Genomic DNA, 109,886 nt, shown 5'->3' on the forward strand with positions numbered 1-109,886 from the left:
GTTCACCGTCGACGTCTCCGGCGCCAATGGTGCGGTTGCGGTGTCGAACGCGCACGGCACGGTGACCGGTGCTGCCGGTGGTGTGCTGCTGCGCCCCTACGCACGGTTGATCTCGTCGGCGGGTGACAGCGTCACCACCTACGGCGAACCCTGGAACATGAACTAACGCAACTCCTTTCAGCTGAGAAGCGGCCTCTGACTTCGGTCAGGGGCCGCTTCTTCGTGTTCTGCACCCCTGCACTTCTCGATCATGCGAGCCCCACCTGTGACCAGCTTGGCAACTGGTTACCAAACAGCTTGGCGGGCAAGCATTCCGACGTGCCGCTGGTTAATTTCATGTCCTCGACGAGGAGAACCTTCGTGAAATGTCACCGTCTACGGGTTGAGGAGAGCATGAAGCTGATCATTCGGGTGCTGATGGCACTGAGCATGAGTAGTGCGGCGCTGCTCGTCAGCGCCGCGACATCGCACGCAGGGCTGGACAACCAGCTCAGCCTCGTCGACGGCAAGGGTCGCACCCTGACCATCCAACAGTGGGACACGTTCCTCAATGGTGTGTTCCCCCTTGACCGCAACCGTCTGACCCGGGAGTGGTTCCACTCGGGCAAGGCGGTCTACACCGTGGTCGGCGACGGCGCCAAGGACTTCGCGGGCACCCTGGAACTGGGTTACCAGATCGGGTTCCCGTGGTCGCTGGGTGTGGGCATCAACTTCAGCTACACCACCCCGAACATCGCGCTCGATCAGCAGGACATCATCGGTACGGCGAAGGGTCCGATCGATCTGTTCCCGCCGATCTCGACGCCGCCGCTGCTGCCGGGCGTCTCGATCTCGGCGGATCTGGGCAACGGTCCGGGTATCCAGGAGGTCGCGACGTTCTCCGTCGACGTCTCCGGTGACCACGGCGCGGTGGCGGTGTCGAACGCGCACGGCACGGTGACCGGTGCTGCCGGCGGTGTGCTGTTACGGCCGTACGCGCGGCTGATTTCCAAGGACGGAGACAGCGTCACCACCTACGGAGAACCCTGGAACATGAACTGACCTCACACGTTCCCACTCCCAGGAGCGGCTCCTGACTTCGGTCAGGGGCCGCTTCCTGTGACGGAGCTGGCAATTGGATGCCAAACAGCTTGGCCGGCAAGCGCTCCAGCTGGCTGCTGGTTATTTTCGTCTCCTCAAAGATGAGAAATTTTCCAATAAATCACCGTCTACGGGCTGAGGAGAGCATGAAGCTGATCATTCGGGTGTTGGTTGCACTGAGCATGAGCGTCGCGGCGCTGCTCGTCAGCACTGGCACTTCACACGCAGGGCTGGACAACGAACTGAGCCTCGTGGACGGCAAGGGTCGCACCTTGACGATCCAGCAGTGGGACACGTTCCTCAATGGTGTGTTCCCCCTTGACCGCAACCGTCTGACCCGGGAGTGGTTCCACTCGGGCAAGGCGGTCTACACCGTGGTCGGCGACGGTGCCAAGGACTTCGAGGGCACCCTGGAACTGGGTTACCAGATCGGCTTCCCGTGGTCGCTGGGTGTGGGCATCAACTTCAGCTACACCACCCCCAACATCGCCTTGGACGCGCAGGATGTCATCGGCACCTCGGCCGGAGCGATCGATCTGTTCCCGCCGATCTCGACTCCGCCCCTGCTGCCGGGCGTCTCGATCTCGGCGGATCTGGGCAACGGTCCGGGTATCCAGGAGGTCGCGACGTTCTCCGTCGACGTCTCCGGTGACCACGGCGCGGTGGCGGTGTCGAACGCGCACGGCACGGTGACCGGTGCTGCCGGCGGTGTGCTGTTGCGGCCGTACGCGCGGCTGATTTCCAAGGACGGAGACAGCGTCACCACCTACGGAGAACCGTGGAACATGAACTGAGAGTTGTACCCACTTCGGTGGCGGAAAACTCAAGGTGAAGAAGATGATTCTGAACATCGCGCTACGTGCGCACGACGCGATCAACACTGGTAATCTGAGCCGACATAGCTTCAACCAGTTCAGAGAGAAGGGACGGCCGGTGGCCGAGTACGGTACTTCCGTTTCCGCGCGGTTGGCGAAGCCGATCGCAATGGGGCTGAGCGGCCTCGCCGCTGCCGCCGCACTGATGACAATCGGCGTGGGCACTGCCAGCGCCGACGACATGAGCGCCGACCCCTCGACGCCGGGTAATGGCCGCGAGGCCGACGGCGCTGTGCGTTCGCCTGACGTGTCCAATGGCTCGTCCGGCGTCTACGCCCAGGGCGAGGTTCGCACCTCCGGCTTCGGCGAGGCGCTCGCCTCGCAGGGCGGCGAGGTTCGCACCTCCAGCCGGGGTGTCCCCGGCACGAAGGCATGGGTGTTCTCCGGTGCTGCCGGTGACATCAGCGCCTGCGTGTACGACGGACCGTGGTGCGCGAACTGGATGGCGATCCCGTTCGACATCAACAACCCCTGATCGAGTTCTGCAACAAAAAGCCCCCGGTGAAGACCCGGGGGCTTTTTGTTGCGTGCTATCAGTCGCGGTCTGCGCTGGTGTGCTTCGCAGTGTCCGGGCTGGGGCCGGTACCGGGCCCGCTCACGTGCTTGCCTGCCGAACCCTCGTTCTCCCGCAGCAGGTTACGGATCTCGGTGAGCAGGCTCAGCTCCGTGTCCTGGGCCTGTTCGACTTCGCCGCGCTCGCGCAGCTTCTTGTACGGCAGCACGATCACGAAGTACACGACGGCGGCGACGAGGACGAAGTTGATCACCGCGGACAGCACCGCGTTGAAGTCGAGGAACTTGTCAGCACCCAGCGGCACCTTCAAGACCCCGTATTCGCGGTCGCCTCCCGCGCCGATACGATCGATGAGCGGCTGAATCACGTTGTCGGTGAAGGCTTTCACCAGAGCGGTGAAGGCAGTACCGATGACCACCGCCACCGACAGGTCGATCACGTTGCCGCGGGCGAGGAAATCCTTGAATCCCTTAAGCATGCTGGTCCTCTCGGTCGGATTATGCGGACTGACAGGGCACCACGTTAGTCGTTCCTGCCATTGATCGAATACTTACTGCCACCGGAATGATCCGCCTGAGCTGCGGGTTTAAGCGATCAGATCGAGTACATCGCCACAGAGCAGAGGTTTGAGATGACCAGGATCGGTATCGCCACCGCAACAGCAACCGCCCTCACCGCCGTGGCTCTGGGATTTGCCGCACCTGCGCTCGCCGCGCCGACCGCTGGCAGCGCCGAAGACACCATCAGCGAGCTGGAGGCCGCGGGCAATCGGGTCATCGTCACCCGTCAGTCCCGGGTTCCGCTCGACGAGGCGACGGTGGTCAACCTGACGACCGGTCCTGACATCTGGAAGCGCGTGTGGGACGCCAACTTCGACGATCAGCACTTGATCAGGACGGGTAACGTCATCTACCTCACCGTGAAGTAGGTCAGTGCAGGGTCACGGTGACCGTCTGCACCAGCGCCGCACCCGCGACAGTCTTTGCCGAAGCCGACGGAAGGGCAATCAGGACAACGCGATTGCCGTTCTGGGCGGTGATCCCGCCGCTCTTGGTCGACACCATCACCACGATCGCGTCAGTCGCGATGACCCGTGCCTCGGAGCCGTTGTCGGCCGCGGCGGGGGCGGCGACGATGTCGACGACATCACCCGCCCGGATCAGGTCGAGCAGGGCGGGATCCGCCAGTGGGATGGCGACGATGCGGGCGTCGGGGCCGGCAGCCGATTCGGCGAGCCGCGACCCGAGGAGCCGGACGTCGGTCAGCGCTTCACCGCGCCGGGCGGGGCCGGCCAGCATGCTTCCCGCCACGTCGTCGATCCGGGTCTGTGCGCCGTCGGGAATGGTTGCGGGACTTCGTTGTTCGAGTCGCACATCGTCGGCTGTCAGCGCTGAGCCGGGGCTCAGGTCGCGGGCGGCGACGACGACGTCGGTGCGGTCGTCGCGGGGATCGTCACGCCATGCAGCAGCGGCGGCCAGCAGAACCAGCGCACCCGCCAGTATCCGACGGGCGACCACCGTCCGCACCCAGTCGGGGCGCAGCGCCCGCGTGAGCTTGTGCAGAGCGGTGGGGTCGAGCGAGCCGGGCATGCGGCCACGCTAAGGCGACGGCGCTTATCCGTCAGGAGGTTATTGGACGCCTGTGGATAACGGTCAGCTGGACGCGGCTGCAGCAGGCGTCGACGACGACGAACTCGACGATGAACTGGCGGAGCTGCTCGTCGAGGAGTTCGAGGAGGAGCTGTCCGAGGAGCTGGACGAGCTCGACTCTGTGCTGCTGCTCTTGGCGCTGGAGCTCGTCGAGCTCTTGCCGGACTCACGGCTGTCGGTGCGGTAGAAACCGCTGCCCTTGAACACCACGCCGACCTTGCCGAACACCTTGCGCAACCGACCGTGGCACTGCGGGCACTCGGTCAGTGAATCGTCGCTGAAGGCCTGCACCACGTCGAACTTGTTGTCGCACTCGGTGCACGCATAAGAATAGGTGGGCACAGCTTCCTCCGAGGTCGTCACGCTTGTTAGCACTCTACCGACTCAAGTGCTAGAACCGCCAGCGGGTGCCTGTCATTCCCGTCGTAGTTCGACCACGCCGAGGCCGGGCGTCGCGGCGTGAGTCATCCGGACATCGTGCGGCTCGTGCGGCAGTGCGTCGAGGAGTTCCTGGTCGCGGACGACGGCCACCAACGGTGCCGTGTCGGCGGCCCGCTGCAGCGTCCGATCGTAGAAGCCGGCGCCGCGGCCCAGGCGCGCGCCGCGACGGTCAACCGCCAACGCCGGCACCAGCACTGCGCTCGCCTCGGCCACAGCCTCCGGCGGCAGATGCGGAGGTGGTGGTTCCCGCAGTCCGAACGCCGCACGGACCAACGTGCCCGCGCGGTAGGTGCCCCACTGCAGAGGTCGGGGCACGCCGTCGTCGCCCTGTCGCGCCACGGGCAGCAGGACCCGCACGCCGCGGCTGCTCAATTGGTCCAGCAGTTCCGCAGACCCGGGCTCCGACCCGACGGGAACGTAGGCGCACACGGTGGAGCCGGGGGTGACCCACGCCAGCAGGTGTCCGGTCAGCGCGGTGGCCTCGGCGGCCCGTTGCTGCGGCGTCGACGCCGCGCGTGCGGCGAGGATTGCGGCGCGTACCTGTGTTTTCGTCTGGCGCACTGAGTAGCCTTCCGCGTGCCGGGTAAGGAGGAACTACCGACCCCGAGAGGTTAGTGTGTGAACGATGAATCGGCCTGAAGTTCCCATACCGCACACTGCGGTCGTCCCCGCCGCGGGGCTGGGAACCCGTTTCCTGCCCGCCACGAAGACGGTGCCCAAAGAGTTGCTGCCGGTCGTCGACACGCCCGGTATCGAGTTGGTGGCCGCCGAGGCCGCGGAGGCAGGCGCCGAACGTCTGATCATCATCACTTCCGAGGGCAAGGACAGCGTGGTTGCCCACTTCGTCGAGGATCTGGTGCTCGAGGGCACGCTCGAGGCGCGCGGCAAGAAGACCATGCTGGAGAAGGTGCGCCGAGCGCCCGCGCTGATCAAGGTCGAGTCCGTGGTGCAGGCCGAGCCCAAAGGCCTCGGCCACGCAGTCGGTTGTGTCGAGGCCAGCCTCACGCCCGACGAAGACGCGATCGCGGTGCTTCTCCCCGATGATCTGGTACTTCCGACCGGCGTACTCGAGACCATGTCGAAGGTGCGTGCCAAGCGCGGCGGATCGGTGCTGTGCGCCATCGAGGTCGACCGTGAGGACATCAGCGCCTACGGCGTGTTCGACGTCGAGACCGTGCCCGACGCGGCGAATCCGAACGTGCTGCGGGTCAAGGGCATGGTGGAAAAGCCCAAGGCCGAGGACGCGCCGTCGCCCTATGCGGCAGCCGGCCGTTACGTGCTGGACAGGGCGATCTTCGACGCGCTGAGGCGGATTCCGCGCGGTGCGGGCGGCGAGCTCCAGCTGACCGACGCCATCGCGCTGCTGATCGAGGAGGGCCATCCGGTACACGTCGTGGTCCACCGCGGATCTCGACACGATCTGGGAAATCCCGGGGGCTACCTGAAGGCTGCGGTTGACTTTGCGTTGGAGCGAGACGACTACGGGCCCGAATTACGGCGGTGGTTGGTCGAGCGGCTGGGACTCGGGCGGGATTCGACCGAGCACTAGCGCCACCGATCACGCGCATCTTCTGCGGAGCGCGTAGGCGCTCAACAGAAGAAAGGCATGCTGTGCGTTCGGTGGAGGAGCAGCAGGCTCGGGTGGCCGCAGCCGCGGTGGCACCCCGGCCCGTACGAGTGGCGATAGCCGAGGCGCAAGGTTTGATGTGCGCCGAAGAGGTGGTCACCGAGCGGCCGCTGCCCGGGTTCGACCAGGCGGCGATCGACGGCTACGCGGTGCGCAGCGTCGACGTGCTGGGCATCGGGGGCGGGCCGGACGGCGGTGACGGTGAAGAACGTGACAACCGCGACCTCAGCCTGCCCGTCATGGGCCTGATCGAGGCCGGTTCGCGCACGCCGAGCCGGTTGCAGCCGCGCCAGGCTGCGCGCGTGCAGACAGGTGCGCCGATGCCGACGCTTGCCGACGCGGTGCTGCCGCTGCGGTGGACCGACGGCGGGGAATCCCGGGTCCGGGTGCTGCGAGGTGTGCGCTCGGGAGCCTACGTGCGCCGCACGGGTGACGACGTTCAGCCCGGCGATGTCGCTGTGCGGGCGGGGGCGATCATCGGCGCGGCTCAGGTGGGCCTTCTGGCCGCGGTGGGCCGGGAGCGTGTGCTGGTGCATCCGAGGCCGCGGTTGTCGGTGATGTCCGTGGGCGGTGAGCTCGTCGACATTTCGCGGACCCCGGGCAACGGCCAGGTCTACGACGTCAACTCCTATGCCTTGGCCGCGGCCGGACGGGATGCGGGCGCCGAGGTCAACCGCGTCGGCATCGTGCCCACCGATCCGGCGAAGCTGCGTGAGGTCGTGGAGGGGCAGCTGAGCCGATCAGAAGCGGTGGTGATCGCGGGAGCGGTCGGGGGCGCGGCCGCCGAGGGCGTGCGGTCCGTGCTGGCTCAGTTGGGCGACATGGAGGTGACGCGCATCGCGATGCACCCGGGCTCGGTGCAGGGCTTCGGTCAGCTCGGACGCGATGGCGTGCCGGTGTTCCTCTTGCCTGCCAATCCGGTCAGCGCCCTGGTGGTCTTCGAGGTGATGGTGCGACCGCTGCTGCGTCTGTCGCTGGGTAAGCGACAGCCGATGCGGCGCGTCGTGCAGGCCCGCGCGCTGTCGCCGATCACGTCGGTGGTGGGCCGCAAGGGGTACCTGCGGGGGCAGTTGATGCGCGACCAGGACACCGGCGAGTACCTGGTGCAGGCTCTCGGCGGGTCGCCCGGTGCCTCGTCGCATCTACTGGCCACGCTCGCAGAAGCAAACTGCCTGGTGGTCGTGCCCAGCGACGCCGAGCAGATCCGCACGGGCGAGATCGTCGACGTCGCGTTCCTGGCTCAGCGCGGCTGAGCTCGAACCCCACGTCCCGTGATGAACCTCCTCGGCTCCCGTTCGCAGCACCCCGGGTGGCCTCAGCCCGTGGGTCCGATCCGGGTGGCCGCGGGAACGGTGCGGTTGCGCCCCGTGCGTCTGCGCGACGCCGCGCAGTGGAGCAGGATACGGCTGACCGACCGCGACCACCTGGAGCCGTGGGAGCCGTCGACGGATATGGATTGGCAACTGCGCCATGCTGTTTCGTCGTGGCCCGCGGTGTGTTCTGGGTTGCGGGCCGAGGCGCGCAAGGGGCGGATGCTGCCCTATGTGATCGAACTCGACGGGAAGTTCGCCGGTCAGTTGACCATCGGGAACGTCACTCATGGCGCACTGCGGTCGGCATGGATCGGCTACTGGGTGGCTCGGGAGTACGTCGGGGGAGGGATCGCGACCGGCGCATTGGCGCTGGGCCTGGATCACTGCTTCGGGCCGGTGATGCTGCACCGCGTAGAAGCGACCGTACGGCCGGAGAACTCGGCGAGCCGCGCGGTTCTGGCAAAGGCGGGATTTCGAGAAGAGGGTCTGTTGAAACGCTACCTCGACGTCGACGGCGCCTGGCGGGACCACTTGCTGGTGGGGTTGACGATCGAAGAGGTCAACGGGTCGGTGACCTCCGCACTGGTGCGTGCCGGCCGCGCGTCGTGGGGCTGATCCCCGCTTTGCCCGGCCCGCTGTGGCTGATGTGACACGTGTGACGTTTGGTGCTTGTACTCAGCGAATTACAGGTGTGTAATTGTCACGGCGCGCCGCTCACGGATGCGCTGGTCGAACAGACCTAGCCTGATGGGGAAAGGAGCAGGCGCCATGCCAAGCATCCCCCAATCTCTTCTCTGGATTTCCCTTGTCGTGCTCTGGCTGTTCGTGCTGGTGCCGATGCTGATCAGCAAGCGCGACGCCGTGCGCCGAACCAGCGATGTCGCGCTGGCCACCCGAGTGCTCAACAGCGGTGCGGGTGCGCGGCTGCGTCGGCGCGGCGGGCCCGCTGCGGGACATCGCAGCGATCCGCACTGGCAACCCGCTGACGACGACGGCGAGGCGCAGGCCGATGAAGCGGCGGGTCGCGCGGTGGTGATGGTCGCCGCCGACACCCGCGAGAGCGACGAGCCCGACTACCTCGACGTCGACGTCGTGGAAGAGTCCGGCGCGCTCCCGATCGCGGAATCGGTGCCGACGGCCGACGAAGCCGACGAACCCGTCGTGAGCGCCGATGCGACGTCCGATGTCGAGGACGTCGAGGAGCTCGACGACCCCGAGGAGCTCTCGGCTGCCGATGACGACGTCCACAACGATGACGAATACGAGTACGTCGACGACTCCTCAGGTCTCGAGCCGCCCGCGGACAGCGATCTGCGCATCGCGGGTTCACGCGGCGAGTCGCGGCGTCGCCGTGAATCGGCCACCGCCGCCGCGGTGAGCGCGCGAAAGTATCGCTTCCGTGCCCGCACGCTGGCCGTGATGGCGGTCCTGATCCTCGCCAGCGCTGTGGCAGCGATCACCTGGTCGGCGTCGATGTGGTGGGCATGCGGCACCATCGCAGCGATCACGCTGCTGTACCTGGCGTATCTGCGCCGTCAGACCCGGATCGAGGAGCAGGTGCGCCGCCGCCGCGCGCAGCGGATGGCGCGGTCACGTCTCGGGGTCGAGAACACCAGCGATCAGGAGTTCGACGTCGTCCCGTCGCGGCTGCGCCGGCCCGGAGCCGCGGTCCTCGAGATCGACGACGAAGACCCGGAGTTCGAGCACCTCGAGTACGTCGCCTTCGCCCGGCATTTCGACCTGCCGCGCGCAGCGGGGCAGTAGCCCAGGCGATTTCTGCCGGTGACCGGCGGCTGGTAGCCTGCTACCGGTATCAGGGGCTATGGCGCAGTTGGTAGCGCGACTCGTTCGCATCGAGTAGGTCAGGGGTTCGATTCCCCTTAGCTCCACCACGAATTCGCAGTTCGGGTCGCGTCAGCGGCAACCTGCACCGGCCGAAGCCCTTCAACCGCCCCTGCGGCGGTTGTTCTATCTGGCCGCGCTGTCGAGCTTGCGCACCGGCGGGCCGTCTCGGGCGTAGCGAGTCCTTTCAATTGCCTCGAGGGTTTGACCCGCCACAAAAGTTGGCCGCAGCCCATCCCCAAGGGAAGTCACACACCGGGCTCGGCCAACGCAGGCATCCTGAGGTGATGGCGAATGCTGGTGAACAGACTGCCGCGGTCTATGCCCAGTTCGCCGACCGGCAAGCTCGCGGCAGTTCGCCAAGCCTGGAATCGTGGGCGCGAACAGTGGTCGAAGACCCGGAGGTCCACATTCGGTTGGCTGAACTGCCACAGAACAAGCGACAGCCAAACCTAGTGTTCGCCTGCCTGCGCTGGCACGGTGCCCGACCCGGGGACGCGGACTCCCTGCGAGACGGTGTGCTGGGCCACTGGGACCGGCTACGCACCACAATTCTGAAGCGTTCCACCCAGACCAACGAGCCCGCACGATGCGCCGTCTTGCTCCCACTCATGCATCAGATATCGGGCCCCATCGCGCTGATCGAACTCGGCGCCGCCGCTGGGCTGTGCCTCATCCCTGACCACTACAGTTATCGCTACTCCGACGGCACCGTCGTCCACCCAGCCACTGGCCCATCGCCAGTCGTCATCGGTTGCCAGATCACCGCCGGCACCCTGCCGCCTCAGCTCGCCACCCCCGACATCGTGTGGAGAGCCGGATTGGACCTCAACCCACTCAATGCCTCCGACCAAGACACCGCTGCCTGGTTGACGACGCTGATCTGGCCGGAGCACGACGATCGACGTACCCGGCTGCTGGCAGCACTGAACGTGGCCGCGAGCGTGTCCATCCGCATCGATCGTGCTGACCTACGCGACGGATTGGGCGCGCTGCTGGCAGAGGTGCCCTCCGGGGCCACCGCCGTCATCCAGCACTCCGCCACCCTGGCCTACCTCTCAGCAGAAGATCGACGTCGCACTGCCGCGATCATCGCTGACAGCGGTGCCCGCTGGATCAGCTTCGAAGGCCGCGACGTGATCGATCTCGCGGCTGATATTCCCGAATCAACCAGTCCCAGAGATCTTTTCGTCGCAGCTCTAGACCGCACGCCACTGGCCACCGCATCCGGCCACGGCGACACCATGGCATTCCTGGACGAACCGAGACCTACCACCTAACGGCGTGCCGGTCGTAGCAGCGACGACGCCGGTGGCACGGCAACACTGGGGCGGATCCCGGCCCGTCGGCCGTCGAAGGTGCAGATGAGACCGTTGATGCGGCTGTCGATCATGCCGGGCTGGTGCGTCGGCCTGCGGTGCACGTGCTGTTGATCGACGTCGACGAGCATCAGTTCGCCGTGCTTCGCGGGTTTGAGCGCACGTGGCCCACACATCTCGATCTGGCGCACCTCAGTTTCGGCCAAGATGGCCGGGAGTCTCGATGTCAGACACCTGCAGCACGACCCTCGGTCCCGCTTGACGCATCGCAACGCCTATTTCTACTATCTGCGTATGCATGCAGATAACCGAGGATGCTCTCGTCGTCTTCCGGACGACCAGGTCGACCTCGTCGTCGAGGTCTTCCGCATGCTTGCCGATGCCACACGGGTACAGGTGCTGTGGGCGCTGGGCAGTCGGGAGATGTCGGTCAACGATCTCGCCGCTCATATCGAGAAACCGGCACCGTCGGTGTCCCAGCACTTGGCGAAACTGCGCATGGCGCGGCTGGTCCGTACCCGCCGCGAAGGCACCACGATCTACTACAGCCTGGACAACGAGCACGTGCGGCAACTGGTCACCGACGCGGTCTACAACGCCGAACACGCCGGGCCCGGCGTGCCTGGTCATCACCGTGACGACTCCGAGCTCGCGGTGCTGCACTCCGACACGAACGGAGGGCAGCGGGCATGAGTCACGAACCGCACCATCATCACCACTCGCACAGCCACGATCACGGCGTGACCCTCGGCGGCGCGTTGCGTGAGATCTTCGCCCCGCACAGCCACGACGCGAGCGACAGTATTGACAGCGCGCTCGAGTCGAGCGCTGCCGGAATCCGCGCAGTGAAGATCAGCCTGCTCGTCCTCGGCGCGACAGCGCTCGCCCAGATCGGCATCGTCGCCGTCTCCGGGTCGGTGGCTCTGCTCGCCGACACAATCCACAACTTCTCCGACGCGCTGACCGCCATCCCGCTGTGGATCGCCTTCGCGTTGAGCACCAAGGCCGCGACGCGGCGCTACACCTACGGCTTCGGCCGCGCCGAGGATCTCGCCGGGCTGTTCGTCGTCGCGATGATCGCTCTGTCCGCGATCGTCGCAGGAATCGAATCGGTGAGGCGGCTGATCAACCCGGTGCCCATCGACCATGTCGGCTGGGTCGCGGTGGCCGGCCTCATCGGCTTTCTCGGTAACGAATGGGTTGCTCTGTACCGAATCCGCGTCGGGAGGAAGATCGGATCAGCAGCTCTGGTCGCTGATGGATTACACGCTCGCACAGACGGATTCACGTCACTGGCGGTGCTGCTCGGCGCCGGGGGCGCGGCGGCGGGCTTCCCGCTCGCCGACCCGATCATCGGGTTGGTGATCACGGTCGCGATCCTCGCGGTGCTGCGCACCGCGGTCCGCGACATCTTCCGCCGGCTGATGGACGGGGTCGATCCGCGGTTCGTCGACACCGCGGAGGAGGCGCTGGCGGCCGAGCCCGGTGTCACGGCGGTCCGCAGCGTGAAAATGAGGTGGATCGGGCACAGGCTTCACGCCGATGCCGAACTCGACATCGACCCGGCCGTCAGTCTCGCCGACGCGCATCGCATCGCGCACGAGGCCGAGCACACCCTCACCCATGCGGTGCCGAAGCTGTCCTCGGCGCTCGTTCACGCCTACCCGGCACGGTAGGTCTCAGGCCGTCATCGAATCCGCTTCTTGCCGAACGGGTTCCATATCCGACCTTTGGCGGGTACGGCGTCATGGCCGGCGCACCACTGGTTCGCCGGGACGCTGCGGCGCACCGAATCGACGTGGTTTCCGCAGCCTGACCACGTCGTCTTGCCGCACGTGCGGCACTGAACTGCACGACACACGGTGAGTCCTTCCTCAAGGGGAGCGTGTCTCCGAATATACCCTGTGGGGTATTCGTGGCAGCGTCCGCCAGTTCGGACGTAACCTTTTGGCCTGGGATTGCGATGCAGAGACCAGACCCCGTATTCGGCCGGCGCAAGGAAAAGACGCGATGAGACCACACCTGGTGATTCTCGCGACCGTGGTGATGGCGCTGTTCGGCGTCTCGCCCGCGATCGCCCATGCCGACGTCGACGACGGCGCCGGTTCCGGAGCTCACGTGGCGGTGCTCGCGGGAGCGCTCGACAGGCCCGAGCGGACCATGCAACAGCTGCACGGCTCGTTGTGTGCGCCCCCGAACGTCTGCGAGCCGCTCAACTACATGAACGTCGGTCTCGCCGGACCGGCCATCGGGCAGGCCAGCCTCGACGACGGTGTGGCGAGGCTCGACGGGTGGATCAGGAACACCCCGGGGCCCAAGATCGTGTTCGGGCACTCGCTGGGCTCCAACGTCATCAACCGGTGGCTGCGGCAGTTCTCGTTCGACCCGACCGCGCCGCCGCCGAGCGAGCTGCGGTTCGTCACCACCGGTTCCCCCGAACGCGCGGGCACGGGGTTCGTCTACACCGATCCGGAGGGTAAGAACCGTTGGCGGGCACCGCAGGGCTTCGGGATCCCGCCGAACACCCCGTACAGGGTCGTGGACATCTGCCGGAAGTGGGACGGCTTCTGCTACTACATCCCCGGCGACGAACGCTCGATCGACGGCCAGATGAGCAAGCGGCACACCGACTACTCGGACATCAACCTCGACGACCCGGCCAATCAGGTCACCGTCAACGGGAACATCACCGAGGTGCTGGTGCCCACGCCGGGCTTGGGCTGACCGTCTTCAGAAGGGGCTGCTGTTCTGTTGCCAGTCCGCTGAGTCGGGGCGTGCGCCGAACCGCCGGGCATAGTCCTCGTGCATCTGCGCCTGCTTCTTGCGCTTGATCACGTCGACCAGGTTCGGGTCCAGGCCGTGCACCGCCAGCCGGTGCCGCCGCCACGGCTTGTTCAGTGCCAGCGCCATCAGCACGGCCCACACGTAGATGGGTGCCGTCATCTCGAGGTGCATGTAGAGGTTGACCGGGATGAGCCAGAACGGGGCCAGGACGAAGATCGGCGGGATCGAGTAGCGGATCATGTGCCGGCGAACCGCGCCCTCGCCCGCGAGGTCCTCGGCGACCCAGCGCTGCATCGACGCCGGCAGGCGCCGGCCGTAGATGTAGGTCAGGTACTGCCACAGTGTGGGTTTCTCGGCGGACATGTCGGCTCCTCGGGTGGGGTTCATTCGTACGGGGCGCCGGCTGCCAGGGCGGCGGTGTTGACGCGGGTCAGGGTAGAGCGCAGGAGTTCGAGTTCGGCCATGTCGACGCCGAGACGGGCCACCACGGCGGCCGGGATGGCCAGCGCCCGTGTGCGCAGGGCGACTCCCTCGGCTGTGAGCTCGACGTCGGTGGCACGCTCGTCGGTCGCGCTGCGCGTGCGGGTGATCAATCCCAGCGCCTCGAGCCGCTTGAGCATCGGGGAGAGCGTCGCGGAGTCCATTTGCAATGTGGTGGCGATCTGCTTGACCGACATCGGCGCTGGGTCGTCCCCGGCTGCTCTCCGGTGGTCCCACAGGGCGAGCATCACCAGGTACTTCGGGTGTGTCAGGCCGAGAGGCTCCAGCAGGGGCCGGTAGACCGCGAGCACCGCGCGGTTGGTGACCGCCAGCGCGAAGCACACCTGCTGCTCCAAGGAGAGCGGGTCGACGTCAGCGGCGGCGGTCACCTAATCATGGTGCCCTAATAGTTAGGGCCCTAGCAACATGCCGACCGTCACATCGGAGGTGTTGCCGGGCGCGGACGGGCGCCCGTAGCCTCGAGAGATGCCCGGGGTGACTGCCGTAGAGGCCGACGACCTCGCCGGCCTCGATGTCTTCGCCGGCGTCGCAGTGACGACGTTGGTGCCGCTCGCGGAGCAGTTGCGCCCGCTGTCCGCGGCCCCCGGCCAGGTGCTCATGCAGCAGGGAGAGCTCGCCGTGAGCTTCCTGTTGATCGGCTCGGGGCACGCCGAGGTCAGTCACGCCGGCGTCGACGGCCACGACACCGTGGTGGACGTCAGTCCCGGACTCATCGTCGGCGAGATCGCGCTGCTGCGTGATGCCCCCCGCACCGCCACCGTCATCGCCACCGAGCAGCTGACCGGTTGGGTGGGTGGCCGCGAAGCCTTCGCCACGATGCTCGAGATCCCCGGCATGATGGACAAGCTGGTGCGCACGGCGCGTCAACGACTGGCCGCGTTCATCACGCCGATCCCGGTGATGATGCGCGACGGCAGTGTGTTCCATCTGCGGCCGGTGCTGCCGGGCGACAACGCGCGCACCACCGACGGACCTGTCGAGTTCTCCAGCGAGACGCTCTACCGGCGCTTCCAGTCGGTCCGCTCACCGACCAAGTCGCTGATGACCTACCTGTTCGAGGTGGACTACCTCGACCACTTCGTGTTCGTGCTGACCGAGGGCGTCGACGGGCCCGTGGTGGCCGATGCCCGATTCGTGCGCGACGAGCGACATCCCGACGAGGCCGAGATCGCCTTCATCGTCGGGGACGCCTACCAGGGCCGGGGCATCGGAACGTTCCTGATGCGCGCGATCTCGGTGGCGGCGCACGACGACGGTGTGCGCCGATTCACCGCGCGTGTACTGTCCGACAACGTGCCGATGCGAGCCATCCTCGACCGGTTCGGCGCCGTCTGGCATCGCGACGACCTGGGTGTCGTCGTCACCGAGATCGACGTGCCGAAACCGTCCGAGCTGCCCTTCGACGCCGAGCTGGTGCAGCAGATCCGCGACGTGGCGCGCCAGGTGATCAGGGCCGTCGGATGAGCCCGGCTGATCGCAAACCCGCGCTGAACAAGGACACCCGCGTGTGTATCTCGCTGTCCGGGCGCCCGAGCAACATCGGCACGCGGTTTCACAATCATCTGTACGACGTGTACGGGCTCGACTTCATCTACAAGGCGTTCACCACCACCGACATCGTCGCCGCCATCGGTGGTGTCCGGGCGCTCGGCATCCGCGGATGCTCGGTGTCGATGCCGTTCAAGGCCGACGTGCTCACGCTCGTCGACGTGGTGGAGCCCTCGGCGCAGACGCTGCAGTCGGTCAACACGATCGTCAACGACCTTTCTGCGCCGGGTGGCAGACTGACCGCATCGAACACCGATTACCTTGCCGTGCAACAACTCATCGACGACAACGGTCTCGATCCGCGGCAGTCGGTGCTGATCCGGGGCAGCGGGGGGATGGCCAGCGCGGTGGGGGCGGCGTTCGCCGACCGCGGTTTTCGAGACGGCACGATCGTCGCGCGTAATGCCGACGCCGGCCGCGCGCTGGCGGACCGGTTGGGCTACTCCCACGCATCCGACAGTGAATCCGGCGGCGCCGCAGCGCATATCGCCGACATCGTCGTCAACGTCACGCCCATCGGGATGGCCGGCGGCGCCGAAGAACACCACCTGGCGTTCGACGAGCACGCTATCCGCAACGCGCACACCGTCTTCGACGTAGTCGCGCTGCCGTCGGAGACGCCGCTCATCGCGGCCGCGCGCCGCGCCGGGGTCGCGGTGATCACCGGAGCGCAGGTGATCGCGCTGCAGGCCGCCGAGCAGTTCGAGCGCTACACCGGGGTGCGCCCGACGCCGGAGCAGATCGCGGAAGCCTCGGCGATCTCCCGGGCCTGACCAGCTAGGGCGTGATCTTCGCCTGGTCGTCGATCGCTGACGTCGCATCCATCAGCGCGTTCGCCTCGTCCGGGGTGCCCTCGGCGTTGATCTGCAACACGTAGAGGCCCTCCTGGCCGGGGATCGCCACGGTCTTCTGGGCGACCATCCGCGGCGCACCGTCCTTGGTGTAGGTCCCGCCGATGACCGTCGCGTCGAAGCCGCTGAGCTTGTTGGGCTGCCCGGCGTCGGGACCGTCGAATCCCGGCAGGGCGCGCAGTTCACCGGACGCCACCTCGAGCACCTTCGCGGGGTCGACGTTGCCGGTCAGCTTGACCACCTTGGTGATGACGGTCGCGGGGTCGGCCGCGGCGGCCGGGTCGCCGGTGAAGGCCATGGCCGAGTACGAGCCCTCGGGGGCGTTGCCGCCCATGTCCTCCCAGCCTTCGAGGGTGGGCAGCTCGATCGTCGGCGAGCCGGCATCGCCAGGCATCACCGGGGTCTCGACGATGTTGTTGTCGCGGATGTAGTCGGCGAGAGTCACGATCGGCGCGGGCGGTGTCGACGACGTGGGCGGGGCAGCCTCCGCAGACGAGGACGATGACGCCGACGACGATGTCGCCGACGACGACGCGCTGGACGCGCTGCCCGACGTGTCGTTGGAGCAGGCCGACAGTCCGACGCCGAGAGTGAGGGTGGCCAGCGCGATGAGCCCGGCCCGCGCAGTGGTGGTCATGTTGTCTCCTGTCGGCCGATGGGCAGCGCGAGCATAACCGCCAGGGCTGCCGATCGAGTCGATTGTCGCCCGGCGAGGTGGTGTCGCTCGTTCTCGCCGGCTCGCCTGCGTGGTATCAACAGCCCGTGCGGTTCGCGTCCGGCGTGGTTGCTGTGGCGATGACGGCGGTGCTGACCGCCTGCGGTTCCGCCCCCGCGCCGACCGCGGTCACACCCTCTGCGGCGAAGGCCGCGGCGTCGATCAACCCGGCGCGCATCGAACGCAGCCGAGCGACACTGCCCGACGGCTACGAGATCACCGCCTACCAGGGCCTGCCGGCACCGGTGTCGCTGTGGGGCATGCGGATGCCCGCTGTAACGGACCCGCCGCAGTGCGCCGCGCTGGGCGCCCCGTCCGCCGATCCGGCGACCACGCGGGGGTGGTCGGCCTCCGGGCCCGGGGGCATCGCGTACGCCGTGGTCGCCGGTGTGCCAGCGGGCGGGCACGCCCTGCCGCGGGACTGCGGCAGATGGACCGTGACCGCGGGTCCGACGACGGCCACCGTCGTCGGCGTGCCGGCCCCCGTCGTCGCCGACTCCGACGTCGTCGGGATGCGGACCGACGCGGTCACCGTCGTCGAGGGCGGCACCGAAACACGCTTGCATGCACAGACATTCGTCGCCGTTCTGGGGCGGCACGTGTGCCTGGTGTCGGTCGTCACCGATCCCGGCTCGCCGCAACCCGCCCTGCCGCCGGACTTCGCAGCGCACCTGCTCACCGAAACCGTGGCTGCGCTGCGCGGCTGAGCGGACTGCCCCGGGTGCAGTGGCGGCGGGTACATTGACGAGCGATGTCGTACTCGAAGTCAGTGCCCCTGCTGCTGTGCGCGGGCCTGCTGGCATCGTGCGGTGGAGGGACTTCCGAGGATTACTCCCACGCCGACATCACTCGCGTCAAAGAACTCAAAAGCGAGTTCCCCGCGCCGTTCACCGTGAAGGACGCCGGTCCCGCAGCAATCGACCCGCGCCTGCTCGGCGGCCAAAAGCTGCCTGCCGGACTGACTTTCGACCCCGCCGACTGCGGCAAGGTCGCCCAGCAGCAGACCGTTCCTGCCGACGTCAAGGGCAACATGGCCGCGCTGACCGCCGAGGGCGAGGGTGTCCGCTACGTCGTGATCGCCGTCGAGACCTCCGAGCAGGTTCCGGTGCCGACACCCAGCGACCAGTGCCGCAAGGTCACACTCGCCGGGGCGGGAATCCGCGGGCTCGTCGAAGTGGTGGATGCGCCCGACATCGACGGCGTGCAGACCGTCGGCACCCATCGAGTGCTGCAGACGATCACCGCCGAGGGGCCGCGCACCGGCGAGCTCTACAACTACGTCGCCCACTTCGGCACGTTCATCGTGATCGTCACCGCGAACCCGCTCGTGCAGGCCGATCGGCCCGTCGCGCACATCGACACCGGGCGCGCGCGCGACCTCGTCACGCAGGCCGTCTCACTCGTCAAGGGCTAGCGAACGTCGTGAGGCCGGAACTGGATGCTGATCCGGGCGCCCGTCGGCCGAGCGGTCTTGGGAATCGCGTGCTCCCACGTGCGTTGGCAGGAACCGCCCATCACCAGCAGATCGCCGTGGCCGTGGCGGATGCGCAGGGACGGCCCGCCGCCGCGCGGACGTAACGCGAACACGCGCGTCGCACCGAGGCCGACGATGGCGACCATGGTGTCGTCGGTGCGGCTGCGGCCGATGTTGTCTCCGTGCCACGCGACGCTGTCGTTGCCGTCGCGGTACAGGCAGAGGCCCGCGGTGACGAACGGTTCGCCGAGCTCGCCGGCGTACGCGTCGTTGAGCCGCCGCCGGAGCTGCTTCAGGCGCGGATGAGGCGCCGGTTCGTCGAGCAGGTGGTGGAAGCTGACGAGCCGTGGCACGTCGAGCACCCGGTCGTACATCTGCCGCCGTTCGGACCGCCACGGGATCGTCTCGCGCAGCTCGGCGAAGAGCCCGTCGTCGCTGACGCCGTCCTGCGCGAGCCAGCCGGAGCGCACCTCCAGCCACGCCCCGTTGCCGAGCTCGCGCCGGTCGGCCTGGTCGAACAGAGAGCTCTGCACCGCCTGCTCCATGGCCGCCACCTTATCGCACAGACGTTCGATCCCGCCTACAGGCGCGCGGCGCCCGGACCCTGGGCGGCGAGCATGTCGTCGGGGTTGGCGAGCGTGCACGTCTTCAACGACAGGCACCCGCACCCGATGCAGCCGGCGAGATTGTCGCGGAGCCTCTCGAGGTGCACGATGCGCTGGTCGAGATCGTCGCGCCAACCCGCGGACAGCCGTGCCCAGTCCTTGCTCGTCGGCGTGCGGTCGTTCGGCAGTGTCGCCAGCGCCTCGCGGATGCGGGCCAGCGGGATGCCGAGGCGCTGCGACATCCGGATGAACGCCACCCGGCGCAGCGTCTCCCGGGCGTAGCGGCGCTGGTTGCCGCTCGTCCGGCGACACGAGATGAGGCCCTCGCGTTCGTAGAAGTGCAGCGCCGAGACCGCCACGCCGCTGCGCACCGACATCTCACCCGGTGTGAGCTCTTGCGCCCTGGTCATAGGTAAACCCTAGTTGAGGTCGCTTTCCCGCTACGGTGCTAGTTGTGACAGACGCGGTGCTCGGGTGCAATTCGGAGGTCGGCACGCTGCGGACGGTGATCCTGCACCGGCCCGGCGCCGAACTGAAACGGCTGACGCCGCGCAACAACGACACGCTGCTGTTCGACGGGCTGCCGTGGGTGGGGCGAGCCCAGGAAGAACACGATGCGTTCGCCGATCTGCTGCGGTCGCGCGGGGTCGAGGTGCTGCTGCTGGGGGATTTGCTCAGCCAGGCGCTCGCCCACAGCGGCGCGGCCCGCATGCACGGCATCTCCGCGGCCGTCGATGCGCGGCGGCTGGGAGCGCCTCTGGCGCAGGAACTCTCGATGTACCTGCGCACCCTGGACGCCGGTGCGTTGGCCCATGTGCTGATGGCGGGCATGACGTTCGACGAGCTGCCGTTCGGGGAGAACGAGCTGTCCCTGGTGCGGCGCATGCATCACGGCGGGGACTTCGTGATCGACCCGCTGCCCAACCTGCTGTTCACCCGCGATTCGTCGTTCTGGATCGGGCCGCGGGTCGCGATCACATCCCTGTCGATGCACGCGCGCGTGCGGGAGACGTCGCTGACCGATCTGATCTATGCACACCATCCGCGCTTCCTCGGGGTGCGTCGCGCCTACGAATCCCGCTCGGCCCCGGTCGAGGGCGGCGACGTGCTGCTGCTCGGCCCAGGTGTGGTGGCGGTCGGAGTGGGGGAGCGCACCACACCCGCGGGTGCAGAAGCGTTGGCGCGCAGCCTGTTCGACGACGGTCTGGCACACACCGTGCTGGCGGTGCCCATCGCGCAGGAGCGCGCGCAGATGCATCTGGACACCGTGTGCACGATGGTCGACAAGGATGCGGTGGTGATGTACCCGAACATCGTCGACTCGCTGACCGCGTTCCCGATCCGCCAGTCCGCTGACGGCGTGCGCATCGACCGCGCTGCCCCGTTCGTCGACGTCGCCGCCGACGCGATGGGCATCGGCAAGCTACGCGTCATCGACACCGGACTCGACCCGGTGACCGCCGAGCGGGAGCAGTGGGACGACGGCAACAACACCTTGGCGCTGGCCCCGGGGGTGGTGGTCGCCTACGAGCGCAACACCGAAACCAATGCGCGGCTGCGGGATTCGGGTATCGAGGTGCTCGCGATCTCGGCGTCGGAACTCGGTACCGGCCGCGGCGGGCCTCGCTGTATGTCGTGCCCAGCCGCCCGCGACCCGCTCTAACGCCAGGACGGCAGCCAGATCTGCATGTTCCATGTGCCCTGCGAGATGGGCAGACCCGTCAGGACCGGGTAGAGCCACGCGAAGTTCGTGATCACCAGCGCCACATAGCAGCTGACGACGAGTAGTCCGAGCGTTCGCCGTTCGGCGCTCTGCCGTGGCGCATGCAGGATGTCGCCGAGGATCATCGCGATCATCATGATCAGGAACGGCGCCATGGTCGCGGCGTAGAAGAAGTACATCTGCCGGTCGATGTCGGCGAACCACGGCAGGAAGCCGGCGCCATACCCGACCAGCAGCACCGCGTACCGCCAGTCGCGCCTCACGAAGGCGCGCCACAGCGTCCACACCAGAACGGGGACGGCGAGAAACCACATCGCCGGTGTGCCGACGAGCAGCACGGCCTTGACACACGACTGTGCGCCACAGCCGGGGACGTCCTGGTTGGTGATCGCGTACAGCACCGGGCGCAGCGACATCGGCCACGTCCACGGCTTGGACTCCCACGGGTGATGGTTGCCGTCGGCGTTGGTCAGCCCGGAGTGAAAGCGGAAGGCCGCGTAGGTGTAGTGCCACAGTGAGCGGATCGCATCGGGCAGCGGAACCACGCTGTCGGGCCCTATCGAGCGCCCGACCTCGTAGCGGTTCACCCCGGTCTCGGAGGCGAACCACATCGCATACGACGCCAGGTACACGCCGAACGGGACGGCCACCAGCGCATACAGCGACGGCCCGACGTCGCGGCGCAGCGTGCCGCGCCACGGCCGCTGCACCCGGTACTGCTTGCGCGCGGCCACGTCGAAGGCCACGCTCATGACCCCGAAGAACAGCACGAAGTACAACCCCGACCATTTCGTGGCGCAGGCCAGGCCGAGCAGCACCCCCGCGCCGAAACGCCACCAGCGCACGCCGAGTCGCGGCCCCCAGCGCGTCTCGGCGACCCGGCCGGCCATCAGCGCGACGTGCATGCGTTCTCGGACCTGGTCGCGGTCGACGATCAGGCAACCGAACGCGGCGACGACGAAGAACACCAGGAAGATGTCCAGCAGCGCGGTGCGGGCGATCACGAACGACACGCCGTCGGCGATCAGCAGCAGTCCGGCGAGGCCGCCGACGAGCGTGGAGCGGCTGATCCGGCGGGTGATGCGGACGACCAGCAGCACCATGACCACGCCACACAGCGCGCCGGTGAACCGCCACCCCATCCCGGTGTAGCCGAAGATCGCCTCACCGAGGGCGATCATCTGCTTACCCACGGGCGGGTGCACCACCAGGCCATAGCCCGGGTTGTCCTCCACGCCGTGGTTGTGCAGCATCTGCCAGGCCTGCGGCGCGTAGTGCTTCTCGTCGAAGATCGGGGTCCCTGCGTCGGTGGGGGAGCCGAGGTTGAGGAACCGTGTCACCGCGGCCAGCGCGGTGATCACCAGGGTCATCGCCCAGCCGCGGAACCTGTCCAGCGGCCCGAAGTCGGCCACCGGTACCAGCGGCCCGGGGGAGACGACCGGCACCGCACGGCGCGCGACAACGAGCTCGTCGGGCGGGGCGGTCACGCCTGCGATCGTAGGCTGTGGGGCATGACCGTCGGACGACTGCTGGTCGGCGCGACGCCGCTGGGTCAGCCGTCAGATGCCTCGAACCGGCTCATCCGCGCGCTGGCCAGCGCCGATGTGATCGCCGCCGAGGACACGCGGCGGGTCCGTACGCTCGCGACCGCGCTCGAGGTTCGGCCGATCGGGCGCATCGTCAGCCTGTACGACCAGAACGAGGCGTCGCGGGTGCCCGCGCTGCTCGAAGACATCCGCGGCGGCGCCACGGTGCTGCTGGTCAGCGACGCCGGGATGCCGCTGATCAGCGACCCGGGCTACCGGATGGTGGCAGCCTGCGTGGACGCCGGCCTGCCGGTGCACTGCCTGCCGGGACCGTCGGCGGTGACGACGGCGTTGGCCGTCGCCGGGCTGCCGTCGGAGCGGTTCTGCTTCGAGGGTTTCGCGCCGCGCAAGACGGCGGCGCGCACGACGTGGTTGCAGAGCCTGGCGAACGAGACGCGCACCTGTGTGTTCTTCGAATCCCCTCGCAGGCTCGGTGAGTGTCTGCAGGACGCGGTCGCGGTGCTCGGTGCGCAGCGGCGGGCGGTGGTGTGCCGTGAGCTGACCAAGACCCACGAGGAGATCGTGCGGGGGACACTCGGTGAGCTCGCGACCTGGGCCGCCGATCCGGTGCTCGGGGAGATCACCGTGGTGCTCGCGGGGGCCACCCCGACGGCTGATCCCGAGGCGCTGGTTGCCGAGGTGATCCGGCTCGTCGACGAGGACGGCCTGCGGGTCAAGGACGCGTGTGCCCAGGTGGTGGCGGCCCATCCCGGTGCACCGTCACGACGGGAGCTCTACGACGCGGTGCTGCGCTCCCGAAGCTAGAACGGGGCACAATCAGCGGATGACGCACGACGATCTGTGCAGACTCGAGAGTTCATCGGGCAGCGTGGTGCTCGATGTGGCGGCTCAGACGCTCACCTTCGAACACGTCGGCTCCGTGGCGACCGCGGAACAGAAAGCGTTGTCGCCGTTGGTTGTTCCGTTGGGTGCCATCGCCTCGGTGGAGTGCAAGCCGGGCTATTCCACCCATTGGTTCTGGGTGGTTCCGTGGGGCATCGCGCCGCGCCGAGCCTGTGGTCGCAGAGGTGCCCGCGCCGTCGCGGCGGGGGAGGTTGGCGGCCGGCCTGGGAGCCTTGATCGATGGCTTCTTCAACAGCCGCTGATCAGCGCGTCGAGACCACCGGCGGCTCATCGCGCAGATCGGCGTCCACGATCGGTGCCGCCTTGTGGAGGCACTCCTCCCACTCCATAAGGGGATCGGAGTCCGCGGTGATGCCGCCCCCGACGCCCAGCACGGCATCGCCGTTCGCGGTGAACTCGACGGTGCGGATCGCGACGTTCAGCTCGCATCCCGCCTCGGGGGATGCCAAACCGACTGTGCCACAGTAGATTCCACGGCGGTGCGGTTCCCACTGCCGCAGGAGTTCCCGAGCCCGGGTCTTTGGCGTACCGGTGACGGAGGCCGGCGGGAACGTCGCCGCCAGGATCGCCGCCGTCGACACGTCGAGCGGAACCTGCGCCGACACCGTCGACACCAGGTGCCACACTCCCGGTGCAGGTCGGACGGCGAGGAGCTCGGGGACGACGACGCTGCCCGTGCGGGCGACTCGGCCCAGGTCGTTGCGCACCAGATCGACGATCATGATGTTCTCCGCGACGTCTTTGACCGACGCGCGCAGCGCGGCCGGATCCGCGTGACGGGGCAGCGTGCCTTTGATCGGGCTCGAGGTGACGGCCTCGCCGCATCGACGCAGGAAGAGCTCCGGGGAGAGCGACGCGACGGCACCCCAGTCTCCCGACATGAACGCGGCCCGCGAAGGCGCGGTGCGCGCGACCGCGTCGACGAAGAAGTCCACCGGCTCGCCGTGCAGGGCGCCGCGGAATTGCGTGCACACGCACGCTTGGTAGACCTCGCCCGCGGCGATCGCCTCCAGGCACGCGTGCACCCCGCGTTGGTGGGCCTCTCGATCGGCGTCGCGCCACGTGACGGTGGCCGGCCTCGCGTCGGGGCGCGTTCGCAGAGCATCGACCACCCACGTGGATACCGAAGCCCCGCTGAGGCTTTCGTGCCACCAGGTACCGTCGGCGTCGCACCGCAACACGGAATCCGACCAGCCGCCCGCCGCCTCGGGCAGCCGCGGTCCGCACCCGTCCGCACCCGGATCGGGGTAGGACAGGTACCCGAACCACCCGCCGCCCACGGGGCCGTCACCGCGCGATCCGGACGCCACGTCGAATGCCGAGCCGGCGGGTACCGGAGACACGATCACGCTGGGCGCGATCACGGCACGGGAGCCGAACCAGTCGCCGATCAGGGCAGCCGGTGGAGCCAGCCCGCGCTGTGCAGTGGCGATCGCGAGGGCGCGCAGCACCGACGGCGCAGCGCCGAGGGGGCCCAGCCGGTCGGTACGCACCGCCTCATTATCTGCCGATGCGTCGCGGCACCATCACCGTGGCGAGCTTCTCGGGGTTGCGCATCGCGTAGAAGTTCGCGATCTTGCCGTCGCTCACCTCGATCAGCACCACGCCCTCGAGCCGGTCGCCGGTGTAGAGCACCAGCGCCGGCGCGCTGTTGTACACGGCCGGTTCGACGCGGCCTTCGGGCCCGCCCAGCCGAACCAGGCCCATGACCAACCGGGCGACGCGTTCGGCACCCGCCACGGGGCGGCGCGCCGCGCTCACCTTGCCGTCGCTGTCGGCGGTCCACACGACGTCCGGCGTGAGCATCGCCATCAGGCCGTCGAGGTCACCGGTCGCCGCCGCAGTGAAGAACTGAGTGGTCAGTTCCGCGGAGTACTGCGGGTCGACGGGCTCGAAGCGTTTCCGTCGGGATTGCACGTGTTGCCGAGCGCGGTGGGCCATCTGGCGCACCGCGGCCGTCGACTTACCGATGGTCGAGGCGATCTCGTCGTGGTCGAAGCCGAACACCTCGCGCAGCACGAAGACTGCCCGTTCGTCGGGGCTCAGCGTCTCCAACACCACGAGCATCGCCATCGACACCGACTCGGCCAGCACCACATCCGCCGACGGGTCGGCCTCCGTCAGCAGCGGCTCGGGCAGCCACGGGCCGACGTAGGTCTCCTTGCGCCGGGACTGGGCCCGCAGCGCGTTGAGCGCCTGCCGGGTGACGAGCTGGGCGAGGTAGGCCTTGGTGTCGGCCACCCCGCTCAGCTCGACCTGCGCCCACCGCAGATAGCTCTCCTGTAGAACGTCATCGGATTCTGTTGCACTGCCCAGGATTTCGTAGGCGATCGTGAACAGCAGCGGGCGCAGCGCGGTGAACCGCTCAGCGTGTTCGGTCATCGGCTGCCGGCCGTCTCGGTCAGAGGCTCGGCCTCCCGTGAGGGACCGTTGAGCGACCGGTAGGAGCCGGGATCACCCGCTTCTCCTGCCATCCACTTCACCGTCCACCGGCACACCTGCTCCTTGATGACCGCGCCCGCGCGTCCCCCGATGAACAGCGGCAGAGGCGTGTCGTCTTTGCGCTGCAGCTGCAGGGTTCCCGCGCGCCGACCGAGGCTGATGCACTGCGCGGTCATCGGGACCGACCGTTCTGCGGGCTCGGAGCCTGCCAGCCGAGCGAGCACGGTGTCGGCGGCCAGCACACCCATCGGAAGACTCGCCTGGCAGCTCATCCGGTACGGCTGCCGCGACGGGGCGGCGGCGTCTCCGGCGCCGACGATGTGGTCGTCGTCGACGCTGGTGTACGTCTCGTCGGTGACCAACCGACCCATCCCGTCGGTGGTCAGCCCGCTGGTGGCGGCCAGCGCGGGAACTCCGAAGCCGGCGCTCCACACGGTCACCGCGCTGGCGAGCCGCCGGCCGTCGGCGAGGACCACGTGGTCGGGCCCCACCGCGGTGACCGACGCCGCGGCCCCGTCGATCATCGTCACGCCCAGCCGGCGCAGGCGGGTGGTCACCGAGCGGCGGCCGGGCCGGCTCAGCGACGGCCCGATCTGGGTGCTCACCAGTGTGACGGCACGACCGGCCTCGGCGAGTTCGGCCGCTGCCTCGATGCCGGTCAAGCCCGCCCCGACCACGACGATCGGCGCCGGCAGGGCCACGTCGGCCAGCCGTGCGCGCAGAGCGTCCGCCTGTTCCCACTCGCTGATCGGGTAGGCGAACTCCGCCGCACCCGGCACCGAGGCCGGCGCCGCGGCGGTGCTGCCAGCGGCGTAGACGAGGTAGTCGTACTCGAGCTGGCCGCCCGAGGACAGCGCGAGGCTGCGGGTGGCGGCGTCGATGTGCATGACGCTGTCGACGACGACGCGCACGCCGGCGTTGAGCACGCGGTCGAACGGCAGGACCGCGTCGTGGTTTCCGACGGCCATTTGGTGCAGCCGGATCCGCTCCACGAATCGTGGCCGCGGGTTCACCAGTGTCACCGCCAGATCGTCACGTGACATCAGCCGGTTGGCGGCCATCACGCCGGCGTAGCCGCCACCGATCACGACGATGCGGGGCTGGGGTTCGGTCATGGTGTCTCCTTGGTCCGAGGGCTTGTGACCTCGAGACACCGCTGACCGCCTCCGTGTGACACGACGTGATGCGTATCACACCTTGTCGTCGGCCTGGTAGCGCGGGAAGACGCCGCTCGGCGCCGGCAGAACGACACCGGGCGTGAGCCTGACGGGAACCGACGAGAAGGACCGCTGATCGGCGGGCTGGCCGAGAAGGTCGAGCAGTCGTGCCATCGACTCCGGCATCACGGGCTGGCTGAGCAGCGTCGCGATCCGGACCACCTCGAGCGTGGTGTAGAGCACCGTCGCGAAGCGCTGCGGGTCCGTCTTGCGCAACACCCATGGCTCCTGCGCCGAGAAGTAGCGGTTGGCCGCCCCGAGCACCGACCAGATCGCCTCCAGCGCCAGGTGCATCGCCGTGGCGTCGTAGTGCCCGCGCACCCGCTCCAGGAGCCCGTCGGCGGCGGTCAGCAACTCCAGGTCCTCGGCGGTGAACTCGCCGGGTTCAGGCACCACGCTGTCGAGGTTCTTGGCCACCATCGACAGCGAGCGCTGCGCGAGGTTGCCGAACTCGTTGGCCAGGTCGGCGTTGATCCGCGCGACGATGCCGTCCTCGCTGTAGCTGCCGTCCTGGCCGAAGGGCACCTCGCGGAGCAGGAAGTAGCGCACCTGGTCGACACCGAACGTGTCGACCAGGTCGTGGGGGTCCACGACGTTGCCGACCGACTTGCTCATCTTCTCGCCGCGGTTGAACAGGAAGCCGTGCGCGAAGACCTTCTTCGGCAGCTCGATCCCCGCCGACATCAGGAACGCGGGCCAGTACACCGTGTGGAACCGGATGATGTCCTTGCCGATCATGTGCAGGTCGGCCGGCCAGTAGCGGCGGTAGAGCTCGGATTCGGTGTCGGGGAATCCGACGCCGGTCAGGTAGTTGGTCAGCGCGTCGACCCACACGTACATGACGTGATCGGGGTGATCGGGCACAGGAACGCCCCAGTCGAACGTCGTGCGCGAGATCGACAGGTCGCGCAGACCACCCGAGACGAAGCTGACGATCTCGTTGCGGCGTACGTCCGGCTCGATGAACCCCGGGTGCTCGCTGTAGAGCGCGAGCAGTCGATCGGTGTAGGCGGACAGCCGGAAGAAGTACGTCTCCTCCTCGGTCCACGTCACCGGCGTGCCGGTCTCGATGGAGGTGCGAACCCCTTCGTCGCCGACCACGGTCTCGTTCTCGGCGAAGAAGCGCTCGTCTCGCACCGAATACCAGCCTGCGTACGCGTCGAGGTAGACGTCGCCTGCGTCGACCATGCGGCGCCAGATCGCCTTGGACGCCTCGTAGTGATCGGCGTCGCTGGTGCGGATGAAGCGGTCGAACGAGACGTTCAGCTTGCGTTGCAGCTGTTCGAAGACGTCGGAGTTGCGCCGGGCGAGTTCGACGGTCGGTACGCCTTCCCGCGCGGCGGTCTCGGCCATCTTCAGTCCGTGCACGTCGGTGCCGGTGAGAAAGCGGACGTCGAAGCCGTCGAGCCGCTTGAAGCGGGCGATGGCGTCGGTGGCGATGTATTCGTAGGCATGTCCGACGTGCGGGTCACCGTTGGGGTACGCGATCGCCGTCGTGACGTAGTAAGGCTCGCTCATTTGTGCTTCACCCTAAGGTGTGGACAGTGAGCTCCTCCTCCCGACAGCGGCGCGAGCCGCCGCCGCTTCCCGAGCCTCTGTCCCCGCTGGTCGACGCGCACACCCACCTCGACGCGTGCGGAGCACGCACGCCTGACGACGTGCGGACGATCCTCGACCGGGCGGAGAGCGTGGGCGTACGCGCTGTGGTCACGATCGCCGACGATCTGGATTCGGCACGGTGGGCAGTCGACGCGGCCGGGTGGGACCCGCGGGTGTACGCCGCGGTCGCGCTGCACCCGACCCGCGCCGGCGCGCTGACCGAGGACGCGCGGGCGGAGCTCGAGACGCTCGCGGGGCATCCGCGGGTCGTGGCGATCGGCGAGACCGGGCTCGACCTGTACTGGCCGGGACGTCTGGAGGGGTGCGCCGAGCCCTCGGTGCAGCGGGAGGCCTTCGCCTGGCACATCGATCTCGCCAAACGCGTGGGTAAGCCGCTGATGATCCACAATCGCGACGCCGATGCCGACGTGCTCGACGTCCTGCGGGCCGAAGGCGCACCCGAGAGTGTGATCTTCCACTGCTTTTCCTCCGATGCGGCGATGGCGCGGACCTGTGTCGGCGAGGGCTGGCTGCTGAGCCTGTCGGGCACGGTCAGCTTCAAAAACGCCCATGCGCTGCGAGAAGCCGCTCAGCTGATTCCCGGCGACCAGCTGCTCGTGGAGACCGACGCACCGTTTCTCACCCCGCACCCCTTCCGTGGGGCGCCGAATGAGCCCTATTGCCTCCCTTACACTGTTCGTGCGCTGGCCGACGTCGTCGGCAGGGCGCCTGAGGTGGTCGCCGACAGCTCTTCGGTGACGGCGGAGCGTGTCTACGGCCTGCAAAGTTGCTGTGCGTAGGCCTATTCGTTACCGTCCTGTGATAATGCACGCGCGCGCAGAGCAGCTGCGCGCGGTGAAGAAGTTGGGGTCGACGACATCGTGAATGCCATCACCAGACTTCATCAGACGCGCTCGCCTGTCTTGCGAGCACTTGTCCTGGCGACTTTGCTAGCCCTGGTCTTCGCGGGCAGTGCAGCCGTTGCGATGCACAAGACGGTCACGCTCACCATCGATGGTGCGTCGATGACGGTGCCGACGATGAAGAGCCGCGTCATCGATGTCGTGAAAGAAAACGGCTTCGACGTCGGGGAGCGCGACGACCTGTTCCCGGCCGCCGACACGCCTGTCCACCAGGCCGACACCATCGTTTTGCGGCGCAGCCGCCCGCTCGAGATTTCCACCGACGGCGGCGGCACCGAGCAGGTGTGGACAACGGCGTCGACGGTGCAGGAGGCGCTCGCCCAGCTGCGGATGACCGACAAGGCGCCGCTGGCCGCCTCCCGCGGCAGCCGCGTTCCCCTCGGCGGGATGGCGCTTCCGGTGGTGAGCCCCAAAACAGTTCAGCTCGACGACGGCGGCGCGGTGCGCACCGTACGCCTTGCGGCGGCGAATGTCGCGGCGCTGCTCGATGCCGCCGGGGCGCCGCTTCAGCAAAGTGACATCGTGAATCCAGCACCGTCGGCTGCCATCGTCGACGGCATGCGGATCACGGTCACCCGGGTGCGTATCGAGAAAGTCACCGAGCGGCTGCCGCTCGCCCCGAACAATCAGCAGATTCCCGACGTCACGCTCAACATGAGCCGGCAGGTCGTGGAGGATCCCGGAATGCCGGGCACCCAGGACGTGACATTCGCCGTTGCCCGCGTAAACGGCGCCGAAACAGGCAGAATGCCAGTAGCCAATGTCATCGTCGTTCCTGCCCGCGACGGGGTCCTGCGCATCGGCGCGAAGCCCGGGACCGAGGTGCCGCCGGTGTCCAATTCGGGCCAGTGGGATGCCCTCGCCCGGTGCGAAGCCGGAGGTAATTGGGGGATCAACACAGGCAACGGATTTTTTGGTGGTGTGCAATTTGATCAAAACACCTGGGAACGCAACGGTGGTCTGAGGTATGCTCAGCGTGCAGATCTGGCAACGAGGGAAGAGCAGATCGCAATTGCTGAAGTGACCAGGGCGCGCCAGGGATGGGGTGCGTGGCCGGTCTGTAGTGGAAGGATCGGTGCGTCATGACAATTCGGCTGCTCGGGCGAACTGAGATTCGTCACTTGGCAAAGTCGATAGACTTCCGCCCCCGCAAATCGTTCGGTCAGAACTTCGTTCATGATGCCAACACGGTGCGCCGCATCGTGTCCGCGTCGGGCGTGAATCGCAACGATCACGTGTTGGAGGTCGGCCCCGGTCTCGGTTCGTTGACGCTGGCCCTGCTCGACAGGGGCTCGCGGGTGACGGCCGTGGAGATCGATCCGGTGCTGGCAGAACAGCTGCCCAAGACGATCGCCAGCCATTCGCACAGCGAGATCAATCGACTCAAGGTGCTCAACCGGGACATCCTCACGTTCCGCCGCGAGGACCTCGATGACGAGCCTACCGCGCTGGTCGCCAATCTGCCCTACAACGTTGCTGTACCTGCACTGTTGCACCTCCTTGCCGAGTTCCCGTCCATTCGCACGGTGATGGTGATGGTGCAGGCCGAGGTCGCGGAGCGCCTTGCCGCCGAGCCCGGCGGCAAGGACTATGGCGTGCCCAGCGCCAAGGTGCGGTTCTTCGGCAATGTGCGCCGCTACGGCATGGTGTCGCCCACCGTGTTCTGGCCCATCCCGCGCGTGTACTCCGGGCTGGTGCGGATCGACCGCTACGAGACCTCGCAGTGGCCGACCGACACCGAGTTCCGCGAGCAGGTGTTCGAGCTCGTCGACGTCGCGTTCGCCCAGCGTCGTAAGACCGCGCGCAACGCGTTCGCCGAGTGGGCGGGCTCGGGCAACGAGTCTGCGAGCCGTCTGTTGGCTGCCAGCATCGATCCGTCTCGTCGCGGCGAGACGCTGGCCATCGCGGACTTCGTGCGGCTGCTGCAGCGCAATGCTGATTGGCACGTCGTGCCGAAGGAGGCCCCGGCGGTTTCCGCCGAGGCCACCTCCGACGAGCTCGACGCCCAGGTCACCTCTCAGTAGTACCGGGACCGTCGTCGGTCTTCGGCTTCGGATTGTCGCGTTCCAGGTACTCGTTCATCAGTGGTGTCTGCGCGGCGATCGGGTAGTTACCGGTGATGCCGATCCGCTCACGTGCGATCGCCATGACTCGTGTGCGCACCAGGAACCAGCCGATGACCAGCGCGGGCACCAGGACGACCAGCGCCACCAGGTTCCAGTAGTTCTCGTAGCACATGAGTGCCGTGACGGCGAACAGGAACACCAGGGTTGCGTAGCTCGTGTAGGGCGTGCCCCACAGCCGGAACGACGGTCGCTCGAGGATGCCCTTCTTCGACCAGCGGTAGAGCTGGATCTGGCAGATCACGATCGTGGCCCAGGACGCGATGATGCCCAGCGCCGAGAGGTCGAGTGCGATGTTGAACGCTTCGGCGGGCACGACGAGATTGAGGAACACGCCGACCACGGTGAACACCGCGGTCAGCGCGATGCCGGCGAAGGGCACGCCCCGCTTGGTCATGCGCGAGGTGAACTGCGGCGCGCTGCCGTTGAGCGACATCGAGCGCAGGATGCGGCCCGTGGAGTACAGGCCCGCGTTGAGGCTCGACATCGCTGCGGTCAGCACGACGAAGTTCATGATGTCCCCGGCCGCGGGCACGCCGATCTTGGAGAAGAACGTGACGAACGGACTCTCGCCCTGCTTGTAGGTGGTGTAGGGCAGCATGAGTGCCAGCAGGATCAGTGAACCGACGTAGAAGATCGCGATGCGGAACACCACCGAGTTGATGGCCTTCGGCATCACCTTCTCGGGGTTCTCCGTCTCGCCTGCGGCCGTCCCCACCAATTCCACTGCGGCATAAGCGAAGATGACGCCCGACGTGACGAGGACCAGTGCCAGCGCGCCGGTCGGCAGGATGCCGCCGCTGTTTGAGATGACGGACAAGCCGGTCGGTTGGCCCTCGATGTCGAAGCGGCCCGCGAGAAAGACGATGCCGACGACGAGGAAGGTCACCAGTGCGATGACCTTGATCAGCGCGGCCCAGAACTCCATCTCCCCGAACACCTTGACCGAGATCATGTTCACCGCCAGCACGATCACCAGTGCGATGAGCGCGATCGTCCACTGCGGGACCGCCTTGAACGCACCCCAGTAGTGCATGTAGAGCGCGATCGCGGTGACGTCGACGATCGACGTGCAGGCCCAGTTGAAGAAGTACATCCATCCGGCGACGAAAGCGGCCTTCTCACCGAGGAATTCGCGCGCGTACGAGACGAACGATCCTGACGACGGACGGTGCAGCACCAGCTCGCCCAGGGCGCGCAAGATGAAGAAGACGAATACGCCGCAGACGGCGTAGACGATGAAGAGGCCGGGCCCGGCTGAGTTGAGTCGGCCTCCGGCGCCCATGAAGAGGCCGGTACCGATGGCGCCGCCGATCGCGATCATCTGCAGCTGGCGCGGTTTCAATCCTTTGTGGTAGCCCTCTTCCTCGTGGGCGAGGGCTGAATTGTCGTACTCTACGGCAGTCATGGACGAGGACGCTAGCCCCAGGCGTGTCACAGCAGAATTCACCGACGTTAAGCGTGGGTTACGAAGAGCGGGAATGATTTTCAGGTTTCACGGCCGGAGCAGGCGGGTAATCAGCGCGATCGGCTCGGCGCAGGTGGGATAGCGCATGGCCGGTTGTTTGGCCAGTGCCTTGGCGACGATGGAGTCGAAAGCGTGAGGTAGCCAAGCGATCCGGCGTGACAACCGGGGCGGTGGACTGGACAGCTGGGCTGCGGTGAGGCCCATCGCGGTCGCAGCGATGAACGGCGGCGCTCCGGTCAACAGCTCGACAGCGCTGCACACCAGGCCGTACTCGTCGGTGGCCGCACTGACCGGGTGCCCGAGCAGCAATTCGGGCGCAGAATACGGCAGCGACGCGGTCACATGGGTGGTGCGCGGTGGCACCGCCTCGCCGAGTACATGGGCCGAGCCGAAGTCGGCGAGCGCCGCCCCGTGCTCGCCGAATTCCGCGCGCAGCAGCATGTTCGCGGGCTTGACGTCGCAATGCACGACACCGTGCTCGTGCAGGTAGTCCAGCGCTCCCGCGATCTGGGCCAAGGCAGTGAGGCGGTCGGGCCGCGTCGGCAGATTCGTGGCAGGACCGCCCGCCATGAACTCCATCGCCAGCCACCCAGGTCCGTGGTCGAGCACCGTCGCGATGTGGGGGTGGACGAGCCTGCGGCCGAGCGCGAATTCTCGCTCCAGTCGGTCGGCGTCCCCGGGGTGGGGCGGAAAATCGGTCAGCATCTTCAGTGCCACGGTGCGCCCAGGGGTCCGGATCTCGCGCGCCCGGTAGACGGTTGACGTGCCTCCGCGACCCACCACCGCATCCACGGTGTAGCCCTCGAAGCGGTCCCCCGGCGAAAGCACGTTCCCAGAGTAGGGTTCACCCGCGCTTTGCCGCGGCGTTAGGGTCGTTCGGTGTCCGCGCGCGACGGTAATACCGCCCCCGAGTGGGTTCCCACCGGTTCGGTCACGGTTCGGGTGCCCGGCAAGGTCAACCTGTACCTGGAGGTCGGCGATCGCCGGCCCGACGGTTACCACGAGTTGTCCACGGTGTTCCATGCCGTCTCGCTCCTCGACGAGGTGACGGTGACGACCGCCGATGTGCTGAGCCTCCAGATCAGTGGGGAAGGCGCGGAATCATTGCCGACCGACGAGCGCAACCTCGCGTGGCGGGCGGCCGAGCTGATGGCCGAGCACGTCGGGCGCGCGCCCGACGTCGCGATCGCCATCGACAAGACGATCCCGGTCGCCGGCGGAATGGCGGGCGGCAGCGCCGACGCCGCCGCCGTTCTGGTCGCGATGAACGAACTGTGGGAGCTGGGAGTGCCCCGCCGGGACCTGCACGCCCTGGCTGCCCAGTTGGGCTCCGATGTGCCCTTCGCGCTGCACGGCGGTACCGCGCTCGGCACCGGACGCGGCGAGGAATTGGCAACGGTGTTGACTCGCAACACTTTTCACTGGGTGCTGGCGTTCTCAGACGGTGGGCTGTCGACCGCAAAGGTGTTCAGTGAGATCGATCGGCTGCGCGAGGCGCAGGAGCACGCCCTGCCGCCCCGGCTGGAGTCCGCAGAGCCGGTGCTGGCGGCGCTGGCCACGGGTGACCCAGCAACGCTGGCCCCGCTGCTGGGCAACGATCTGGCGCCGGCAGCGCTGACGCTGGATCCGGGCTTGCGTCGCACCCTGCGGGCGGGCGTCGAGGCCGGCGCGTTGGCCGGGGTGGTCTCCGGCTCCGGGCCGACGTGCGCGTTCCTGTGCACGTCGGCGGGGTCGGCCGTCGACGTCGGTACGGAGCTGGCCGGAGCTGGTGTGTGCCGGACGGTGCGCGTGGCCAGCGGGCCGGTGCACGGCGCTCGGGTGGTGCCGAGTGCGACGCCGTCGGCCTGAGTGACCGGCGCCGACAGCTGTGACTAATCCCTCAAACTCGACACCCGTTTGGCAGTTACTTAAGAGTCTTCTAAGATGATCGACGGTGAGAGCTAGCGGTCAAGCAGTGGACGCGTCAGGTTCCCTCGTCGTCATCGACGCAGGGCGCCACCTTGGACGCGGCCGAGGCTCGGGCCGCCGCGCGCATGGCCGGAACGGACCATCACCGATTCGAGACACAACCGCTGCATTAATGTGTGCGCGCCTGCATGAAAAGGCCGCTCAACAGGCGGAACATGGCAAACGGGCATGTGCACATCAGCAGATGTCGGCGAGGAGGTCGTCGTGAGCAGATTCACCGAGAAGATGTACTTCAACGCCCGTACGAGCACCCGGGGCATGGTGACCGGCGAGCCCCACGAGCCGGTCCGCCACACCTGGGGTGAGGTGCACGAGCGCGCGCGGCGCATCGCCGGTGGCCTCGCCGCAGCGGGTGTCGGACTCGGCGACGCAGTCGGCGTGCTCGCCGGCCTTCCGGTGGAGATCGCCCCGACCGCCCAGGGCCTGTGGATGCGCGGCGCCAGCCTGACGATGCTGCACCAGCCCACGCCCCGCACCGATCTGGTGATGTGGTCCGAAGACACCATGAACGTGATCAGCATGATCGAGGCCAAGGCCGTGATCGTCTCCGATCCGTTCCTCGTGGCGATCCCGGTGCTGGAGGAGAAAGGCATCACCGTCCTCACCGTCACCGATCTGCTCGCCGCCGATCCGATCGATCCGATCGAGGTGGGCGAGGACGAGCTGGCGCTGATGCAGCTGACGTCGGGTTCGACGGGCTCGCCCAAAGCCGTGCAGATCACGCACCGCAACATCCACTCCAACGCCGAGGCGATGTTCATCGGCGCGCAGTACGACGTCGACAAAGACGTGATGGTGAGCTGGCTGCCCTGCTTCCACGACATGGGCATGGTCGGCTTCCTGACCATCCCGATGTACTTCGGCGCCGAGCTGGTCAAGGTCACGCCGATGGACTTCCTGCGCGACACGCTGCTGTGGGCCAAGCTCATCGACAAGTACAAGGGCACGATGACCGCGGCGCCGAACTTCGCCTACGCGCTGCTGGCCAAGCGCCTGCGTCGCCAGGCAAAGCAGGGCGATTTCGACCTGTCGACGCTGCGGTTCGCGCTCTCGGGCGCCGAGCCCGTCGAGCCCGGGGACGTCGAAGACCTCATCGACGCCGGCAAGCCGTTCGGGTTGAAGCCGTCGGCCATCCTGCCGGCCTACGGCATGGCCGAGACCTGTCTTGCCGTGTCGTTCTCGCCGTGCAACGCCGGCCTGGTCGTCGACGAGGTCGACGCCGACCTGCTGGCCGCGCTGCGCCGCGCTGTGCCGGCGACCAAGGGCAACACCAAGCGGCTCGCCGACCTGGGGCCTCTGCTGACCGATCTGGAAGCCCGCGTCATCGACGATCACGGCAACGTGATGCCGCCCCGCGGGGTCGGCGTGATCGAGTTGCGTGGCGAGTGCGTCACGCCCGGCTACATGACGATGGGCGGGTTCATCCCGGCGCAGGACGAGCACGGCTGGTACGACACCGGTGACCTAGGCTACCTGACCGAAGAAGGCCACGTCGTGGTCTGCGGCCGCGTCAAGGACGTCATCATCATGGCCGGTCGCAACATCTACCCGACCGACATCGAGCGGGCGGCCGGACGCGTCGAAGGGGTACGGCCCGGTTGTGCGGTGGCCGTGCGCCTCGATGCGGGACATTCCCGCGAGACGTTCGCCGTCGCCGTCGAGTCCAACGCCTGGCAGGACCCGGCCGAAGTGCGCCGCATCGAGCATCAGGTCGCACACGAGGTCGTCGCCGAGGTCGAGATGCGGCCGCGCAACGTCGTCGTGCTGGGCCCGGGCAGCATCCCGAAGACGTCGTCGGGCAAGCTGCGTCGCTCGACCTCCGTCTCTCTGGTCACCTAGCTCCTTCTCCCGCGACGCCCCTCTCCCGCGACGCGTACGTTCGCGGCCTAAAGCATTGGCCGGATGTCGGGGCCCGCGGATACCGTCGGGGTATGGAATCGGCCATCGAAGCCATCGAGCTGGTCAAACGCTTCGGCGAGAACACCGCGGTCGGGGGCGTCAGCTTCGCCGTTCCGCCCGGGACTGTGCTCGGCTTGCTCGGCCCCAATGGCGCCGGCAAGACCACCACGGTGCGCATGATGACGACGCTGACCGAGCCCACCAGCGGTACGGCGCGCGTGGCCGGGTACGACGTGCGCACCCAGCCGGATCAGGTCCGCCGCCACATGGGCCTCACCGGACAGGTCGCCACCGTCGACGAGCTGCTCACCGGGCGGGAGAACATCCGGATGATCGGCGGCCTCTACGGCATCCGCCGCAAAGAGCTCGACAAGCTCGGTGACCGACTGCTGCAGCAGTTTTCGCTCAGCGACGCCGGTGACCGGGTGGTCAAGTCCTACTCGGGCGGTATGCGGCGGCGCCTCGACCTCGCGGTCAGCCTGCTCGCCTCTCCTCCTGTGCTGTTTCTCGACGAGCCGACCACGGGACTGGATCCCCGAAGCCGCAGTGAACTGTGGGAGGTGTTGCGCGAGTTGGTCGCTGATGGAACCACGCTGCTGCTGACCACGCAGTATCTCGAAGAGGCCGATCAACTGGCCGACAACATCGTCGTTATCGACCGGGGCCGCATCATCGCCGAAGGCTCTCCACTGCAGCTCAAGCAGCAGGCGGGGCGCGCCAGCCTGGTGATCACCGTCGGTGACGCGGCGGATCTGTCTGCGGCGCAGGATGTCCTGCGCCGCACGGGCGCCGAGGTCCACGTCGACGCGCCCGCCCGTAGGCTGACCGCCTCGGCGGACGGGCTCGACGACATGATCGCCGTCGCCGGCTGGCTGCGCGACGGAGGTATCGCCGTCGACGACATCGGATTGTCGCGGCCCAGCCTCGACGACGTTTTCTTGAACCTGACAGGGCACCGTACCGACGACACCGAGGAGGTCGGCGCATGACCGCGTTGGACACCCACCGCCCGAAAGGCGACGCCCAGGCGGTGCGCACACATCCCACCAACATCGCGCAGCAGTCGTGGATCATGGTGAAGCGCAACATGATCCACACCAAGCGCATGCCGGAGATGCTCAGTGACGTCACCGCGCAACCCATCATGTTCGTGCTGTTGTTCGCGTTCGTGTTCGGTGCCTCGATCACCAACACCGGCGGCGCGTCCTACCGCGAGTTCCTGCTGCCTGGCATTCAAGCGCAGACCATCGTGTTCTCGGCGTTCGTCGTGGCATCGGGCATCACCGCCGATGTCGAGAAGGGCATCATCGACCGCTTCCGCTCTCTGCCGATCTCGCGGTCGTCGGTGCTGATCGGGCGCAGCATCGCGAGCTTGATGCACTCGTCGCTGGGCGTGCTGGTGATGGCGCTGACGGGCCTGGCCATCGGCTGGCGCATCCGCGGCAGCGTCGCCGAAGCGGTGTTGGCTTTCGCGCTGATCCTGATCTTCGGCTTCGGCATGATCTGGTTCGGCATCCTGATCGGGTCGCTGATGCGCACGGTCGAGGCGGTCAACGGGGTGATGTTCACCGTGCTGTTCCCGGTGACGTTCCTGGCCAACACCTTCGTCCCCACCGAACCGATGCCGCACTGGCTGCGTGTCATCGCCGAGTGGAATCCGGTGTCGTCATTGGCGCAGGCGATGCGTGAATTGTGGGGCAACGGCGGTCCGGCGGCACCGGATGCCCAACTGCCGCTACATCATCCGGTGCTGTCGACGATCCTGTGGTCGCTGGCGCTGACGGCAGTGTTCGCGCCGTTCGCGCTGGCTGCCTACCGGCGGCGCACCACGGACTGACCACCATGCTGAGTATTGTGTAGCATACTCAGCATGGTGCAGAAGTTGCCGCCGCGGCTCGCCGCGCACCCGACCGTCCGTGCGGTGCGAGAGCGGCCGTCCCAGCCGCCCGGTGTGATCGACGCCGACTGGTTGCGAACGGTCTGCCGTGAGGCCGGCGTCGACGACGTCGGCTTCGCTCGCGTCGACAACCCCGCTCTGGCCTCGGAGGTCGAGCACGTGCAGGCGGCGCTGCCGGGCGCAGTCAGCTATCTGTCGCTGGTGGTGAAGATGAACCGCGACAACGTGCGCTCCACCGCTCGCAGCGTCGCGAACCAGGAATTCCACCGCAGCGGCGAGATCATGAACGAGGCGGCCCACCGCATCACACGACTGCTGCAGGACGCCGGCCATCGGGTGATCAATCCGTCGGCGACCTTCCCGATGGAGATGGACCGTTACCCGGGCCGCATCTGGGTGGTGGCCCACAAACCCGTCGCGGTCGCCGCAGGTATGGGGGTGATGGGCATCCACCGCAACGTGATCCATCCCCGCTTCGGCAACTTCATCCTGCTCGGGACCATCCTGGTCGCGAGTGACATCTCCTCCTACGACACGCCGCTCGACTATTCGCCGTGTCTCGAGTGCAAGCTGTGCGTGGCGGCATGCCCGGTCGGGGCGATCAAGAAGGACGGCGGGTTCGACTTCGTCGCGTGCTCGGTGCACAACTACCGCGAGTTCATGGGCGGTTTCACCGACTGGGTGGAAACCGTCGCCGACAGCGCCGACGGCGACGACTTCCGTTCCCGGGTCACCGATTCCGAGAACGCCTCTATGTGGCAGAGCTTGTCATTCAAAGCGAACTACAAGGCCGCCTACTGCCTGGCGGTGTGCCCGGCGGGGGAGGAGGTCATCGAGCCCTACCTCGACGACCGCAAGGCGTTCATGGACCTGGTACTCAAACCGCTACAGGACAAGCAGGAAAACCTCTACGTCATCCCGGGTTCGGCAGCCGAAGAGCATGCGCTCAAGCGTTTCCCGCACAAGCCGGTGAAGCACGTCGGCAGCGGGATTCGCGGTACGCGCAGCGGTTAAGCCCAGGCGTGCACGACGTTCTGGGCCGGCTCCAGGCCCTGGGTGATCAGCAGTTCGACCGCGTCAGCGGCCTGCTCGCAGATCACGGCGACCTCGGGTCGCTCTCGGGCGTTGAACGGCTCCAAGACGAACGACGCCCCCGATTGCCGGCCCGGCGGTTTGCCGATGCCGACCCGCACTCGCTGGAAGTCGTTGGTGCTCAACGCCGATCCGACTGACCGCAGGCCGTTGTGGCCGGCCACGCCGCCGCCGTACTTGAGCCGGATACGGCCGAAGTCGATGTCCAGTTCGTCGTGCACGATGATCACATCGCGCGGCGGGACCGAATAGAACTTGGCCAACGGTCCGACCTGGCGCCCGGATTCGTTCATGTACACACGCGGCTTGGCAAGCACCACCGGGCGGCCGGCCAGCCGCCCGGTGGCCACGTCGGCCCCGGACTTCTTGTGCACCTTGAACGTCTCGCCGACACGGTCGGCGAGGACGTCCAGGACGAGGAAACCGAGGTTGTGCCGGGTCAGGGCGTACTGAGGCCCCGGGTTGCCCAGGCCGACCACCAGCAGGGGTTCGGCCATGTCGGCGACTACTCGGAGTCGCCGTCGGCGGGCGCGTCCTCGCCGCCCTCGGTCTCAGCCTCGGCCTCTTCGGCCTGCTCTTCGAGCGACTCGCCGCCACCCTCGGCCTCGAGCTCTTCCTCGGTCGGCGCGGCGATGACGTTGACGACCAGCAGCTCGGGATCGGACACCAGCGTCACACCCGAGGGCAGCTCGACGTGGCTGGCGAGCACCTGGGTGCCCTCCTGGGCGTCTTCGACCGACACGGTGAGCTGTTCGGGAATCGACTGGACGTCGGCCTCGATCTCGATGGCGTTGGCTTCCTGGGTGACCAGCGTGCCGGGTGCCGCTTCGCCCTCGACGACGACGTTGACCTCGACGGTCACCTTCTCGCCGCGGCGCACGACGAGCAGGTCGGCGTGCTGGATGTTGCGGCGGATCGGGTGGATCTCCAGCGACTTGGTCAGCGCGAGCTGCTCGGTGCCGGCGATGTCGAGTGTCAGCACGGCGTTGGTGCCGGCGTTGCGCAGCACGGCGGCGAAGTCGCGGCTGTCGAGCTCGAGGTGCTGCGGGTCGGTGCCGTGGCCGTAGAGCACCACGGGCACGCGGCCTTCACGGCGGGCACGGCGCGATGCGCCCTTGCCGGTGGTGCTGCGGACCTGAGCGGTCAGATTGTTCGGGGCGTTGCGCGCCATGTCGGTACTCCTGTGCCGGTGGTGATGGACACGGCAAGGGCGACACGAACTGCAGATGATCGTCCCGTCGATAACGGCGGTCTGGCAGACCACCCTCGCCGTGATGCGTCGACCAGGGTAGCCCAGCACCCGGCTAGAGCGGAAATTCCACCCCGGTGAGCTGCTCGGACAGCGTCCACAAGCCGGCGGCTTTGCCGCTGTTTCGCGCCAGCGGAGTGCGCCAGTGGGCCCCGGTGGGGCCGCGCATCGAGAACCGCGGGCCGACGAACGTGTTGCCGGGCACGTCTTCGGCGACCGCGTACAACGTCTGTCGCGCCCCGTAGTCGGCGTCGGTGGCGAAGAATGCGTTGCCCGCGTCCCAGACCCGGCTGCCGAACCGGTTGCCGGTGTGGCCCTGCAGGTTGGTGGCCGAGTAGCCGGGATGGGCGGCCACTGCCCGGACCGCGGAGCCGGCGGCGGTGAGTCTGCGCTGCAGCTCGCTGGTGAACAGCAGGTTCGCGAGCTTCGACGCACCGTAGGCGGGCCAGGCGAGGTAGGGCCGCGACTTCCAATTGAGGTCGGCGAGGCTGATGTAGCCGAAGATGTGCATGAACGACGACACCGTCACCACCCGGTCGGTCAACCGCGGCAGAAGCAGGTTGGTGAGCGCGAAATGGCCGAGATGGTTGGTGCCGATCTGGCTCTCGAATCCGTCGACGGTGAGCGCGTAGGGGACGGCCATGATGCCGGCGTTGTTGACGAGCACGTCGACGCCGGAGACGCCGTCGGCGAACGTTCTGATCGACGACAGGTCCTGCAGGTCGAGCCGGCGCACCTCGACGTCGCCGGACATCGTCGCCGCAGCGTCGCGGCCCTTGTCGACGTTGCGCACCGCGAGGATGGTGCGTGCCCCGACGCGGGCGAGTTCACGGGCGGTCACCAGGCCCAGTCCGCTGTTGGCGCCCGTCACGATCACGGTGCGGCCGGCGAACGAGGGCAGGTCGGCTGCGGTCCAGTCGCTCATGGCAACACTCTAGGAAGGCTCCAGGCGCACTCAGCGTGCGGGCGGTGCGGGGACCTTCACCGTGAAGCCCCTGATCACGGCCTCGATGTCGGCCGCCTCCTCAGCCGCCTTGTCGGCGAATCCCGTCACGGTGAACTGGATGAGGTAGCGCTGCTTCTTCGGCGCGGCCCCGGTGGCGATGACGATGCGGTTGTAGCTGTGCATCCGCGCGCCGTTGAGGTCGTAGCTGCCTTCGATCATCGATGAGGGGAAGCCGTCGAAGTCCGTCGTGGCGGCGCCCAGCTGGCGGAAGTTCTGGCTCATCTGCGCGTCGACGTTCGCGTGGGTGAGCGCTTCGGCGATGTTGAAATTCCCGGTCAGCTCGAACATCATCAGCATCGCGGTCGGGTAGGTGTCGCCCTTGGCGATCATCCGGGTGCCGGGCGCGAGGTTGGTGTTCTGGTAGGGATGCCAGCCCGGCGGGGTCGGCATGGTCACCGTCAGATCGGTCACCCTGTCGGGGGCGACAGGTTGGCCGGTCACCCCGGCCTGTTCGAGGAACGCGGCGATGGGGACCGGCGCCGCGGGCCCGTTCGACGCTTGCGGGGACGGGGCGGGTGCGCTCGTCGTCGACCAGACCGCTTGGTAGTCAGGGGCTTCCGGCGTGCACGCGGTCAGGGTCAGCGCTGCGGCGGCCGCCGCGAACACTCGTCGCGCTGTCACAGGATCTCGCGAACGCGCTCCAGCGGGCGGGCCAGCCGGGTGCCCTTGGTGGTCACGACGAACGGCCGCTCGATCAGGACCGGATGCTCCACCATCGCGTCGAGCAGCTCGTCGTCGGACGCCGAGGCCAGCCCGAGTTCGGTGTAGAGCGATTCGCGGGTGCGCACGGCCGCGCGGACGTCGATGCCGGCGTCGGAGATCATCGCCGCCAGCTCGCTGCGCGTCGGCGGGTTCTTGAGGTAGAGCACCACCTCGGGTTCGATTCCGCCGTCGCGCAACATCTCCAGCGCCTTGCGCGACGTGGTGCATCGCGGGTTGTGCAGGATGCGCGCGCTCATGCCGATCCGTCGAAGAGCCCTGTCACCGAGCCGTTTTCGAACACCGCGCGGATCGTGTTGGCCAGCAGCGGAGCGATGGACAGAACGGTCAGCTGCGGGAACATCTTGTCTTCGCCGATCGGAAGCGTGTTGGTCACGATGACCTCACGGGCCCCGCTGTCGGCGAGACGTTCGCGCGCCGGGTCGGAGAGCACGCCGTGGGTGGCGGCGATGATCACGTCGCCCGCGCCGTCCTGCTTGAGCAGCTTCACCGCCCCGGCGATGGTGCCGCCGGTGTCGATCATGTCGTCGGTCAGGATGCAGGTCTTGCCGCGCACGTCGCCGACCACGCGATTGGACTTGACCTGGTTGGGCACCAGCGGGTCGCGCGTCTTGTGGATGAAGGCCAGCGGGACACCGCCGAGGCTGTCGGCCCACTTCTCGGCGACGCGGACGCGGCCGGAGTCGGGGGAGACGACGACCATGTCGTGGTCGGCATAGTTCTCACCGATGTAGCCGCACAGCAGCTTCTGCGCTCGCATGTGGTCGACGGGACCGTCGAAGAAGCCCTGGATCTGGTCGGTGTGCAGGTCGACGGTGACGATGCGGTCGGCGCCGGCCGTCTTGTAGAGGTCGGCGACCAGACGTGCGGAGATGGGCTCGCGGCCGCGGTGCTTCTTGTCCTGACGCGCATAGGGATAGAACGGCAGGATCGCGGTGATCCGCTTGGCGCTGCCGCGCTTGAGCGCGTCGATCATGATCAGCTGTTCCATCAGCCACGTGTTCAGCGGCGCGGGATGGCTCTGCAACACGAACGCGTCGCTGCCTCGCACCGATTCGTCGAAGCGGACGAAGATCTCGCCGTTGGCGAAGTCGCGTGCGGTCTGCGCGGTGACCGGAACGTCGAGTTCCTTGGCGACCTGCTCGGCGAGTTCGGGGTGCGCCCGACCCGAGAAGAGCATCAGGTTCTTGCGGTTGTCGGTCCAGTCGTGGCTCACGGGCTGCCCTCGGCTTCTCGCAGTCGATTCTCGGGCCATCGTACGTAGCGGGGTCGCGCGCACGTCGGCGGGTTACCAGAATGCCAATAATCGGCGACGAATTGCTACTCGCCGGTAGTTTCGGCTGCTGCGCGCGCTGCTGCTGCCGCGTTCGCAGCCGCGCTGCCGGGTCGTTTCCGTTCCACCCAACCCTCGATCGTGCGCTGCGGGCCCGCCGACACCGCGAGTGCGCCCGGCGGCACGTCGTCGCGCACCACCGTGCCCGCGCCCGTGTACGCCCCGTCGCCGATCGTGACCGGAGCGACGAACATCGTGTCCGAGCCGGTGCGCACGTGGGAGCCGATCGTCGTCCGGCTCTTGGTCTCGCCGTTGTAGTTGACGAACACGCTCGAGGCGCCGATGTTGCTGTGCTCACCGATGTCCGCGTCGCCGACGTAGGTCAGGTGCGGCACTTTCGTGCCGGTGCCGATCGTCGCGTTCTTGGCTTCGACGAACGCGCCCAGCTTGCCGTCGTCGCCCAGGACCGTGCCGGGGCGCAGGTAGGTGAACGGTCCGACGGTGGAGCCGGCGCCGATGACCGACTCCGAGCCGTGGGTGCGCACCACCGAGGCTCCGTCGCCGACGGTGACATCGGTCAGTGTGCTGTCGGGTCCGATCTCGCACCGCGCGCCGACCGCAGTCGCCCCCAACAGTTGGGTTCCTGGGCGCACCACGGTGTCGAGCCCGATCGTGACGTCGACGTCGATCCACGTCGTGGCCGGATCGACGACGGTCACTCCGTTGCGCTGGTGGGCCGCGACGACGCGCCGGTTCAGTTCGGCGCCGAGCGCGGCCAACTGCACGCGGTCGTTGACGCCGGCCACCAACGCTGCGTCGTCGATGTGCTGGCCGAGGACGGGTAGGCCGTCGCCGCGCACGATCGCGAACACGTCGGTGAGGTAGAGCTCGTGCTGGGCGTTGTCGGAGCGCAACCGGCTCAGCGCCGAGCGCAGCTCTTCCGCGTCGAACGCGTACACCCCGGCGTTGACCTCGTGGATGGCCTGCTGTGCCGGGGTGGCGTCGGCCTGCTCGACGATGCCGATCACCTCGCCGTCCTGGGTACGCAGGATGCGGCCGTAGCCGGTGGCGTCGGCCAGTGTCGTCGTGAGCACGGTGGCCGCGGCTCCGGCCGCGCTGTGGGCGGCGATCAGCTGGTCCAGCGTGTGGGAGTTCAGCAGCGGCACGTCGCCGGAGGTGACGACCACGACTCCGGTGAAGTCCTCGGGCAGCGCGGACAGCCCGCAGGCGACGGCGTGCCCGGTGCCCCGCTGTTCCTCCTGCACGGCGATCTCGACCCGGCGGCCGATGGTCTCGCCGATCTGCAGCGCGGCCGGGGCGACCCGTTCGCGATCCTTGCCGACGATCGCCACCAGGTGCGTCGGCCCGACCCCGGCGACGGCGTGCAGGGCGTGGGACAGCATGCTGCGCCCGCCGAGGGCGTGTAGCACTTTGGGTGTGTCGGACTTCATCCGCGTGCCGGCTCCCGCGGCGAGGATGAGGACGGCTGCGTCACGCGTCATCGCGGCTCCTGCCTGTCGAGTGTGCAGGTTCATCCGGGACACGCCGGCTGCGCCGTATCGATCCGCACAGTCGCAGCGGTGAGCTCTCGTGACGCTCCGTCGCCAGGACTCGAACCTGAACTATCTGAACCAAAATCAGAGGTGCTGCCGATTACACCACGACGGATCGGTGACGAGATACGCGTGCGACTTTAGCCCATCGCGTGGTCGGCCCCCTGCCCTGCGAAGCGGTGCTGACCGAACGGAACGGCCGCCAACAGAGTGACTCCGACAGTGCGTCCCGTCGGCAGCCGATACATGCAGCGGCTGCCGGGTGTCGCGCCGAGCAGAGCGCTGCCGAGCGGCGACGCGGCGGTGCAGACATCGAGCTCGTCGTCGGTGGTGCCGACGGTGCCGAGCAGGAACGTCTCGTTCTCGTCAGTGTCATCGAAGCGGACGGTGAGCACCATGCCGGGCTCGGCGACTCCGTCGTCGGGCGGGGTCTGGGCGTCTGCCGATCGGCTGAGCAGTTCGTGGATGTCGCGGATGCGCTGCTTGCGCGCCAGCCAGGCGTCGACGAGCTCGCCGGTGCGGTCGGAGCCGGAGCGTGGCACCGTTAGCAGCTCGGCCAACTCGGCCTCCAGGGCGGTGCGGGTGTGTGGCGTCATCCAGACAGTGCTGGTCATGGGGTGTCCTTCCGGAGGTGGGGGATCGTCGTCAGGGGCGGGTCACGGCACCGCCCCTGACGACCGGTGGAACCCTCGTGACGAGGGTGGGTCAGCGTCTGCGCAGCGGGTCGAAGGCGCGCGCCGCCTCGGGCACCTTGCCCGTGACGATCTGTTCGGCGAGGAGACGTCCGGTGGCGGGGCCGTGCGCCAGCCCCCACATGCCGTGCCCACCGGCCACGTACACGCCGCGGTCGAGCTGGCCGATCAACGGAATGCCGTCGTCGGTCACAGGCCGCGAGCCGACCCACACATCAGTGCGGTCGTGCCAGCGGACCCCGTCGAGCAGTGGTGCGGCTGCCGCGACGATCGCGTCGACGCGAGGGATCGACAGCGCCTCGTCGGGACGACGGAATTCCATGGTCCCGGCGACCCGCAGCCTTCCCCGGTAGGGCGTGCACGCCACCCGCGCCTCGGGCAGGTAGATGGGTCCCGGCAGCGGCCGCTCCACCGGCACGGTGAACGAGTAGCCGCGCCCTGCCTGCAGCGCCACCCGCACCCGACGGTCGGTCAGCGCGGGCAGCCAGGCGCCGGCGGCGAGCACCGCGGCGTCGGCCCGCAGCGGTTCTGCCCCTCTGAGGTGCACCTGCACCCCGGCGCCGTCGGGGGAGACGCCGAGGGTCTCTGCGGTGTGCAGCACGGCGCCCCGCGCGGCGACGGCGCGGCCGAGCGCGGTGGTGAAACGGCCGGGGTCGACGAAGCGCTGACCCGCGATGTCGACCACTGTCGCGACGTTCGGCGAGGCCAGCGGCATGCGTTCGCGCAGCGCGGCGCCGGTCAGGATCTCGACCGCGGTCGGTCGACCGGTCAGCCAGCCGTGCAGATCGCGGCCGAATGCGGCCGCGCGATCGGCGTCGCGGAACGCCACCGAGATCGACGTATCGGTCACCGGGGCGTCGACACCGTTGGACACCAGCACGTCGAACGTCTCGATCGCTTCGTCGTTGAGCACCGCACCGGCATCCGCGGCGCGCTGCCAGGGGCCGGGACGGCAGTGCGCGGCGAACCGCACGAGGAAGCGCGCCCGCGACATGTCGGCCCGCAGCGGGATGTGCAGCGGAGCCGAGGGGTCGGCGAGTGCGTGTAGCCCCTCGCGCAGCACGGACGGCGAGTTCAGCGGCGTGGTCAGCGCGGGCGAGACCCAGCCGGCGTTACCCCACGACGCGCCCGCGGCCACCCCTGTGCGGTCGACGACCGTCACGTCGACGCCTCGCTCCTGCAGGAACCACGCCGTCGACAGGCCGACGATGCCCGCGCCGACGACCACGACCGATCGGGGACCGCCGTCCATCCCTGACCTGGCCCACATGACGTCCTCCTGTTCGATGACCGTGAGTCCATGGTCAGCCGGAAAGGACAGCCGGGTGTTGTGCTGGGGCGACAATCGGGCAGCGCCGAACTGTCGGCGCTCGACAAGCGAGTCAGTCGTGCACAGCGAGCTCGATCATCATCGCGAACCTCTTGTCGGCGTCGTCGAGATGCAGATCGGTGAGCTCGGCCATCCGTCGCATGCGGTAGCGGACGGTGTTCTCGTGCACGCCCAGCCGCGCAGCGATGCGGGCCGGATCGCCGCGCTCCTGCAGCCAGGCCCGCAACGTCGCCTCGTACGCCGTGCCGTGCTCCGCGTCGTGGGTCCGGAGTTCGGCGACGGCGCCGCGGTGCGGATTGCGGCCCGCGTTCGCGGCCGAGCGCAGGCGCTGCAGGACGACGTCGTTCCACGATTCGTCGTAGGCGGGTGCGACGGCAGAGCCGGTGTTCTCCTGCAGCGCGAGGCATTCGTCGGCCTCGGTGCGTGCCGCGGCCAGGTCGCCGGCAGTCGCGGGCGCGCTGATCCCGGCCTGCACGCGTAGTTGCGGCGGCAGCGCGCTGATCAGCTCCTGCACCCAGGCGCGGGCGACGGCTGCCTCGTCCGCGGCGAGCACGGTGTAGACGGTGGTGGCGGCCAACGCGCTACGGGACGGACGGGACCAGCCGAAACCGGATGTCGCCCGCTCGAAGGCCTGCAGCAGCGCCGCGTGTCGCCGGCCGCCGTCGTGGGCACGCAGCGCGATCACCCGCAGCGCCGCGGGCGGCAGCCCGAGCCGGCTGGCCAGCGTCGCTGCGTCAGGTGTTCCCTCGAGCAGCCGGATCACCAGCTCGGACTCCACCTGACGTTCCAGGTCGGCGCTGGCACGCGATCGCAGCAGGTGCAGCGCGACGGTGTGCGCCGCATCGCTGAGTGCGCGCAGCCGCGCGCCGGTCAACGGTTCGGGGCAGGCCACCCACACGGAGCCGAGCAGGTGCTTGCCGGCGCGTACCGCCACGACCATGCGTCCCGTACGGCCGGTGCTCGGGTCGGCGGGCACGAACACCGGCTCGTCAGAGGTCGACAGATGCTCGAACACGCCGGCGAAGGTCTCTCGGACATCGGCCGACGCCTGCCGGGCCAGGATCGTCGCGACCCGCGGCGGATCGGCATCGCGCTGATCGCGGGAGAACGCCAGCACCTGCGAGCGCCGGTCCTCGATCACGAGCGCGCCGCCCACCGCCGCGGCCAGGCTGTCGGCGAGGGCGAACAGGTCGGTCGGCCCGCGTCCGGACTCCGTTTCGCGACCTTCCAGCACGAGGCCGTACACGATCGCGGCGACGTCGCTCCACGGCACCGCCGGGTCGACCACCAGCACCGCCATGCCCTCGGCGTCACCGGCGTCCGTGCGGCGGGTCAGGACGACGACCGACCCCGCGGCACCGGCCCACTGCAGCGCCTCGGCGCCCGTCGTCGCTCCGACGGCGAGCAGCACGTCGCCGGGCACCGTGCGACCGTCGACGGTCTCGGGCAGCACGACGCTGCGCAGTTCGGTCGAGCGGTCCGCCGAGCCGGCGTGCCAGCGGACGCCGTACCCGCCGAGAACGTTGATCAGCCGATCCAGCGTGATCACGGAGCTTGACGGTACGCGGAGGTGCCGCGGTTTACCCTGAACGGCGTGCCAGCTCCCGACAAGGACGTGCGCGCCCCGCGCGCCAGGATGACCGGTAGCGAGCGTCGTCAGCAGCTCATCGAGATCGCGAAGTCGCTGTTCGCCGAGCGCGGTTTCGACGGCACGTCGATCGAGGAGATCGCGTTGCGGGCCAACGTCTCCAAGCCCGTCGTCTACGAGCATTTCGGCGGCAAGGAGGGTCTGTACGCCGTCGTCGTCGACCGTGAGATGTCGGCGCTGCTGGACGGCATCACGTCGTCGTTGACCAACAACCGGTCCCGGGTGCGCCTGGAGCGGGTCGCGCTGGCGCTGCTGACCTACGTCGAGGAGCACACGGACGGGTTCCGCATCCTGATCCGCGATTCGCCGGCGAGCATCACCGCGGGCACGTACTCGACGCTGCTCAACGACGCGGTCAACCAGGTGTCGTCGATACTGGCCGGAGACTTCTCGCGCCGCGGCCTCGATGCCGACCTCGCGCCGCTGTACGCGCAGGCGCTCGTCGGCTCGGTGTCGATGTCGGCGCAGTGGTGGCTCGACACACGCGAGCCGAAGAAAGAAGTGGTAGCCGCGCATCTGGTGAACCTGATGTGGAACGGCCTGACCCATCTCGAGGCCGACCCGCAACTGCGGGGGGAGTAGCCGCCTCGGCCGGTTCGGTCGCGACGCCGCCGGGGCCTACGATGGAAGCCATCATGACCGTATCGGGGACCCTTCATGTCCACACCCCGATCGCGGGCCTCGTCGACCTGGCACTGCGCGACCCCTCTCTGCAGGAAGTCACCCGCCGCGCCGCCGACCGGCCCGCCGATCTCGACCTCGTCGGACCTGCCAGCGCGCGGGTCTTCGTGGCGGCTGCGCTCGCGCAGACCGGCCCGGTGCTGGCCGTCACCGCAACCGGCCGCGAGGCCGACGACCTGACCGCCGAACTCACGGGCGTCTTCGGCGACGCCGTCGCGATGTTCCCGTCCTGGGAGACGCTGCCGCACGAGCGGCTCTCACCCGGCGTCGACACCGTCGGCGCCCGGATGATGGTGCTGCGCCGGCTCACCCGTCCCGAAGACGCGCGGCTGGGTCCGCCGCTGCGCGTGCTCGTGACGACGGCTCGCTCGCTGCTGCAGCCGATGGCGCCCGATCTGGCCGCGGTCGAACCCGTGACGCTGACGGTCGGGGAGGACTCCGACTTCGACGGGACCGTCGCGCGGCTGGTCGATCTGGCCTACACGCGTGTCGACATGGTCGCCAAGCGCGGGGAGTTCGCCGTGCGCGGCGGCATCCTCGATCTCTTCCCCCCGACAGCCGAGCACCCTGTGCGCGTGGAGTTCTGGGGCGACGAGGTCTCCGAGATGCGGATGTTCGCGGTCGCCGATCAGCGGTCCATCCCCGAGATCGACGTCTCGACGGTGATCGCCGTGCCGTGCCGGGAGGTGTTGCTGACCTCCGAGGTGCGGGAGCGGGCCGCGGTGCTGGCCGTGGAGCATCCGGTACTGGAGAACGGGGTGCCGGGCAGCGTGCCCGACATGTTGGCCAAGCTCTCCGAGGGCATCCCCGTCGACGGGATGGAGGCGCTGCTGCCGCTGCTGAAGCCGGTCGGTCTGGTGACGCTGCCCTCGTTGCTTCCCCCGGGGACGCCGCTGCTGATCTGCGATCCGGAGAAGGTACGCAGTCGTGCCGCCGATCTGATCAAGACGGGTCAAGAGTTCCTCGAGGCGTCGTGGTCGACGGCTGCCGTCGGTGGTGACGCCCCGATCGACCTCGAGGCGCTGGGTGCCTCCGGGTTCGTCCCGTTCGACGAGGGCCGCGACACGGCGCGCGCGGGTGGGCACCCGTGGTGGACGTTGAGCCAGCTCGACAGCGGCGCCGACGAGCCGGTGCGCCTCGACATCCGCCCCGCACCGTCGGCGCGGGGCCAACAGCACAACCTCAGCGAGATCTTCGCGATGCTGCGCGCTCACGTCGCGACCGGCGGCTACGGCGTCGTCGTCACCCCGGGCACCGGAACCTGCATGCGGGTGGTCGAGCAGCTCGGCGAAGCCGACACGGCCGCAACGATTCTCGAGCCCGGCGCAGTGCCGCGCGAGGGCGTGGTCGGGGTCATGAAGGGCCCGCTGCACGACGGTGTGGTGATGCCGGGCGCGAGTCTGGTGGTGATCACCGAAGCCGACCTGACCGGCAACCGCGTCGCGGCGACCGAAGGCAGGAAGCTCGCCGCCAAACGGCGCAACGTCGTCGACCCACTGGCGCTGACCGCCGGTGATCTCGTGGTGCACGACCAGCACGGCATCGGACGCTTCGTCGAGATGACCGAGCGGGTGGTCGGTGGTGCCCGGCGCGAGTACCTGGTGCTGGAGTACGCCTCGGCCAAACGCGGCGGTGGCACGGACAAGCTGTATGTGCCGATGGATTCGCTGGACCAGCTCTCGCGCTACGTCGGCGGAGAAGCGCCGACATTGTCGCGGCTCGGGGGCAGCGATTGGGCGAACACGAAAACCAAAGCGCGCCGGGCGGTTCGGGAGATCGCCGCGGAACTGGTCACGCTGTACGCCAAGCGGCAGGCCTCACCTGGTCACGCATTCGCGCCGGACACCCCGTGGCAGATCGAGATGGAAGACGCCTTCGGGTTCACCGAGACGGTGGATCAGCTCACCGCGATCACCGAGGTGAAGTCGGACATGGAGAAGCCGGTCCCGATGGACCGGGTGATCTGTGGCGACGTCGGATACGGCAAGACCGAGATCGCGGTGCGTGCAGCGTTCAAGGCGGTGCAGGACGGCAAGCAGGTCGCGGTGCTGGTGCCCACGACGCTGCTCGCCGATCAGCACCTGCAGACGTTCAGTGCACGCATGGCCGGTTTCCCCGTCACGGTGAAAGGACTGTCGCGCTTCACATCCGGAGCTGAATCCAAGGCCGTGATGGAGGGCATGAAGGACGGCTCGGTCGACATCGTGATCGGCACCCACCGGCTGCTGCAGACCGGGGTGACGTGGAAGGACCTCGGCTTGGTCGTCGTCGACGAGGAACAGCGCTTCGGTGTCGAGCACAAGGAGCACATCAAGTCGATGCGCACGCACGTCGACGTGCTGACGATGAGCGCGACCCCGATACCGCGCACCCTGGAGATGAGCCTGGCCGGGATTCGCGAGATGTCGACGATCCTCACCCCGCCGGAAGAACGCTATCCGGTGCTGACGTACGTCGGCCCGCACGACGACAAGCAGGTGGCGGCGGCGCTGCGTCGCGAGATGCTGCGCGACGGGCAGGCGTTCTACATCCACAACCGCGTGCGCTCGATCGACCAGGCCGCCGCGCGGGTGCGCCAGCTGGTGCCCGAGGCGCGGGTGGTGGTCGCGCACGGTCAGATGCCCGAGGAGCAGCTCGAGAAGACGGTCGAGGGGTTCTGGAACCGCGAGTTCGACATCCTGGTGTGCACGACGATCGTCGAGACGGGCCTGGACATCTCGAACGCCAACACGTTGATCGTCGAGCGTGCCGACACGTTCGGTCTGTCGCAGCTGCACCAGCTACGGGGCCGCGTCGGCCGTTCCCGCGAGCGCGGTTACGCGTATTTCCTGTATCCGCCGGAGGTTCCGCTGACCGAGACGGCGTACGACCGGCTCGCCACCATCGCGCAGAACAACGACCTCGGGGCGGGCATGGCGGTCGCGATGAAGGACCTCGAGATCCGCGGCGCGGGCAACGTGCTGGGCGCCGAGCAGTCCGGTCACGTGGCGGGCGTGGGGTTCGACCTGTACGTGCGGCTCGTCGGCGAGGCGGTCGAGGCCTACCGCGCCGCGGCAGACGGGAAAACCGTTCTCTCACCGGAAGAGCCGAAGGAGGTCCGGATCGATCTGCCTGTCGACGCGCATCTGCCGCCGGACTACATCGGCAGTGATCGGCTCCGTCTGGAGGCGTATCGCCGGCTGGCCGCTGCCGCCGACGATGCGGCGGTCGACTCGGTGATCGAGGAGCTCGTCGACCGCTACGGTCCGCTGCCCGAGCCGGCCCTTCTGCTGGTCGCGGTGGCCCGGCTGAGGCTGCTGGCCCGGGCGTTCGGGGTGACCGAGGTGGGCGCGCCGTCGGGTTCGACGGTGCGTATTTCGCCTCTGACGCTTCCGGATTCGGCGCAGCTGCGGCTCAAGCGGCTCTACTCCGGCGCCAACTATCGCGCCACCACGTCGACCGTGCAGGTCCCGATTCCGCGGGCCGGCAGCGGGGTGGGGGCGCCGCGCATCCGGGATCTCGAGCTGATCGCGTTCGTGGCGGGGCTGCTCGTGGCCATCGCGGGGGACGGGCAGGCGCCGGTCGACATCGCGAAATTCGGAGGTGGCGCATGACGGTCGTGCTGGTGGATCCGCGCCGCCCGTCGCTGGTGCCGATCGAGGCCATCGATCTGCTGGCCGGGGATGTGCAGTACACCGAGGAGATGCCGGTCAAGGTGCCGTGGTCGCTGCCGTCGGCACGCCCCGCCTACAGCGGCGATCCCGCGCCGACGCTGCTGTCGTCCGACCGTGAGCACCCGTCGGTCGCCGCGCGGATCGCGGCGGGGGAGCGGGTGATCGCCGCGCCGGCGCCGCAGCCCGGGGAGCACCTGGTGGATGCGGTCGTGATGATGGACAAGCTGCGCACCGCCGGGCCGTGGGAGAGCGAGCAGACCCATGACTCGCTGCGGCGCTATCTGCTCGAGGAGACTTACGAGCTGTTCGACGCGGTGCACGGCGGCGATCTGACCGAGCTGCGCGACGAGCTCGGAGATGTGTTGCTGCAGGTTCTCTTTCACGCGCGCATCGCCGAGGACGCGCCACAGGATGCGTTCGGTATCGACGATGTCGCCGACGCGTTGGTGCGCAAACTCGGCAACCGCGTGCCGGCTGTGCTGGCGGGCAAGTCGATCTCGCTGGAAGATCAGCTGGCGCAGTGGGAAGCGCGCAAGGCGTTGGAGAAGTCTGCGCGGGAGTCGATCATGGACGACATCCCGACGGCCCAGCCCGCGTTGGCGTTGGCGCAGAAGGTTCTCGCGCGTGCCGAGGGTGCCGGCTTCCCGGCCGAGCTGGTGCCCGACGAGCTCACCTGGATCACTGTCAGCGCCGACTTCGATGCCGAGAACGCCTTGCGCACAGCGGTTCTGGAGTTCATGGACGACGTGCGGACCGCCGAGCGTGCGGCCGCGGCTGCCCGCCGGGGTGACGACGTGGCCGAGGAGCTCGACGGTGGCCCGCGCGGTGCCATTTCCCCCGACGAGTGGCGCGCCCACTGGCCCCACGAAGTATTCGACGCCCAAACCGACGAACGGGCGCAAGACGTCGAGTAGATCACGCCATTTCGTCGAGTTCGATCACGCACTCGCGGTGGCCACCAACTGCTCACTCGTCGTCCACAGGTCCAGCGCCTTGGCCGTGTCGTAGGAGTCCGCCGATGACCCGATGGGGCGCTTGCCCTCGTAATAGGTTCCGGTGACGCCCTCGTAGCGCGCGTCGTGCACCAGGGCCGCCAGCCGCCGGCCCGACGTCGCGATGCTGTTGACGTTGGGTAGGACGCGAAGAGCCGGAAAGGCGTAGCGCCACAGCAGCTTTTGTGCGGGGGAGTACTCCCGTGCCAACCCCGATCCTGGCATCAGACCCGGGTCGAACGCCGTCACGGTGACACCGCGGGCGCCCTGGGCGAGCCTGCGGTCGAGTTCGTAGGCGAACAGCATGTTGCACAACTTCGACGTGGTGTACCGCCGTCGCCCGTCCTTGTCGTCCGGGTCGCCCGGTCGTGCCAGCTCCTTGGCCGAGGTGTACAGCGGATGGGGCATGCCGCCGGTGAACTTCGTCGGATCGTGGGTGCCGCTGCTGACGATCACGATGCGCGCGGGCGCAGCGAGCTGGTCGAGAAGGCTTGTGACCAAGGCGAAGTGGCCCAGGTGGTTGACGCCGAACGTCATCTCCACTCCGTCGGCTGTGCTCTGGCTGACGTCGACCACCTGTAGGCCTGCATTGCAGACGATGGCGTGCAAGGGCGGCAGATCGGCGCGGGTGAATGCGTCGACGAATTCGTCGACTGATCGCAGCGAGGCGAGGTCGCAAGGGAGGACGGTGCATCGATGGAGGGCGCCGAGCGCGTCTACGGCGGCCATTCCGCGGGCCGGGTCGCGCACAGCGAACACCAGATGCCAGGTCGGGTCGTCGGCGAGGATGGCGCGGGCACATTCGAGGCCGAGTCCCGCGCTGGCGCCGGTGATGACGACCGATCGTGATGTCATGTCTCCTCCAAGAGAACGGGAATGAGGGCTCGCACGGCTTGGATCATGCGGACGTACATGCGGTCGACGTCCGTCGTTTCGGGTTCGAGGTGGTCGGCAAAGAACACCCCATCTGATACCGCGGTGGCGAATGCGGCGAGTTCGTTGACGACCTCCTCGGCGCGCTCGGGTGCGACGCCGGCCGGGATCATCGGCGCGATGGCCTCGCGGAAGCCGGCGATGGCGGTGTCACGCACCCGCCGGATGGCTGCATCGACCGCGGGGTCGGTGCTCCGCTCAAGCGACAGCATGTAGGTCAGCCGGAGGAAATCCGGATGTTGCGCAAGCAGTTTCGCTGCGGCGGCGCGTCGGGTCTCGATGTCGGGTTCGTGTGGATCGCCCGGCTCGCGTCGCGGCAGCTGAGCAAAGAAGCGATCGGCGCCGCGTTCCATGACCGCGGCCAGCACACCCTCTTTGGACCCGAAGTGCCAATAGATCGAGCTCGCGGGGAGCCCGCATTCCTTGCGGATGTGGCTGATGGACGTCGCGGCGTAGCCCTGCGCCGACATCAACCGTTCGGTGGCGTCGAGAATCTGCTCTCGCGACGTGTCTCCCTGTTGCTGGCGCTTGTTCCGGGCGGATGTCACCGCGTTCGCCTTTCTGTAAGGATCGTTCCAGACAGGCTAGCGGTGACGGCGAGTGCGCGCAATGGTGGTCGAGTTCGACGAAATGGCGGCGTGGTCTCGCGACAGTTCGCCCAAACGTCGGTTTGGGCGGAAAGGGGGAGCGCTCAGTCGAACAGCGTCGAGCCCCAGAACGTCGACGTGTCGCCCTCGCGGATTCCCGGCGGGCACGCGAACACCGCCGAGCTCGTCGGCGTCACGTACTCGTTCATCGCGTCGCTGCGAGAGATCGCATTCTGCATCGGCACGAACTGCTTGATCGGGTCCCGCACGAACGCGATGAAGAACAATCCGGCATCGAGGTGGCCGAACCCGTCGGAGCCATCGGTGAAGTTGTAACCGCGCCGCAGGATCTCGATGCCGCCGAGATTCTCCTTCGACGCGAGCCGGACATGGGCCTGCTCGTCGATCAGCGGCTTGTCCTTCTTGTCCGTCAGGGTGAAGTTCAGCTCGTCGAACTCGTCGTTCAACCCCATCGGGGCGCCGCTGCCCTTCTGCCGGCCGACGACGCGTTCCTGTTCGAGCAGCGTGGTGCGGTCCCACTGCTCGATCCGCATCCGGATGCGGCGGGCCACCAGGTAGCTACCGCCGGTCAGCCAGGCGGGCCCGTCACCGTCGGCAACCCAGACGAACTGGTTCAGTTTGTCGGTTTCGTCGGAGCGCAGGTTGGCGGTTCCGTCCTTGAAGCCGAACAGATTTCGCGGGGTGGACTGCTCGCGGGTGGTCGACGAGGTGCGTCCGAAACCGAGCTGTGAGTAGCGCACCGCGACGGTACCGAAGCCGATGCGGGCCAGGTTGCGGATCGCGTGGACGGCGACCTGCGGGTCGTTGGCGCACGCCTGCACGACGATGTCGCCGCCGCTGCGGGCAGGGTCGATCTTCTCGTTCGGGAACTTGGGCAGGTCGACCAGCTGTGCCGGCTTCTTGTCGGCGATACGGAACCGGTCCACACCGTCTTTGACGAAGAACGACGGGCCGAATCCGATCGTTAGCGTCAGCTGTGACGGCGGCAGGCCGAGCGCTTCCCCCGTGTCGGTCGGCGGCGCGTACGGGTTCTGGCCGGTGGCACCGTTTGTGAAGGCCTCCTCGCCCTGCGTCATCCGCTCGGCCATCTCGGTCCAGTCGGCCAGCATCTTGATGATGTCGTCGCGGCTGTTCGTGGTCACGTCGAACGTCGCGAAGTGCATCCGGTCCTGAGCCTCGGTGACGATGCCCGCCTGATGCTCACCGCGGAAGGGGACCGCGGTGTCCAGATGGCTGGCCGTCGCAGCCGCCGAGGCGCGGCCGGCCAGTGCCCCCGCACCGGCCGCTCCGACCACCGCGGCACCGACCCCGGCCGCGCCGAACAGCTTGCGCCTGCTCAACCCCGGACGCGTCGAATCGCGCGGGGGCGCAGGATCATTGGGGAGCGATGACACCTTGCACCTGGCTCACTTCCTTGCTCAACGCGTCGATGGCCCGCGAGAGCTCCTGGCGCTGCGGCTCGGTCACCGTGTCGTAGCTGACGAACCCGTCGCCCTTGCGGTACTGCTCGAGCATCTTCTCCACTTCGGCGAACCGCTGATCCACGCGCTTGCCCAGATCGGCGTTGCGCTCGTCGAGGATCGGCCGCACCGACGCAACCGCGGTCTGCGAGCCCTGCAGGTTGGCGTTGAAGTCCCACAGGTCGGTGTGGCTGAAGATGTCTTCTTCGCCGCTGATCTTGCTGGTGGCGATCTCGTCGAGCAGACCCTGTGCGCCGCCGGCGATCTGGGTGGAGTCGATCGTGTAGTCGGGCGCCTTCACCCCGGCGTCGAGTTCCTTGACGTCGGCAACCAACTGGTCGGCGATCGCGTTGGTGTCGGGCTGCATGCCGCTGACCCACAGGTCCTTTTCCAGCCGGTGGAACCCGGTCCACTTCTGCCCGGGCTCGAGGTCGGCTTCGCGCAGGTCGATGCGCGGGTCGAGGTCGTCGGGGAAGGACTCGGCGACGGGCTCGATGCGCTCGTAGTACGTGCGCGCCGTGGGGTACTGGGCCTTGGCGGCCTCGAGGTTGCCTGCCTTGATCGCGGCGACGAACGATTCGACGGCGGGGATCAGCGCGTCGGTCTGGCTGTTGATGTAGCGCTTGTAGTTGTCGGCGGCTTCTTTGAACTTGCCCTCGGTGTCGACCTCGACGGCGTCACCGGTGACGGTGTAGTCGGCGCGGATGCCATCGCCGATCATGCCCGGCTTGCAGGCGGTCTGGTAGGTGCCGGGCTGGGACAGCTGCACGATCAGCTTGCGCTGCAGGCCGGGGGAGATGTTCTCGACCTCGCCCATCACCCGCTCGCCCTCGCCGTAGACGTAGAACTCGGTGACCTTGTTGCCGTTGTTGGTGACGACGAAGGTGTTGGCGCCCGTCTTGCCCTCGGTGCCGGACAGCTCGCAGGAGCTGTCGGAGGCGTTGACCGTGATCTGGGCCGGCGCGTCGGTGCCCTCGGCGGCGTTGGCCGACTCTTGCTTGGCCTGGCAGCCGCTCAGCGCGAGGGCGGCGACGGCCGTACTGAGGACGGCGACAGACGGGGAGACCTTCACGTGGTGGACCTTTCGGGATCAGGGAGGGGAGATGACGGCGCCGAGCGGGTCGGCGCCGGGGTGGGACGCAGGAACAGGGTGAGGACCACGACGAGGTAGGCGAGCCAGCCGCACAGCTGCAGCACCGTCGGGGTCGGGGTGACGTTGAAGACGCCCTGCAGTACTTCGCCGTACCAGGAGGACCAGTTGAACCAGGCGGTGATGTCGAACGCTGTGGAGCCCAGCCCGGGCAGCCAGCCAACGGTCTGCAGCGCGCCGATGCCGTAGGACAGGATTCCCGCGGCGACGACGATGAGGAACACGCCGGTGTAGGTGAAGAATTTCGCGAGGTTGATGCTCAGCGCACCGCGGTACATCCCGTAGGCGATGGCGCCGGCGATCAGCACGCCGATGATCAGCCCGACCAACGGCCAGTTCGACGTCGCTTCGGCGTAGCCCACCATGAACAAGGCGGTCTCGACGCCTTCGCGACCGACCGCGAAGAAGGCGAGCAGCGCGACGGCCAGCGGGCCGGTTTCGAGTGCCTGCGCCATGTCGTTGCGCAGCTCGCCGGACATGCCGGCGGCAGCGCGGCGCATCCACAGCACCATCGTGGTGACGATGACGACGGCGATCAGCGAGGCCACTCCGGCGATGGCTTCGGCGGCCAGCCCGGAGATCGTGTTCTCGCCGAACTGGATGACCAGGAACACGGTCACCGTCATCGCGATCGCGGCACCGACTCCGAGCCATACCCACTTGAGGGCGTCGCGGCGGTCGGATTTGACGAGGAAGGCGACCAGGATCGACACGACGATCGCGGCTTCGAGGCCTTCGCGCACACCGATCAGTCCGCTGCCGAACAGCTGGGAGGTGACGTTGGGCGAGGCCGCCAGTGTGGCCGAATGCATGCTGACCGTCAGATCGGTGCTGATGCTCATCGTCGTCCTCGTTGGTGTTCAGCGTTGGCTAGCCAAAGGAAGGTTCGGCTCACCTTGGTTGGTGATGCGATTAGTGAATGTACACCGCCTGTGTCGGGCCCGGGATAGGTCTGAAGTCCTGTCGTGCGTGGCAGCATGGCTAAGACCAGATGGGGTTGAGGAGTCCGGTGACACGGGTGCGTTGGCTGCGAACGGTGGCCGTGATCGGCGCGACAGCGCTGCTCTTGGCGGCAAGCTGTTCGTGGCAGCTCGGTAACCCGATTCCCGAGGGTGTGCCACCTCCGCCGGGGGATCCCGTCCCGCAGATCGACACCTATGCCAAGGGCCGCCCGGCTGATGCCTTACACGAGTGGGCGGCCGCCCGCGCGCCCGCGCTCGGTATCCCGGTGACCGCGCTGGAGGCCTACGCATACGCCGCGCGGGTGGCCGACGTGGAAAACCCCGACTGTCACCTGAAGTGGACGACGCTGGCGGGTATCGGCCAGGTCGAAAGCCATCACGGCACGTACCGCGGCGCGGTGATCAGCCCCAACGGGGATGTCACCCCGCCCATCCGAGGCGTGCTGCTCGACGGCACGGGCGGCAATCTGGAGATCCTCGATCACGATTCGGTCAGCCACGACCCGGCCACCGAGGACAGGGGTGAGGAGCCGTTCGCACGCGCAATGGGGCCGATGCAGTTCATCCCAGAGACGTGGCGGCTCTACGGCGTCGACGCCAACAACGACGGCAAGATCAGTGCCGACAACATCGACGATGCCGCGCTGTCGGCCGCGGGATACCTGTGTTGGAGCGGCAAGGACCTGGCGACACCGCGCGGCTGGATGGACGCGTTGCACGCCTACAACCACTCGGATCAATACGCGCGGACGGTGCGCGACTGGGCAACCGCGTACGCCGAAGGACACCCGCTCTGAGAACCTCTAGGCTCAGTGCTGATCATCACGCTGAGCAGTTACGCCCGGAATGACCAAGGAGGCAGTCGTGCCCATCATCGAGCAGGTCGGAGCCCGCGAGATTCTCGATTCCCGGGGTAACCCGACGGTCGAGGTGGAGGTGGGCCTGCTGGACGGCACGGTCGCCCGCGCCGCCGTCCCGTCGGGTGCCTCCACCGGGGAGCACGAGGCCGTGGAGCTGCGCGACGGCGGTTCGCGCTACCTCGGTAAGGGCGTGCAGAAGGCTGTCGAGGCGGTGCTCGACGAGATCGCGCCCGCGGTCATCGGCCTCGGCGCCGATGAGCAGCGCCTCGTCGACCAGGCGCTCCTCGACCTCGACGGCACGCCGGACAAGTCCCGGCTGGGCGCCAACGCGATCCTCGGCGTCTCGCTGGCGGTGGCCAAGGCCGCCGCCGACAGCGCCGCACTGCCGCTGTTCCGCTACGTGGGCGGCCCGAACGCGCACATCCTGCCGGTGCCGATGATGAACATCATCAACGGTGGCGCCCACGCCGACACGGGCGTCGACGTCCAGGAGTTCATGATCGCCCCGATCGGCGCCCCCAGTTTCAAGGAAGCGCTGCGCTGGGGTGCGGAGGTCTATCACTCGCTCAAGTCGGTGCTGAAGAAGCAGGGCCTCGCGACGGGTCTGGGTGACGAGGGCGGCTTCGCCCCCGACCTGCCCGGCACGAAGGCGGCGCTGGATCTGATCGGCACCGCCATCGAAGCCGCGGGCTTCACGGTCGGCAGTGACATCGCACTCGCGCTCGACGTCGCGGCCACCGAGTTCTACACCGACGGCACCGGCTACGCGTTCGAGAAGGAGACCCGCTCCGCCGAGCAGATGGCGGCCTTCTACGAGCAGCTGATCGGCGCCTACCCGCTGGTGTCGATCGAGGACCCGCTCTCGGAGGACGACTGGGACGGCTGGGTCGCGCTGACCACCGCGATCGGCGACCGGGTGCAGTTGGTCGGCGACGACCTGTTCGTCACCAACCCCGAGCGCCTCGAGGACGGCATCGAGCGCGGCGCCGCCAACGCGCTGCTGGTCAAGGTGAACCAGATCGGCACGTTGACCGAGACGCTGGACGCGGTGTCGCTGGCGCACAACGCCGGCTACAAGACGATGATGAGCCACCGCAGCGGCGAGACCGAGGACACCACGATCGCCGACCTGGCTGTGGCCGTCGGCAGCGGGCAGATCAAGACCGGTGCTCCCGCCCGCAGTGAGCGGGTCGCCAAGTACAACCAGCTGCTGCGCATCGAAGAGGAACTCGGTGACGCGGCTCGCTACGCCGGCGATCTGGCCTTCCCGCGATTCGAAGGCGGAGCGAAATAGCCTGTGCCCGAAGCCAAACGGCCTGATCCGCGGCGTCGCACCTCTCGGCCCGCCGGGCCGGGTAAGCCCGGGCGGGCCAAGCCCGGCGCGACGTCGGGCCGCCGTGAGCGCAGCGCGGCCGAACCGCGGGTACCCGAGGACGACGCCGTCACCGAGGCAGAGTCAGACACCCCTGGCACGTCGATTCGTGCCTCGATCGCCGCGTCGATGCAGGCCTCGGCCGACCAGCGCTTCGGTTCGACGGCTCGTCGTGCGGCGATCCTGGCGGCGGTGGTGTGTGTGTTGACGCTGACGATCGCCGGGCCGGTGCGTACGTACTTCGGCCAGCGCACCGAGATGAAGCAGTTGCAGGCCTCGGAGTCCCAACTGCGGGACCAGATCGCGGATTTGGAGGCGCAGAAGGCGAAGTTGGCCGATCCGGTGTTCATCGCCGCGCAGGCGCGTGAACGGCTGGGTTTCGTGATGCCGGGGGAGATCCCGTATCAGGTGCAGTTGCCGGCCGGGGCAACGCAGGCGGGGGAGGCGCCGCAGGGCGTGGGCCCGGCGGCGAGTTCCGACCCCTGGTACACCGCGCTGTGGCACACGATCGCCGATGCGCCGCACGGCATTTCGCCGACTGCGCCGCCCCCGCTACCTGCAGTGCCGCCGCCAGGCCCGCCACTACCATCGCCGGCGCCCGGTGGTTGAGTCGACGGATCTCGAGGTCGTCGCGCGGCAGTTGGGGCGTGAGCCGCGCGGTGTTCTCGAGATCGCCTACCGCTGCCCGGACGGGGACCCGGCCGTGGTGAAGACCGCGCCGAGATTGCCTGACGGCACGCCGTTCCCGACGCTGTACTACCTGACGCATCCGGCCTTGACGGCGGCGGCGAGCCGGCTGGAATCGTCGGGGTTGATGCGAGACATGACGCAGCGGCTGGCCGACGATGCGGAGTTGGCGGCGGCGTATCGCCGTGCCCACGAGTCGTATCTGGCCGAGCGTGACGCGATCGAGTCGCTGGGCACGACGTTCTCCGGCGGCGGCATGCCCGACCGGGTCAAGTGCCTGCACGTGGTGATCGCCCACTCGCTGGCCAAGGGGCCGGGCGTCAATCCGTTCGGCGACGAGGCGTTGGCGGTGCTGGCGGCCGAGCCGGAGATGGCCGGCATCCTCGATCCGGAGGTGTGGACATGAGCGCCAGGGTGGCCGCGGTGGATTGCGGAACCAACTCGATCCGCTTGCTGATCGCCGACGTCACCGACGGGCGTCTCACCGACGTGCATCGGGAAATGCGGATCGTCCGGCTGGGGCAGGGCGTGGATGCGACCGGGGAGTTCGCGCCCGAGGCGCTGGCTCGCACCCGCGCGGCGCTCGAGGCCTACGCCGCGTTGATGCGGGACCACGAGGTGTCGGCGGTGCGGATGGTGGCGACGTCGGCTGCGCGGGACGCCGGCAATCGGGACGAGTTCTTCGCGATGACGTCCGAGGTGCTCGGTACGGTCGTCACCGGGGCGGTGGCCGAGGTGATCACCGGCGAGCAGGAGGCGCGGTTGTCGTTCCTCGGCGCGGTGGGTGAATTGGATTCCACGGCAGCGCCTTTCGTCGTGGTCGACCTGGGCGGTGGCTCGACGGAGGTGGTGCTCGGCACGGACGACGTGGAGGCCGCCTACTCGGCGGACATCGGTTGCGTGCGGTTGACCGAGCGGTGCCTGCATTCCGATCCTCCGACGGAGGAGGAGGTCGCCGCGGCGCGTGCCGTGGTGCGCGAGGCTCTCGACACGGTACTCGGGGTGGTGCCGGTGCAGCACGCCAAGACCTGGGTGGGGGTCGCGGGCACTATGACCACGCTGGCCGCGTTGGCGCGGAAGATGACCACCTATGACTCCGATGCGATCCACCTGTCCTCGGTGGGCTTCGACGAGCTGCTGCCGGTGTGTGCGGACCTACTGGCGATGACCCGCGCTCAGCGCGCCGTGCTGGGGCCGATGCACGAGGGTCGGGTCGACGTGATCGGCGGCGGCGCGCTGATCGTGACGGAGTTGGCCGCGGTGCTCGCCGACCGTGCCGGCATCGATCGGCTGCTGGTCAGTGAGCACGACATCCTCGACGGGATCGCGCTGTCGATTGCCTGACTGCGCGCCGAACGTACGGTTTCTGACGGAAATCGGCCGAAATCCATCAGAATGCGTGCACTCGGCGCGGCCCCGCGGCCCGGCCTCAGTGGCTGGCGGCGCGCCGCACCCGTGAGCGGCGTTTCGTCGGATCGTGCTGTCCGGCCAGGGTGACGGCCAGCAGCACCATCACCGCGAAGATGCCCGCGTGTAGCCAGTTGTCGGCACCGTTGAGCGACAGGACGTGGGCGTTGCTTCCGCGTTCGACGAGCAGTCCGTAGATCCAGAGCCCCAGGTAGATCAGCCCACCGCCGAGCAGATAGGCGCGGGAGGCGGCGTAGCTGCGCGCGCCGGCGAACCCCGCGACACCGACCACGATGTGGACGATGTTCAGCAGCGCCGAGACTCCGAACATCCCGAACAGAAAGGCCCCGGACTGCTGACCGGCCCAGGTCAGCCGGTCGACCCCGGAGGTGACGCCCGGGACGAATCCGAGTACTCCGATGACGGTCAGCGCGACCGCCACGATCAAAGCTGCGCCTTGTACGGCCATGTATTTCGGGCTGTCCGCCATCCCGTCCTCCTTCGCGTCGTCATATTGACGTGCGTGCAGGAAGAAGTACCCCGCGCGGCGCCGGGATAACACCCCTCAGGGGCGCAGGATCGGGCCGAGCTTCTCCAGGACGGCCGGGTCCTCGATGGTCGACGGCACCGGTTCGTCGCGGCCGGTGGCCAACCCCCGCATGGTCTTGCGCAGGATCTTGCCCGACCGCGTCTTGGGCAGGGCGGGGACGACGTCGACGAGCCGGAACGCGGCGACGGCCCCGATCTCGTCGCGCACCAGTTGCACCAGCTCGTCGGCGAGTCCGTCGGTGGAGGCGCCCGCCTTGACCACCACCAGGCCTCGCGGCGCCTGCCCCTTGATCTCGTCGGGCACCCCGATGACCGCGCACTCGGCGACCGCGGGGTGGGTGGCGAGCACCTCTTCGATGGCGCCGGTGGACAGGCGGTGCCCGGCGACGTTGATGACGTCGTCGATGCGTCCCATCACGAACAGGTAGCCGTCGGTGTCGAAGTGACCACCGTCGCCGGTGAGGTAGTAGCCGGGGTACTCGGACAGGTAGGACTGCTCGTAGCGGTCATCGGCGTGCCACAGTGTCGGCAGGGTTCCGGGCGGCAGGGGCAGGCGGATGCAGATGGCGCCTTCCTGATCGGGTGCGCAGTCGCTGCCGTCTTCGCGCAGGATGTGCACGTCGAAGCCGGGCATCGGGACTGTCGGCGAGCCCGCCTTGATCGGAAAGGCCTCTGTTCCCATAGGATTCGCGGCGATCGGCCAGCCGGTCTCGGTCTGCCACCAGTGGTCGATCACCGGGATGCCGAGCTTGTCGGCGGCCCAGTGATAGGTATCGGGATCGAGGCGCTCGCCGGCGAGGAACAGATACTGCAGCGACGAGAGGTCGTACTCGTCGACGTACTTGCCTTCCGGGTCTTCCTTGCGGATCGCCCGGATCGCGGTGGGCGCGGTGAACAGCGCTTTGACCCGGTGTTCGGAGATGACCCGCCAGAAGGCGCCGGGGTCGGGCGTGCCGACGGGTTTGCCTTCGTAGAGCACGGTCGTCGCGCCGAGAAGCAGTGGGGCGTAGACGATGTAGGAGTGGCCGACCACCCAGCCCACGTCGGAGGCTGCCCAGAACACGTCGCCAGGGGTGATGTCGTAGATGTGCCGCATGCTCCACAGCAGCGCGACGGCGTGACCGCCGTTGTCCCGCACGATGCCTTTGGGCTTGCCGGTGGTGCCCGAGGTGTAGAGCACGTAGAGCGGGTCGGTGGCGGCGACGGGGACCGGGTCGACGGGGCTCGCGGCGGCCATCACGTCGGCCCAGTCCAGGTCTCGACCTTCGAGGAGCTCGCAACGGTGCCGATCTCGTTGCACGACAACACAATTCCGTGGTGGGTGGCTGGACATGCCGATCGCGGCGTCGAGCATGGGCTTGTACTCGACGACGCGCGTGGGCTCGATGCCGCAGGACGCGGAGACGATCACGGCGGGGTGGACATCGTCGATGCGGACGGCGAGCTCGTGCGGCGCGAATCCGCCGAACACCACCGAGTGCACCGCACCGAGCCGCGCGCAGGCCAGCATCGCGATGACGGCCTCGGGGATCATCGGCATGTAGATGATCACCCGATCCCCGGGGCCGACGCCGAGATCGCGCAGCGCACCGGCGAATCGTGCAGTGTGGTCGGTCAATTCGCGGTAGGTGTAGGTGCGCTGTGTGTCGGTGACCGCCGAGTCGTAGATCATTGCCGGCTGTTCTCCGCGGCCCGCCTCGACGTGACGATCCAGCGCGTTCGCGCACGTGTTGAGCTCGGCGTCGGGAAACCACCGGTAGAACGGCGGCCGGCTGTCGTCGAGGACGGCTTGCGGCGCGCGGGTCCAGGTGACGTCGGTGGCCGCGTCGGCCCAGAACGCTTCGGGATCGGAGATGCTGGCGTCGAACAGGTCGCGGTACCCGGGCATATCAGCACCGTAAACCTTCCCCGTTAGTCTCAGGGGCATGACGAACCAACCCCCTCCTATCGGAGGGGTCCGCCGCAGTTACGTGACCGCGCGAGGTGTCCGTTTCCACGTCACCGAGGCTGGTCCCGAGGACGGCAGGCCGGTGCTCGCGCTGCACGGCTGGCCGCAGCACCACTGGGCCTATCGCGACCTGCTCGCCGACCCGCCGCCGGGGCTGCGGATCATCGCGCCCGACCTGCCGGGTTACGGCTGGTCAGGGCCTGCGCCGCACAAGTGGGCCAAGGAGGACGTGGTCAGCGACCTGGTGGCGCTGATGGACGCGATGGGTCTGGAGCACGTGCTGCTGGTGGGCCACGACTGGGGTGGTTTCATCGGCCACCTGCTGACGCTGCGGGTGCCGGAACGCATCGACGGCTATCTGGTGCTCAACATTCCGCACCCGTGGGTGTCGGCGAAGGCGCTGGCGCCGCACCTGTGGCGATTCCTGCTGTACCAGCCGTTCGTGGCGTCGATCGGGGTGCCGCTGCAGCGGCGCACGCCGTATCTGGAGCGGGTGATCTTCGGAGTCGCCGCCCCGAAGATCGATCGCCAGACGGCGCGGGTCTACGCCGATGCGTTCCGGGATCCCATGGTGGCGCGGACCGCGCGCGACACGTACCGCACGTTCCTGCTGCGCGAGGCTCGACAGAGCGCGCGCAACCCGGAGCGGCGCCGGTCGACGGTCCCGACGCGCGCGCTGTTCGGCAAGGACGACACGGCCATCCACCCGTCGCTGGCCGCGGCCGAGAGCGCCCGCGCCGACGACTACACCCTGGAGCTGGTCGACGGCGGCCACTTCATCCTCGACGAGCAGCCGGAGTTGGTGCGCGCCAGGCTGATCGCGCTCGCCGACGAGATCCCGACCCGCTGAGTTTCCCCCCGCGAGCAGACGCGAACTCGTGCTTTTCAGGCTCTGAAAGCAGGAGTTCGCGTCTGCTCGGCGTCAAAGATCAGCCGGCGGGCGTCAAGATGTCGCAAGGATCGCGCTCGGGCGGACCGTAGCGGCGTAGACCGAAGTCATGGCCGTTCTCGACGTTCACCGTCCCGCTCACCACCTGTCGACGTCGATTCGCCGCATGCGGCGCACGCTGCCGATGTCCACTCCCAGCGTGCCCGCGCGTGCACTGCGCGATCCGGTGGTGGCCGGCTGGGTGCGCGCCCACGGGATCACGGTGTCCGTGGCGGGGGTCGACGAGCTCGAGCAGACCGGGCACTGCGGCATCCGGACCGAGCACATCCTGGTGCGGTGCGGCGCGACGACGCCCCCGATCCGGGCAGCGGTGGCGGGCGGGGTCACGCGGTTCGTGGTCAGCTCCGACCGGCACGTCGACGTCCTCGCCTCGACCGGTCATCCCGACATCGCGGTGTATCTCGACGACCGCGGACCCGCGGTGATCGGGGAGCGTCGACTGCAGGTGGTCGGCGTGCATGCTGATGTCGACGATTCCGCCGGTGCCGTGGAGTGGGGAACGGCCGCCGAGCGGCTGCTGTGCCGCACCGCGGTCCTTCGCACCTGCGGGTTGCCGTTGGCGCGGATCAGTCTGACCGGCGGCGACATCTCCGAGTGGGTCTACGGCGACGGGCAGGTCAGCGGCGCGGTTGCGGCAGAGGTGGACAACGCTCTCACCGACGGGTGCGCGCGGTGGCGCCTGCCGCGCCCGTCGATAATGCTCGGTCCGGCGGTGTGACGGGTCAGTGCCCGGGTTCGCTGGCGACCAGCCCCGCGGCCTGGGCTTCGGCGACGGTGTCTTCCCACGCGCATTCGCCGACGACCAGTACGGCCAGGGCGATCACCAAAGCGAAAGTCGACACCGTCCAGTAGAGGATCGGTGAGACCGCGCCTGGCGTCGCCATCAGCATCACCGCGAGGCTGGCGGGAAGCGCGAGGGCAGCTGCGTACCCCAGCAGCCGGGTGTCGATCGTGCGGGACATGCCTCCACAGTCCGACCGGCGCTTAAGAACATGCCTATCGGTGGCTGTGGAAAGGCTATGAGTTCGCTGCTCAGCCGGGCGGCGGTTCGTTGGTCAGCGCCAAATACCCGCGGGCACCAGCCCGCTGCAGGCTCGCTCGCACCAGCCCGACGATCAGACCCTGGATGGCGCCGGCGATCAACACCGACGACGTCGAGTAGCTGAGGTCTTTGGGGTCCGGGGGTTCGGGATCGTTCTGCCCGACGCGCTTCCAGATCTGACCGAAGATCTGTCCAGCCAGCAGCCCGCCGCCAACACCGGTGGCCACCGACAGAGGGGTGTACAACTTTCTCGACAGCCTGCTCATGGCCGGGTGATTACCCGAGCGTGCGGTGGTCAAACGCGGTGCGGTGCGGCGGGGCGGGTGCGAAGATCGACGGGTGGACGCGCATCCGCTCGACGACGACGGAGGGTGGGACCGACGCGCCCGGCACGAGACGGAAACCGAACGGCTGGACCGCAATTGGGCCAGTCTGCTGCAGGAGTTGCGGGTCGTGCAGACCGGCGTGCAGCTGCTCACCGGGTTCTTGCTGACGCTGCCGTTCCAGCAGCGATTCACGATGCTGGGCCACAACATGCAGATGGTCTACCTGGCCACGGTCAGTGCGGCGGTGTTGTCCACCGCGCTGCTCATCGCCCCTGTCGGCATGCACCGCGTGCTGTTCCGCCGCCACCGCCTCGGCACGTTGGTCACCTTCGCCCATCGGTGCGCCTACGCCGGTCTGCTGCTCCTCGGCGCGGCGGTCACCGGGATGACGGTCATTATCTTCGACGCTGTCGCCGGGCTGACCGCTGCGTTGGCCGCCGGGGTGGCTGCGCTCGTGTTGTTCGCCTCGTTCTGGGTCGTGCTGCCGCTGACGCTGCGCCGCACCGGCGCGTAGTTTCGCCGCCCGGCCGCCGGGTACCTCGACGCCCTGACGGTCCACGAGACACAGGAGGCGCAATGCCCGACGGTGTGATTCCCTACCCCGGCGAGACAGCCGAGATGGCCGACAGGCCACGCGATGAGATGGCTGACTACATCGGCACGGGACTGCTCGAGGGCAAACGCGCACTGATCACCGGCGGTGACTCCGGTATCGGGCGCGCCGTCGCGGTCGCGTTCGCCAAGGAAGGCGCCGACGTCGCGATCGCCTACCTCGAGGAGCTCGACGACGCCGCCCACACGGTGTCGCTGGTCGAGGCGGCGGGCCGACAGGCCATCTCGCTCGAGGGTGACCTCGCCGACCCCGCGCACTGCCGCTCCGTGGTCGCGCAGACGGTGACACAGCTCGGCGGGCTGGACATCGTCGTCAACAACGTCGCCTTCCAGTCGCCGGTGTCCGACCTGACGGAGATCAGCGACGAGCAGTGGCGGCGGACCTTCGCGGTCAACATCGACAGCTTCTTCCACGTCACCAAGGCCGCTCTGGCGCATCTGCCCGACGGGTCGGCGATCATCAACACCGGATCCATCAACGGGTTGCGCGGCAACAAGTCGCTCATCGACTATTCGGCGACCAAGGGTGCGGTGATCGCGCTGACGTATTCGCTGGCGCAGTCTCTGTCCGAACGCAACATCCGGGTCAATTGTGTTGCCCCCGGCCCGGTCTGGACTCCGTTGATCCCGGCGACCATGCCTGCCGAGAAGGTCGAGTCCTTCGGCGAACAGGTGCCGATGGGGCGGGCGGCCCAACCCGACGAGATCGCACCGTCGTACGTGTTCTTCGCCGCGGGCCGACTCTCGTCCTACTACAGCGGTGAGGTGCTGGCTCCGATCGGCGGGGAGACACTGCCGGGCTGACGCGGTGCGGCTGATCGCGTTTCGACCGCATCCGCGCGGGTACGGCGAATTCTCATGAGAGCAGTGACATGGCACGGCCGGCGCGACGTGCGCGTCGACACCGTAGACGACCCCCGCATCGAGGAACCGACGGACGCGATCATCGAGGTGACGTCCACCAACATCTGCGGTTCCGATCTGCACCTCTACGAGGTGCTCGGCGCATTCATGAACACCGGGGACATCCTCGGTCACGAGGCGATGGGAGTGGTGCGCGAGGTCGGCTCAGGCGTATCGAATCTCGCGGTCGGGGACCGCATCGTGGTGCCGTTTCAGATCTCCTGCGGTCACTGCTTCATGTGCGACCAGCAGCTCTACACACAGTGTGAGACCACGCAGGTCCGCGACCAGGGCATGGGTGCCGCACTGTTCGGCTACTCGGAGCTCTACGGCGAGGTACCCGGAGGGCAGGCCGAATATCTGCGCATCCCGCAGGCCCAGTTCACGCACATCAAAGTGCCTGAGGGGCCGCCCGATTCGCGCTTCGTCTACCTGTCCGACGTGCTGCCCACCGCATGGCAGGGTGTGGCCTACGCTGGCATTCCCGACGGCGGATCGGTGACGGTGCTCGGACTGGGGCCGATCGGCGACATGGCGGCCCGCATCGCCACCCATCTCGGGCACCGCGTGATCGCCGTCGACCGCGTTCCGGAGCGGCTGGCGCGAGCCACCGCGCGGGGTATCGAGACCATCGACATGGCCGGGCTCAGCGGCTCGGTCGGCGACGCGGTACGCGACCTGACCGATGGGCGGGGCACCGACTCGGTCATCGACGCGGTGGGAATGGAAGCGCATGGCTCACCGATCGCCCAGGCCGCGCAGACGGCTGCGGCGTTCCTGCCCGACTTCGTCGCGAAACCGTTCATGCAGAAGGCCGGCGTCGACCGGCTCGGCGCGCTGTACTCGGCGATCGACTGCGTGCGCCGCGGCGGGACGATCTCGCTGAGTGGCGTGTACGGCGGCATGGCCGACCCGATGCCGATGCTGACGCTGTTCGACAAGCAGATCCAGCTGCGGATGGGTCAGGCCAACGTCAAGAAATGGGTTGACGACATCATGCCGCTGCTGACCGACGGCGACCCGTTGGGCGTCGACTCGTTCGCCACTCACGTGCTGCCGCTCGATCAAGCGCCGCACGCCTACGACATCTTCCAGAAGAAGCAGGACGGCGCCGTGAAGGTGATCCTCAAGCCCTGAGTGGGTACCCCCGATCGCACGTATGGGTCGGCAACAAGGGGTACGTCGGGATGCGCCTGGCACGTAGCAAGCTGGACACGCCGGGGATCGTCCGCAAGCGGCGCGGCAAGGGCTTCGCCTACTACGGGCCCGACGGCGAACTGCTGGCCGATCCCGATACGGCCCAGCGGATCAAGGACCTGGTCATCCCACCGGCGTGGAAGAACGTGTGGATCAGCCCACGGCCGAACGGCCACATCCAGGCGGTGGGAACCGACGCTGCGGGCCGGCGGCAGTACCTGTATCACGAGCGATGGCAGCAGGAACGGGCCGAGGAGAAGTTCGACCGGGTGCTCGAGCTCTCGACGCGGTTGCCGGAGTGGCGGTCCCGCATCGCGCGGGACCTGGCTGGTCGCGGCTTGACCCGGGACCGTGTGCTCGCGCTGGCCCTGCAGCTGCTGGACCGGGGGTATTTCCGGGCCGGCGGTGAGCAGTCGGCCGAGGATTTCGAGCACTACGGCTTGGCGACCCTGCTGTGTGAACACGTCACGGTGAAGAAGAACGCGGTCGAATTCGACTACCCCGCCAAGAGCGGGGTGCAGCGCACCGTCGAGATCGACGACCCAGAGGTGGTGCGTGCGGTCCGGTCGTTGATGCGCCGCACAGAACGCACCGAGCGGCTGCTGGTGTGCCGCAGCGGAAACAGCGACTGGGTCGACGTCAAGGCCGACGATCTGAATGCGCGATTCAAAGAGATCGTCGGTGACGAGTTCACCGTCAAGGATCTCCGCACCTGGCACGGCACCGTGCTGGCCGCCGCGTCGTTCGCCGCCGCGAAGCCGCCCACCTCGAAGACCGCGATCAAGCGTGAGACGTCGGCGGTGATGAAGGAGGTATCGAGCGAGCTGGGTAACACCCCGGCCGTCGCGCGGGCCTCCTATGTCGATCCGAGGGTGGTCACCGGATACGAGAACGGGTTGACGATCGCCGCGGCGACCAAACGGGCCGACACGATGCGCGACCTCGACAAGGCCCAGGAGCTGATGGAGAAGGCAACCCGTCAGCTGATCCGTCGGGTGGCGAGGGGAAAGTGATGTGTTTGGCAGCTGACGAGCGCGGAAAGCCTACATGCATCGTGCACATTGAAGGAGGTCGCACACATGCCGAACTCGTCGATCAAGAACGAGAAGATGTACGAGGATCTTCGGCGCGAGGGCAACTCGAAAGAGAAGGCCGCACGGATTTCCAACGCCGCGGCAGCCCGGGGCGCGTCGGCTGTGGGTCGAAAAGGGGGCCGGTCGGGCTCCTATGACGACTGGAAGGTCGACGAGCTCAAAGAACGTGCCAAAGAGCTTGGCCTCAGCGGGTATTCGCGAATGACCAAGGACAAACTGATCTCCGAACTACGGAGCCACTGACCCGTCTGCCGCCTCGAGCAGCGCCTGCGCCAACCGGGCCGCCGGCGGGGTCATGCGCCCGTCGGCTGGCGTGGCGAGATAGACCGACCACAGCACCGGTGTGGTCAGGTGCACCGTCCGTAGTGCGGGATACCGTATGGCCTCGGATTGCGGCATGAACGCGGTGCCCAAACCGCTACTGACCAGGTCGGCAACGGCATGGAATCCCGCCGGGACCTCGTACAGGGTTCGCGCTTGGCTCCCTGCACCGTGAAAGGCGTCGTCGACCAGGCGGCGCAACCCGAAACCCGGAGGAAACCCGATCAGCTCTTCGTCGGCCAGGTCGCCGATCGCCACCTGCTGGCGGTTCGCGATTCGGTGGTCGTCGCGGCACACGAACACCAGCGGGTCGTCGAACAACTTCTGCAGCCTCAGCGCGGCGGGAAAGCGGTCAGGTACAGAGACCAGCGCCACGTCGAGTGAGCCTTCCAGAAGTGCAGACAGGTAGGTCGACGCGCCAGTCTGACTGAGCCGCAATCGAAGTCGGACGTGCGGATGCTCGCGGTGGAAGTCGCCGAGGGCCCGCGCGACGTCCAGGGGGCCGAAGGCGATCAGCGAACCGAATTCGACGGCCCCCATCAAGGTGCCCCGGAATTCAACGACGGAGTCGACGGCGGCCCGGCCGGCGCGCACCACGTCGTGCGCATGGGTACGGAACCGTTCGCCCGCGGGGGTGAGGCTGATCTGCTGGCGGGAGCGATCGAACAGCGTCACCCCGAGCTCGCGTTCGAGTTTGCCCACTGACGTCGAGAGTGCGGATTGCACGACGTGCGCGCGCTCGGCGGCGCGGGTGAAGCTCATCTCCCCGGCGACAGCGAGGAAATGCTCGAGCTGACGGAACTCCATTCGCCCAACCTATCTCCATTGTTGATGACAATCATCCACAACAATCGTTGGCGTCGATCGCTCTTGAGCGCTGTGATGGGGTCATGAACGACAGCGTGAGCAGACGGCAGTTCGGATTCCTGTTGACGGCCGCGGCGGGCGCGGCGACGCTGGCCGCGGGTTCGTCCACCCCGGCCGGCGCCACTCCGCTGCCCGCGCCCGCTCACCCGATCGGTCCCGTCCGGCAGATCACCGCCGGCGATCTCGACGTCGGCTACGTCGACGCCGGGCCTCGCGACGGCCGGCCCGTGGTCCTGTTGCACGGGTGGCCCTACGACATCCACAGCTACGCCGACGTGACCGCGATCCTCGCCGGGCAGGGCTTCCGCGTCATCGTGCCCTTCCTTCGCGGCTTCGGCAGCACCCGGTTCTGTTCGGAGCGCACCCCCCGCAACGGCCAGCAGGCCGCTTTGGCCCACGACGTCATCGCACTGATGGATGCGCTCGGTATCCCTGCCGCCATCCTCGGTGGGTACGACTGGGGTGGTCGCACCGCCAACGTCGTCGCCGCACTGTGGCCGCAGCGGTGCACCGGACTCGTCGCGGTCAGCGGCTACATCATCGTGAACCGGGAAGCCAACCAGGCACCGCTCGCACCGCAGGCCGAATACGGCTGGTGGTACCAGTACTACTTCGCCACTGATCGGGGCGAACGCGGATACCGAAGCAACACTGCAGATTTCAACAAATTGATCTGGCGCAACGCCTCGCCGCTGTGGCACTTCGACGAACCCACCTACGATCTGACGGCCGCCGCCTTCGCCAACCCAGACCACACCGACGTGGTCATCCACAACTACCGGTGGCGGTTGAGCCTGGCACAGGGAGAGCCTCGGTACGACGACGACGAGCGCCGTCTGGCCGCCACACCCGCCATCACGGTTCCGACGATCACCATCGGCTCCGACTTCGACGGCCCCGCCAAGGACGGCGCCACCTATCGCGCGCGCTACACCGGCCGCTACCAACACCGCGTCCTCGACGGCATCGGACACAACGTGCCGCAGGAGGCTCCCCGAGACTTCGCGGCGGCGATCGCCGACGTGACCCGACAGTGAGGACGATCATGACCACATCAACCCCGTTGGCCGGCCGCACCGCCCTGGTGACCGGTTCGACATCAGGACTCGGCGCGGGAATCGCCACGACGCTGGCGAGAGCTGGCGCGCACGTCGTGATCACCGGACGCACCCGCAGTCGCGGTGAGGAGGTCGTCGCGAGTATCGAATCCTCCGGCGGTCGAGCCGCGTTCGTCGCCGCCGACTTCTCGAATCCCGCGCAGGCGGTCGCCGAAGTCGCGTCGCAGGCGACTGAGGCTGTCGGGGGTGTGCTCGACATCCTCGTCAACAACGTTGCCACGCTGGTGTTTCCGGCTCCGACGGCGGACGTCACCGTAGACGAGATCACCGACGCATTCGCGGTCAGTGTCACCGCTCCGTTCTTGCTGACGGGTCTCGTCGCACCTGCGATGGCTGCGCGCGGTGAGGGGGCGATCGTCAACATCGGTTCGATCAGCGCACTGTTCGGTTCGTCGGGGTCAGCCCTCTACGGCGCCACCAAGGCGAGTGTGCACATCCTGACGAAGGCCTGGGCCGATGAGTACGGACCGTCCGGTGTGCGTGTGAACGCGGTGGCGCCCGGGCCCATCGCCACCGAACGCATGGTGGAGTTCGGTGACGCGGTGAACCCCGTTCTGGCCCGGGTACCGTCGAACCGGATGAGCACCATCGACGAAGTCGCCTCCGCGGTCCTGTTCCTCGCCGGACCGCATGCCTCGAACATCCACGGCGCGATCGTGACCGTCGACGGTGGATTCTCGGCGGTCTGAAGGCAAGGTGTCGCTGTGCATAACGTGATCACCGATCCGTTGGCCCGCCTGTTCGCTGCAACGGTCAACCCCTCTCCGAAGCCGGCGGTGCGCTTCCCCGGCATCGAAGCACACACGTCGCTGGTCGACATCCCCACGCGACACGGGCCGGTCGAGGCGACCGTGTACCGACCGGACCAGCGGGTGCATCACCCGCCGGTGTACGTCAACATCCACGGCGGGGGCTTCGTGGTCGGGCACCGCGAGCAAGACGATCCGTGGTGTCGGTACCTGGCCGCCGCCGCAGGAGTGGTGATCGTCAACACCGATTACCTGCTCGCCCCGCGGTATCGCTTTCCCGTTGCGGCGCAACAGGTCTACGACGTGGTGTGCTGGGTCGCCGACGAGGGCCGGGACTGGGATGGCGCACGGTTGTCGGTGGGTGGCCAGAGTGCGGGCGGCAATCTCGCCGCGGCGGCAGCGCGCCAAGCGCTCGAGGACGGAGGCCCTGCGATCGGACTGCAGGTGTTGCACTATCCGCCGTTGGATCTCATCACCGCGGTGAAGGACAAGCCGTCACCATTGGGTGCGCGGGCGGTGATGAAACCGTGGATGGGGCAGGTGTTCGACAACGCCTATGTGCCTGACCGGCTCCGACGCCGCGACCGGCTGGTGTCACCCGCCTGGGGCGCGAATGCCGACGACATCGATGGCATCGCGCCCGCGGTGGTGGTCACCGCGGAGTACGACCGGTTACGCGACGAGGCGCGGTGGTACTCCGACCGTCTGGCTGCGGTGGGGTCGCTGGTCGACTACATCGAAGTGCCCGGAGTCGACCACGGGTACAACATCATGAGCGAGGCCGCGTCGGTCACGGAGCGGGTATACGCCCAGATCGCCGAGCACGTCGCACGCGTCGGGGCCCGCTAGCCCTGCTGGGCGCGCGCCTCTGCGCCGGACTCCTCGGTGTCGATGTCGTCATCGGAGCCGGCGCGTCCGACGTATGGGCCATCGGCCTGATCATCGTCGTTCTCACTGGCGCGTGAACCGGCCACCTTGGAGTCGGGCTCGACGTCGGACTCGGCCTTCTCGGACTCCGGAATGCTCATCTGTGCCTCCTGATCGGTTTCGCACGGCATGCCCGGACGGCCCGTGACCAAACCCCCGCGAACGATGACTGAGTTGTGACCGGCTGTCGATCATCGTTTGGTGGGTAGACCCTCGGGTATCGCTTCTCCATGGTCACGCGGCGGCTCGTTGCTGCGTACCCGACACGATGACCAGCGACAACGGGCTGTGCGGCGCCCCCGTCCCAATTTTCGCCCGTCGAGTGAGAGGAGTGAACATGCCGAACACCTCAAGAGATCCCGTCGACCACGCCCGCACGAACCGCCAGTTCGCCGGCGAAACGATGAAGGCAGGCAAGAACGCGCTGGGCCTGATCGGTGTCGGCCTCGGGGTGTTGTCGCTGGTGATCGCCCTGTTCTCGTTCGCCAACGGCTCGCGGACCACGGGAGTGGTCGCGGTGATCCTGGCTGTCGTGCTGGCAGGTGCCGGATTCGCGTGGCTCACGTTCCGGCACCGCAAGGTCGTGCAGAAGACGGTGGAGTGGCACCGGGAGCATCCCGAGGTGCCATACGAGCCGCCCACGAGTTGAGGGTCAGCGCCCAGAGGTGAAGCGTTGCAGGAACTGTCGCGTGCGCTCTTCGCGTGGCGTATCCAATACCGCTGCAGCTGAGCCTGATTCGACGATCTGACCGCCGTCGAGGAAGCACACGGTGTCGGCCACGTCGCGGGCGAAGGCCATCTCGTGGGTGGCCATCACGATCGTCGCCCCGGACGCCGCGAGTTCTCCGACGAGGGTGAGCACTTCGCCGACCAGCTCAGGGTCGAGCGCGCTCGTGATCTCATCCAGCAGAAGCAGTTTCGGCTCGTAGGCCAGTGCGCGGGCAATGGCGACACGCTGCTGCTGGCCGCCCGAGAGCTTGTCGGGATAGGACGTCGCGTGTGACTCCATGCCGACCCGGGTCAGTAGTTCGCGTGCCCGCTGCTCGGCCTCGCGCTTGCTGCTGCCGTGCACCACCCGCGGGGCAAGGGCGACGTTGCCCAGCGCGGTCATGTGCGGGAACAGGTTGAATGACTGGAACACCATCCCCACGGATTGGCGCGCCTCTTCGGCGTTGATCCGCGGATCGCTGATATCGCGGCCGCTCAGCAGAATCCGGCCGTCGTCGATGTCTTCGAGCAGATCGATGCACCGCAGTAGCGTCGACTTTCCCGACCCGGACGCGCCGATCAGCACCACCACCTCGTGCTCAGCCACGTCCAGGTCGACCCCGGCGAGCACCGTCCGGTCGTTGTACGCCTTGACCAGGCCCTGCACCTGGAGCAGCGGACTCACAGGGCGCCCTGCCGTGTCGCCGACCGGCGCGCGACCCAGTCGGCCAACCTCGCAGACGGCACCGCAAGCGCGACGAACAGCAGACCGGCCACCACGTACGGGGTGAAGTTGTAGGTGGTAGCGGACTGGATCTGCGCGGCGCGCACAGCGTCGACGGCGCCCAGCACGGAGATCAGACCACAGTCTTTCTGGAGCGCGACGAAGTCGTTGAGCAGCGCCGGGGTCACGCGGCGGGTGGCTTGCGGAAGAACGACCAGGCGCATGGTCTGGCGATACGTCAGGCCCAGCGATCGTGCCGCGGCGAACTGCGAGGGATGCACCGATTCGATGCCGGCCCGCAGAACCTCGGCGACGTAGGCCGAATAGACCAGGACCAGAGCGAGGCCGCCGAGGATCACGGGGCTGGTCGGCAGGCCGGTGAGGCGCAGACCCGGCAGGCCGAAGCCGACGAGGTACAGGCAGATCAGCAGCGGGAGACCACGGAACAGGTCGACGTAGCCGGTGGCCAGGGCGCGCAGCGGGAACCACACGGGCCCGCGCAGGGTGCGCAGAGCAGCGAGGGTGAGGCCCACGATGAGCACGAGGATCTGGCAGACGATGAGCACGCGGATGTTCAGCCACAGGCCGTTCAGCAGGGCGGGCAGGCTGTCCCAGCCGATGCGTAGGTTGAAGAACGAGTCGCGCACCCGCGGCCAGCCCGGCGCCGACGTCACGGCGAACAGCAGAACCGCGGCGAACACCAGCGTCGAGAGCAGCGCCACCAGCGTCGAGCGGCGCGCCCGCGCCTGCCGGTAGGCGACGCGGTCGATGCCGACGGTCGTCACGACAGGACCGGTGCGTTCCCCGCCTGAGCGAGCCAGGTCTTCTGCAGCTCTGCGAGCTCGCCACGCTCACGGAGTTGGTCCACGGCGCGGGAGACGCAGGCCGTCAACGGGCTTCCCTTGTCGAGGACGATGCCGAACTGCTCGGGCTTGTCCGAGCCGGCGGGCAGCTGGCCGACGATCTTGCCGTCGGTCAGCTCGGCCTGGATCTGGAAGGCGGTGGGCAGGTCGACGACGAGACCGTCGATCTGGCCGTTGGCGAGCGCGGCCTTGGCGTCGTCGTTGTTGTTGAACACGGCGACGCCGGGGTCGATCTTCTGCGCGGCGGTGTAGCTCGTGGAGCCCACCTGCGCGCCGAGCTTGAGCCCCTTGAGGCCGTCGACGGTGGTGACATTGGCTGCGGGAGAGGACTTCAGCGCGACGACAGTCTGGGTGACGTCGTAGTAGGGGGAGGAGAAGTCGACGGCCTGCTTGCGTTCGTCGGTGATGGAGAACTCGTTGAGATCGGCGTCGAACTGCTTGGGACCGGGCGCGATCGCGGCGTTGAACGGGACGCGAATCCAGGTGACGTTCTCCTTCGCGTAGCCGAGTTCGTTCGCGACGGCGTAGGCGACGGCCGACTCGAAACCCTTGCCGTTCGTGGGGTCGTCGCTGTCGAACCACGGGGCGTAGGCCGGCTGGTCGGTGGCGAAGGTGAAGGTGCCCGGCTTCAGGGTCGTCAGGCTGTCCTTGGTGCAGGTGTCAGCGTTGGCCGAGGCAGACGACGAGGCGGCCGGCTGCTCGTCGGCCGGGGCGCAGGCGGTCATGGCCGCGGGGACGAAGGCGAGCGCGCAGAGGACACCAGTGAGGCGATGCATGCGCGGCATCATCGCGCATTCGGCCGCCGGACGCTACGGATCGGCTCCAGCTGATCGGTTCGGCGCGGCTCATGACCGCTCCTCCAGCGGATGCGAGGGGAGGGCGAGAAGCACGAAGAGTGCTCCCGCGAGGCACACCCCGCTCGCGGTGAGGCACCCCGCGCTCAGGCCGGACAGGAATGCGTCGGCGACGGCGCCGCGAACGGGGCCGGCGACTGGCGCGGGGGACTGCGCCGCGACAGCAAGGCCTTGCGCGAGGCCTTCTCCGGCAATGGCGCGGATGGGTTCCGGCAATATCTGCACGGCCGCAGCGTCATTCAGTCGGGTGAGGTACAGCGTCGAGAAAATGCTGCCGAGCACGGCGACGCCGAGGGTGCCTCCCACCTGGCGGGTGGCGTCGTTGACGGCCGACCCGGCGCCGGCCTGCTCGGGACGTACGACACCCATGATGGACTCGGTCGCCGGCGCGCTGGTCAGGCCGAGTCCGCCGCCGAGAAGCAGCATCTGGGCTGCCATCTCCGGATAGCCGATGCTCAGGTCGGCGGCGCTGATCCAGGCGAACGATGCGGCCATCAGGACCAGGCCCAGCGCCACAATGACTTTGGTGCCGATGCGGCCGACGGCGAGCCGGGTGCCGAGCACCGAACCGACGGCGATCGACAGCGCCACCGGCAGTATCCGTACGCCGGTCTCCAGCGGGCCGAAGCCCTGCAGCAGTTGCATGAACTGTGTGATCAGGAAGATGAACCCGAACAGTGCGAAGAACGCCACGGTGACCGCTCCGCTGGCCGCGCTGAAGCGCAGGTTGGTGAAGAGGCTGACGTCGATGAGCGGTTCGGTTTGGCGGCGCTCCCAGATTGTGAAGGCGGTGGCAGCGAGGATCGCCACGGCGAAGCCGGCGAGAGTCGGAAGTGAGGTCCAGCCACGCTCGGGTGCCTCGATGATCGTGTAGACGAGTGCAGCGAGCATGACAACGGACAGCAGCAGTCCGCCGCGATCGAGGCGAGACGACGCGTCAGCCTTGGCGGCGGGGATCACCAGGGGCGCCGCGACGGCCGCGGCGAGGGCGATCGGAGCGAGCGCGAGGAACAGGCTGCCCCACCAGAACACTTCGAGCAGAGCGCCGCCGAGGATCGGGCCGATGGCCACGCCGAGGCCGGTGACGGCGCCCCACAGCCCGATCGCTGCAGCGCGTTGGCGGGGTTCGCGGAAGGTGTCGGTGATGATCGCCAGCGTGGTGGGGTAGATCATCGCCGAGGCCACGCCCATCACCACCCGCATCGCGATGAGTTCGCTGGTGGTGGTGCACAGTGCCGCGCCGATGCTAGCTGTCGCGAAGAGGACGAGGCCGGCGATCAGCGTGCGGCGGCGGCCGAATTTGTCGCCGATGGTGCCCCCGGCCAGGACCAGTGCCGCGAACGCCAGGTTGTAGGCGTCGACGATCCACTGCAGACCGCGGGTGGATGCGTCGAGGGACGAATTCAGCGTGGGGAGAGCGACATTGACGATGGTGGTCTCGATGTTGATCGCCAGAGCGGCGACGAGGACGACCGTCAGCACTGCGCCGGGTCGGGCACGTTTCAACCGGTGGGAGGCCGTGGAACGGTCCAGCGTATGAGAAGCCATGGAAGAGCCGCCTTATGTTGACGCGGATAACTTTATCGAGCATGACAGTGGAAGTTATCGATGTCAACATCAAGCGGTGGGTGGCTAGCGGAGGCCCGCCCCGATGACGTCGAGCAGGCGGTCGGTGATCACGTTCTTGCGTGCGTCGTCGGTCGTCGCCAACGGTCCGTCGAGATAGAGGACGGAGAGGCCGTGAACCGAGGCCCACGCGGCTTCGTCCAGCCCGTCGCGCTTGCGCTCGTCGAGGAGGCCGACAGTCACGAGGTCGTCGATGCAGCCGCTGAGGATGCGGAATGGATGGCGACTCATTGGGATGACGTCGTCGGTGCGGGTCGGCCCGCCGGGGGTGAACGCGGCGCGGAACAGGCCCGGTTCGGCGAGCGCGAAATCGACATAGGCCTGACCGGTCGCGCGCAGCCGGGCCAGGGCGCGGGGACCGCGGGGTCCGCGATTGGGTACTTGGGATAGCGCGTTTAGCATCTGGTCGCCGAGAAGGCCCATCGCGTACTCCTTGACGGCGGCGAGAAGTGCGTGACGATCGGAGTAATGCCGGTATGCCGCAGCATTACTCACGCCGACGGCGCGCTGGACGTCGCGCATGACGACGGCGTCGGGGCCGCCGACGCGGGCGAGTTCGACGGCCTGCTCGAGCAAGGCCTGACGCAGATTGCCGTGGTGATACGAGCTCGCCGCCATGTTGACCAGTCTTACATCGGGTGCGCGGCATCAAGGCCAAGGTGGGCTGAAGTATCTTTTGAGGGCGCAGGCCCCCATAGCCCAATTGGCAGAGGCAGCGGACTTAAATTCTCTCCAGCGCTAATGGACATGCAGCGTCGTAACCTGAGAGGCCGCGGTCGATTACGGCCAATTTGGTGTGCTGGCGTCCTGGAGAATCGCCCTAGACTGGGCTTGTGGAGGCACTAAAAGTCTGTGGCGAAGGTTTACAGGCACTGGCTGGGCAGTGTTTGGGAGATGCGGAACGACTATTGGGTCACGTTCTGACCGGGATGACAGGGCCGCCACACCAGGCAACCTCGACTGCGGTCGGCCACGTGTATGCGGCGACTACGTCCACGGCGGCGATGTTGGCTGGTCGAGTGCAGGCCACAGCGGACAAACTCCACATGGCGGCAACGCAGTACTTAAGGACCGACGAATCTTCCGCCCAGCGGCTGTCGGCGCTGCGTATCGAGCCGTAGCGGGCGTAGATGCCCGTCGATGTGAGGGCCGGTATTCCGAGCCTGTCTCAAATCCTGGGCTGGGACACCACGCACCTACACCGCGCGGCCACCGACTGGACAAGCGCGGCACAGCGCTGGGAACAGACTTTTGCCAACGTGCACCGCGGCACGCTGGCGCCGGGTGGCACCGCATGGGAAGGCCCAGCTGCCGACGCAGCTCAACAACGGACCTTCAGTGACCTGGTGAAGGTGCGCGGTATGTCCGATGCGCTGAGCGACGCCGCGACGATCGCGCGGCGAGGTGCTGATCAGCTGGACTACCTCAAACGCAAGGCAGTCGAGGCCATCAACGAGGCCCATGAAACGGGCTTCACCGTGGGCGAGGACCTCTCAGTCACCGACGCCAGCAAGTACAGCGGTCTTCGGATCGCTGCCATGCGTTCACATGCTGGCGTGATCGGAGCTCGTGCGGCCGCTCTGAGTACCGCGGACCAAGAGATCGCCGCGAAGATCAGCGCCGCGACAACGCGATTGGGCGGCGATCCTTTCGCTGAGTCGCCCCAAATGGTCCACGCGTTAGACGTTCCGCTCGCGCCGCCGCCTGATCCGGCGTACCCGGTCAACGATGTCATCGCCGAGGCCACCGATCTCGATGGCAATCACGTTGTACTCAGGCGCGGCTATTACAACGCCGCTACGACGGAGGGGTTCGGATGGGACAAGATCTACTGGAAGCACGGACTGATCAACCCGAATGTATTCAGAGACCTCGTCTCCCACAGCCGTCCGAAGGAGAGCCAGGGCGGAACCCTTGTCTACGACGTGCCGATCAATAAGGCTCACTGCACATCGGGCTTTCTCGGATTGCCCAGTTGTACCGACACTGGCGAGAGCTTGACGATGAGAATCGTGGCTAATACCAACCCCAGCTACGACGTACCCGGCGGCGGGCAGAAAGGAGTGATCACGATGTATCCCCTCCCAGGGGGCAGCGGAGTCGTTGAGGTAGAGAAGAACTGGACGCTGACGCCGCCGTGGGTGAACAACTATGCACCCATCAACTGAGCCCTCATCTGACGAGACTCCAAGCGCCGCGGAGTGCGAGTTCGCGGCTGTGGTTCTCAAGGACCTGCTCCATCGGATTGAAGTCCGCAACGCCAACGCCGCTGCCCATCCAGGACCCGGGCGGTGCGTATTCCTGGTGTCTCACGCGTGGACGGATGGTTCGTCAATTCGGCTCGTCTACGTCACACCACCGTCGGATCGCACGTGGGGCTTGGCCCGCGACACCCGAAGGTCCCTCATAGACCCAGGCCCGTGGAACGAGGCCGACAACCCAGCGCTGTACTACTACCTGCTTGATCTCGAAGAGGATTGGCCAGGCGCAGAGTTCCGAGAGCCCGACGAAGATGACGATCTGATCTGGTGGCGCGGATACCCGCTCACGCATCTGCCGGGTCGTCTCTCTGAGCTTCCCGCGAACTATCGCTATACGCCGCCGCCTCTGGATCCAGCGTGGATCGATCCCCCTCCGCCTGCGATGGAACCGCGCCGCTACGCAGATCCCAACGGCCCGCTTCCGCCTCGGTGACACTGGCGTCGTCGCGCGTCGGCTTCAGATGCGGGGGTCAAGGTCGTACAAGGGCACCTGGACGAGGGGCCGCGACGACAACGCTTGGCTGTTCAGCCGTGACCCCGATGAAGAGTTGAGTGGTGCACCGACATGTTGAGCAAGGACGTGAGCACTGTGATGCCGGGCGCCTCGCATCGGGGCAAGGCGTCCTGAAGTATGTTCTGCGGAGTACGCCCCCATAGCCCAATTGGCAGAGGCAGCGGACTTAAAATCCGCCAAGTGTCGGTTCGAGTCCGACTGGGGGCACGGACGGAGGCCTGACTCCGAGAGCGACGACGGCTCGAACGGTGGGCGGCGCCGACCCGCCCGACCAACACGTGCCGCCACCGGAGAAAAGCCAACCGTCATGGGTACTCCGGCCGCATGACCCGCTTCCTCGCCTTGCTCGCGGCACTCCTCATCGCCGCCGTCGCGTCGCCCGCGACAACCGCGGCGCAGCCCGCCGCGCCAACTGCGCCCGCCGACTTCGCCGTGCTGTCCGACATCGACCCGACGATCCTGCAGGACATCCGCTATTCGACGCCGCACAATTTCACAGGTGAAACGGTCGCCGGCTACGCGGAGCCTCTATGCATCCTGACCCAAGCGGCGGCCGACGCGCTGTCCAGAGCGCAGCGGGTCCTGTTGCCGCAGGGCTATTCGCTCAAGGTGTACGACTGCTACCGGCCCCAGCGTGCCGTCAACGATTTCGTCTCCTGGGCCCAGGACATCCCTGATCAGCGGATGAAGCCAGAGTTCTACCCGCGGGTGGACAAGACCACCCTCTTCGCCGACGGCTACATCGCCGACAAATCCGGTCACAGCCGCGGCAGCACCGTCGACCTGACGTTGGTCCGGCTGCCGGCTGAAACGACTGCGCCCTACGTCGTCGGTCAACCCCTTGTGGATTGCGCTGCACCGCAACCGGTTCGCTTCCCCGACAACAGCATCGACATGGGCACCGGCTTCGACTGCTTCGACACGCTCAGTCACACCTTCGACCCACGTGTTCGCGGCGCGCAACTGTCCAATCGGCTCCTCCTCAAGGATGCGCTGGAGGCGCAGGGGTTCGAGTTCTATGACAGCGAGTGGTGGCACTTCACGCTCGCCGACGAAACGTATCCCGACACCTTCTTCGACTTCCCCGTCGAAAGGACGGCCGTCTCGCCCCGCTGACGAGCCCCTCACACAATCTGGGAGTTGGCTGTGAGGTGGCGGCAACACGACTGTTCATGCGCTGTTGCGAATCGGCAATACGTTCCGGGAACCCTTCGGGCAACGGTCCTCCCGAAAGGTTCTGTATGTCCTATGTGAGTCCGAATGAGTTCGTCGGCAAGATGATCGACGCTGGCGAGTCGAAAGCGTTGATGTCGACCCGAGACATTTTGATCCGCTCCTTCATGGCAGGTGCCATCCTCGCCCTCGCGGCAGCGTTCGCCGTGACGATCACCGTGCAGACTGGCAACGCGTTGCTCGGCGCGGTCCTGTTCCCCGTCGGCTTCTGCCTGCTCTATCTGCTCGGATTCGACCTTCTGACAGGTGTTTTCACACTCGTCCCATTGGCGATGCTCGACAAGCGCCGGGGTGTGACGTTCAGGTCGATGCTGCGCAACTGGGGGCTGGTCTTTGTCGGCAATTTCGCCGGCGCCATCCTCGTGGCCCTGATGATGGCGGTGGTGTTCACCTACGGCTTCAGCGTCGACCCCAACGAAGTCGGCCAGCGGCTCGGTGAGATCGGGCACAGCCGAACGGTGGGATACGCGGAGCACGGTGCTGCAGGCATGTTGACGCTGTTCATCCGCGGGGTGCTGTGCAACTGGATGGTGTCCACCGGCGTCGTGGCCGCGATGATGTCCACCAGCGTCTCAGGCAAGGTCATCGCGATGTGGATGCCCATCATGCTGTTCTTTTACATGGGCTTCGAGCATTCCATCGTCAACATGTTCCTGTTCCCGTCGGGACTCATGCTCGGCGGCGACTTCTCGATCGGCGACTACCTGATCTGGAACGAAATACCCACGGTGATAGGCAATCTCGTCGGCGGACTGACTTTCGTAGGACTGACGCTCTTCGCCACACACGCCCGCACCGGCGACGCACGACTGGTCGAGCTGCCGTCCGAGGATCGCACGCTGGTAACGACAGAAAGGAATGCTCGATGACCCCGATCATGCCCAAAAGCGATGCCGCAGAACTGATCAAGGCCGCTCGCATCCGCAAGAAGCTCGAATGGTCCGAGATTGCGGCGGAGATCGACGCGCCACTGGTGTGGTGTGTGGCAGCCCTACTCGGCCAGCACCCCATGCAGGCTGCTCAAGCCGAGCGTGTGTGCGCGCTGCTCGACCTCGATGGTGCGGTGGCAGAGAGCCTGCAGCTGCAACCCAGCCGTGGTCTGGACCCCGCGCTGATGTCCGATCCGACCATCTACCGGTTCCACGAGGCGCTCGCGGTCTACGGGCCCGCACTCAAGGAGCTGATCCATGAGGAGTTCGGTGACGGCATCATGAGCGCCATCAACTTCAAGGTCGACATCAAACGCCGCGCGGATCCAGACGGCGACCGTGTCGTGGTCACCCTCGACGGAAAATTCCTCGATTACCGCTGGTGACGAGGATGCTACCGCTCGTTCGCTCGCACTGCTTCCAGAAGCTGGTGAACGACGCGTACGACTTCTCCGGCACGTCGGGAAACATCCGCGGCATCTCGTCGGCGGTGCCGCGCCAGTGCGGCACCGAGGGATGTCGCATATAGATGACGTCGTCTCCGAGGTCGAGGTCGTCAAACTCGGCGACCACCACACAGGCGCCCGGGATCTCCCGCGCGCAGCGGAGCACGTAGTCGGTGACCATCGGCGAGACGGGGAAGCGGTCGAACCAACTGGGTTCCAGCAGGACGATCCGGTTGGCGTCGACGTCCTGGCGCCATGCGGCGTTCAGCCAGAACGAGTGATAGAGCACCGTGGGCTTGGCCGGGTCGACCACCGACTCGTCGCTCGGCGGCGGCGTCCACCTGAGGTCGAGCTCCACCCGTTCGGTGAGGACGTCGGGAACCGCCATCTCGGCGAGCACACCGTAACCGTGGTCGATGACGGTGTCGTGCTGCGTCAGCGGTGAGTACCTGTTGACGTTCTGCTGGGCCGGCACATATTTCTTGTGACTGTTGGTGCCCGCCACCCACTGCCACGACAGGCTGTTGCTGGCGGGATCGCCGTCGAGCAGGTGGTAGTACAACCACAGGCTGGGTTCCCACCAGTGGGTGCGGCCGAGATTGCACGTCAAGCCCGCCAACCACATGCGTTCGTGGTTGTGCATGTAGCCGGTGTCGTAGAGCTTTCCGACGGCGGCGTCGAGCGCGTCGATTCCTGTGTCGCCGTCGCGCACTGCCCGGGGTATCCGCCGCGAGCTGACGGGGTGCTGTGGCCGCTTGACGTCGGTGAAGATGCGGTCACCGAGGAACGTCCACTCCCGCTGCCAGTACTCCCGCCACGCCAACTCGAAGACGAACTTGTACGCCTGCGCCGGCGTGTGCCGCTCGAGGATCAGCTCGCGCACCTCGGGCAACGTCACCAATCCACGGGTCAGGTAGGGCGAGAGCTGCGTGCCGCCGTCGGTGAAATTGCGCGTCCGCGCATAGCGCGCGGCATCGATTCGCGACACCCGCTCCAGCACGTCCTGCCGAGACACCGCGAACGACTCCACTCCGCCGAGGGTAGCCACGGGCCCGGACACGCCCCGGTCACGCGCGGCGAATGCAAGGATGTTCACCCATGACCACACGCGAACCGGACTTGGTCGACGGCGTGCCCCGCGGGCGGATCGTCGTCGCCTCGATGGTGGGCACCACGATCGAGTTCTACGACTTCTACGCCTATGCCACCGCCGCGGTCGTGGTCTTCCCGCATCTCTTCTTCCCCAAGGGCGACCCGACGACGGCGCTGCTCGCATCACTGGCGACCTTCGGCCTCGCGTTCGTGGCGCGTCCCCTCGGGTCGATCTTGTTCGGACACTTCGGTGATCGGATCGGACGCAAGACCACGCTGGTGGCCTCGCTGCTGGTGATGGGCATCGCGACCTTCCTCATCGGCGTGCTGCCCACCTACCACCAGGTGGGGCTGCTCGCCCCGGCGTTGCTCGCGATCATGCGATTCAGCCAGGGCCTGGCGCTGGGCGGTGAATGGAGCGGCGCGGCCCTGCTGGCCACCGAGACCGCCAAACCCGGCAAGCGCGCGTGGGCGGCGATGTGGCCGCAGCTCGGCGCCCCGTTCGGATTCCTGCTGGCCAACGGCGTCTTCCTCATCCTGGTGCTGTGGCTGGGCTTCAACACCGCCAGCCCCGACCTGGACGGCGCGTTCCTCACATGGGGCTGGCGCATCCCCTTCCTGCTCAGCGCGGTGATGGTGGCCATCGGGCTCTACGTGCGCCTGCGGCTGACCGAGACACCCGTGTTCGCCCGCGCGATCGCCCGCGGCGAGCGGGTGCGCGCACCGCTGGCCGAGGTGTTCCGCAACCACTGGCGTCAACTGATCATCGGCACGTTCGTCATGCTGGCCACCTACACGTTGTTCTACGTCGTCACGACGTGGGCACTGAGCTTCGGCACCGGCAAGAAGACCCCCACCGGTGGGGGATTGGGCATTCCGTACCTCGAATTCCTCCAGCTGCAGCTGATCTCGGTGCTCTTCTTCGCGGCGATGCTCCCGGTCACCGGGTTGCTCGCCGACAAGTTCGGCCGCCGGGTGACGCTGCTGGTGATCACGGTGGCAATCATGATCTACGGCACCACCTTTGGGCTGCTGCTCAACCCGGCGTCGGCGACGACCACCTCGACCCTGGCGTTCCTGATCATCGGCATGACGTTGATGGGACTCACGTTCGGGCCGATGAGTGCCGTGCTGCCCGAACTCTTTCCGACCAATGTGCGCTACACCGGGTCGGGCGTCGCCTACAACGTCTCCAGCATCCTGGGCGCGGCCATCGCACCGTTCGTTGCGACGTGGTTGGCCACCACCTACGGCGTGGCGTGGGTCGGCGTCTACCTGATGTGCGCCGCGGCGCTGACCGGTATCGCGCTTCTGGTGATGCGCGAGACGCGGGACACCTCGCTCGACGACATCGAGCAACTCGTTCCGTAGCAGGGGCGGCACCTGGAGCGACAGGTCGCGAATCCACCCGGCTCCCGCAGTGGCGACCGCTCCGCTCACCATTCACCCTGATGTTTCCGTGCGTAACACGCCGGTAGCACGCGCCCGCTAGTTTCCTCTGCGACAGACCTCCGTTCTGGAGGTCAGACGACAGGAGTAGCGGGAAGCGTGGTCGTACGCGGGAGCTCGTTCGCGATGGTGATGTCCGGCATCACCTTCACGGTTGAAGAGTGCCTGCGCGCCATTGCCTCGCAGCGGGTGCCGATGGCGCTGCTGTCGATCACCAGAGAGCGCGAATACCACTAACCGCGCCACCCGTGTGCCCGTGGTCGGGCACCGTCCCCGTAGACACCACGCGCAGCGAGTCGGTCCGTCACCACACCAGCGGATCGCTCGTCGTCTTCGTCGCATCGGACACCGGCGAGCTCCCTCCCGGTCCCGCGGCCCACTCGAATCTCGCAGCACTGCCTGCACAGCTGGAAGCGAAACATCATGTCCATCAGTTCATTACCCGAGACGCCGACCGTCACCGTCCCGGTGACCACATCGACGCGTCTCTACAACTCCGACCTCGCGCCCGTCACCAAACGCAACTGGGGTGTCTACAACTTCTTCGCCATGTGGATGCAGGACATCCACAGCATCACCGTCTACACGTTCGCCGCATCACTGTTCTTCATGGGGCTCAACGGCGGTCAGGTCTTCATCGCGCTCACCGTCAGTGTGTTGATCATCTGGGGACTGATGAATCTGAGCGGTATCGCCGGACAGCGCACCGGTGTCCCCTTCCCGGTACTCGCCCGGTCCAGCTTCGGTATCTGGGGAGCCAACATCCCCGCACTCATCCGCGCCGGCATTGCCGTCATCTACTACGGCATCCTCACCTACCTGGGTTCCACCGGGCTGCAGATCGCCGCATTACGGGTGGCCCACGATGCCGTCGAACCACTCACGCGATCAACATTTCTGGGACTGCACGCACTCGGGTGGATCTGCTTCGCCGCAATGTGGGTGATTCAGCTACTGGTCGTACGGCACGGCATGGACGCGGTCCGCAGGTTCCAGGACTGGGCCGGACCGGCGGTCTGGGTGGTGATGTTCGCCCTCGCCATCTGGATGGTCATCAAAGCAGGCGGCAACGTGTCCTTCGACCTCAGCCCCGACCAGGCGCACGGCTGGAATCTCACGTATGAGATGTTCGCCGCCATCGCCCTGAACGTGTCCTTCTTCGCCACGTTCCTGGTCAACTTCGCCGACTTCGGGCGACTCGCGCCGAACGAGAAGACGGTCAGCCGCGGCAACTTCTTCGGGCTGCCGGTCAACTTCGTGATGTTCGCGATCGTCGCCGTCACCGTGACGTCTGCAAGCATCGTGGTGTTCGGCGAAGCCATCACCGACCCCGTCAAGCTCATCGAAAAGACCGACAGCACAGCAGTCATTCTGTTCGGCGCCTTGGTCTTCACGATAGCAACCATCGGTATCAACATCGTCGCCGACTTCATCTCGTGTGCCTACGACTTCTCGAATGTGGCCCCCAAACACGTCAACTTCTTCCGCGGCGGTTTGATCGCCGCCGTGCTGTCAGTCCTGCCGCTGCCATGGCATCTGTACAACAATCCGGAGTCGATCGCGTACTTCGTCGGTGGACTCGGAGCCTTCCTCGGACCGCTCTTCGGCGTCCTCATGTCGGACTTCTGGATCATCCGTCGAGGGCACGTCGACGTCGCGGAGCTGTTCCGGGCCGACCCGGACGGCAAGTATTACTACTCCCGGGGCGTCAATCCGAGGGCGCTGATCGCTCTCGTTCCCGCGACAGTTGTCGCCGCGGTCCTCGCGCTGGTTCCGGCGTTCGGTGTCTGGGCGCCGTTCTCCTGGGCGATCGGCGCCATCCTGGCCACCGCGTTCTACGTGCCGATCGCGTGGAGCACACGCCAGCCAGCTGAGGTGACCGCATGACATACATCGTCGTGATGAACTGCAACACAAGCGCATCGATGACAACCGAGATCGGACGGCACGCGCGCTCGTCTGCCAGCCCCGGCACCGTCATCGAGGCATGGAAGCCGCACTGGGGCCCAGAGTCTGCCGAAGGCTACTACGACAGCTTCATCACCGCGGCTGCCGTCCTCGATCGCCTGCACGGCCTGCCGCCGGACGTCGACGCGCTGGTGATGGCGGGGTTCGGGGAGCACGGACGCGAGGGGGCGCGTGAACTACTCTCCATTCCGGTCGTCGACATCACGGAGGCCGCAGCTCAATTCGCGATGCTGCTGGCTCCCCGCTACGGAGTCGTGACCTCTCTGGGGCGCGCTTGCGCGCAGATCCACGACACTCTGACCACAGCGGGGCTGGTTTCACGCTGCGCGGCGATCGAAGCGGCGGAGCTGGGTGTCCTGGATCTCGAGGCCGACCCCGAGGCTGCCGTCGACGCGATGCACAGCGCGGGCCGACGAGCAATCGATGCCGGCGCTGAAGCCCTGGTGCTCGGCTGCGCGGGGATGGCGGGTATGAGCGACCGACTCAGCGTCAAACTCGGAGTGCCCGTCGTCGACGGCGTCGCGGCGGCCGTGTCCATCGCCGAGAGTCTCGTGGCTCTCTCGTTGACCACCAGCAAGATTCGTACCTATGCCGCCCCGCGCCCCAAACGGCGCGCCGGGTGGCCGATTTCGAAGGAATTCGGAGAGACCAGTGTCTGACACCGTCCCCCTGATCGACCTCTCCCAGGCGCGCGGCAGTGCGCTCGACCGTCGACGACTGGCCCGCGAGATCGACGAAGCCAACTGCCACATCGGATTTCTCGCCGTCGTCGACCATGGCGTCTCCACGCAATTGCTCGACGACATGTACGCCGTGACCGCTGAATTCTTCGACAGCGACGAGAGCGTGAAGCTTTCGGTCCGTGCCGAACCCGACACGAGCCGAGGCTACATGCCGTCGAAATCCCGTGCGCTGGCACGAACGCGGGGGAAGATGACACCGGCGGACCTCGTTGAGTTCTTCTCGATTGGCCTGCCCGACGTTCCAGCCGACAACCCGTGGTTCGTGGAAGCCCGCCGATGCGGACACTTTCACAACAACATCTGGCCGGCTGTGCCCGGATTTCGAGACATCTGGGAGCGCTACTACGCCGAAATGGCGGCGCTCGCGTTCGACATGATGCGCCTCTTCGCTCTTGCCCTGGGCCTGGATGAGCATTGGTTCGACAACAAGGTGGACAAGCCGATCAGCAATCTGTTCGCCAATCACTACCCGCCGCTTGATGGAACCCTCGAACCCGGCCAGTTGCGCATCGGGGAGCACACCGACTACGGCAGCCTCACGCTGCTCTATCAGCGTGACGCCGTCGGGGGTCTCGAAGTACGACTCGACGGTGCATGGGTTCCCGTGGCCCCCATTGCCGACAGCTTCGTCGTCAATATCGGTGACCTGATGGCGCGGTGGACCAACGACCGGTGGACCTCGACTCTGCATCGCGTGCAGAACCCGACCCTCACGGGTCCGGCCAGCCGCCGTCTGTCGCTGCCATTCTTCTGCCAACCCAACTACGACGCAGTCATCGAGACGGTCCCCACCTGTATCAGCGCGGCGACGCCGTCGAAGTACCCCGTCATCACCGCCGGCCAGAATGTCGCGGACAAGACCGGCGCGAGCTTCGCTGTCCGGAACTGAGCCATTCACGAGTTCGTGGTTCCAGGCGTCTGCACCCGTTCAGCGAGCCATGGCAGCGCGTCGGAGAATGCGTGCTGGGCGAACTGCCAGGTGTGGAAGCTGATGATCTTGTGCACAGAGCATGAGATCTTCACGGCCTGACCTGCCGCGCACAGGTCCTCGGCCGCGCCCAACTCATCGGTGTCGCGTTCCCCGTCATGGCCGCCGAATCCCGATGGGGAATTCGACTGTGGCCGGTGCAGTCCGGCGTTCTTCATCAGTTGGTCGGCGTTCGCGGGTGCGACGGTGTCCTCGAACCAGCCCGCGACATCGGTGTAGAGGCCGTGCGCGGCCATCACCGTGCGCGGATCGAAGGCGTCCCACTGCGCGGCGTCACCGCCGTAGAGCCGGTCGATCGTCTGCTGCTTGGTACCCGCGGTCGGGCCGTGGTCGCCCGCAATGTCTTCGAACGTCGCGAACAGATCGGGGTGCATCACGGTCAGGTCCACCGCACACGTGCCGCCCATCGACCAGCCGACGACCGCCCAGTTGATCGCGGCGTCGGATGCTCCGTAGTTCGCGACGAGGTAGGGGCGCACGTCTTCGGTCAGGTGGTCGGCGGCGTTGCCGCGTGGCCCGTTGACGCATTCGGTGTCGTTGTTGAAGCTGCCGCCGACGTCGGCGAACACGAAGATCGGGATCTGACCGTGGTGCTGGCTGGAGAACTGGTCGAGGATCGGCATGACATTACCGCTACGCATCCAGTCCGCCGGAGTGTTGAACTCTCCGGCGATCATCATGACCACCGGCAGTCGTGGCGGGGTGTCACCGGCGAACCAAGCGGGCGGTAGATAGATGTACTCGCTCCGATGCGTGAAACCGCTTGCCGTGTCGGGAATGTCGACCTTCACCAGCTTCCCCGAATCTGGCGTGGTGTTGCGTAGGGAAGGAAGCGCCGAGACGTCGACCTCATGCGGGAGCGGACCCGCGGTGATCGCCCCCCACGCCGACTGCAGCGACGGGTAGTAGCCGACCCACTGGTTGAGCGAGATTGCCGCGGTCAACAACGTCAGCGGTACGGCGAGCACGGACAGCCCCCGCCGCCACCATCTGGTGTTGCGCCAGCCCAGCACCGCGATCGCGACCGCCGCCCCGAACACCGCCGTCCACACCCACAGCACGAACGGTGCGGGGTCCGAGGCCAGCCCCTCGGAATTCATGTAGGTGCGGGCCGCCAGCGCGACGAGGATCCCGACGATGATCGAGATCGGCACCCAGATCGCCCGCCACCGTCGGGTCCGCCAGCCGATGACGGCGATCAACACCACGACGGCGACGATCTCGACGGTGAGCGGGAACCAGCCGCCGAGCAGCGAGATCCCTCGCTGAAATTCGTGAAAGTCGGGAGCCGGGAGCTGCGGCAAGGGTGGTGGCGGCGTCGGCGTCGGCGGCGGCATCCCCCTATCGTGGCGACGCTAGCTGTGCACTTGCCAGAATGCGCCGCGGTGGGCCGTGCCTGTGCCCGCTCGCGGTCGCTCAGACAGCGGACCGGTGGAGAAGGTGACGTGCACGCTCACCGGCAGTCATCGCGCCCCACACTCCGTGCTGCTCGGGTGTCCGCAGCGCGTGGTCACGACATTGTTGGAGGACGGGGCACTGGCGACAGATCACCTTGGCGGCCTTCTCTTTTCTGTGGACCACCGCCCGTGACGAGTCCTCCGGAAAGAACACCTCTGCCGGATATCCGAGGCACTTTCCCTGCAACTGCCAGCTCCACGCGTCCTCGGTCGGCGGGGGTAACCGGAGGCAGTGCGTTCGCGCGAACGAGGTCAGATAGCTGCTGTGGCGCGTCATCAGCGACCTCCGCGAATCACGAGCTGCGGCACCTTTGGCCACAGCAGTCACAGGTGAAGTCGGTCGCCGCATCTGCCTCGTTACAGCGACCCGTGTCAGATCCGTTTGCGACGCAACCCCATTCACAGCAACTGTCAGCCAAACTCACAGGTGATATCCCGGCTTCTTCAGGTTGGCTTCAGGCCGCGCGGTCAACATCACTTGCGTGACCACCCGGCGCTACGGCTCCTGCACCTTGACCGGGGATCCGGTGTGACCTCCGACAGTCCCGAACTCACGCGGTCGCTCTGGGCGCTCGACGGCGTCAACTTCTTCCTCGCCGACGTCCAGGCCGGCCTCGGCCCGTTCCTCGGGGTCTACCTGATCAACAAGGAGACCTGGAACCCGGCCAACATCGGTTTCATCCTCACCCTCGGCGGCGCGGTCGGGTTGCTGCTCAACGCCCCGGCCGGCGCCCTGATCGACGCCACGAAGTACAAGCGGGCCCTCCTGGCCGGGGCCGCCGCGCTGACGTCGTTCGGCACGTTCATCGTGACGCTGAAGCCGACGTTCGCGGTCGTCACCGCGGCCCAGCTGCTGACCGGAGTAGCCGGGGTGGTCCTGGGTCCCGTCATCGCCGCCATCGCGCTGGGCATGGTCGGGCCGAAACGGTATGCCGCGCAGACCGGTCGCATGCAGGCGTTCAACCACGCCGGGAATGTGGTGGGCTCCGCCGTCGCCGGGCTGGCCGGCTACCTCATCAGCCTGAGGCTGGGCTTCTGGCTGGCCAGCCTGTTCGGCATCTTCGTGGTCCTCTCCACACTGATGATCAAACCGAACCTGATCAACCACGATGTGGCCCGCGGGATGAAACCCAAAGACGACACCGACGGCGGCGACGACAAACCGTCGGGTTTTGCTGTGCTGCTACGTAATCGCCCACTGCTCATTCTCGCGGCCGTCGTGGGGCTTTGGCAGCTCGCCAACGGCGCCATGCTGCCGATCACGGGTCAGAAGCTGGCCGTCGGGGACGCCAACAACGGTGCGCTGTACCAGGCCGCGCTGATCATCGTCGCGCAGGTCGTGATGATCCCGATGGCCATGCTGGTGGCCCGTCGCGGCGATCGCTGGGGACGAAAACCGTTGATGGTGCTGGCCTTTGCGGTACTACCGGTGCGCGGCGTGCTGTTCATCCTGGCGCAGTACCCGGGTGAGGTGATCGCCGTGCAGGCCCTCGACGGTATCGGCGCCGGCCTGCAGGGCGCGTTGTTCGCGATCATGGTGGCCGACCTGACCCGCGGCAGCGGCCGCTACAACATCGCGTTCGGCGCGGCCACGATGGTGCAGGGGATCGGCGGCGCGCTGAGCCCCACGCTGGCCGGTGCCATCGACGCCGCCGCCGGGTACGGCGCCGCGATGTGGGCACTCACGGGAATCGCCGTGGCGGCCCTGGTCCTGCTGGTGCTCGCCGTTCCGGAGACCCGCACGCCGTCCGACGATCCGCCGGAAACCTCGGACGTCACACCTGAACCCACCGCGGTCGGCTGAGGCCGGTCATCTCCGGAGTCGGTGCACTGGTGGCAAGTGTCCTCGCATCGTGTCGACGTCGCTCACTCACCCGCCGGGGGAGAAGGACAATTGGCAGCAAGGTCCTCAATGCGGCTGGAGGCCGTAGACCTGCGGGCACCATCCGACGACGTCACCGGGACCGGTGGCGAGCGCGGGGTTCCACATGACGGGAACGCCGTTGATCACCCAGCAGTTCTTGTCCGAGAGATCAATCCCGTTCTGCTGGGGGTTGTTCTGCGGGGCCTGGGGAGGCTGCTGGGGTGGTTGATTGGGCTGCTGTGGCGGTGGGGAATTGCCGTTGCCGGAATCACGGTTCTGCGGCAGCTGCGGAACACCCGGCCCCTGCTGCTGTTGACATTGCTGCTGCTGATCTGGCGGCTGCTGATCGCACGATGGATCGTCAGCAAGAGCCGTTGGCGCACACACGGCGAGCGCGCCGGCGGCAAGTAGGCAGCCTGCGGCAAACCCCATACGATCGAACATCTACTCATCCCCCTCGATTGCGTCCCCGACCAACGGCCGACAACTGCCCGACAGGATGCTACGTCCGACGATGCAGTCAGTTCGGCACTTTGCCGCAATCACAGCAAATCACCACGAGGCCGATTGCCTCGGCGGCAGCCCGGCCGAGCTGATGGCTTGCGCTCACCGAACAGGTGAAGCGGCTAACGGGCCGCAGCGTAGATCGAAGCGCTCGCGCAACGTGTCCAGCGTCCGGCGCGCGCTGTCGCGGTCGCGGCGGTGCCGCAGCAGGAAGGTCACAGATCCCCGCAACCGGCGGGTCAGCGGATACCAGGAATCGACGTTGGACCCACACCGCAGGAATACCGAATTCGGCAAGCACTCGAACATCACGCTGAGGTTGTACTGCGAGAGGCACAGGATGCCGAACGGCAGGATGACCTTCGATTTCGCCCGTAGGTCGATGGCGTCCATCTCATACAGCGGAGCGTCCACCAGCCGGTCGCGGTAGAGCATGTGCGTCATGAAGTACGCCATGAATGACGTCAAATGCATTGTTGCCGAACGGGGTTGAATGGACAGCACCGACCCGCCGGGAGAGAGGTACGGCTGATAAGGCCCCGCGTCGCGTAGGACGTAGCCTGTGCAGTTGATGATCCAGCTGCCGGGCATGACCCCGCGGTTGCGGCCACGGGCGAACGTCATCACCGGGCCGTCCGGACCATCGGTCACGTCGGTGAAGCGGTCCATCACGGTCTCTCGCAGACCCGCCGCGATGGCCCGGCTCTCCTCGCCCGACATGATGCCCAACACGTAGGTGTCGGCGCGCTCGGTGGGCCAGACGCCGTAGGTGTCGCGAAACCAGCGGTTCGCCTCGTTCTCGTTGGTGCCGTCGAAGTGGCTGAGCATCTGCGCTCCCGAGACGCTCGCCATGGTGCCCGACCACCACCGCTTGCGGCCGCGCGGAAAGGTCTCGTCGCGGCTGAGAAAGTAGGTCCCGGATCCGGCGACCATCGACACCTCTCGGCGCGGGTCGGCGGCGAGCAGCGCCTGGGCGGTGTCCATCCCGGTCTTTCCGCCGCCGATCACCCACACAGGCGCACCGTCTGAGGCGATCTCGTCGACGTCGCAGAAGTTCGGCGAGACCGAGCGCACCTGCTCGGACTGAACGGGCAGCGGGTTGTTCGGGGTGACGGCGAAGCCGGCCGCGTTGATCAGCCGCGGTGTGGTGATCGTGCGCGTGCGGCCGTCTGCGGAACTCACATGCAGTGTGGCCATGCCGTCGGCCTCAGTGAAGCCGTCAAACTCCCAGCCGAAGAGGGTGTCGACCGTGACCTGCCGCCGAACGACATCCAAGCAGTGGGCGAAGTGGTCGAGCACCTCGGAGCGCGTGGCGAGATGGCTGCGGTCATGGCCCTGGGCCCACCCGATGTCGCCGGCGGTGAACCAGGGGTGTGGTTGGTGCAGGCGGACGTACGGGTAGGCGTCCACCCACATGCCGCCGACGCGTTGGCGCCGGTCGACGAGGATCACCCGCTGCCCGCGGCCCAGGTATTCGGACGCCACCGCGAGTGCGTTCATCCCGGCCAGACCTGCTCCGACGATGCACAGGTCGCAGCTCTCGGTCTCTGCTGAGTCGCTCACCCTCGAGTCGTCAGTCACCGCGTCACCTGCTTCGCTCGCTGCCTCCCGTCGGAGTGCCCGTCAACAGCAAAGCAAAACCTGGCGTCAGGGTCGACGTATATGTGTCACGGCTATCTCGGTTGCCGTCCTCGCGCGCACCGGCCGCACCGACAGGCACATGACCGCAGCGACGGCGCACAGGCCGGCCGCGATGTAGAAGGCGAGGTCGTAGTCGCCACGCAGGTCGCGAATCCAGCCGGCACCCGCCGCGGCGACGGCCGCGCCGAGCTGATGCGAGGCGAACACCCAGCCGAAGACGATCGGCGCCCTGTCGCCGAAATAATTGCGGCACAGCGCAATGGTCGGTGGCACCGTCGCCACCCAGTCCAGGCCGTAGAAGATGATGAACACCCACGTTCCGGGCTCGGCGTGTGGGGACAGCAGGACCGGGAGCGCAAGCAGCGACAGCCCCCGCCCCGTGTAGTAGATGACCAGCAGCAGGCGGGCATCCACGCGGTCGGTCAACCATCCCGAGAACACAGTGCCCGCGACGTCGAGGACGCCCACCACGGCGAGAAGGCCGGCGGCCACGGTCGTCGGCATCCCGTGGTCGTTGGCCGCGGGGATGAAGTGGGTGCCGATCAACCCGTTTGTCGTCATGCCGCAGATCGCGAAGCTGCCCGCCAGTAGCCAGAAGGCAGGCACCCGCGCACCGAGCACCAGTCCCGAGAAGGCCGCGCCGAAACTGCTGCCGGGCGGACGTGGCGCCGGCCCGATGTCGCCGGACGGTTCCTGACCATAGCGTCCAAGGCCCTTGTCCTGCGGCCAGTTTCGCATCAGCAGCAGGATCGGGGGGATCACGATGAGCGCGGCGGCGGCCACCAGCAGCGAGGCCCATCGCCACCCGTGATCCGTTGTGATGGCGGCGACCACGGGCAGGAAGATGAGCTGACCCGTCGCGCTGGCAGCGGTCAGCACACCGGTGACGAGTCCGCGATGTGCGTCGAACCACCGGGTGGCGATCGTCGCGACGAATCCCATCGAGATCGCGCCGGTCCCGGCGCCGACGAGTACTCCCCACAGCAGGATCAACTGCCAGCTCGCGGTCATCGTCACGCTCAGCGCACTGCCGGTCGCGATCATCGCGAGCGCGACGGTCAGCACCGGGCGGATACCGAAGCGGTCCATCAGCGCCGCCGCGAACGGCGCGGTCAGGCCGAACAACGTCATGTTCACCGACATCGCCAACCCGACCGTGCCGTGAGACCAGCCGAACTCGTGATGCAGTGGGTTCATCATCACGCCGGGCACGGAGCGGAAGCCGGCGGCGCCGAGCAGAGCGACGAAGCTGACGGCCGCCACGACCCACGCCCAGTGCAGGCGGACGATGCGGCGCGCAGAGCGGTCGGTCACGGTCACCGGTCGACTATGGCGTCATCGTGCCGCCGTGGCCAGTGGCAAGACTGCCGTTGTTCGTCAAAAACATGCCATCATGGCGTCGTGTCCGCTCACCGCGTCGCCGTATTGCTGCTGGAGCCGGTCATCGGCTTCGACGCGACGATCGCCCCGATGCTGTTCGGCGCGGCCGCAAGCCCCGACGGCGAGCCGCTGTACGACGTGATCACGTGCGGGGTCACCAGCGACCCGGTACCCACCACGGCCGGATTCGCGATGATCCCGGAGGCAGGAGTCGACGCCCTCGCCACCGCTGACACCGTGGTGGTCCCCGGCACGCGATATCGGCCCGCCCGCGTCGACGGCCGGCTCGAACCAGACGTCGCTGCGGCGCTGGCCACGATCCCGTCCACGGCCCGCGTCGTCTCGATCTGCACGGGCGCCTTCGTGCTCGCTGCCGCGGGGCTGCTCGACGGCCGCCCTGCCACGACCCACTGGCAGCACGCCGACACGCTGCGCGCGCTGTATCCGCGGGTGCTGGTCGACGAGAACGTGCTCTTCGTCGACGACGGCGACGTGCTGACCTCCGCGGGCCTCGCCGCAGGCATCGACCTGTGCCTGCACGTCATCCGGCGCGATCATGGAACGCAGGTCGCGAACGCGGTCGCGCGCTACTGCGTCGTGCCGCCCTGGCGTGAGGGTGGCCAGGCCCAGTTCATCGAAAGTCACGTCCCCGTCGACGATTCCGCGTCGACAGCGGCGACCAGACACTGGGTCACCGAGAATCTGCAGGAGCCACTGACGATTCGTCGGCTCGCCGAGCACGCGGGCATGAGCACCCGCACGTTCATCCGTCGCTTCCGCGAGGAGACCGGCCAGCCGCCCGGAGAATGGATCCGCCACCGCCGCGTCGACCGTGCTCGCGAACTCCTGGAGAGCCATGACCTCAGTGTCGACGAGGTCGCCCGACGATCAGGCCTGGGTTCCGCGGGCAATCTCCGGCATCACCTGCGCCGCGGCCTGGGTATGTCGCCGTCGAGTTATCGCAAGGTGTTCGCCGGCCACGAGTAGCGGCCGAAATAGAACGAAACGCCGGCCGAGTCCATCGCTACTCTCGAAATATGCAGATCACAGGCGCCTTTCTCGCCGAGCACGCTGAGATCGTGGACGGCAAGCTCAACGTGACAGGAGGCGTTCTCGACGTCGTCAAGGCTCCGGCGGTGGGCCTGACGAACGAGAACGGTGAGCAGTTGGCCCTCCCGCTGAGCCTGGTGACGCTGATGCAGGCCGGGCCTGATGACGAGGGGCGGCCCTACCGAATGAAGCTGGAGGCGGTCTCGTCCAACGGCGACATCATCGTGCTGGGCGACCAGGAGATTCCGGGCGGGCACCGTGACGGAGAGAATCACTTCTGGATCAGTGACTTCGGGTTGACCACCAGGGCGGCCGGACGCATGGCATTGATCGCCAGCATCGAAGGCGGCGGCAGCGTCAGTGTCCCGGTGTTCGTCGAGCGGGTCGACCGCCATCCGGCATGACACGCAGTCCGCCTCAGGGTTCGCACCGAATGCCTTTGGTGGCGAATCGCTTGGGTAGCCTCGACAGGCTGCGACTCCTCTTTGCGCTGGTGAACGTCGTCCTCGTCGTGGTCGGCTCGCTGGTGGCGTCCGACCTGACGCGGCGGGAAGCCCGTGCCGCCGGACCGCCTGTGTTGGCCGACCTCCACGTCCTCACCGAGTCGATGCCCGTCGACGAGAGCGCTGTGCCGCCGCTGCCCGGCACGCAGTGGGGCACGATCATCGCCGTTCCCCAGGGCGGCCCCGCCCCGGTGGAGCCGCCGCAATGCGGTGTGTTTCTCTCCCAAGGTGAGGTCAGTCAGAAGGCGCTCGCGATGCGCTCCTCGGGCGGTGCGGCAATCGGCATCGAACTCGCCGTCACACCACAGCCGGTCCATGTGCACGGCCTCGCCGAGCAGTGCGCGTCGTTCTCACTGGCCACACCGGAGTTGCAGTCCGCCGCCCGCATCGAGACCGCCGACTTCGGTCCGATTCCGCCCGACGCGATCAGCGTGCAGCTGCACACGCGGACGACCACGACGACGCAGTCGCTGGCGTGGGACATCGCGATGATCCTCGGCACCCACCGTGGCTTGTTGGTGACGGCGGAGTACACCCCGGGGCCACACGGTGGCGCCTTCGATTCTGCTCTGGCAGAACAGCTTCCGGCTCTCTATCAGGCGCAGACGACGCGGTTGGACAAGAGCTGAAGCTGCCCCGTGTCAGGCGCTGTCCCGCATATGCGTGGCCACGGCGCGCAGGCGCGACGGTCCAGCACTGGAGCGCCGCGACCCGATCTGAACGAATCCCGTTTCCCGCACGAGTCCCAATGGGCCGGGGCCGCTGAACCGAGCCAGACCGGCTGCCCTCAGGGCGTAGCTCGCCTTGGCCTGGCGGAAGCCGACCATGGCGCCGAGACCGGTCATGCCGATCATGCCGAAAATTCCGAGGGCGGCAGCGGTGAACAGCGCCCAGACCGAAACGTGGCGGATGAACGCGCCGACGCAGGGGGAGCCCGACGGAAGTCCCGAGCGAGCGCTCACCTGATCGGTGAGCGCCTTCACGATCGCAGGTAGCGTTGCCGTCCCGGCCGCCAAGGTCGCCGACGTCCTCTCCAGCAGAGCAGGATCGATCGGAAGGCCGAGTAGTCGCATCCCCTCAAGGGCGTCTCTCAGCCATGGAAACTGCGTCGGCAGGTAGGCCGTCGTGGAGGAATTCGGGAGCGCCGCGCTCATCAGCCGCGACTCTGCGGCGCCGAGGTGACCCAGAACGGGTGTCGTACCCGGGCCGCTCAGCTGCTGTTGCAACAGCCACTGGAGCTGGACCCACGTCAACAAGACGAACCACTGCAGAATGCTGGGGGGTGCGATCGCCGCTGCCACCGAGACGAGCGGGACCGTGGTCGTGGCTGCCGGAACCGGCACGGCCAGAACGGTGTTCGGTTCGGCGACAGGAGCAATCGGTGCATCGACGGTGACGGGGGAGTTGTCCACGACGGGGGAAGCGCTGGCGACTGAGTCGGGGTCGACAGCGGGCGCGGAGGTGATCGGCGCATCGGTGCTGACCGGGTCTGCGTCGCCTGCAGTCGGCTCAGCAGTGATCGGGGTAGCAGTGATCGGGGTGGCGATGGACTGCGAATCCGAGGGCGAATCTGGTGTCGTCGTCGACGGCGTGGTCTCGGACCCGGTGTCCTCGGCGGGTGGGTCGATTGTCGGACTGTCCTCTGGCGCTGCATCGCCTGGCACCTCAGGCGACGGATCCGCAGTGCTGTCCGTGGGAGTGCCCTGCTCTCCAGGCGGAACATCAGCATCCTCGGTCCGCGGAGACTCATCGGAATTATCAGCGTCGTCGCTGTCCGCGGCCACGGTCTCTGTCCGCGATGACGTCGGTGGCGCCTCCGTGTCCGGTTCCCGGGGTGGCGTGCTTTCCGGGCGGTTTGTGATGGAGGAACTGTCCCGGCTGCCCGAGTCGGCGGTGTTCGGTGCTCGATCGTCGGCGTACGCGGTGGCTCCGCCTCCGCCGAACACGACGAGAATCGACGAGATTGCGCCGCCCGCGGCGACGTACCGCCACGTGGGCACGGTGCGGTTACTGGGCTTCCCCGCTGGTGGCGCCATAGCTATATCCGGGCTAGGTGGCTCGATGCGTCCCGATCACACCGATCCATCGTCGGCGAGGTGTTCCCTGCGCCGCAATTCGTCCACCTTCTCCACGACATCGCGCTGCGCTTGGGGCGACAGTCCGATGGACCGTGCGGCCACACGTCGTACCCCCTCGTCGCGAAGGCCGGCCAGCAGGGTCAGCTCCTTGTCGAGCTTCGCGTAGTAGGAGTCATCGGTGAAGAATTCAGGTCTGATGCGGAAGAAGTTGGCCAAGGCGGCCATAGTCGTACTGGATGGATTGGTCCGGTTTCCCGATCTCAGCTGCGACAAGTAGGGAGCCGACATCGTCAACCCCTCTGCCTTCAGCGCCGTGACCACTTCGGCGGACGTGTGCGGTCCGCGTCCAGGCGGATACACGGTGTCGAAAAGCCTGTTCAGTCGATCTGCGAATGTGTTCATGTCTGCTGTCCCCTCGCGCGGCCGGTGAGCGGAGTCCTGTGCCGCTGATCCAGGATAAGTTCTGACGTGGCGATCGCCAGGTTATTGGCGTATTCGACGTGTATTCGTCCGAACACTGTTGCCGCCGCCATCGTAAAATGGCATTCGAAATTTTTGCTGTTGCAAAAGATCACGGATTTCTCAGGACATCGCCGACGAGCGGTATGAGGGTGTTGTGTTCGGCCATCGGCGCGGGCTGGTCACCGCGGTCCATGTGCACTCGGTTGTGCCACCAAACGGACATGCCGACGTTGCCCGCGCCGGCGATGTCGAAGCGTGAGCCGGCAACGAAGAGGACGCGATGCGGTTCGAGCCCCAGCTGCTGCACGGCGAGCAGGTAGGGCGCCGGCTGCGGCTTGTATGCACCAGCCGCTTCGGCCGTGACGACGACGTCGAGGGGAACGCCCATCCGCGCGGCGGCGAGTTGTCCCAGACGTTCTGAGCAGTTCGTGACGACGCCGAGCTTGACGCCGGCCGAGGCCAACTCGGTCAGGACCCCGGGAGCTTCACTCCACGGCTGCAGTTCAGCCCAGCGGGCGGAGAGCTTGGCGACCACGCCTCGATCGAGGTGCAGCGCCTCGGCCGCTTCGCCGACGAGGGTCTCGTAGTCGCGATACGACCCCTGCCCGTAGGTGATCTCGAGATACTTGTTCCGCCACAGGGCTCCGGTGCGTGGATCGCCTGCGACGTCGTTCCACACTGTCCACGAATCCAGCAGCGCGGTCAGCAGATCGAAGAGCACCGCGTCATAGCGCGCTGATGCTGCAGAACCGCTCAGGACCACTCCGCGAGCACCCGCATCTTGCCGGCCTTGACCGCCGCGTCCCGCCGCAGCCGCTTCAACTCCGGCGCAAAAGCGTTGCGCTCGTTGCCCTGCAGGTTCAACGGCAGCACCAACGCGGTGAGCAGCCTGGCTTCCATGTGCCAGGGCTCCGGGTGCAGCACCCAGGACACCATCGCGTTCTCCGCCATCCACTGAGTCAGGATCGCCTCTCCACCGGCGAACGTCTGCCGCTTACCCGACCCGACCCTGCGCAGCCCAAAGCCCAGTTCTCCGCCCAGCAGCACGCCCAGCGACTTGCGCAACGTCGAGCCGTCCGCGCCGGCGGTCCCCGCGCCGAAGTGGTATCTGATGCGCTTACGCAGATCCTGCGGAGTCTGCGGCTTTCCGTCGGCTCGCGGCGGGCCGGGGCTCACCCCGACGTAGAGCAGGGTCCAGCCGTCGCGCTCTTCGCATCCGGAGACGTCGATTGCGCCAGGGATCTCCCGGAACCACCATCCGTGCGCTCCCGGCCGAGCCGGCACGGGATCAGCGTCGGAGAACACCTCGTCGCGCGTATATCGTTGCGCAGAAAGGAAGTTCGACACCACATCCGCGGTCTTCCTGTCGGACATCCTGCCAGCCATACCGCACAGCCTAGTCCTCTCGGTCAGGCAGCTTGCCGTCGCGGCACGATCATTGTCGGCACCGGGGCGTGCCGAAGGATGCGGGCCGCAGCCGAGCCGAGGAACACCTGTGCAGCGGGTCCTGCCGCACCGGAGCCGAGCACCAGGATGTCGCCGGCCGCCCACGGGACAGCATCCACCGCGTCACGCCACGTCGCCCCGGCGCCGATGACGATGTCGGCGTCGACGACTTCGATGTCCGAGCGTGCTTTCTCCAGTTGAGCGGCAATCTGGTCCTGGGTGCGCCGGGCCCACTGGGTGACGACGAGGTCCTCAGCGCCGGTCTCGATGGCGCCGCTGAACATGGTGACCGGGCGGACCGTGAAGGACGCGATGCGCAGATGCGCCGACCATTCGCGTGCCATCTCTGCGCTGGTGGCGACCAATCCGACCGCGTCGGCTTGCCCGCCGTAGGCCGCCGTCAACCGCTCGATACGTCCGCGCTGCGCGGGATAGCTCCTCGGTGCGATGGCGACCGGAACCGCAGCGGTGTGCACAAGGCGATCGGTCACACTACCCAGCGCGACCCTGCCGAGCAGGCCTGTCGATGACGAGCCGACCACCACGACCTCAGCGCTCCATTCGATGGCGAGCTCAGTCAGGCCTTTAGGGACCGACGCGGCGTGGTGTACCACCTGCCACACGTCCACGTCGTCGGGCAGTTGGTCGACCATCTGCTTGAGAGATCTCTGCGCCTGCACTGCAACGTAATTCAGGTACTCGTTCTCGACGGGATCCAGCTTCGGGGGCCACGGCCGCTCGACGATCGCCACCGCGACCATCCGGTCACCCGTGCATCGACACAGCTGGGCCGCCAGATGCAGCGGCGCCGACGCCTGACCGCTGGGGTTGACGCCCGCGACGATCGTCATCTCCGAGCCTGTTCTCCCGCTATCGACTTGGCGACGACGTGTGTCACCGGCACTTCGAACTGTGCCCGGGCGCGGTCCACCACGTCGAAGCGCTGCCAGATCGACAGTTCGGGCGGCAGCGTAGCGATCACGATCTGGTCGGGATCGAACGTGCTGACAGCGTGATCGAGTGCCCGCAGGGGGCGATAGTCACCCAATTCGCCTTGGGCTTGGAGGTTCTCGCTCCGGAGCGTCGCCAACGTGGCGTCGAGCCGAGCCTGCGCCGCCTCCTCTGTGGCCTCGGTGACGTCACGCGGTCCGTGCGTGGCCGCAGCTCCCGTGTCGACCGGGCTGGCAGGCACCACCACGAGGTACTGCGCGTCGCGATCTGCACCGATACGGGACAGCTCCGCAAGCAGCTCCTGTGAATCGAGGGTCTGATTCGCCAGCACGAGTACGCGATGCGGCGCGGCGGAGGGTGCCTCGGCGGGCGACAGCGGACGCTTCTTCACGAACCACTTGTTCACCGCGAACAGCACGATGACGACCGCCCACGACAGCAGACTGAGCACCAGCTGCGACCGCAGCGCTGTGTCGATGAACATCTGGACCAGGATGGCCACGATCCCCACAGCCGTGAGGATCGACAGCACCGGGAAGAGCCACATCTTCACGCGCAGTTCGGAATCCGGGGTTCGGTAGCGCAGCACGATCTGCGAGATCGCGATGAGCAGGTACACGAACAGGATGATCGCGCCGCTGGAGTTGAGCAGGAACGCGAAGATCGTGTCGGGTGACAGAGCAGCGGCGATGACGCACAGGAACCCGATGACCGACGACGCGAGGATGGCGTTCGCCGGCACGCCGCGACGGGTCACCTTGACCAGGGCAGGCGGGGCCTCCCGCCGCGCCGCCAGCACGAACAACATCCGCGACGCGGTGTACATCCCGGAATTGAGGCAGCTCAGCACCGCCGTCAACACCACCGCGTTCATCACGTGATCGGCGTAGGGAATCCCCATCTGGGTGAACGCGGCGACGAATGGTGATGCGGACACGGCGTCGTCGTTCCACGGCAAGATAGTGACCAGCAGGAACACCGCGCCGACGTAGAAGATCAGGATGCGCAGGATCACCGAGTTGGCGGCCTTGGCCACCGCGCGCTCTGGATCGGAGGACTCCGCGGCGGCGATCGTCGCGATTTCGGCGCCCACCATGGAGAAGATCACCGTGACGATTCCAACGGTGATCGCGCTCAATCCGAATGGCGTGAACCCGCCGTGACTGGTCAGATTCGAGAAGTCCGCTGACTTGTCCGGCCACAGCCCGAAGACGTACGCGCCGCCCAGCGCGATGAACGCGATGATGGCGGCCACTTTGATTCCGGCGAACCAGAATTCGAACTCGCCGTAGGAGGCGACGGAGAACAGGTTGGTCGCCGTCATCAGCACCATGAAGACGAGGGCGGACAGCCAGAGGGGGACATCGATCCAGTACTGGATGATCTTTGCGCCGGCGATGGCTTCGAAGCCGACCACGATGACCCAGAAGTACCAGTACAACCAGCCGACAGAGAATCCCGCCCAGTGCCCCAATGCGGTGCGCGAATAGTCTGCGAACGATCCGGTGGAAGGATTGGCGACGGCCATCTCGGCCAGCATCCGCATCACCATGATGATCAGCACGCCGGCCATGCCGTAGGTGAGGAAGGCCCCGGGTCCGGTGGCGCCGATGACGACGCCGGAACCGACGAACAGGCCCGCTCCGATCACACCGCCGATCGCGATCATCGTCAGCTGGCGCTGGTTGAGCGCCTTCTTCAGGGTGGGTGTCGCGTTCACGGGGGACCTCTAACGCCGATGGAAACCCAGACCCCCAACGTACGCCTAAGTGATGCGCATCACATAGCGAGAGGGGATCTCGCCTCAGCGCTTCTTGTTGTCGAACGCCGCCTCCGTCGTCGACTTCTTCGCGTCTTCCTTGGCGTGCTTGGCCGCACGTTTCTCCTTGAGCGACTTGCCCGAACTCTTGGACATGGCTTGCCGGGGAGATTTATCGGACATGACGAGCCCCTTGCTTCGCGAGGCCTCGATGGTCCCGATCGCCCCGACCGTACTCCTCGAATGTGCGCTGGACTCACTTCGACTCCGGGGGCGGCCGATTGCGCGTACGCTGACGAACGTCGGGCGCCTCGGTCAACGAGCGAAACAGGCCCGGCTGAAAAGGGATTCCCATGGCATCGCAACAGTCGATCCGCTCACCCTATGACGCCCGCGTCGACCTCGTCGCTGGAACCATCGCCGAGCACACGAAACTCAAGAATGACGCCGCGCGCGAGCTCGCCGTTCACATCCTGCACACGATCAACACCATTCCGGAAAAGGTGCGCTGATCCGATGACTGTCAAAGTCGCGTTGCCCAACAATGAATTCGACGACTACATGCGATTCGGCGACACGTACACCGAGCACGCCGACGGTCGTCTCGAGGTGTTTCGTACCGGTGCCGAAACTCTGAGTTACACCGCGACGCAGTGGATCGGTGTCGAGGGTGACCAGAAGCGCTCCAGGACAAGGCTTTTCCGGCGCTGACTCGTCGATCCATCGCGCCGCTTCGCCGTTGGCGCGGTCAGATCGAGCAGCGCGTATTCAGCGGTCACGCACCTCACCGGTGATGTCGTGCAGCGCGCTGTCGTCGCGGTGGTCGGTCATGTTCCGGCACTCACCGAAGATCTGCAGCGAACCCCGCTCGGGATAGTTCCCCGGCGCAGCAATGGCCATCACACCGCCCTTGTGCGCGACCTCGCCGTACGGGTTGAGCCCCGGCGGCGGACCGGGCGCCCAGCCCGGCTGCTGTGCTGCCGCCGCCGCGACCTGCTTGGCCATCGTCGCGCTGTCGGTGCTCCTCGGCACTTCGTACGCCACGTCGACACGGCCGTGATACGGCGGCTCTCCTTGGTCGTTGCACCACTCCCACTCGAATGTGGCATAGGTGACGCGAAGATTCGCCGCCCGGGCGATCTCCTTGGCAGCATCGACGACCTGTGCTCGGGCCTGATCGTCGGGCAGGCTTTGCGCCGTCGGGCCTGCGGACGCGGTGTCCTTGGGTGGGGGAGACATCGATGAGCAACCTCCTGTTGAGACGGCGAGGACAGCAAGGGCACTGAACAACGCTGCCGCGCAGACGCGTAACCGCTTATCAGTATCTGTGGTCATTGGTGACGTTCTCTCGGTCCCATTCTGGGTCGTAGATGATCGGGGTCTGGACGTCGACGCCCGGGATCGGCACCTTGCCGATGATGGGCACGTCGACCTCGCGGGGAGTACTCACGGTCATCGGGTGGCGGTGCTCGGCGATCAGGTTGTCTGTGACCAGGCGATCCGCGTTGCCGGACGCGATGTCGGTGATGCCGCGCAATGATTCGCTGCCGACCTTGTAGTAGTTCGAGTGGTCGGCCGGGTCGATCCCGTCGGCGCCGGCGACTTCGGCCCGGAAC

The 109,886-nt window shown here is 67.4% G+C and carries 119 protein-coding genes and 3 tRNA genes (1 of these 122 cut by a window edge); 63 read left to right on the forward strand and 59 right to left on the reverse strand.

Features of this window, described 5'->3' with window-relative positions; translation table 11 throughout:
* From ACZYYX_RS14695 to ACZYYX_RS14710, 4 genes are all read left to right on the forward strand, one after another.
* On the forward strand, nt 1–166 hold a 166-nt coding region (locus ACZYYX_RS14695; protein WP_463815809.1), incomplete at its 5' end, for an MspA family porin.
* A gap of 227 nt (nt 167–393) precedes the next feature.
* The gene (locus ACZYYX_RS14700) at nt 394–1,041 is read left to right on the forward strand and encodes an MspA family porin (protein ID WP_463815247.1); all 648 of its coding nucleotides are present in this window, start codon (nt 394–396) and stop codon (nt 1,039–1,041) included.
* A gap of 185 nt (nt 1,042–1,226) precedes the next feature.
* On the forward strand, nt 1,227–1,874 hold the full coding sequence (locus tag ACZYYX_RS14705) for an MspA family porin (protein WP_463815249.1): 648 nt from the start codon (nt 1,227–1,229) through the stop codon (nt 1,872–1,874).
* Between the two features lie 43 nt (nt 1,875–1,917).
* The gene (locus ACZYYX_RS14710; RefSeq protein WP_463815251.1) at nt 1,918–2,430 is read left to right on the forward strand and encodes a hypothetical protein; all 513 of its coding nucleotides are present in this window, start codon (nt 1,918–1,920) and stop codon (nt 2,428–2,430) included.
* Between the two features lie 58 nt (nt 2,431–2,488).
* Here the strand turns inward: ACZYYX_RS14710 and mscL are convergent, their stop codons facing one another.
* Nucleotides 2,489–2,947, reverse strand: a complete 459-nt coding sequence (gene mscL / locus ACZYYX_RS14715) for a large-conductance mechanosensitive channel protein MscL (RefSeq protein WP_463815253.1) — start codon at nt 2,945–2,947, stop codon at nt 2,489–2,491.
* Nucleotides 2,948–3,100: 153 nt separating this feature from the next.
* Between mscL and ACZYYX_RS14720 the strand changes: the two genes are divergently transcribed.
* Nucleotides 3,101–3,397, forward strand: coding sequence for a hypothetical protein (locus ACZYYX_RS14720; RefSeq protein ID WP_463815254.1), 297 nt, complete (start codon nt 3,101–3,103; stop codon nt 3,395–3,397).
* Nucleotide 3,398: 1 nt separating this feature from the next.
* Here the strand turns inward: ACZYYX_RS14720 and ACZYYX_RS14725 are convergent, their stop codons facing one another.
* The 3 genes from ACZYYX_RS14725 to ACZYYX_RS14735 form a co-directional block, all read right to left on the reverse strand.
* The gene (locus ACZYYX_RS14725) at nt 3,399–4,058 is read right to left on the reverse strand and encodes an SAF domain-containing protein (RefSeq protein WP_463815255.1); all 660 of its coding nucleotides are present in this window, start codon (nt 4,056–4,058) and stop codon (nt 3,399–3,401) included.
* A 63-nt stretch (nt 4,059–4,121) separates the two neighbouring features.
* Nucleotides 4,122–4,460: an FmdB family zinc ribbon protein gene (locus tag ACZYYX_RS14730; protein WP_463815810.1), complete on the reverse strand. Its 339-nt coding sequence runs from the start codon at nt 4,458–4,460 to the stop codon at nt 4,122–4,124.
* 72 nt (nt 4,461–4,532) lie between these two features.
* Nucleotides 4,533–5,120 (reverse strand): 5-formyltetrahydrofolate cyclo-ligase, encoded by a 588-nt coding sequence (locus tag ACZYYX_RS14735; RefSeq protein ID WP_463815256.1) that lies wholly within the window; start codon nt 5,118–5,120, stop codon nt 4,533–4,535.
* A 64-nt stretch (nt 5,121–5,184) separates the two neighbouring features.
* Here ACZYYX_RS14735 and ACZYYX_RS14740 point away from each other — a divergent pair, with 64 nt between their 5' ends.
* From ACZYYX_RS14740 to ACZYYX_RS14765, 6 genes are all read left to right on the forward strand, one after another.
* Nucleotides 5,185–6,108 carry a UTP--glucose-1-phosphate uridylyltransferase gene (locus tag ACZYYX_RS14740; protein ID WP_463815257.1) on the forward strand — a complete coding sequence of 308 codons (924 nt, stop codon included), beginning with the start codon at nt 5,185–5,187 and terminating at the stop codon, nt 6,106–6,108.
* Nucleotides 6,109–6,170: 62 nt separating this feature from the next.
* Nucleotides 6,171–7,439: a molybdotransferase-like divisome protein Glp gene (gene glp / locus ACZYYX_RS14745; RefSeq protein WP_463815258.1), complete on the forward strand. Its 1,269-nt coding sequence runs from the start codon at nt 6,171–6,173 to the stop codon at nt 7,437–7,439.
* A gap of 21 nt (nt 7,440–7,460) precedes the next feature.
* Nucleotides 7,461–8,114: a GNAT family N-acetyltransferase gene (locus ACZYYX_RS14750; RefSeq protein WP_463815259.1), complete on the forward strand. Its 654-nt coding sequence runs from the start codon at nt 7,461–7,463 to the stop codon at nt 8,112–8,114.
* Nucleotides 8,115–8,267: 153 nt separating this feature from the next.
* Complete coding sequence (gene sepX / locus ACZYYX_RS14755) at nt 8,268–9,263, forward strand: divisome protein SepX/GlpR (protein WP_463815260.1); 996 nt, start codon at nt 8,268–8,270, stop codon at nt 9,261–9,263.
* Between the two features lie 52 nt (nt 9,264–9,315).
* Nucleotides 9,316–9,391, forward strand: a tRNA-Ala gene (locus tag ACZYYX_RS14760).
* A 237-nt stretch (nt 9,392–9,628) separates the two neighbouring features.
* Entirely contained in the window at nt 9,629–10,621 is a 993-nt protein-coding gene (locus ACZYYX_RS14765; RefSeq protein WP_463815261.1) for a DUF2332 domain-containing protein, read from the forward strand.
* Here the strand turns inward: ACZYYX_RS14765 and ACZYYX_RS14770 are convergent.
* A complete protein-coding gene (locus tag ACZYYX_RS14770; RefSeq protein WP_463815262.1) occupies nt 10,618–10,866 on the reverse strand; it encodes a hypothetical protein in 249 nt (82 codons plus the stop codon). The genes ACZYYX_RS14765 and ACZYYX_RS14770 overlap by 4 nt on opposite strands.
* Nucleotides 10,867–10,954: 88 nt before the next feature.
* Here ACZYYX_RS14770 and ACZYYX_RS14775 point away from each other — a divergent pair, with 88 nt between their 5' ends.
* The 3 genes from ACZYYX_RS14775 to ACZYYX_RS14785 all read left to right on the forward strand — a co-directional run bounded on the left by ACZYYX_RS14775 (nt 10,955) and on the right by ACZYYX_RS14785 (nt 13,384).
* The gene (locus tag ACZYYX_RS14775) at nt 10,955–11,353 is read left to right on the forward strand and encodes an ArsR/SmtB family transcription factor (RefSeq protein WP_463815263.1); all 399 of its coding nucleotides are present in this window, start codon (nt 10,955–10,957) and stop codon (nt 11,351–11,353) included.
* Nucleotides 11,350–12,336, forward strand: coding sequence for a cation diffusion facilitator family transporter (locus ACZYYX_RS14780; protein WP_463815264.1), 987 nt, complete (start codon nt 11,350–11,352; stop codon nt 12,334–12,336). The genes ACZYYX_RS14775 and ACZYYX_RS14780 overlap by 4 nt, the downstream gene beginning before the upstream one ends.
* A 334-nt stretch (nt 12,337–12,670) precedes the next feature.
* Nucleotides 12,671–13,384 carry a PE-PPE domain-containing protein gene (locus ACZYYX_RS14785; RefSeq protein ID WP_463815265.1) on the forward strand — a complete coding sequence of 238 codons (714 nt, stop codon included), beginning with the start codon at nt 12,671–12,673 and terminating at the stop codon, nt 13,382–13,384.
* A 6-nt stretch (nt 13,385–13,390) separates the two neighbouring features.
* Here ACZYYX_RS14785 and ACZYYX_RS14790 read toward each other — a convergent pair whose 3' ends face one another.
* Both ACZYYX_RS14790 and ACZYYX_RS14795 read right to left on the reverse strand, forming a co-directional pair.
* Complete coding sequence (locus ACZYYX_RS14790) at nt 13,391–13,807, reverse strand: DUF5313 domain-containing protein (protein WP_463815266.1); 417 nt, start codon at nt 13,805–13,807, stop codon at nt 13,391–13,393.
* Nucleotides 13,808–13,827: 20 nt separating this feature from the next.
* Nucleotides 13,828–14,313 carry a MarR family winged helix-turn-helix transcriptional regulator gene (locus tag ACZYYX_RS14795; protein ID WP_463815268.1) on the reverse strand — a complete coding sequence of 162 codons (486 nt, stop codon included), beginning with the start codon at nt 14,311–14,313 and terminating at the stop codon, nt 13,828–13,830.
* Nucleotides 14,314–14,410: 97 nt separating this feature from the next.
* Between ACZYYX_RS14795 and ACZYYX_RS14800 the strand changes: the two genes are divergently transcribed.
* Both ACZYYX_RS14800 and ACZYYX_RS14805 read left to right on the forward strand, forming a co-directional pair.
* Nucleotides 14,411–15,409, forward strand: a complete 999-nt coding sequence (locus ACZYYX_RS14800) for a GNAT family N-acetyltransferase (RefSeq protein WP_463815269.1) — start codon at nt 14,411–14,413, stop codon at nt 15,407–15,409.
* On the forward strand, nt 15,406–16,266 hold the full coding sequence (locus tag ACZYYX_RS14805; protein WP_463815270.1) for a shikimate 5-dehydrogenase: 861 nt from the start codon (nt 15,406–15,408) through the stop codon (nt 16,264–16,266). Before ACZYYX_RS14800 ends, ACZYYX_RS14805 begins: the two co-directional genes overlap by 4 nt.
* A 4-nt stretch (nt 16,267–16,270) precedes the next feature.
* On the opposite strand, the gene lpqN is transcribed toward ACZYYX_RS14805, so the two are convergent.
* A complete protein-coding gene (lpqN, locus tag ACZYYX_RS14810) occupies nt 16,271–16,981 on the reverse strand; it encodes an envelope biogenesis lipoprotein LpqN (RefSeq protein ID WP_463815271.1) in 711 nt (236 codons plus the stop codon).
* 125 nt (nt 16,982–17,106) lie between these two features.
* Between lpqN and ACZYYX_RS14815 the strand changes: the two genes are divergently transcribed.
* Complete coding sequence (locus ACZYYX_RS14815; RefSeq protein WP_463815272.1) at nt 17,107–17,766, forward strand: DUF5642 family protein; 660 nt, start codon at nt 17,107–17,109, stop codon at nt 17,764–17,766.
* Between the two features lie 44 nt (nt 17,767–17,810).
* Nucleotides 17,811–18,473 (forward strand): DUF5642 family protein, encoded by a 663-nt coding sequence (locus tag ACZYYX_RS14820; protein ID WP_463815273.1) that lies wholly within the window; start codon nt 17,811–17,813, stop codon nt 18,471–18,473.
* Here ACZYYX_RS14820 and ACZYYX_RS14825 read toward each other — a convergent pair.
* Together ACZYYX_RS14825 and soxR are read right to left on the reverse strand one after the other, a co-directional pair.
* Nucleotides 18,470–19,078 (reverse strand): alpha-ketoglutarate-dependent dioxygenase AlkB, encoded by a 609-nt coding sequence (locus tag ACZYYX_RS14825; RefSeq protein ID WP_463815274.1) that lies wholly within the window; start codon nt 19,076–19,078, stop codon nt 18,470–18,472. The genes ACZYYX_RS14820 and ACZYYX_RS14825 overlap by 4 nt on opposite strands.
* A gap of 35 nt (nt 19,079–19,113) precedes the next feature.
* Nucleotides 19,114–19,548 (reverse strand): redox-sensitive transcriptional activator SoxR, encoded by a 435-nt coding sequence (soxR, locus tag ACZYYX_RS14830; RefSeq protein ID WP_335330734.1) that lies wholly within the window; start codon nt 19,546–19,548, stop codon nt 19,114–19,116.
* Nucleotides 19,549–19,592: 44 nt separating this feature from the next.
* On the opposite strand from soxR, the gene arcA reads away from it, so the two are divergent.
* The gene (arcA, locus tag ACZYYX_RS14835; RefSeq protein ID WP_463815275.1) at nt 19,593–20,801 is read left to right on the forward strand and encodes an arginine deiminase; all 1,209 of its coding nucleotides are present in this window, start codon (nt 19,593–19,595) and stop codon (nt 20,799–20,801) included.
* Here arcA and ACZYYX_RS14840 read toward each other — a convergent pair.
* A complete protein-coding gene (locus ACZYYX_RS14840) occupies nt 20,798–22,306 on the reverse strand; it encodes a dolichyl-phosphate-mannose--protein mannosyltransferase (RefSeq protein WP_463815811.1) in 1,509 nt (502 codons plus the stop codon). The genes arcA and ACZYYX_RS14840 overlap by 4 nt on opposite strands.
* 66 nt (nt 22,307–22,372) lie before the next feature.
* On the opposite strand from ACZYYX_RS14840, the gene rsmI reads away from it, so the two are divergent.
* On the forward strand, nt 22,373–23,212 hold the full coding sequence (gene rsmI / locus ACZYYX_RS14845; RefSeq protein WP_463815276.1) for a 16S rRNA (cytidine(1402)-2'-O)-methyltransferase: 840 nt from the start codon (nt 22,373–22,375) through the stop codon (nt 23,210–23,212).
* Between the two features lie 341 nt (nt 23,213–23,553).
* On the opposite strand, the gene ACZYYX_RS14850 is transcribed toward rsmI, so the two are convergent.
* The 4 genes from ACZYYX_RS14850 to metG all read right to left on the reverse strand — a co-directional run bounded on the left by ACZYYX_RS14850 (nt 23,554) and on the right by metG (nt 28,488).
* Nucleotides 23,554–24,804 carry an aminodeoxychorismate synthase component I gene (locus ACZYYX_RS14850; RefSeq protein ID WP_463815277.1) on the reverse strand — a complete coding sequence of 417 codons (1,251 nt, stop codon included), beginning with the start codon at nt 24,802–24,804 and terminating at the stop codon, nt 23,554–23,556.
* 7 nt (nt 24,805–24,811) lie between these two features.
* Nucleotides 24,812–25,693, reverse strand: coding sequence for an RNA polymerase sigma-70 factor (locus ACZYYX_RS14855; protein WP_463815278.1), 882 nt, complete (start codon nt 25,691–25,693; stop codon nt 24,812–24,814).
* Nucleotides 25,690–26,868 carry an NAD(P)/FAD-dependent oxidoreductase gene (locus ACZYYX_RS14860; RefSeq protein WP_463815279.1) on the reverse strand — a complete coding sequence of 393 codons (1,179 nt, stop codon included), beginning with the start codon at nt 26,866–26,868 and terminating at the stop codon, nt 25,690–25,692. The genes ACZYYX_RS14855 and ACZYYX_RS14860 overlap by 4 nt, the downstream gene beginning before the upstream one ends.
* Before the next feature lie 75 nt (nt 26,869–26,943).
* Nucleotides 26,944–28,488, reverse strand: a complete 1,545-nt coding sequence (metG, locus tag ACZYYX_RS14865) for a methionine--tRNA ligase (RefSeq protein ID WP_463815280.1) — start codon at nt 28,486–28,488, stop codon at nt 26,944–26,946.
* Nucleotides 28,489–28,505: 17 nt separating this feature from the next.
* Here metG and ACZYYX_RS14870 point away from each other — a divergent pair, with 17 nt between their 5' ends.
* The 3 genes from ACZYYX_RS14870 to rsmA all read left to right on the forward strand — a co-directional run bounded on the left by ACZYYX_RS14870 (nt 28,506) and on the right by rsmA (nt 31,516).
* Nucleotides 28,506–29,369, forward strand: a complete 864-nt coding sequence (locus tag ACZYYX_RS14870; protein ID WP_463815282.1) for a TatD family hydrolase — start codon at nt 28,506–28,508, stop codon at nt 29,367–29,369.
* Nucleotides 29,370–29,450: 81 nt separating this feature from the next.
* On the forward strand, nt 29,451–30,578 hold the full coding sequence (locus tag ACZYYX_RS14875; RefSeq protein WP_463815283.1) for a transglycosylase family protein: 1,128 nt from the start codon (nt 29,451–29,453) through the stop codon (nt 30,576–30,578).
* Entirely contained in the window at nt 30,575–31,516 is a 942-nt protein-coding gene (gene rsmA / locus ACZYYX_RS14880) for a 16S rRNA (adenine(1518)-N(6)/adenine(1519)-N(6))-dimethyltransferase RsmA (RefSeq protein ID WP_463815284.1), read from the forward strand. The genes ACZYYX_RS14875 and rsmA overlap by 4 nt, the downstream gene beginning before the upstream one ends.
* Here the strand turns inward: rsmA and ACZYYX_RS14885 are convergent.
* Both ACZYYX_RS14885 and ACZYYX_RS14890 read right to left on the reverse strand, forming a co-directional pair.
* Entirely contained in the window at nt 31,503–33,023 is a 1,521-nt protein-coding gene (locus ACZYYX_RS14885; RefSeq protein ID WP_463815285.1) for an amino acid permease, read from the reverse strand. The two genes, rsmA and ACZYYX_RS14885, sit on opposite strands and share 14 nt — an antisense overlap.
* A gap of 87 nt (nt 33,024–33,110) precedes the next feature.
* Entirely contained in the window at nt 33,111–33,911 is an 801-nt protein-coding gene (locus ACZYYX_RS14890; protein WP_463815286.1) for a serine/threonine-protein kinase, read from the reverse strand.
* Nucleotides 33,912–33,962: 51 nt separating this feature from the next.
* Between ACZYYX_RS14890 and ACZYYX_RS14895 the strand changes: the two genes are divergently transcribed.
* The 5 genes from ACZYYX_RS14895 (at nt 33,963) to ACZYYX_RS14915 (ending at nt 39,861) form a co-directional block, all read left to right on the forward strand.
* A complete protein-coding gene (locus tag ACZYYX_RS14895) occupies nt 33,963–34,931 on the forward strand; it encodes a 4-(cytidine 5'-diphospho)-2-C-methyl-D-erythritol kinase (protein ID WP_463815287.1) in 969 nt (322 codons plus the stop codon).
* 324 nt (nt 34,932–35,255) lie between these two features.
* Nucleotides 35,256–36,890 (forward strand): fatty acyl-AMP ligase, encoded by a 1,635-nt coding sequence (locus ACZYYX_RS14900; RefSeq protein WP_463815288.1) that lies wholly within the window; start codon nt 35,256–35,258, stop codon nt 36,888–36,890.
* Nucleotides 36,891–36,982: 92 nt separating this feature from the next.
* Nucleotides 36,983–37,939: an ATP-binding cassette domain-containing protein gene (locus ACZYYX_RS14905; RefSeq protein WP_463815289.1), complete on the forward strand. Its 957-nt coding sequence runs from the start codon at nt 36,983–36,985 to the stop codon at nt 37,937–37,939.
* Nucleotides 37,936–38,787 carry an ABC transporter permease gene (locus tag ACZYYX_RS14910; RefSeq protein WP_463815290.1) on the forward strand — a complete coding sequence of 284 codons (852 nt, stop codon included), beginning with the start codon at nt 37,936–37,938 and terminating at the stop codon, nt 38,785–38,787. The genes ACZYYX_RS14905 and ACZYYX_RS14910 overlap by 4 nt, the downstream gene beginning before the upstream one ends.
* Before the next feature lie 33 nt (nt 38,788–38,820).
* The gene (locus tag ACZYYX_RS14915) at nt 38,821–39,861 is read left to right on the forward strand and encodes an epoxyqueuosine reductase (RefSeq protein WP_463815291.1); all 1,041 of its coding nucleotides are present in this window, start codon (nt 38,821–38,823) and stop codon (nt 39,859–39,861) included.
* Here ACZYYX_RS14915 and pth read toward each other — a convergent pair.
* The 11 genes from pth to ACZYYX_RS14970 all read right to left on the reverse strand — a co-directional run bounded on the left by pth (nt 39,858) and on the right by ACZYYX_RS14970 (nt 49,311).
* A complete protein-coding gene (gene pth, locus ACZYYX_RS14920) occupies nt 39,858–40,436 on the reverse strand; it encodes an aminoacyl-tRNA hydrolase (RefSeq protein ID WP_463815292.1) in 579 nt (192 codons plus the stop codon). The genes ACZYYX_RS14915 and pth overlap by 4 nt on opposite strands.
* Nucleotides 40,437–40,444: 8 nt before the next feature.
* Nucleotides 40,445–41,110 (reverse strand): 50S ribosomal protein L25/general stress protein Ctc, encoded by a 666-nt coding sequence (locus ACZYYX_RS14925; RefSeq protein ID WP_463815293.1) that lies wholly within the window; start codon nt 41,108–41,110, stop codon nt 40,445–40,447.
* Nucleotides 41,111–41,243: 133 nt separating this feature from the next.
* Nucleotides 41,244–42,113, reverse strand: coding sequence for an oxidoreductase (locus ACZYYX_RS14930; RefSeq protein ID WP_463815294.1), 870 nt, complete (start codon nt 42,111–42,113; stop codon nt 41,244–41,246).
* A 30-nt stretch (nt 42,114–42,143) separates the two neighbouring features.
* Nucleotides 42,144–42,815 (reverse strand): LpqN/LpqT family lipoprotein, encoded by a 672-nt coding sequence (locus tag ACZYYX_RS14935; RefSeq protein WP_463815295.1) that lies wholly within the window; start codon nt 42,813–42,815, stop codon nt 42,144–42,146.
* Nucleotides 42,812–43,153 (reverse strand): arsenate reductase (glutaredoxin), encoded by a 342-nt coding sequence (gene arsC, locus ACZYYX_RS14940; RefSeq protein ID WP_463815296.1) that lies wholly within the window; start codon nt 43,151–43,153, stop codon nt 42,812–42,814. The genes ACZYYX_RS14935 and arsC overlap by 4 nt, the downstream gene beginning before the upstream one ends.
* Nucleotides 43,150–44,130, reverse strand: a complete 981-nt coding sequence (locus tag ACZYYX_RS14945) for a ribose-phosphate diphosphokinase (protein WP_335330756.1) — start codon at nt 44,128–44,130, stop codon at nt 43,150–43,152. The genes arsC and ACZYYX_RS14945 overlap by 4 nt, the downstream gene beginning before the upstream one ends.
* 104 nt (nt 44,131–44,234) lie before the next feature.
* Complete coding sequence (gene glmU / locus ACZYYX_RS14950) at nt 44,235–45,689, reverse strand: bifunctional UDP-N-acetylglucosamine diphosphorylase/glucosamine-1-phosphate N-acetyltransferase GlmU (RefSeq protein WP_463815297.1); 1,455 nt, start codon at nt 45,687–45,689, stop codon at nt 44,235–44,237.
* Between the two features lie 94 nt (nt 45,690–45,783).
* Nucleotides 45,784–45,855 (reverse strand) — tRNA-Gln (locus ACZYYX_RS14955).
* Between the two features lie 25 nt (nt 45,856–45,880).
* A complete protein-coding gene (locus tag ACZYYX_RS14960; protein ID WP_463815298.1) occupies nt 45,881–46,354 on the reverse strand; it encodes a GreA/GreB family elongation factor in 474 nt (157 codons plus the stop codon).
* A 91-nt stretch (nt 46,355–46,445) separates the two neighbouring features.
* Nucleotides 46,446–47,702 carry an NAD(P)/FAD-dependent oxidoreductase gene (locus ACZYYX_RS14965; protein WP_463815299.1) on the reverse strand — a complete coding sequence of 419 codons (1,257 nt, stop codon included), beginning with the start codon at nt 47,700–47,702 and terminating at the stop codon, nt 46,446–46,448.
* Between the two features lie 112 nt (nt 47,703–47,814).
* Nucleotides 47,815–49,311: a PucR family transcriptional regulator gene (locus tag ACZYYX_RS14970; protein WP_463815300.1), complete on the reverse strand. Its 1,497-nt coding sequence runs from the start codon at nt 49,309–49,311 to the stop codon at nt 47,815–47,817.
* Nucleotides 49,312–49,398: 87 nt separating this feature from the next.
* On the opposite strand from ACZYYX_RS14970, the gene ACZYYX_RS14975 reads away from it, so the two are divergent.
* Genes ACZYYX_RS14975 through ACZYYX_RS14985 form a run of 3 tightly spaced genes read left to right on the forward strand, consistent with a single transcriptional unit; the run spans nt 49,399 to nt 54,658 of the window.
* The gene (locus tag ACZYYX_RS14975) at nt 49,399–49,992 is read left to right on the forward strand and encodes a TetR/AcrR family transcriptional regulator (protein ID WP_335330772.1); all 594 of its coding nucleotides are present in this window, start codon (nt 49,399–49,401) and stop codon (nt 49,990–49,992) included.
* Between the two features lie 53 nt (nt 49,993–50,045).
* Nucleotides 50,046–53,684, forward strand: coding sequence for a transcription-repair coupling factor (gene mfd / locus ACZYYX_RS14980; protein WP_463815301.1), 3,639 nt, complete (start codon nt 50,046–50,048; stop codon nt 53,682–53,684).
* Complete coding sequence (locus ACZYYX_RS14985) at nt 53,681–54,658, forward strand: nucleoside triphosphate pyrophosphohydrolase (protein WP_463815302.1); 978 nt, start codon at nt 53,681–53,683, stop codon at nt 54,656–54,658. Before mfd ends, ACZYYX_RS14985 begins: the two co-directional genes overlap by 4 nt.
* Nucleotides 54,659–54,682: 24 nt before the next feature.
* Here the strand turns inward: ACZYYX_RS14985 and ACZYYX_RS14990 are convergent, their stop codons facing one another.
* The 5 genes from ACZYYX_RS14990 to efeU all read right to left on the reverse strand — a co-directional run bounded on the left by ACZYYX_RS14990 (nt 54,683) and on the right by efeU (nt 59,729).
* Nucleotides 54,683–55,591, reverse strand: coding sequence for an SDR family NAD(P)-dependent oxidoreductase (locus tag ACZYYX_RS14990; protein ID WP_463815303.1), 909 nt, complete (start codon nt 55,589–55,591; stop codon nt 54,683–54,685).
* The gene (locus ACZYYX_RS14995) at nt 55,588–56,217 is read right to left on the reverse strand and encodes a TetR/AcrR family transcriptional regulator (protein ID WP_463815304.1); all 630 of its coding nucleotides are present in this window, start codon (nt 56,215–56,217) and stop codon (nt 55,588–55,590) included. Before ACZYYX_RS14995 ends, ACZYYX_RS14990 begins: the two co-directional genes overlap by 4 nt.
* 143 nt (nt 56,218–56,360) lie before the next feature.
* Nucleotides 56,361–57,671, reverse strand: coding sequence for an iron uptake transporter deferrochelatase/peroxidase subunit (gene efeB, locus ACZYYX_RS15000; RefSeq protein WP_463815305.1), 1,311 nt, complete (start codon nt 57,669–57,671; stop codon nt 56,361–56,363).
* Entirely contained in the window at nt 57,652–58,809 is a 1,158-nt protein-coding gene (gene efeO, locus ACZYYX_RS15005; protein ID WP_463815306.1) for an iron uptake system protein EfeO, read from the reverse strand. Before efeO ends, efeB begins: the two co-directional genes overlap by 20 nt.
* Nucleotides 58,806–59,729 (reverse strand): iron uptake transporter permease EfeU, encoded by a 924-nt coding sequence (gene efeU, locus ACZYYX_RS15010; protein WP_463815307.1) that lies wholly within the window; start codon nt 59,727–59,729, stop codon nt 58,806–58,808. Before efeU ends, efeO begins: the two co-directional genes overlap by 4 nt.
* Before the next feature lie 167 nt (nt 59,730–59,896).
* Between efeU and ACZYYX_RS15015 the strand changes: the two genes are divergently transcribed.
* From ACZYYX_RS15015 to ACZYYX_RS15035, 5 genes are all read left to right on the forward strand, one after another.
* Nucleotides 59,897–60,646, forward strand: coding sequence for a lytic transglycosylase domain-containing protein (locus ACZYYX_RS15015; protein ID WP_463815308.1), 750 nt, complete (start codon nt 59,897–59,899; stop codon nt 60,644–60,646).
* A 67-nt stretch (nt 60,647–60,713) separates the two neighbouring features.
* Entirely contained in the window at nt 60,714–62,003 is a 1,290-nt protein-coding gene (gene eno, locus ACZYYX_RS15020; protein ID WP_335328991.1) for a phosphopyruvate hydratase, read from the forward strand.
* A gap of 3 nt (nt 62,004–62,006) precedes the next feature.
* Nucleotides 62,007–62,690: an FtsB family cell division protein gene (locus ACZYYX_RS15025; RefSeq protein ID WP_463815309.1), complete on the forward strand. Its 684-nt coding sequence runs from the start codon at nt 62,007–62,009 to the stop codon at nt 62,688–62,690.
* The gene (locus tag ACZYYX_RS15030; protein WP_463815310.1) at nt 62,683–63,174 is read left to right on the forward strand and encodes a DUF501 domain-containing protein; all 492 of its coding nucleotides are present in this window, start codon (nt 62,683–62,685) and stop codon (nt 63,172–63,174) included. The genes ACZYYX_RS15025 and ACZYYX_RS15030 overlap by 8 nt, the downstream gene beginning before the upstream one ends.
* Nucleotides 63,171–64,112: a Ppx/GppA phosphatase family protein gene (locus tag ACZYYX_RS15035; RefSeq protein WP_463815311.1), complete on the forward strand. Its 942-nt coding sequence runs from the start codon at nt 63,171–63,173 to the stop codon at nt 64,110–64,112. Before ACZYYX_RS15030 ends, ACZYYX_RS15035 begins: the two co-directional genes overlap by 4 nt.
* An 85-nt stretch (nt 64,113–64,197) precedes the next feature.
* Here the strand turns inward: ACZYYX_RS15035 and ACZYYX_RS15040 are convergent, their stop codons facing one another.
* Both ACZYYX_RS15040 and ACZYYX_RS15045 read right to left on the reverse strand, forming a co-directional pair.
* A complete protein-coding gene (locus tag ACZYYX_RS15040; RefSeq protein WP_463815312.1) occupies nt 64,198–64,665 on the reverse strand; it encodes a DUF4383 domain-containing protein in 468 nt (155 codons plus the stop codon).
* A gap of 75 nt (nt 64,666–64,740) precedes the next feature.
* Entirely contained in the window at nt 64,741–66,612 is a 1,872-nt protein-coding gene (locus ACZYYX_RS15045; protein ID WP_463815313.1) for a propionyl-CoA synthetase, read from the reverse strand.
* 37 nt (nt 66,613–66,649) lie between these two features.
* Here ACZYYX_RS15045 and ACZYYX_RS15050 point away from each other — a divergent pair, with 37 nt between their 5' ends.
* On the forward strand, nt 66,650–67,522 hold the full coding sequence (locus tag ACZYYX_RS15050; protein WP_463815314.1) for an alpha/beta fold hydrolase: 873 nt from the start codon (nt 66,650–66,652) through the stop codon (nt 67,520–67,522).
* A gap of 148 nt (nt 67,523–67,670) precedes the next feature.
* Nucleotides 67,671–68,339 carry a hypothetical protein gene (locus tag ACZYYX_RS15055; RefSeq protein WP_463815315.1) on the forward strand — a complete coding sequence of 223 codons (669 nt, stop codon included), beginning with the start codon at nt 67,671–67,673 and terminating at the stop codon, nt 68,337–68,339.
* Nucleotides 68,340–68,343: 4 nt separating this feature from the next.
* On the opposite strand, the gene ACZYYX_RS15060 is transcribed toward ACZYYX_RS15055, so the two are convergent.
* Nucleotides 68,344–68,583, reverse strand: coding sequence for a hypothetical protein (locus ACZYYX_RS15060; RefSeq protein ID WP_463815316.1), 240 nt, complete (start codon nt 68,581–68,583; stop codon nt 68,344–68,346).
* Between the two features lie 70 nt (nt 68,584–68,653).
* The gene (locus tag ACZYYX_RS15065; protein WP_046363112.1) at nt 68,654–68,929 is read right to left on the reverse strand and encodes a DUF4235 domain-containing protein; all 276 of its coding nucleotides are present in this window, start codon (nt 68,927–68,929) and stop codon (nt 68,654–68,656) included.
* A 73-nt stretch (nt 68,930–69,002) separates the two neighbouring features.
* Between ACZYYX_RS15065 and ACZYYX_RS15070 the strand changes: the two genes are divergently transcribed.
* The 5 genes from ACZYYX_RS15070 (at nt 69,003) to ACZYYX_RS15090 (ending at nt 73,038) form a co-directional block, all read left to right on the forward strand.
* Nucleotides 69,003–69,503 (forward strand): DUF6328 family protein, encoded by a 501-nt coding sequence (locus tag ACZYYX_RS15070; protein WP_463815317.1) that lies wholly within the window; start codon nt 69,003–69,005, stop codon nt 69,501–69,503.
* Nucleotides 69,504–69,565: 62 nt separating this feature from the next.
* The gene (locus ACZYYX_RS15075) at nt 69,566–70,405 is read left to right on the forward strand and encodes an SDR family oxidoreductase (RefSeq protein ID WP_463815318.1); all 840 of its coding nucleotides are present in this window, start codon (nt 69,566–69,568) and stop codon (nt 70,403–70,405) included.
* Nucleotides 70,406–70,459: 54 nt separating this feature from the next.
* Nucleotides 70,460–71,641 (forward strand): zinc-dependent alcohol dehydrogenase, encoded by a 1,182-nt coding sequence (locus ACZYYX_RS15080; protein ID WP_463815319.1) that lies wholly within the window; start codon nt 70,460–70,462, stop codon nt 71,639–71,641.
* Nucleotides 71,642–71,691: 50 nt separating this feature from the next.
* Nucleotides 71,692–72,714 (forward strand): DNA topoisomerase IB, encoded by a 1,023-nt coding sequence (locus tag ACZYYX_RS15085; protein ID WP_463815320.1) that lies wholly within the window; start codon nt 71,692–71,694, stop codon nt 72,712–72,714.
* 66 nt (nt 72,715–72,780) lie between these two features.
* The gene (locus tag ACZYYX_RS15090) at nt 72,781–73,038 is read left to right on the forward strand and encodes a DUF7218 family protein (RefSeq protein ID WP_463815321.1); all 258 of its coding nucleotides are present in this window, start codon (nt 72,781–72,783) and stop codon (nt 73,036–73,038) included.
* On the opposite strand, the gene ACZYYX_RS15095 is transcribed toward ACZYYX_RS15090, so the two are convergent.
* Nucleotides 73,024–73,923, reverse strand: coding sequence for a LysR family transcriptional regulator (locus tag ACZYYX_RS15095; RefSeq protein ID WP_463815322.1), 900 nt, complete (start codon nt 73,921–73,923; stop codon nt 73,024–73,026). The genes ACZYYX_RS15090 and ACZYYX_RS15095 overlap by 15 nt on opposite strands.
* 83 nt (nt 73,924–74,006) lie before the next feature.
* Between ACZYYX_RS15095 and ACZYYX_RS15100 the strand changes: the two genes are divergently transcribed.
* The 3 genes from ACZYYX_RS15100 (at nt 74,007) to ACZYYX_RS15110 (ending at nt 76,699) form a co-directional block, all read left to right on the forward strand.
* Nucleotides 74,007–75,020, forward strand: coding sequence for an alpha/beta fold hydrolase (locus tag ACZYYX_RS15100; protein ID WP_463815323.1), 1,014 nt, complete (start codon nt 74,007–74,009; stop codon nt 75,018–75,020).
* Between the two features lie 5 nt (nt 75,021–75,025).
* Nucleotides 75,026–75,790, forward strand: coding sequence for an SDR family NAD(P)-dependent oxidoreductase (locus tag ACZYYX_RS15105; RefSeq protein ID WP_463815812.1), 765 nt, complete (start codon nt 75,026–75,028; stop codon nt 75,788–75,790).
* A gap of 87 nt (nt 75,791–75,877) precedes the next feature.
* Entirely contained in the window at nt 75,878–76,699 is an 822-nt protein-coding gene (locus ACZYYX_RS15110; RefSeq protein WP_463815813.1) for an alpha/beta hydrolase, read from the forward strand.
* On the opposite strand, the gene ACZYYX_RS15115 is transcribed toward ACZYYX_RS15110, so the two are convergent.
* On the reverse strand, nt 76,696–76,878 hold the full coding sequence (locus ACZYYX_RS15115; RefSeq protein ID WP_463815324.1) for a hypothetical protein: 183 nt from the start codon (nt 76,876–76,878) through the stop codon (nt 76,696–76,698). The two genes, ACZYYX_RS15110 and ACZYYX_RS15115, sit on opposite strands and share 4 nt — an antisense overlap.
* Nucleotides 76,879–77,114: 236 nt before the next feature.
* Here ACZYYX_RS15115 and ACZYYX_RS15120 point away from each other — a divergent pair, with 236 nt between their 5' ends.
* On the forward strand, nt 77,115–77,426 hold the full coding sequence (locus ACZYYX_RS15120) for a hypothetical protein (protein ID WP_463815325.1): 312 nt from the start codon (nt 77,115–77,117) through the stop codon (nt 77,424–77,426).
* Nucleotides 77,427–77,429: 3 nt separating this feature from the next.
* On the opposite strand, the gene ACZYYX_RS15125 is transcribed toward ACZYYX_RS15120, so the two are convergent.
* From ACZYYX_RS15125 to ACZYYX_RS15145, 5 genes are all read right to left on the reverse strand, one after another.
* Entirely contained in the window at nt 77,430–78,170 is a 741-nt protein-coding gene (locus ACZYYX_RS15125; protein ID WP_463815326.1) for an amino acid ABC transporter ATP-binding protein, read from the reverse strand.
* Nucleotides 78,167–78,994 carry an amino acid ABC transporter permease gene (locus tag ACZYYX_RS15130; RefSeq protein ID WP_335331663.1) on the reverse strand — a complete coding sequence of 276 codons (828 nt, stop codon included), beginning with the start codon at nt 78,992–78,994 and terminating at the stop codon, nt 78,167–78,169. The genes ACZYYX_RS15125 and ACZYYX_RS15130 overlap by 4 nt, the downstream gene beginning before the upstream one ends.
* Nucleotides 78,991–79,848 carry an ABC transporter substrate-binding protein gene (locus ACZYYX_RS15135; RefSeq protein ID WP_463815327.1) on the reverse strand — a complete coding sequence of 286 codons (858 nt, stop codon included), beginning with the start codon at nt 79,846–79,848 and terminating at the stop codon, nt 78,991–78,993. Before ACZYYX_RS15135 ends, ACZYYX_RS15130 begins: the two co-directional genes overlap by 4 nt.
* Nucleotides 79,849–79,917: 69 nt before the next feature.
* Entirely contained in the window at nt 79,918–81,474 is a 1,557-nt protein-coding gene (locus ACZYYX_RS15140) for an MFS transporter (protein ID WP_463815328.1), read from the reverse strand.
* Between the two features lie 84 nt (nt 81,475–81,558).
* Nucleotides 81,559–82,170, reverse strand: coding sequence for a TetR/AcrR family transcriptional regulator (locus tag ACZYYX_RS15145; RefSeq protein ID WP_463815329.1), 612 nt, complete (start codon nt 82,168–82,170; stop codon nt 81,559–81,561).
* 215 nt (nt 82,171–82,385) lie between these two features.
* Between ACZYYX_RS15145 and ACZYYX_RS15150 the strand changes: the two genes are divergently transcribed.
* From ACZYYX_RS15150 to cynS, 6 genes are all read left to right on the forward strand, one after another.
* The gene (locus ACZYYX_RS15150) at nt 82,386–82,673 is read left to right on the forward strand and encodes a type VII secretion target (RefSeq protein WP_463815331.1); all 288 of its coding nucleotides are present in this window, start codon (nt 82,386–82,388) and stop codon (nt 82,671–82,673) included.
* A 9-nt stretch (nt 82,674–82,682) separates the two neighbouring features.
* Nucleotides 82,683–83,720 carry a WXG100 family type VII secretion target gene (locus tag ACZYYX_RS15155; protein ID WP_463815332.1) on the forward strand — a complete coding sequence of 346 codons (1,038 nt, stop codon included), beginning with the start codon at nt 82,683–82,685 and terminating at the stop codon, nt 83,718–83,720.
* 740 nt (nt 83,721–84,460) lie between these two features.
* Nucleotides 84,461–84,534 (forward strand) — tRNA-Leu (locus ACZYYX_RS15160).
* A 117-nt stretch (nt 84,535–84,651) separates the two neighbouring features.
* A complete protein-coding gene (locus ACZYYX_RS15165) occupies nt 84,652–85,443 on the forward strand; it encodes a M15 family metallopeptidase (protein ID WP_463815333.1) in 792 nt (263 codons plus the stop codon).
* 125 nt (nt 85,444–85,568) lie between these two features.
* Nucleotides 85,569–86,429, forward strand: a complete 861-nt coding sequence (locus tag ACZYYX_RS15170) for a formate/nitrite transporter family protein (protein ID WP_463815335.1) — start codon at nt 85,569–85,571, stop codon at nt 86,427–86,429.
* Entirely contained in the window at nt 86,426–86,875 is a 450-nt protein-coding gene (gene cynS / locus ACZYYX_RS15175; RefSeq protein ID WP_463815336.1) for a cyanase, read from the forward strand. Before ACZYYX_RS15170 ends, cynS begins: the two co-directional genes overlap by 4 nt.
* Here cynS and ACZYYX_RS15180 read toward each other — a convergent pair.
* Nucleotides 86,838–87,965 carry an FAD-binding domain-containing protein gene (locus ACZYYX_RS15180; RefSeq protein ID WP_463815337.1) on the reverse strand — a complete coding sequence of 376 codons (1,128 nt, stop codon included), beginning with the start codon at nt 87,963–87,965 and terminating at the stop codon, nt 86,838–86,840. The two genes, cynS and ACZYYX_RS15180, sit on opposite strands and share 38 nt — an antisense overlap.
* 68 nt (nt 87,966–88,033) lie before the next feature.
* Between ACZYYX_RS15180 and ACZYYX_RS15185 the strand changes: the two genes are divergently transcribed.
* The 4 genes from ACZYYX_RS15185 (at nt 88,034) to ACZYYX_RS15200 (ending at nt 93,076) form a co-directional block, all read left to right on the forward strand.
* Nucleotides 88,034–89,398: an MFS transporter gene (locus ACZYYX_RS15185; protein WP_463815338.1), complete on the forward strand. Its 1,365-nt coding sequence runs from the start codon at nt 88,034–88,036 to the stop codon at nt 89,396–89,398.
* A gap of 501 nt (nt 89,399–89,899) precedes the next feature.
* Nucleotides 89,900–91,363 carry an NCS1 family nucleobase:cation symporter-1 gene (locus ACZYYX_RS15190; protein WP_463815339.1) on the forward strand — a complete coding sequence of 488 codons (1,464 nt, stop codon included), beginning with the start codon at nt 89,900–89,902 and terminating at the stop codon, nt 91,361–91,363.
* Nucleotides 91,360–92,103, forward strand: a complete 744-nt coding sequence (locus ACZYYX_RS15195) for an aspartate/glutamate racemase family protein (RefSeq protein ID WP_463815340.1) — start codon at nt 91,360–91,362, stop codon at nt 92,101–92,103. Before ACZYYX_RS15190 ends, ACZYYX_RS15195 begins: the two co-directional genes overlap by 4 nt.
* On the forward strand, nt 92,096–93,076 hold the full coding sequence (locus ACZYYX_RS15200; protein ID WP_463815342.1) for an isopenicillin N synthase family dioxygenase: 981 nt from the start codon (nt 92,096–92,098) through the stop codon (nt 93,074–93,076). Before ACZYYX_RS15195 ends, ACZYYX_RS15200 begins: the two co-directional genes overlap by 8 nt.
* Nucleotides 93,077–93,081: 5 nt before the next feature.
* On the opposite strand, the gene ACZYYX_RS15205 is transcribed toward ACZYYX_RS15200, so the two are convergent.
* The gene (locus ACZYYX_RS15205) at nt 93,082–94,512 is read right to left on the reverse strand and encodes an alpha/beta hydrolase (RefSeq protein ID WP_463815343.1); all 1,431 of its coding nucleotides are present in this window, start codon (nt 94,510–94,512) and stop codon (nt 93,082–93,084) included.
* Between the two features lie 79 nt (nt 94,513–94,591).
* Complete coding sequence (locus tag ACZYYX_RS15210) at nt 94,592–94,981, reverse strand: WhiB family transcriptional regulator (RefSeq protein WP_463815344.1); 390 nt, start codon at nt 94,979–94,981, stop codon at nt 94,592–94,594.
* A gap of 180 nt (nt 94,982–95,161) precedes the next feature.
* On the opposite strand from ACZYYX_RS15210, the gene ACZYYX_RS15215 reads away from it, so the two are divergent.
* Nucleotides 95,162–96,436 (forward strand): MFS transporter, encoded by a 1,275-nt coding sequence (locus ACZYYX_RS15215; RefSeq protein ID WP_463815345.1) that lies wholly within the window; start codon nt 95,162–95,164, stop codon nt 96,434–96,436.
* A gap of 105 nt (nt 96,437–96,541) precedes the next feature.
* On the opposite strand, the gene ACZYYX_RS15220 is transcribed toward ACZYYX_RS15215, so the two are convergent.
* The 3 genes from ACZYYX_RS15220 to ACZYYX_RS15230 form a co-directional block, all read right to left on the reverse strand.
* Nucleotides 96,542–96,940 (reverse strand): hypothetical protein, encoded by a 399-nt coding sequence (locus tag ACZYYX_RS15220; protein ID WP_463815346.1) that lies wholly within the window; start codon nt 96,938–96,940, stop codon nt 96,542–96,544.
* Between the two features lie 162 nt (nt 96,941–97,102).
* A complete protein-coding gene (locus ACZYYX_RS15225) occupies nt 97,103–98,563 on the reverse strand; it encodes an FAD-dependent oxidoreductase (RefSeq protein ID WP_463815347.1) in 1,461 nt (486 codons plus the stop codon).
* Nucleotides 98,564–98,647: 84 nt separating this feature from the next.
* The gene (locus ACZYYX_RS15230) at nt 98,648–99,961 is read right to left on the reverse strand and encodes an MFS transporter (RefSeq protein ID WP_463815348.1); all 1,314 of its coding nucleotides are present in this window, start codon (nt 99,959–99,961) and stop codon (nt 98,648–98,650) included.
* A gap of 150 nt (nt 99,962–100,111) precedes the next feature.
* On the opposite strand from ACZYYX_RS15230, the gene ACZYYX_RS15235 reads away from it, so the two are divergent.
* The 3 genes from ACZYYX_RS15235 to ACZYYX_RS15245 are packed head-to-tail and all read left to right on the forward strand — an operon-like array spanning nt 100,112 to nt 102,203.
* On the forward strand, nt 100,112–101,008 hold the full coding sequence (locus ACZYYX_RS15235; protein ID WP_463815814.1) for a GlxA family transcriptional regulator: 897 nt from the start codon (nt 100,112–100,114) through the stop codon (nt 101,006–101,008).
* Between the two features lie 50 nt (nt 101,009–101,058).
* A complete protein-coding gene (locus ACZYYX_RS15240; RefSeq protein ID WP_463815349.1) occupies nt 101,059–101,475 on the forward strand; it encodes a hypothetical protein in 417 nt (138 codons plus the stop codon).
* Nucleotides 101,476–101,513: 38 nt separating this feature from the next.
* A complete protein-coding gene (locus ACZYYX_RS15245; RefSeq protein ID WP_463815350.1) occupies nt 101,514–102,203 on the forward strand; it encodes a hypothetical protein in 690 nt (229 codons plus the stop codon).
* 12 nt (nt 102,204–102,215) lie between these two features.
* Here ACZYYX_RS15245 and ACZYYX_RS15250 read toward each other — a convergent pair whose 3' ends face one another.
* From ACZYYX_RS15250 to ACZYYX_RS15280, 7 genes are all read right to left on the reverse strand, one after another.
* Nucleotides 102,216–103,574: a hypothetical protein gene (locus tag ACZYYX_RS15250; RefSeq protein WP_463815351.1), complete on the reverse strand. Its 1,359-nt coding sequence runs from the start codon at nt 103,572–103,574 to the stop codon at nt 102,216–102,218.
* Between the two features lie 72 nt (nt 103,575–103,646).
* On the reverse strand, nt 103,647–104,054 hold the full coding sequence (locus tag ACZYYX_RS15255) for a transcriptional regulator (RefSeq protein WP_463815352.1): 408 nt from the start codon (nt 104,052–104,054) through the stop codon (nt 103,647–103,649).
* A gap of 169 nt (nt 104,055–104,223) precedes the next feature.
* Nucleotides 104,224–104,877, reverse strand: coding sequence for an HAD-IA family hydrolase (locus ACZYYX_RS15260; protein ID WP_463815353.1), 654 nt, complete (start codon nt 104,875–104,877; stop codon nt 104,224–104,226).
* Nucleotides 104,868–105,500 (reverse strand): GIY-YIG nuclease family protein, encoded by a 633-nt coding sequence (locus ACZYYX_RS15265; RefSeq protein ID WP_463815355.1) that lies wholly within the window; start codon nt 105,498–105,500, stop codon nt 104,868–104,870. The genes ACZYYX_RS15260 and ACZYYX_RS15265 overlap by 10 nt, the downstream gene beginning before the upstream one ends.
* 23 nt (nt 105,501–105,523) lie before the next feature.
* Nucleotides 105,524–106,411, reverse strand: a complete 888-nt coding sequence (locus ACZYYX_RS15270) for a universal stress protein (RefSeq protein ID WP_463815356.1) — start codon at nt 106,409–106,411, stop codon at nt 105,524–105,526.
* Nucleotides 106,408–108,231: an amino acid permease gene (locus tag ACZYYX_RS15275; protein WP_463815357.1), complete on the reverse strand. Its 1,824-nt coding sequence runs from the start codon at nt 108,229–108,231 to the stop codon at nt 106,408–106,410. The genes ACZYYX_RS15270 and ACZYYX_RS15275 overlap by 4 nt, the downstream gene beginning before the upstream one ends.
* An 84-nt stretch (nt 108,232–108,315) precedes the next feature.
* Nucleotides 108,316–108,453 carry a hypothetical protein gene (locus ACZYYX_RS15280; RefSeq protein WP_463815358.1) on the reverse strand — a complete coding sequence of 46 codons (138 nt, stop codon included), beginning with the start codon at nt 108,451–108,453 and terminating at the stop codon, nt 108,316–108,318.
* Between the two features lie 170 nt (nt 108,454–108,623).
* Here ACZYYX_RS15280 and ACZYYX_RS15285 point away from each other — a divergent pair, with 170 nt between their 5' ends.
* Complete coding sequence (locus ACZYYX_RS15285; RefSeq protein WP_463815359.1) at nt 108,624–108,782, forward strand: DUF6307 family protein; 159 nt, start codon at nt 108,624–108,626, stop codon at nt 108,780–108,782.
* Between the two features lie 4 nt (nt 108,783–108,786).
* A complete protein-coding gene (locus ACZYYX_RS15290; protein WP_463815360.1) occupies nt 108,787–108,981 on the forward strand; it encodes a hypothetical protein in 195 nt (64 codons plus the stop codon).
* A 57-nt stretch (nt 108,982–109,038) separates the two neighbouring features.
* On the opposite strand, the gene ACZYYX_RS15295 is transcribed toward ACZYYX_RS15290, so the two are convergent.
* Both ACZYYX_RS15295 and ACZYYX_RS15300 read right to left on the reverse strand, forming a co-directional pair.
* Nucleotides 109,039–109,509, reverse strand: a complete 471-nt coding sequence (locus tag ACZYYX_RS15295; RefSeq protein WP_463815361.1) for a hypothetical protein — start codon at nt 109,507–109,509, stop codon at nt 109,039–109,041.
* Nucleotides 109,510–109,588: 79 nt separating this feature from the next.
* On the reverse strand, nt 109,589–109,886 hold the end of the coding sequence (locus ACZYYX_RS15300) for an alpha/beta hydrolase (protein ID WP_463815362.1). Its footprint extends 1,586 nt past the window's final position; the window shows 298 of its 1,884 coding nt (coding positions 1,587–1,884); the start codon falls outside the window, past its right edge; it ends in the stop codon at nt 109,589–109,591.

The organism is Mycobacterium sp. IDUB_1 (assembly GCF_055419625.1).

Bases quoted from the DNA above. Each gene is read 5' to 3' on its own strand.
- ACZYYX_RS14710 (WP_463815251.1), top strand. From the start codon at position 1,918: ATGATTCTGAACATCGCGCTACGTGCGCACGACGCGATCAACACTGGT.
- rsmI (WP_463815276.1), top strand. From the start codon at position 22,373: ATGACCGTCGGACGACTGCTGGTCGGCGCGACGCCGCTGGGTCAGCCG.
- ACZYYX_RS15280 (WP_463815358.1), bottom strand. From the start codon at position 108,453: ATGTCCGATAAATCTCCCCGGCAAGCCATGTCCAAGAGTTCGGGCAAG.
- ACZYYX_RS14750 (WP_463815259.1), top strand. From the start codon at position 7,461: ATGAACCTCCTCGGCTCCCGTTCGCAGCACCCCGGGTGGCCTCAGCCC.
- glmU (WP_463815297.1), bottom strand. From the start codon at position 45,689: ATGACGCGTGACGCAGCCGTCCTCATCCTCGCCGCGGGAGCCGGCACG.
- ACZYYX_RS14820 (WP_463815273.1), top strand. From the start codon at position 17,811: ATGTCGTACTCGAAGTCAGTGCCCCTGCTGCTGTGCGCGGGCCTGCTG.
- ACZYYX_RS14765 (WP_463815261.1), top strand. From the start codon at position 9,629: ATGGCGAATGCTGGTGAACAGACTGCCGCGGTCTATGCCCAGTTCGCC.
- metG (WP_463815280.1), bottom strand. From the start codon at position 28,488: ATGAGCGAGCCTTACTACGTCACGACGGCGATCGCGTACCCCAACGGT.
- ACZYYX_RS15080 (WP_463815319.1), top strand. From the start codon at position 70,460: ATGAGAGCAGTGACATGGCACGGCCGGCGCGACGTGCGCGTCGACACC.
- pth (WP_463815292.1), bottom strand. From the start codon at position 40,436: ATGGCCGAACCCCTGCTGGTGGTCGGCCTGGGCAACCCGGGGCCTCAG.
- ACZYYX_RS15060 (WP_463815316.1), bottom strand. From the start codon at position 68,583: ATGTCCCGCACGATCGACACCCGGCTGCTGGGGTACGCAGCTGCCCTC.
- ACZYYX_RS15075 (WP_463815318.1), top strand. From the start codon at position 69,566: ATGCCCGACGGTGTGATTCCCTACCCCGGCGAGACAGCCGAGATGGCC.
- ACZYYX_RS15120 (WP_463815325.1), top strand. From the start codon at position 77,115: ATGCCGAACACCTCAAGAGATCCCGTCGACCACGCCCGCACGAACCGC.
- ACZYYX_RS15265 (WP_463815355.1), bottom strand. From the start codon at position 105,500: ATGGCTGGCAGGATGTCCGACAGGAAGACCGCGGATGTGGTGTCGAAC.
- ACZYYX_RS15255 (WP_463815352.1), bottom strand. From the start codon at position 104,054: ATGAACACATTCGCAGATCGACTGAACAGGCTTTTCGACACCGTGTAT.
- sepX (WP_463815260.1), top strand. From the start codon at position 8,268: ATGCCAAGCATCCCCCAATCTCTTCTCTGGATTTCCCTTGTCGTGCTC.
- ACZYYX_RS14985 (WP_463815302.1), top strand. From the start codon at position 53,681: ATGACGGTCGTGCTGGTGGATCCGCGCCGCCCGTCGCTGGTGCCGATC.
- ACZYYX_RS14785 (WP_463815265.1), top strand. From the start codon at position 12,671: ATGAGACCACACCTGGTGATTCTCGCGACCGTGGTGATGGCGCTGTTC.
- ACZYYX_RS14705 (WP_463815249.1), top strand. From the start codon at position 1,227: ATGAAGCTGATCATTCGGGTGTTGGTTGCACTGAGCATGAGCGTCGCG.
- ACZYYX_RS15050 (WP_463815314.1), top strand. From the start codon at position 66,650: ATGACGAACCAACCCCCTCCTATCGGAGGGGTCCGCCGCAGTTACGTG.
- ACZYYX_RS14720 (WP_463815254.1), top strand. From the start codon at position 3,101: ATGACCAGGATCGGTATCGCCACCGCAACAGCAACCGCCCTCACCGCC.
- ACZYYX_RS14780 (WP_463815264.1), top strand. From the start codon at position 11,350: ATGAGTCACGAACCGCACCATCATCACCACTCGCACAGCCACGATCAC.
- ACZYYX_RS15270 (WP_463815356.1), bottom strand. From the start codon at position 106,411: ATGACGATCGTCGCGGGCGTCAACCCCAGCGGTCAGGCGTCGGCGCCG.
- ACZYYX_RS15240 (WP_463815349.1), top strand. From the start codon at position 101,059: ATGCAGATCACAGGCGCCTTTCTCGCCGAGCACGCTGAGATCGTGGAC.
- ACZYYX_RS14925 (WP_463815293.1), bottom strand. From the start codon at position 41,110: ATGGCGCGCAACGCCCCGAACAATCTGACCGCTCAGGTCCGCAGCACC.
- ACZYYX_RS15085 (WP_463815320.1), top strand. From the start codon at position 71,692: ATGCGCCTGGCACGTAGCAAGCTGGACACGCCGGGGATCGTCCGCAAG.
- ACZYYX_RS15140 (WP_463815328.1), bottom strand. From the start codon at position 81,474: ATGGCTTCTCATACGCTGGACCGTTCCACGGCCTCCCACCGGTTGAAA.
- ACZYYX_RS15170 (WP_463815335.1), top strand. From the start codon at position 85,569: ATGTCCTATGTGAGTCCGAATGAGTTCGTCGGCAAGATGATCGACGCT.
- ACZYYX_RS15295 (WP_463815361.1), bottom strand. From the start codon at position 109,509: ATGTCTCCCCCACCCAAGGACACCGCGTCCGCAGGCCCGACGGCGCAA.
- ACZYYX_RS15235 (WP_463815814.1), top strand. From the start codon at position 100,112: ATGCTGTTCGGCGCGGCCGCAAGCCCCGACGGCGAGCCGCTGTACGAC.
- ACZYYX_RS14700 (WP_463815247.1), top strand. From the start codon at position 394: ATGAAGCTGATCATTCGGGTGCTGATGGCACTGAGCATGAGTAGTGCG.
- efeU (WP_463815307.1), bottom strand. From the start codon at position 59,729: ATGAGCATCAGCACCGATCTGACGGTCAGCATGCATTCGGCCACACTG.
- ACZYYX_RS15095 (WP_463815322.1), bottom strand. From the start codon at position 73,923: ATGGAGTTCCGTCAGCTCGAGCATTTCCTCGCTGTCGCCGGGGAGATG.
- ACZYYX_RS15045 (WP_463815313.1), bottom strand. From the start codon at position 66,612: ATGCCCGGGTACCGCGACCTGTTCGACGCCAGCATCTCCGATCCCGAA.
- ACZYYX_RS14740 (WP_463815257.1), top strand. From the start codon at position 5,185: ATGAATCGGCCTGAAGTTCCCATACCGCACACTGCGGTCGTCCCCGCC.
- ACZYYX_RS15205 (WP_463815343.1), bottom strand. From the start codon at position 94,512: ATGCCGCCGCCGACGCCGACGCCGCCACCACCCTTGCCGCAGCTCCCG.
- ACZYYX_RS15210 (WP_463815344.1), bottom strand. From the start codon at position 94,981: ATGCGGCGACCGACTTCACCTGTGACTGCTGTGGCCAAAGGTGCCGCA.
- ACZYYX_RS15135 (WP_463815327.1), bottom strand. From the start codon at position 79,848: ATGCATCGCCTCACTGGTGTCCTCTGCGCGCTCGCCTTCGTCCCCGCG.
- ACZYYX_RS14930 (WP_463815294.1), bottom strand. From the start codon at position 42,113: ATGAGCGACTGGACCGCAGCCGACCTGCCCTCGTTCGCCGGCCGCACC.
- ACZYYX_RS14725 (WP_463815255.1), bottom strand. From the start codon at position 4,058: ATGCCCGGCTCGCTCGACCCCACCGCTCTGCACAAGCTCACGCGGGCG.
- ACZYYX_RS14825 (WP_463815274.1), bottom strand. From the start codon at position 19,078: ATGGAGCAGGCGGTGCAGAGCTCTCTGTTCGACCAGGCCGACCGGCGC.
- ACZYYX_RS15220 (WP_463815346.1), bottom strand. From the start codon at position 96,940: ATGTTCGATCGTATGGGGTTTGCCGCAGGCTGCCTACTTGCCGCCGGC.
- rsmA (WP_463815284.1), top strand. From the start codon at position 30,575: ATGACAATTCGGCTGCTCGGGCGAACTGAGATTCGTCACTTGGCAAAG.
- lpqN (WP_463815271.1), bottom strand. From the start codon at position 16,981: ATGACCACCACTGCGCGGGCCGGGCTCATCGCGCTGGCCACCCTCACT.
- ACZYYX_RS14800 (WP_463815269.1), top strand. From the start codon at position 14,411: ATGCCCGGGGTGACTGCCGTAGAGGCCGACGACCTCGCCGGCCTCGAT.
- ACZYYX_RS15145 (WP_463815329.1), bottom strand. From the start codon at position 82,170: ATGGCGGCGAGCTCGTATCACCACGGCAATCTGCGTCAGGCCTTGCTC.
- ACZYYX_RS15190 (WP_463815339.1), top strand. From the start codon at position 89,900: ATGTCCATCAGTTCATTACCCGAGACGCCGACCGTCACCGTCCCGGTG.
- ACZYYX_RS14965 (WP_463815299.1), bottom strand. From the start codon at position 47,702: ATGTGGGCCAGGTCAGGGATGGACGGCGGTCCCCGATCGGTCGTGGTC.
- arsC (WP_463815296.1), bottom strand. From the start codon at position 43,153: ATGAGCGCGCGCATCCTGCACAACCCGCGATGCACCACGTCGCGCAAG.
- ACZYYX_RS15035 (WP_463815311.1), top strand. From the start codon at position 63,171: ATGAGCGCCAGGGTGGCCGCGGTGGATTGCGGAACCAACTCGATCCGC.
- ACZYYX_RS15040 (WP_463815312.1), bottom strand. From the start codon at position 64,665: ATGGCGGACAGCCCGAAATACATGGCCGTACAAGGCGCAGCTTTGATC.
- ACZYYX_RS14910 (WP_463815290.1), top strand. From the start codon at position 37,936: ATGACCGCGTTGGACACCCACCGCCCGAAAGGCGACGCCCAGGCGGTG.
- ACZYYX_RS15285 (WP_463815359.1), top strand. From the start codon at position 108,624: ATGGCATCGCAACAGTCGATCCGCTCACCCTATGACGCCCGCGTCGAC.
- ACZYYX_RS14885 (WP_463815285.1), bottom strand. From the start codon at position 33,023: ATGACTGCCGTAGAGTACGACAATTCAGCCCTCGCCCACGAGGAAGAG.
- mscL (WP_463815253.1), bottom strand. From the start codon at position 2,947: ATGCTTAAGGGATTCAAGGATTTCCTCGCCCGCGGCAACGTGATCGAC.
- ACZYYX_RS14775 (WP_463815263.1), top strand. From the start codon at position 10,955: ATGCATGCAGATAACCGAGGATGCTCTCGTCGTCTTCCGGACGACCAG.
- ACZYYX_RS15115 (WP_463815324.1), bottom strand. From the start codon at position 76,878: ATGAGCATTCCGGAGTCCGAGAAGGCCGAGTCCGACGTCGAGCCCGAC.
- soxR (WP_335330734.1), bottom strand. From the start codon at position 19,548: ATGACCAGGGCGCAAGAGCTCACACCGGGTGAGATGTCGGTGCGCAGC.
- ACZYYX_RS15290 (WP_463815360.1), top strand. From the start codon at position 108,787: ATGACTGTCAAAGTCGCGTTGCCCAACAATGAATTCGACGACTACATG.
- ACZYYX_RS15100 (WP_463815323.1), top strand. From the start codon at position 74,007: ATGAACGACAGCGTGAGCAGACGGCAGTTCGGATTCCTGTTGACGGCC.
- mfd (WP_463815301.1), top strand. From the start codon at position 50,046: ATGACCGTATCGGGGACCCTTCATGTCCACACCCCGATCGCGGGCCTC.
- ACZYYX_RS14905 (WP_463815289.1), top strand. From the start codon at position 36,983: ATGGAATCGGCCATCGAAGCCATCGAGCTGGTCAAACGCTTCGGCGAG.
- ACZYYX_RS15055 (WP_463815315.1), top strand. From the start codon at position 67,671: ATGGCCGTTCTCGACGTTCACCGTCCCGCTCACCACCTGTCGACGTCG.
- ACZYYX_RS15090 (WP_463815321.1), top strand. From the start codon at position 72,781: ATGCCGAACTCGTCGATCAAGAACGAGAAGATGTACGAGGATCTTCGG.
- ACZYYX_RS14805 (WP_463815270.1), top strand. From the start codon at position 15,406: ATGAGCCCGGCTGATCGCAAACCCGCGCTGAACAAGGACACCCGCGTG.
- ACZYYX_RS14790 (WP_463815266.1), bottom strand. From the start codon at position 13,807: ATGTCCGCCGAGAAACCCACACTGTGGCAGTACCTGACCTACATCTAC.
- ACZYYX_RS15065 (WP_046363112.1), bottom strand. From the start codon at position 68,929: ATGAGCAGGCTGTCGAGAAAGTTGTACACCCCTCTGTCGGTGGCCACC.
- ACZYYX_RS14990 (WP_463815303.1), bottom strand. From the start codon at position 55,591: ATGACATCACGATCGGTCGTCATCACCGGCGCCAGCGCGGGACTCGGC.
- ACZYYX_RS14975 (WP_335330772.1), top strand. From the start codon at position 49,399: ATGACCGGTAGCGAGCGTCGTCAGCAGCTCATCGAGATCGCGAAGTCG.
- cynS (WP_463815336.1), top strand. From the start codon at position 86,426: ATGACCCCGATCATGCCCAAAAGCGATGCCGCAGAACTGATCAAGGCC.
- ACZYYX_RS14915 (WP_463815291.1), top strand. From the start codon at position 38,821: ATGGTGCAGAAGTTGCCGCCGCGGCTCGCCGCGCACCCGACCGTCCGT.
- ACZYYX_RS15185 (WP_463815338.1), top strand. From the start codon at position 88,034: ATGACCACACGCGAACCGGACTTGGTCGACGGCGTGCCCCGCGGGCGG.
- ACZYYX_RS15155 (WP_463815332.1), top strand. From the start codon at position 82,683: ATGCCCGTCGATGTGAGGGCCGGTATTCCGAGCCTGTCTCAAATCCTG.
- ACZYYX_RS15195 (WP_463815340.1), top strand. From the start codon at position 91,360: ATGACATACATCGTCGTGATGAACTGCAACACAAGCGCATCGATGACA.
- ACZYYX_RS15165 (WP_463815333.1), top strand. From the start codon at position 84,652: ATGACCCGCTTCCTCGCCTTGCTCGCGGCACTCCTCATCGCCGCCGTC.
- ACZYYX_RS14860 (WP_463815279.1), bottom strand. From the start codon at position 26,868: ATGACCGAACCCCAGCCCCGCATCGTCGTGATCGGTGGCGGCTACGCC.
- ACZYYX_RS14855 (WP_463815278.1), bottom strand. From the start codon at position 25,693: ATGACCGAACACGCTGAGCGGTTCACCGCGCTGCGCCCGCTGCTGTTC.
- ACZYYX_RS14960 (WP_463815298.1), bottom strand. From the start codon at position 46,354: ATGACCAGCACTGTCTGGATGACGCCACACACCCGCACCGCCCTGGAG.